The sequence below is a fragment of the Parasphingorhabdus sp. genome (genome assembly GCF_039939955.1).
Classification (GTDB): Bacteria; Pseudomonadota; Alphaproteobacteria; order Sphingomonadales; family Sphingomonadaceae; genus Parasphingorhabdus.
The window spans coordinates 403066-518408 of sequence record NZ_JBDVHS010000006.1; the positions used below are offsets into that span (position 1 = coordinate 403066).

Sequence of the window (115343 nt, forward strand, 5' to 3'; positions counted from 1 at the left end):
CGTAGCGTTCGTCCTTTTGCACCTCACCTTTAACCTTCTGAAGAAAACGACCCCCTCCCAAAAGGAGCAAAAGGGAGGGGGCAGTGGGCAAACTGCCTAGATTATTAGTCCAACCCAATCACTGACACGCCAAGCATTCATCATAATCCGTCGTGCCGGCGGTGGTCATCAGCTCGACCGTTTTCGGATCGAGCGTATTGTCCGCCTCGACGCCGCCACCCGATGCTTCTTCTCCGGCCTCGTCACCACCGGCGAAACCGGCGCGCTGGATCGATTTGGAACGCAGATAATAGAGCGACTTGATGCCCAGCTCCCATGCGCGGAAGTGCAGCATCAACAAGTCCCATTTGTCGACATCGGCCGGGATGAACAGGTTCAGCGACTGTGCCTGATCAATGAATGGCGTCCGGTCGGCAGCCAGTTCGAGCAGCCAGCGCTGATCAATCTCGAAGCTGGTCTTATACGCGTCTTTTTCATCGGCGCTGAGGAAATCCAGATGCTGGACGCTGCCGCCCTTCTCCAGGATGGAATTCCAGACATTGGTCGAATCCTTGCTCTTTTCCTGCAGCAGTTTTTCGAGATGCGGGTTTTTGACCACGAAGCTGCCCGAGAGCGTTTTGTGGGTGTAGATGTTCGCCGGGATCGGTTCGATACAGGCCGATGCGCCGCCGCAGATGATGCTGATCGACGCAGTCGGTGCGATCGCCATCTTGCAGGAGAAACGCTCCATCACGCCCTGATCGGCGGCATCCGGGCAAGGTCCGCGTTCCTTAGCGAGCATCATGCTGGCTTCGGAAGCCTTGGCCGAAACATGTTTGAAGATCTTGAAGTTCCACGATTTTGCGAGCGCGCTTTCGAAGCCGAGGCCGCGGGCTTGCAAGAAACTGTGGAAGCCCATCACGCCGAGACCAACGCTGCGTTCGCGCTCGGCGCTATATTTGGCGCGCGCCATTTCATCCGGTGCGCGGTCGATATAATCCTGCAGAACATTGTCGAGGAAGCGCATGACATCCTCGATAAAGTCTTTCTCCACCGACCATTCATCCCATTTTTCGAGATTGAGCGAGGAGAGGCAGCATACCGCCGTCCGGTCTGCACCCAGATGATCGCGACCCGTCGGCAATGTGATTTCCGAGCAGAGGTTGGAGGTCGATACTTTCAGACCCAGATCGCGGTGATGCTTGGGCATCATCCGGTTCACCGTGTCGCTGAAGATAATATAAGGCTCGCCCGTGGCCAGCCGTGTCTCGACCAATTTCTGGAACAGGCTGCGCGCATCGACGGTGCTGCGAACCGAGCCGTCTTTCGGTGACTTCAGTTCAAATTCCGTGCCGTCGCGCACCGCTTCCATAAATTCATCGGTCAGCAATACGCCGTGATGCAGGTTCAGAGCTTTCCGGTTAAAGTCGCCAGAAGGCTTTCTGATTTCAAGGAATTCTTCGATTTCCGGATGATTGACATCAAGATAGCAAGCCGCCGAACCACGACGCAGTGACCCTTGTGAAATCGCCAGGGTCAGGCTGTCCATCACGCGAACAAATGGAATGATACCCGATGTTTTGCCGTTCAGGCCAACCGGCTCGCCAATGCCGCGAACGCTACCCCAATAGGTACCGATGCCGCCACCACGCGAAGCCAGCCAGACATTCTCGTTCCATGTGTTGACGATACCGCCAAGACTATCATCGACGCTGTTCAGATAGCAGCTGATCGGCAGGCCCCGTCCGGTGCCGCCATTGGACAGCACGGGCGTCGCTGGCATGAACCAGAGTTTGGAAATCGCGTCATAGAGCCGCTGGGCATGATCCTGATCATCCGCATAAGCGTCCGCAACGCGGGCGAAGAGATCCTGAAAGCTTTCACCCGGCAACAGATACCGGTCGTTGAGCGTCTCTTTACCGAAGTCGGTCAGCAGATCGTCGCGGCTTTCGTCCAATGTGATTTTGAAGCGGCGCTTTTCAACGCTGTGGCTGTCGCGCTCCGCCTTGAGCTCTTTCTCGTCATTGGCTTTAGCCGACGCAGCTTCAGCAGCAGCCTTTTTGCTCACTTCCGGTTCGCTGGTTGGCTTTGTTTTTTTGGCTTTGCTTTTCGGGGTATCCAATACTTCCGCGGCCATTTCACTCTCACTCACATCTGCTCCGGACACGGTTTCATTGTCACGGTTATCTCTAAAATCCATCAAAGCCCCCTAAATCACACTACTAGCCAACATTCACAACGGCCGACTGGCCGCGCCAAACCTCAGGACTATCTTCGGGCTTTTGTTCCTGTCTTGTTCGATTCGGACCGAAGCCCTGATACTAACAGTTTTATCACCCGGTTGGGCATTTATTTTACTGCCCGAAATCCCGTATTTTACCTTGCCATTTGGCGCAAAGGGAGCCGTCCGCCGAGTCGACGTTACAAACGACTAACACTATAAGTTGGTGCGCCCCCTCGGCCTAACCACAACCTATAGTGGCTGAATCGAAATTTTATGCAAGGGGGTAAATGACATTTTAAAGACTCCATTCGTCGTATAAATGAATCGCTTCATCGACAGGCGATTCATGCTGCATCGCAGCGACGCATGGAGTTTCTAAGCCTCAAGCAAAGCGCAAGAGTCGATGCCAAAATTTACAAAAAAAACTATCCACAAGCGATGCACATCCGAAGATGACTCATTTACGACCCCAGATATGGTAGTTCATTTATCAGCAATGCAAATTACAAACACTATCTAGGACACACCCCAAAAGGAACGGATCGACAATTTATGGACCTCAAGCTCGAAAATAAATCGGTACTGATAACCGCTGGCAGCAAAGGCATCGGTCTGGCTACCGCGCGTGGCTTTTATGAAGCGGGTGCTAGGGTCGCCATTTGTGGCCGCTCGCAAGACAATCTGGATGCCGCCGCAGCGCTTATGCCGGATTGCGTCGCCATCGCAGGCGATGTGTCAAAAGCCGACGATATCGACCGGATCGTTGCTGCGACAACAGAGAGCCTGGGTGGCATCGATATATTGATCAACAATGCCGGCGGACCGCCGCCCGGCCTATTTGTAGATCTCGATGATGCGGACTGGGCGAAGGCTGTCGAACTTACCTTGATGTCCGTTGTCCGGACGACCCGATTGGTTTTGCCACATATGCAAGCGCAGAAATGGGGTCGGATTGTCAACATATCCTCGTCCGGCGTGAAGCAACCGGTGCCCGGCCTCACCCTGTCGAACAGCATCCGCATGGCCGTATTGGGCTGGGCCAAGACTCTGGCCAATCAGGTGGCCCCCGACAATATATTGGTCAATACCGTTTGCCCGGGCTTCACCAATACCGATCGCATCACGCAAATTCTGGAAACGCAAGCGGCCGCTTCCGGGAAAACGATTGATGAGATCGCCCAAGGCATGGCCGCACAAATTCCGCTTCGACGGATTGGTCAGCCCCAAGAAATTGCCAATCTTGCTGTGTTCCTGGGTTCCGAGGCCGCGAGCTATATCACCGGCACGGCGATCCAGGTGGACGGTGGATCGGTGCAAAGCCTTAGCTAGACATTCAATCGTATCGCCAAACGCCGGATCGCAATCAGTGCCGCAAATAGCACGCATGCAATTCCCACGGCAGCGGGAAATAAAACCGTCGTCCAAGAATAGTTTTCCAGCGCGGCGACCACGACTCCATTCCGCAAAGCCCCCAATAGGAAGAACAGAACATTTTCTTCCATTGGCAAATGATAAGCTTTGCGGACCGACGGTCCAAAACCGAGAATATCGACAATGGTCAGAATGATCACCGCCGCCAATGGGGTTGAGGTCAATATCCAGAGAGGCAAAGCGCTCAGCGCCAGCACCAAAAAAAACCAGTCAAGGGGCACGATCGAAAGATCAGCTGATTTACGAAGCGCAAGAAACGCGACAAAAATCGTTATCAATCCGGAAACCCCGATCGGCCAGGCCCCGACGCCAGCGCCATCCGACATCTGTGCAACAAAGACTACGGTGGTTCCGGCTCCCCAGATGAACCAGGAGAACACATGCGGCTTGGTTTCGCCGCGCATAATCGCCCTAACATAGGGCGCGAAGGCCACAAATGTCAGGATCACAGCCAAACCGCTCAGCAATTCTTTGGAAAGAACCAAATTGTCCATACGCAATAGGTGCATCAATTAGGTCCAACAATCGACGATAAAATGATGCCAGATAAATTCATCAATCTCTACTGACTTGCTCGACCTCTTTATATCCGCCAAAGACACGCGGATAGAAATTTGCCGACATTCTGGAGCACCCATGACCACAAATATTAAAGCCGCTGACCTGATAGAGAGTGTCGCCGACGCGTTGCAATTTATCTCTTATTACCATCCGATGGATTATATCCGGGCGCTTGGTGAGGCCTATGAAGCGGAAAAATCTCCGGCGGCCAAGGATGCAATTGCGCAGATTCTGACCAATTCGAAAATGTGCGCCGAAGGCCACCGGCCTATTTGCCAGGATACCGGCATCGTCAACGTCTTCGTCAAATGGGGCATGGATTGCCGGCTTGATGACACGTCCAAATCCATGCAGGAACTTGTCGATGAGGGCGTACGCCGCGCCTATCTCCACCCGGAGAATAAACTGCGCGCCTCGATCCTGACCGACCCCGCTTTCACCCGGCGCAATACCAAGGACAACACACCTTCTGTGCTGCATGTCGAGATGGTGCCCGGCGACCAGGTCTCCGTCGATGTTGCGGCCAAAGGTGGCGGATCGGAGAATAAATCCAAATTCAAGATGATGAACCCGAGCGACAATATCATCGACTGGGTGCTCGAAATGATCCCACAAATGGGCGCGGGCTGGTGTCCGCCCGGTATGCTCGGCATCGGTATCGGCGGCACTGCCGAACGCGCCGTGCTGCTCGCCAAGCAGAGCCTGATGGACCCGATCGATATGGGCCAGTTGAAGGAACGCGGGCCACGCAACGATATTGAAGAAATGCGCATCGAGATTTTTGACAAGGTCAACGCGCTCGGCATTGGCGCGCAGGGACTGGGTGGCCTTTCCACCATCCTCGACGTCAAGATCAGCGACTGGCCGTGCCACGCCGCTGGCAAACCGGTCGCGATGATCCCCAATTGCGCAGCAACCCGCCACGCGCATTTCACGCTCGATGGCAGCGGCCCCGCTTATCTCGAAGCACCGAAGCTCGACGAATGGCCGGATGTTAACTGGACTCCGTCATCGGAAGCGAAGCGCGTGCATCTCGATCAACTTGATGCAGCAGAAGTCGCAACATGGAAACATGGCGACCGGCTGCTGCTCAACGGCAAGATGCTAACCGGCCGCGATGCGGCGCATAAGAAGATTAAGGATATGCTGGCCGCCGACGAAGAACTGCCGGTCGAATTTAAGGGCCGCGTTATCTATTATGTCGGCCCCGTCGATCCGGTTGGCGAAGAAGTCGTTGGTCCAGCCGGCCCGACCACCGCCACACGGATGGACAAGTTCACCGATATGATGCTGGAACAGGGCCTGCTCGCCATGGTCGGCAAAGCCGAACGCGGGCTGGATACCGTCGGCTCGATCAAGAAACACAAGAGCGCCTATCTGATGGCGGTCGGCGGCAGCGCCTATCTGGTCTCCCGCGCGATCAAGGGGTCGAAGGTCGTCGGCTTTGAAGAGCTCGGCATGGAAGCAATTTACGAATTCGAAGTGCAAGACATGCCGGTCACCGTTGCGGTCGATGCCGAAGGACAGAGCGTGCACCATTTGGCGCCATTGGTGTGGCAGGAGAAGATCAAGAAGGAAGGCTTGCTAGAAGGGGTGTAAATAGCGGGGAGAGACTGCTTTATCCCGAAAGCGGACATTAGTTTACCTGACAAGTCCGGCTTACAATCCTGATTGTGGCACAACCTTCAATCTCACAGTATGTTACCTTGCCAATTGGGTCTGGATATCTGAAACTGCCAAGTTGCTTCAGTAACTCAGTGCCATCTTCTATCTCTTCGATATTTGGATCAAGGATCGAAAAGGCAGTTTCCTCGTCTTCATCTTTGTTGAAGGAAAAGTGCATGACATCCCGGAAAAGCAGTTCCTTTCTAATGTCTTCGCGCTTAGGGTTTTCTGGCAAATCTTCCGGAAGCCAGAGATGAAGCACTAGATCTTTAGCCAAGTTCGGAAAAGTCATGTTCTCAATATGAAAACAATCCAAACTATGCCCTAGCTTTGCCTCGATGCTCATTGCACTAACCAATCACTTTCTTGTTTGTATGTCCGCAATACCCCTAAAGCGGACTTAAGCCCGATTATTGGGGAACGACGGGATTCGAACCCGCGTGAAGCCTAATTCTAAAAGCCCCAGAGTGCTCCCATTTAGAGGGCACCCGCAATCAGCCACTCTGCCACGTCTCGACTTATTGCTTAAATGAACTCGAGCGGGGGAGTAAACCTCAATCCGCTAACGGATAAGCTAATATCCGCTTTTTCGCCCATAGCGGACGCTCGCGTTTAGCCCTTCCGCGCCGCCCGCATCCGCTCCACCCACAGCTGGACATCCCCTCATCGTCACCTTCATGACGCGGGGCATATTTTTCGAAAGCACAGTATAGGGATGGCTGACCGAAATGCTCGGCAAGCTAGGCGCAACCGCACCAACCAAAGACTCACAAAATAAACTTCAGCGCACGCCTGAAGCAACGGTTTGAAAGCGCACCCGATATTTTTGCGGTGTTATCCCCGTTATCCGTTTAAACAATCGGCGAAACGAACTTGGTTCCTCATAGCCAACATTGATCGCTATCTCTTCAATAGCGTCAGAAGTTGTTTCAAGCATCTGCTTCGCTTCTTCGATCCGAAGCGACTGGACATAGTCTAGGGGCGCATATCCAGTGGCTTTTTCAAAGCGGCGCTTGAACGTACGATCTGCAAGTCCGGACTGCCGCGCCATTCGCGAAACAGGATTGGCGAACGCGTAATTGTCGGCGATCCATATCTGGCTTTGGGCAATCACAGCATCACTATGCTGTTTTGGGCGTACCATCGCAGCAAAGGGTAGTTGCCCTTCTGACCGGTCTCCGATCAAGAATATCTTGGCTATCCGGCGTGCTTCTTCCTCTCCACAGAATCTCGCGATCAGGTAGAGAGCCAAATCGGTCCAAGACGATGGACCACCGCTTGTTACAATGCGATGTTCCAAGCCCGTGGGCACAAGAATGCGGTCTGGCTTCAATAGTACGTCGGGATAAAATTCTCTAAAAATACCTGCGGCGCTCCAGTGGGTCGTTGCTTCATGCTTATCAAGCAACCCTGCCTCGGCCAGCAGCACGCTCCCGGTGCACACAGAGCAGACAATCGCTCCACGCTCATATTGATCCCGTATCCACTTGGTCTCTTCTTTCCACCGACCCACGGGGGCAACCAGATCCTTCATATCAAGATTGCTGACGATCACCACATCGGAACCATGTTCTTCATCGAAGCTATGGCTAGGCAAGATGTTAATATCGAAACTGGCGGTGACTGGATCCGTCGTGCGGGCCACAATTCGCGGCGTCATGGAACAGACATCGGAACGCTGTCCCGTCATCGATTCCCATACGATACCCACACAATTAAACATTTCATTCAGGCTGTAGAGAATTGCCGCCGACACAGCCGGCACGGCAACAAGGCTAACAGAAACAGAGCGGGTGGGATCGGGAATGGGCATAGCACCTAAATGACATATCTGACCTGTTCTTGTCGAATCTGGGTCTCACGGTCCCGCTTCAAAAAGCAGAATAGCCCGCGTCTAAAGCAACCCAGCATTCGTGTTGCTCATGAATGGAGATAGAATATGCTCAATGCATCCAGACGAAAAATACTCGGCGCTTCGATGCTCGGGGCAGGGACCATACTTGCCGGATTTGGCGCCAGTGCTTCGGCAGAGAAGCTGAAGTCGAACGGGAATATATTGCTCAACCGCATTCCCGGGCTTCCCAAAGGCCTGATTGAGGCGACGCAATTTCCTCTGATTGAAGCGATCCACGGCAGAAGATCCCGCCGCTTTGCGCATGGTGCTTCTATTCCCGACGGCCCCCTCGCCTATACCTCAAAACATAAACCCGCTCCATTGTCGGAATTGGAACAAATTCTTCTTCTGACCACGGTAGCCGGGAACACCGGTTGGTCGAACCTGATTCCCTATAACCAAAGCTACCTGCCTCATATTCCGAACTATGCCGGAGCGGCGGGCGGCCGTAGTTTTCCTTCATGCGCAGGGTTTCAGATCACAGAGTTTTTCTACACCGATGACAATGGTGTCTATTTTCTTCCGACGCGTGACATGCCCGCGACGACGACAAAAAATGCCAAAGGTGAGACGGATTTAAAGGCCTATCTCGATGCCCATAAATCCAGAATCGTCAAAATTGCTGACGGTCGCTTAAAGATACCCGGACAGCCACAGCATATGGAAATGCACAATGAATGGTGTTCCAATGTACCAGGCAGCACCTTGATCTTTCCGGTTGCCGATCTCGCAGAGCATGTCATCCAGGTTCTTTGCTACTTCACGAAAAATGGCGTTTGCATATATGATGATGTGAACAATCGCCCCATTCCTGGTTTGGAAAAGTTCAAAAATCTGGTCGACATAGAAAACCCCTATCCCTTGTCATATGTTGAACAAGTGTGCGCGACCGAGGTAACCGTGGAACTATCCTGTTCCTGCTACAGCGGCGCGCTTATGCTCCAAGCGATGGGTCTTGGTGGATGGATGTATGACGGTCTCAATCCGTTTTCGGTCCTCGGCGCAAGCGGCGATCCGGACGTACCGGGATTGGGCTTTCGATATGATATGCTACCGGATCAACCTTTGCCACATATCACCGGCTTGGAAGGGATATTGGAAGGCCACTGCCAACCGCATTTCAAGGATATGCGTGCTGCAGTTGAGTCCGTTGTGAAACGTAAATTTGGTTCTGGAGGGCCGTTCAACGAAACCACCAAAGGGCCATATAAAGAAAGCGACGCCGTCCGCCGCAAAGGTGCACCTATGGATGATGAATTTATCGATTGTGTCGCGACAATGGCGCAATATGTGCAAGATACATTTGGTAGATTTCCGGCAAAAGTGCCGGCAATACTGACCCTTATGTATTTGCAAGCTCATAAGCTCGACACAGGTTTTTATGACAAACATTTCGATCCAGGTGCCTATCTCAAGACACATGCTGATCATGAGAAAAATTGGGCGTGATGCTCAACACAAGCCGCCGCTGACCGGCGGCTTGTGTTCAATTGCTATCTAAGGAAATTTGATATGATAACCAGAATCCCAATGCTCCTCTATGCGATGATCGCCTATTGCGTGGCGATGCTATCCATCATCTATATTATGGGCTTTCTAGCAAATTTTGGCGTGCCCAAGGGAATAAGCGATGGAGCTACGATCGAATTATGGCTTGCCATTGCGATTGATGCAGTTCTGGTCGGGCTATTTGGCTTACATCATTCGATCACCGCCCGCGCGTCATTCAAACGATGGTGGGTCAAAATCCTTCCCCCACCGATCGAGCGGGCGACATATCTATATATGACGGCATTCATGACAGCCGGGCTTGTCTACTTCTGGCAACCGATCCCCATCACAATCTGGCGGGCCTCGTCTACCGGTGCCTCCACAGCCATTGTTGCGGCCTATCTGAGTGTCTGGGCTATGATGGTTGCCGCCACATTCCACTTTGGCCATTTTGGATTTTTTGGATTGGCACAGGCTTGGAATAACTTCAGACAATCACCGCCAAAATCATCGGCTATGACAGCACGCTATCTCTACGCGATCGTTAGACACCCGATCAGCCTCGGCTGGATGGTGACACCCCTCTTAACGCCTCACCTGACCGTTGGGCATATCGTATTCGCACTCTCAACCATCGTATATATATTGCTGGCAACACCATTTGAGGAGGCGGATCTGATCGAAGACATCGGAGAACCCTATCGAGACTATCGGAACCGGGTCCCCGCCTTCATTCCATTTCTAAAGAGAGCGCCCAGATCAGGAACCGATGATTAGCCCTTCCGCCCGGCTCGCGTCCGTTCCACCCAAAGCTGGATGTCCCCCTCATCATCACCTTCATGGCGCGGGGCATATTTTTCAAAGGCGCGATAGACCTCGGCCCAGCGTTCTTCCATGCGCACGACATTATAGGGATGGCTGACCAGATAATATTCGCCGGCCTGCATCTGTTTGAAGATGATCGCGGCAAATTTGTCGGTGTCCATCGCCTCGTCCGCTTGCAACTCTGACAGTTCCGACTTCACCCAGCCGGGTATGATCAGTCCCAGTTCGATATTCTCCGGTGCCTCGCGGCGCAGCACGTCCATGAGGCCAAGCACAGCATGTTTGCTCGACACATAGGCGCCGCCAGTTTTCGGTAGCGCGTTGAACAGGCTGTTTTCTGAGCCAACCGTGTAGATTGCAGAAGGCTGGCCATCGGCTTTGTAGCGGTTGCCGAAGGTCGAAATACCGTTCCACACGCCCCAGAAGTTAACATCATAGAGCGCCCTCGCCTCGGCCATATCCATGCCGAGCACGCGTTCGCGTCCGCCACTGACGCCCGCATTGTTGACAATGATATCGCCGCGCCCGTTCTCCGCCCAGGCAAAATCAGCGAGCGCCTCGATCTCTTCCGCTTTGCTGACATCACCGACCAGATATTTCGCATCAATATTTTCTGCGGTCAGCGCGGTGACCGCTTCCTGCAGGCGATTTTCGCGCGGCTCAAACAATATGATCCGCGCACCCGCCCTGCCCATCTGCTTTGCCAGCGCGAAACCAATGCCGGTTGCGCCGCCTGTGATGATCGCTGTCTTGCCTGCAAAATCCATTCACCGCTCCTGTCCCGTTGAAGGGAGATTATTTTTCTGATGGAATGACAATGGCAGCAAACCGACCTATGTTGAAGCCATGTATATTTTTATTGTCTTTATATGCGGCATCGCCAATTTCGCGATGCACAAGGCCATGCTGGAGAGCGACCATCCGATCATGGCCGAAGCACGCGGCGGCTTTCGCAAAGTGCTGGGCCCCTATGGCAGTTATATACTAGAATTCTTCATGCTCGTCGCGACGATGATCTTTGCGAATATGAATATGCTGACTGCGGTTATTTTCTATTTCGTTTACACACTCGCCAATTGCGCGGCCGCTTGGGTGCTTCTTTTTAACAAACGTTAAGATAGAATGACTTATCATAGGCCAGAGACAATGCAGTTCATCCGACTACGCATGTAGTTTATCGAAATGTAGTATCGAGTAAAACTTGTTAGACATAGCAGCTGCTTTCCGAAGCAAATGGCCCTTGGGGGGATATCTTGATCAACAAAATACGGACTTTGACTGGCATAGCTATGAGCGCGATGGTGGCATCAAGCCTTTTCCCCGTCGCGGCACATGCGCAAACGGCAGCCAGCAACTCTTTGCAGCCGCGCACCGAAGGCGGACGGCAAATTTACGAGGCCGCGCAATTTGCGCGCTTCAATCCCCGCAACGCGCTGGACATGGTCCGACAGGTTCCCGGCTTTACCATTGATACCGGCAATGATGACCAGCGCGGGCTGGGTCAGGCAGATGAAAATGTCCTGATCAACGGCGCCCGTATCTCCGGCAAGAATGACGATGCCTTCACCGTATTGCGCCGCATTGCCGCGGACAATGTTCTGCGTGTAGAAATTGTCGATGGCGCGACGCTGAGCATCTCCGGACTATCTGGGCAGGTCCTGAACCTCGTCACCGCATCCGATCAGGGCGGTGGTATCAGCGGCATTTTCGAATGGCGGCCGCGCTGGCGCCGGTCGGGCAATAACTGGCTGGAAGGTGAAGCATCGATCACCGGCAAGCTCGCAAATGGCGATTTCACGCTGGCCGTGCAGAATGATTCACACCGCAACGGCGCCCAGGGACCTGAGCAAGTATTTGACGGATCTGGCGAGCTTCTGTTCGAGCGCGTCGAAATTGCCCGCAACCGCGCCGACCGCCCGGCGGTCAGCGTCGCCTATTCGCGGAGCAGCGAAGCCGGGTCGCTGTTCAACATCAACGCGCAATATGCGCTGAACCGCTTTCGCGAGCGGGTCACGACCCTGCGCACCACGGAGGGACAGCCCGATATTTTCGAATTGTTCACCGGGCAGGAGAATGAATGGAATGCCGAGCTAAGCGCCGATTATGAATTTGATCTGGGCGGCGGACGGCTCAAGCTGATCGGGTTGCAGCGGCTTGAGCATAGTCCGTTCGAGGATTTCTTTGGCCGGACATTGTCCGACGGCATCACCCCGATCAGCGGCAGATTGTTCCAGCGCAAGGTCGACGAAGGCGAGAGTGTCCTGCGCAGCGAATATAGCTGGAAAACCGATGGAGGCACGGACTGGGGCATCAATCTGGAAGGCGCCTATAATTTCCTCGAAAATGAAGCCACGCTGTCGGAACTGGACGCGCAGGGCATTTTCCAGCCCCTCCCCTTGACCAATGCCGACAGCAAGGTAACCGAATATCGCGGTGAGGTCATCGGGACCTTCGGCCGTCCGCTTTCCGAGAAGTTGACCTTGCAGGCCTCTGCCGGCGGTGAATATAGCCAGATCAGCCAAAGCGGGCCACTCGGGCAGAGCCGCTCTTTTGTCCGTCCGAAAGGATCAGTCACACTCGCTTGGAAACCGGAGCCCGGCCTCGATGTCAGCCTGCAGCTCGAACGCAGGGTCGGCCAGCTGGACTTTTCCGATTTTGTCCAATCGATCAATGTTGGCAACGATACCAATGATGCCGGCAATCCCGCACTGGTGCCACCACAACATTGGCGGGCGCAACTGAAAGCATCACAGAATCTCGGGCCTTGGGGATCGCTTTCCGTCAATATCTATGGTGAGAAAATCAGCGACATCGTTGATTCCATCCCGATCACCGACACGACCGAAGCGCGCGGCAACCTGGACAGCGCCAACCGCTATGGTGTCAAACTGACATCCAGTATCTTGCTTGATCCGATCGGCTGGAAAGGGGCAAAGCTGGATATTGAAGCCGAGGTCCGGCGCAGCGAGCTGACCGATCCGCTGCTTGGCAATTCACGCCGTACCAACGAGGATCGGATCTACAGCTATGAAGTCGATTTCCGGCACGATATTCCCGGCAGCCCGTGGGCATGGGGCCTTGGCGCCGAACAATATATAGGCTCGAATTTTCTGCGCCTGGACCAGATAACCCGTTTCCGGCAAAAAGCGCCCTTCGCTTGGGCCTTTGTTGAGCATAAAGATATACTCGGCCTGACAGTACAGGCGCAGGTGAACAATATTCTCGACCGGAAACAACGGTTCACCCGCACCGCTTTTGTCGACCGGCGCAATGGCCTGGTCGCCTTTGTCGAGGATCGCAGCCGCACTTTCGGGCTGGTTTACCGGCTGACCGTCAGCGGCAGCTTTTAATCAAGCACCAAGCCGTTGCATAATTTAGCCGGATAGACTTTCTGCACTGGCGGTCCTACATCCGGGGGCATGCCACCCGACCAAAGCACTGAGGGTCAGATCGACCCACCGATGATCCCTACGCTCAAGCGGTTCTTGCCCTATTTATGGCCAAAGAACGAACCGACTCTGCGATTGCGGATTGTGATCGCCGGTCTGCTCGTACTCTGTGCGAAGGCGGCAATTCTCACCATGCCGTTCCTCTACAAGGCGGTTGTCGATGGCATGTCCAACGATGAACTGAACATGGAATTGACGGTTCTGCTTGCCCTTGTTGCCGCTTATGGTCTGGCGCGCTTCGGTCAGGTGATGTTCGATAATCTGCGGAATATTGTGTTTGAAAAAGTTGGGCAGCAGGCAGCCCGGCGCCTGGCGACCAATGTCTTTACCCATCTCCATAATTTATCGCTGCGTTTTCACTTGGGGCGGCGCACCGGAGAAGTCACCAAGATCATCGAACGCGGCACCAAGAGCATCGATATCATGCTCTATTTCCTGCTGTTCAACATCGCGCCGACGGTCGTCGAGTTGACCGCAGTTTTGGTTATTTTCCAGATTAAATTCGGCTTTGGATTGGTCGCGGCAACGATGGCGATGGTCGCGATCTACATTACCTTCACCCGCAAGGTAACAGACTGGCGCAATGCGCTGCGGGCTAAGATGAATGATATGGACACGCGCGTGATTGGCCGGTCCGTAGATGCTCTACTAAATTACGAAACCGTCAAATATTTCACCGCAGAACGCCGTGAAAGCGAGCGCTATGACAAAGCGATGCAAGACTGGGCCAATGCAGCAGTCAAATCGGAAAACTCTCTCGGTCTGCTGAATATCGGCCAGTCTATCATCACCAATCTGGCCATGATCGGCGCCATGGGATTCAGTGTTTATGGCTGGAAGCAAGGTGATCTGACCGTAGGTGATCTGGTACTGGTCAACGCGCTGCTGATGCAATTATTCCGTCCGCTAGATCTACTCGGCATGGTCTATCGAACCATCCGTCAAGGTCTGGTCGACATGGACGCGATGTTCAAATTGATCGATACCGAACAGGAAATCATCGACAAACCGGGCGCACAGCCGCTGCACGTATCGGATGGCACCGTCCGCTTTGAGAATGTGCTTTTCAACTATGAAGAAGATCGGCAAATTTTGCATGGCCTGGATTTCAAGGTGCCACCTGATGGGACCCTGGCCATTGTCGGGCCTTCGGGCGCCGGCAAGTCGACCATCGCACGATTATTGTTCCGTTTCTATGATCCGCAAGGCGGACGGATATGGATAGACGGTCAGGACATATCCGAAGTCACCCAACATAGTCTGCGCGGTGCCATCGGCATTGTCCCGCAGGACAGTGTGCTGTTCAACGACAGTATCGGTTATAATATCGGCTATGGCCGTGAAGGCGCGAGCCAGACAGACATTGAGGAAGCCGCACGCGGGGCCGCCTTGGATGGTTTCATCGCGAAGCTGCCCGACGGTTATGATACGCAGGTCGGCGAACGCGGGCTGAAACTATCCGGCGGTGAAAAGCAACGGGTTGCGATCGCACGAACCTTGCTGAAAAACCCGCCGGTCCTGATCCTGGACGAAGCCACTTCGGCGCTCGACAGCCGCACTGAAGACGAAATTCAGGCAACGCTCGCGAAAATATCAGAACGGCGCACGACATTAATCATCGCCCATCGGCTTTCGACCATCACCCACGCCGACGAGATTATCGTGCTCAACGAAGGTAGTGTTGCCGAACGTGGTAGCCACCAGCAACTGCTCGCCAAACGCGGGCTCTATGCGGAAATGTGGACGCGGCAGGCAGAAGACCAGCGCGAGATGGTTTAACAACCACCAGACAGAAACTACAATTTCGGTCATTGTTGCTTTTGCGGTTTCGCAGAGTGTCGTCTCTGGCTAGGGAAAGAAGAATGACCGAAGCGCTCCTTCCTCTGCTCAAATCAACGTTCGGATTCAGCAGCTTTCGTGGCATGCAGAATCAGGTAGTGGCGCGAGTTATGGAGAAGCGGAATACGCTTGCTGTCATGCCGACCGGTTCGGGAAAATCACTCTGCTATCAACTGCCCGCCATCGCAAATTCCGGCACCACTATAGTCATATCTCCACTAATCGCTTTGATGCACGATCAATTGCGTAGCGCCGAAGCCGTTGGCGTCCGGGCGGCTACCCTCACCTCTGCTGACGATAACCGCGCCGAGACCATTGCGCGCTTGAAAGCTGGCGAACTCGATTTGCTTTACGCCGCCCCTGAACGGGCGTCGCAGCCGCATTTCCGGGAACTGCTCGAACAAGTCGATATTTCACTCTTTGCCATAGATGAGGCCCATTGCGTATCCGAATGGGGTCATGATTTCCGACCCGATTACCGGCTGCTGCGTCCGTTGCTCGATCATTTCGGCACGGTACCGCGCCTCGCGCTCACCGCCACTGCCGACGCGCATACGCGCGACGACATATTGGTGCAGTTGGGTATCGAACAGGATGGCCTCATCCTCGCCGGCTTTGACCGCCCCAATATCCGCTATAGCATCAGCCCACGCGTCGGTTTAGCGCGACAAATCGGAGACATTGTTGAGCGCACGCCCGGGCCGGGCATCGTCTATGCACAAACCCGTGCCGCAACCGAAAAAATGGCAGACCGGATTGCCAGCACAGGGCGAAGCGCCCGCGCCTATCACGCCGGCCTGCCGCCCGAAGTGCGTCAGAAGAACCAAGCTGATTTTGTCGCATCTGAAGATATGGTGATGGTCGCGACCATCGCGTTCGGTATGGGAATCGACAAACCTGATGTCCGCTTTGTCGCCCATGCAGGCCTGCCCAAGTCGATCGAAGCTTATTATCAGGAAACTGGTCGAGCCGGCCGCGATGGCGATCCGGCCGAGGCGCATATGTTCTGGGGAGCCGAAGATTTCGCGAAAGCGCGGCAACGGTTAGGCGAAATCGATCAGAACCGGCTAGATAGCGAACGCACCAGGCTTGCTGCATTGGGCGGTCTGGTCGAAGCAGCCGGATGCCGCCGGTCGGTACTATTACGGCATTTTGGTGAAAATCCGCCAGAGCAATGCGGAAATTGCGATAATTGTTTAAATGCACCGGTCACCCGCAATGTCACCGAACTGGCGCGCAAATTTCTGTCCGCCGTCTATCGCACCGGACAGAGTTTCGGGGTCACACATCTCGAAGCCGTGCTCACCGGTAGACAGGAAGAGAAAATCCTCTCTCGCGGACATGACCAGCTTTCGGTATTCGATATTGTCGGTGAAGAAGAAGCCCCGCTAATAAAGTCGGTATCCCGCTCGCTATTGCTACGCGATGCCCTGCGCAATACGGAACATGGCGGCCTGATGTTCGGACCCGAGGCGCGCAAAATCCTGAAAGGCGAGCAGGAAATTGCGATAATCGAACCACCTAAGCGCGCGTCACGCAAACGGCGTGGTAGCAGCAGCTCTCCCAATCCTTTCGGTAACCCCCTGTTTGAAGCATTGCGTGCGAAACGAATGGAACTGGCCAAAGAGCTTGGCGTTCCCCCTTATGTGATATTTCATGACAGCGTGCTGCGTGATATGACCGGTTTGAAACCGGGTAGCCTGACGGCACTTAGCGAGCTTCCGGGCGTCGGTGCAGCAAAGCTGGAGAAACATGGAGAAGCCTTTTTGGCAGTCATCCGCGATGTCACCGAAGCGGAACATGTAAATCTATAAACAACCTACCCCTATTATTGCCGATTGCTTTCATCCCATGCAGCGCGGTAAACACAGCCAAAATGTCCTTTCCGCTATAGGAGACCCAGAGCATGTTCCGGAAAATCACAGACAAAATTAGTGTCGCTCCGCAAATAACATTAGAAGATGTCGCATCGGCTAAAGCCGACGGTGTTACCCTGATCATCAACAACCGCCCAGACGGAGAAGATCCATCCGCGCCACAAAGTGCGGACATCGAAGCCGCTGCCGGTGCTGCAGGAATCGACTTTGTCGCGATTCCGATCACCCATAGCGGTTTTTCTGCGCCGCAGGTTGATGCCATGATTGCCGCACTGGACGGCACAGAAGGCAAGACATTGGCCTATTGCCGTTCCGGCACCCGCTCCACATTGCTCTGGTCGCTAGCGCAAGCGAAACAGGGCGTTGCACCAGATGAAATTGCCCGGCTCGCTGGCAATGCAGGCTATGACATCACACCGGTTCGCGCGATTGTCGATGCACTCGCTTCCGACAATTAATCACGACGACTAGACATCAACTAACATTCTTGTAAGTAGATAGCGTCATGGAAAACCTACCATCTCCAACCCAATGGGCGATCCCATTTTTCATCATCACTGTTGCTCTGGAATGGTGGTGGAGCCGAAAAAATACCAAGATTCGCTATGAGACCAAGGATGCATTCACATCTATGGCTCTGGGAACCGGCAACGTCGTATCAGGCTTTCTAACCGGCGGCTTTGTCCTTGCGCTCAGCCTATGGGCATATGAGCATCGGTTCTTTGACATAGAATTAAGCTGGCAAAATCTCTTATGGGTCGTGCCGGTGGCTTTTGTGCTGGATGACTTTGCCTATTACTGGTTCCATCGCACCGCCCATCGGGTCCGCTGGTTCTGGGCATCGCATGTTATCCATCACAGCAGCGAACATTATAACCTCACTACGGCTCTGCGTCAGACATGGACCGGCTTTTTTGCCCTCAGCTTCATCTTCTCCCTGCCGTTGTTTTTCTTGGGCTTTCCGCCGGCGCTCGTGTTCTTCCTCTCGGGACTGAATCTGGTCTATCAATATTGGATCCACACCGAAGCGATTGACCGGATGCCGCGCTGGTTCGAAGCGGTGATGAATACACCGTCACACCACCGCGTGCATCATGCCACCAACCCGCGCTATCTCGACAGCAATTATGCCGGTGTCTTCATCATCTGGGATAAGATGTTCGGAACCTATGAACCGGAAACAGATGCTGAAAATATTCAATATGGAATCATCAAAAACCTCAATAGTTTTAACCTATTATGGGCTGCATTTCATGAATGGATTGGCATTGCCAAAGATCTCTGGAGCGCCCCGTGGCGGCACAAGATCAACTATTTGATAAAACCGCCCGGATGGAGCCATGACGGCTCCAGAGAAAGCAGCGAAACCATAAAGGCGCGCTGGGCAGAGCAGGAGAAAGAAGCATGGCAGAATATGACATCATCGTCATCGGCGGCGGCTCCGCCGGCAGCGCAGCCGCGGGACGGCTAAGCGAGGATGGAAAACATTCTGTCTGTCTGATTGAGGCGGGTGGACGAAATGACAATTTCCTCGTCAAAACACCCGGAATGATGCCATTTCTGTTGAAGAACGCCAATTGGAAATTTGATACCGTTCCCCAAAAAGGCCTGAACGGGCGCACCGGTTATCAACCACGCGGGCGCGGCTTGGGCGGTTCCAGCGCAATCAACGCAATGGTCTATATTCGCGGCAACAAATGGGATTATGACAATTGGGCGGCGATGGGCTGCGACGGATGGTCTTACGACGATGTCCTGCCCTATTTTAAAAAGTCGGAAGGCAATGAGCGCGGCGGCGATGATTATCATGGCGGCGACGGCCCGCTGTCCGTGTCCGACCAGAAATGGCCCAATCCAGGGAGCGTCGCTTTTATCGAAGCAGCACGCAACTTGCAGCTGCCCATTCTCGATGATTTCAATGGCGAGAAGCAGGAAGGCATCGGTCTATATCAAGTCACCCAGAAAGGCGGTGAACGCTGGTCGGCCGCGCGCGCCTATGTCGAACCGGCCCGCTCTCGCGCCAATCTGACGATCAAGACCAAGTCTTTGGTCGAGAAGCTGATCGTCAAAGATGGCCGCGTGACCGGCGTACAGATCAAGCGCGGTTCGGGCGGCGAAACTATTGTCGCCAAAGAAGCTGTTGTTCTGTCTGCCGGCGCTTTCGGATCACCTCATATCTTGCAACTTTCGGGCATTGGTCCGGCTGCGCATCTTAAGGACAAGGGTGTAGATGTCGTTCTCGACAAGCCCGAGGTCGGCGCCAATCTAAAAGACCATATCGATTTTGTTTCAGGTTATCAGACCGAATCCAAAGAGCTGATCGGCGACTCTCTGCAAGGCACAATGCGCATGGGCAAGGCGATACTGGAGCACCGGATCAAGCGCACCGGGATTATGACAACCCCATATGCCGAAGCCGGTGGTTTCTGGAGCAGCGGACCCGACGTCCCTGCCCCCGATATCCAATATCATTTCGTGCCGGCAGTGCTCGAAGATCATGGGCGTGAGAAAGTAAAAGGGCACGGCTTTAGCTGTCATGCTTGCGTGCTGCGACCGCATAGCAAGGGATCGGTCAGACTCGACGACAGCGATCCGACAGCGCCGCCTGCAATTGATCCGAACTTCCTCGATGATGACCGCGATATCGCGACCCTGCGCAAGGGTGTCCGGCATATGAAACGCATATTGGAAACGCCGCCGTTGACCGAATTCACACCAACGGACCGGCATCCGATCAACATGGAAGATGATGCGCAGCTAGACGCACTGATCCGCGACCGTGCCGATACCGTCTATCATCCTGTCGGCACCTGCCGCATGGGTCCAGATGATGCAGCCGTGGTCAATGCCCGCTTGAAATTCCAGGGGTTGGATGGCCTCTATATTGCGGATGCCTCAATCATGCCGGAGATTATCAGCGGCAATACCAATGCGACAAGCATCATGATTGGTGAACGCGCCGCAGAATTTATCAAAGCAGATCTGGGTTGATCTTATAGACGCTGGCCTGAGTTTCCAAACTTGGGCCGGCGCCTGTCCGCACAACACACAAAAAAGGGCCGGGATGTTTTCACATCACCGGCCAGATAGTAAGTTGTTCACAGGAGGAACAAGGTGAGGCGCCGACCGGAACATGGGAGGAGTAGGCCGGCGCCAAACTGTTTAACCTTTGGCAAACTCCGGATAGGCTTCGACACCCACCTCGGCTATGTCCATACCAAGCATTTCCTGCTCTTCGCTTGGACGGATACCAACGGTATATTTGATTGCAAACCAGACGATCGAACTCGTGACCATCACGAACACGCCGGTTGCGGCAACACCGGTCAGCTGCGCCATGAACGGCACTTCGGTGTTGGAGAAAGGAACGACCAACGTGCCCCAGATACCGGCGAGAAGGTGAACAGGGATGGCGCCAACGACGTCATCAATCTTCAACTTATCAAGCATGGGAACTGCGAAGACCACGATTGCACCACCGATACCACCGATCAGGATAGCCTGCGGCACAGACGGAGCCAGAGGCTCTGCTGTGATCGAAACCAGACCAGCCAGTGCACCGTTAAGCGCCATGGTAACGTCAATTTTCTTGTACAAGACCTGAGTCAGGATGATCGCAACGACAACACCGCCGGCCGCAGCCATATTGGTGTTCACAAAGATCTTCGAGACATCGCTGACATCGCTGATCGTGCCCATCGCAAGCTGCGAAGCGCCGTTGAAACCGAACCAACCGAGCCACAGGATGAACGTACCCAATGTTGCCAACGGAATGCTCGAACCCGGCATGACCGTAATCTTGCCATCAACATAGCGCCCGAGACGGGGACCGATGATCAAAGCACCAGCAAGAGCCGCCCAGCCACCTGTGGAGTGGACCAGCGTTGAACCGGCGAAATCACTGAAGCCCATTGCATCGAGCCAGCCAGCGCCCCATTCCCAGCTCACAATGACGGGATAAATAAAGCCGGTCAGGACGAACACGAAAATGAAGAACGGAATGACTTTTACCCGTTCTGCGACAGTGCCGGAAACGATCGACGCCGTGGTTGCACAGAAGACCATTTGGAAGAACCAGTCAGAAGCCACCGAATATCCGGTGCCCACATCGGCTTCGCCCACGCCTTGCATGGCATATGGGAAATCTGCGATTCCAATAAATCCACCTTCAAACCCGGGATATGCAATCGAATAGCCAATGGCCCAGAACATGATACCGGCGATCGAATATAGGCCGATATTTTTCAGACACTGCATGGATACGTTTTTCGACCGGACCAGACCGGCTTCCAACATCGCAAATCCTGCCGCCATCCACATGACCAGAAAACCACCGATCAAGAACAACAGAGTGTTGAGTATATAGGCTGTATTGGCGCTTGGATCGGCCACTTCAGCCACCTCCTGCGCAAGTGCAGGAGCAGCGGCAGCCATGACCGCTAATCCTGCAGAAATCGTCAAAAATTTTCTCATTATCTGTTTCCCCGATTAAATTGCTGTATCGCCGGTTTCGCCGGTGCGGATGCGAACGGCGTCTTCCAGAGCGAGCGTGAATATCTTGCCGTCGCCGATGGATTCCGTGCCGGCCGCAACCTGAATGGCTTCGACCGCTTGCGCGGCTACCCCGCTGCTACACGCAACTTCGACCTTCAGCTTCGGAACCATATTGGTGGTATATTCCGCGCCCCGGTAGACTTCCGTCTGGCCCTTTTGCCGCCCGAAGCCTTTGACTTCGGTTACAGTCATGCCGGTTACGCCGACACCAGTCAGCGCTTCACGAACATCGTCAAGCTTGAACGGTTTGATTATGGCTATGATAAATTTCATTACGCCCCCTATTGTTGTTACCGGGGACTTCTTCGCAAAGCGCATGCCAGAATCGTAACGCTATGGATTCAAAGCTTTTTTGGAAATTTCATATTTTCATTGAAGAGCAATTTTTGTGCACTGCAGCAGCTGTGCACAAAAATTAGGCAGTACCGTCAGCCAGTTTCGCCAATATTTCCGGAATGACCTTTTCGGTCTCGCGGCGGCCAATTTCGATTAGCTCATCGGCGCGGGTGAAGTTCTGGATATCGATATGGCCGACCGGCGGTGACATGGCAAAATCAGGTGGATCCAGCGCCAAAGAATAGCGGCTCAGGTTGCGCAGCGACAGGCCCACGGATGCCTTGACGATCGCAATGCTGTTCGGCTCCTTGCTATTCTCTTCGGCAATACCCGCGGCAATCGCACGGTTGAGAAAATCATCCTGCAGATTGACCGACAGGCATAGCGCCTTCGGTGCAAGGTCCCGCACCGGTGAAACCGGTACGGGCAAAGCAGCCCCTCCATCGACCAGCAGCCGGCCTTCATGCTGCACGGGTTTGAATATACCAGGCAGAGACATGGACGCCCGGATCGCTGGCACCAGCTTGCCCGATTTCATTACAATTGTATCACCTGTGCGCAAATCCGCAGCAACCGCCGCAACAGGAAATGGGAGCTCTTCAAAGCTGAGGTGGCCGAGTTCCGCTTCCAGCTCTTTCTCGATATTGCGCGCGCCCATAACGGCCCCCCGCTTGAAATGCGGGTCCATGAACCGCAAAATATTACGGAAATTCGCATTGCGGGCCATGTCTTCGAGATAGTCCAATTTGCCAACTGCATAGCTGGCTCCGACAATCGCCCCCATGGAAGTACCTGCAATTGCTGCCACTTCCAGTGGCGATGCATCAAGCGCCCGAAGCACCCCGATGTGAGTCCAGCCGAGACCAGCTCCGCCACCAAGCGCGAGAGAAATTTTGCCAGCGCCGCTCATAAAGAAACATCCTCTGCCAATATGGCCTTTGCTTCGGCCAAATCTTCAGCCAGCACCATCACTCGCGCGGGCAATGCGATCCCTGCACCCTCAGCGATATTGACGTTGCTATCGAAGCAGACAGCACCGATTCCGGCCGATTCAAGGCGACCGCGGACAATCTCGGCTTCGACGCCATGCATATGTCGAGACAATTCGACTAGGCTCATCGCGCTATAGTTCTTTCGGATCAAAGAAATGTTCGGTTGCACGCGAGGGCAGTCCATCAATGCTTGTGGTTGTCGCTTTAACCTTCTCGAACCATTCCTCCTCGCCAGACTGCTCGTGATATTTAAGCAGTGTTTCCCGCTCCTTTTCTAGCTTCATGTGAGGTATTCCATAACCGCAGCTTCCCTGCACAACATCCACGGATATATCGAATATTTGCCGAGTTCCTGGCAGAATATCGAAATGTTGGACTAATTCATCCCAGCCGTCGTCCTGAGGCAGCACTGGCGTACCCGTTCCGTATAGCCGCATGATAAGCGCTGGATTGCCGAAGTTGTTGAACATGATCGTGACCCGGCCTTTATCGACCTGGTCCGCAATCATATGGGCATGCGTTTCATTGCCTGAACCGCGTAAATCCAGATAGGCAACACGGTTGGGACCGAGCACCCGAAACACATCATAGCCTTTCGGTGAGAGATTGATCCGGCCGTCCGCTGCTGCCGTTGCGACAAAGAACATCGGCTGCTTCGCAATGAAGGCAATATGATCATCATTTAGAGCCTCGAAAAATTCAGCCATGCCTCAACCCTTCTCAATAAAATGGTCCGCCAAAAAATAATGTCCAGACCAGCACCAACAGCCAGTGGATTGCAATCACCGGCCACAGCGATTGTGAAACGATCCGGATATGAGTCAATATAATGGCCAAGAGGAACGTAGCAAATAGAAACGAAGGCTGCAGGAATATGGCCGACCATGGCGGCCCGAAGGTCAAGGCCTGAAACGGATGCCAGAGCATGAACAATATGGCCGAAAGCCAATTGCCCCAACGTTGAGAGAAGGTCGCGAACCAGGACAGCAGCACGCCGCGAAAGATCAACTCTTCTACCAAGGCGGGAACGAAGAACAGGATCAGTGCTGCGATCAGCGCCAACTGAAGATCAACGACCGGATCAAAGCGAAGCCAGCCGTCCAAATATCCCGCAAACGCGATAATAGCTGCTGCCGGGAGCGCGACAACCAATGCAGCCTTCCAGCGCCCCGCATCGGGCCAGATTTGTAGCGCTCGCCAAGTCTGTTTTATCGCAGCAATCAACATTGGCCTAACGCTTCACTATATCTTCCTTCAGGCCGTACCGCCAACCGTCAGTCCTTCGACCAGCAGTGTTGGCTGGCCGACGCCAGCGGGCACCGACTGCCCGCCCTTGCCGCAAACGCCTACGCCTTCATCAAGCGCCATGTCATTGCCAATACCGCTCACCTTGGTCAGCGCGGTCGGGCCATCGCCAATCAATGTTGCACCCTTGATCGGCGCGCCAAGCTTACCATTTTCGATTTTGTAAGCTTCGGTGCAAGAGAAGACGAACTTACCCGAAACGATATCAACCTGCCCGCCACCAAAGCTTTTGGCGTAAATGCCATTTTTCACCCGGCTCATCAGCTCGTCCGGATCATCCTTGCCACCCCGCATGAACGTATTGGTCATCCGAGGCATGGGGGCATGGGCATAGCTTTCACGGCGTCCGTTGCCAGTCGCAGGGACGCCCATCAACCGCGCGTTCAGGCGGTCCTGCATATAGCATTTCAATATGCCGTCCTCGATCAGGACATTTTCCTGAGTCGGCGTGCCTTCGTCATCTATGCTCAAAGACCCACGTCGCTCCTTGATCGAGCCATCGTCAACCACGGTGACACCCGGTGCCGCCACGCGTTGACCGATCTTGCCGGAAAAGGCGCTCGTGCCCTTGCGGTTGAAATCGCCTTCGAGACCATGGCCGATAGCTTCATGGAGAATGATGCCGGGCCAGCCGGGGCCGAGCAACACAGTCTGTTCGCCCGCTGGCGCATCCACGCTTTCAAGATTGACCAGAGCCTGCGCCAAGGCTTCATCGATAGCGCGGTCCCAACGCGCCTCTTCGAACAGCTGATCGTACAGATACCGACCGCCCATGCCGAAACTACCGCTTTCACGGCGGCCATTTTGCTCAGCCACAATCGAAACATTGAGTCGTACCAAGGGCCGAACATCGGTCGCTACAAAACCATCGGGACGGACAATCTCAACGACACTCCAGCTACCCGACAAACCAACGGAAACCTGAGCCACACGAGGATCCCTTGCACGGGCCGCAGCGTCAATTTGCTGACAGAGCGCTACTTTTTTCGCGAATGGAATCGCTTCCAGTGGATTAACCTCGCCATAAAGGTGGCGGTTGCTGCCGCGCGGTGGCGCTGCTTTCTCACCCTTGGCGGGATCAAGCAATTGCAGGGTCTGGGCCGCGCGCTTGATTGCTGCCTCGCTGATTTCGTTGCTGTGCGAGAAACCGGTCATCTCACCCGACACACCACGCAGACCAAAGCCGCTATCAGTGCTATAATCAGCCGTTTTCAGGCGACCATCGTCAAAGCCGAAACTCTCCACCGCGCTATATTGCAAATAGAGTTCGCCATCATCACAAGCAGAAAGGCTATTGGAAACAAGCGCCTTGGCGCGCTCCGGGTCTAGGCCATCAGGACGATATAGGAACGAGCGGGGATCAAGATTTTCTATCATCCCTTACATATAGAAATATATCGGAGGCCTTGCACCCCCTATGTCGGATTATTCTTCGGACTGCGCCGCCGCACCGTCTGCAGGACCACCGACCAAAACGAATCGCCGGTCACAATAGCCGCATTCGACATAGCCTTTTTCGTCGATTTCCAGCCAAACACGGGGATGGCCCAATGCCGCGCCGCCCGGAATATCGGTCGATCCATCACAGGACACGCGCTTTTTAGACGTTTTAACTATTTCGGGTGTTTCGATCATTCCGCCGAATTAGCAACAGATTTGCCGGGGCGCAATATTTCCCTCACTAACAATATGCGATAAATGCGGACCACCCAGAAAGCACAAATATCTCGCCAGAGCACCCGCGCTGGCAAGCTCTCCATCAAAAATAGCAAAGCTTTTGATTATCCATGACAAGATGGTTATGCGAAGCGCATGACAAATGCAGCAATCTCGATCAAGAATCTCTCCAAAACCTATGCGGGGGGTCAACAGGCTCTCGATGACGTCAGTTTCGATGTACCCCGCGGTTCAATTTTCGGGCTTTTGGGGCCCAATGGTGCGGGCAAATCGACGCTAATCAGCATATTGTCCGGCATGGTACGCAAGACGAGCGGCAGCGCCAATATCTGGGGTTTCGATATTGATGATAGCCCGCGTAATGCCAAAGCATCCATCGGGATCGTGCCGCAGGAAATTATCTTTGATCCCTTTTTTACGCCATCTGAATCTCTAGAGGTTCAGGCTGGACTCTATGGCGTTTCAAAAGCCAAACGCCGGACGATGGAATTGCTTGAGGCGGTGCATCTCGGAGACAAGGCCAATGCCTACGCCCGCACTTTGTCGGGCGGCATGAAACGCCGCCTGTTGGTGGCCAAGGCGATGGTCCATTCGCCGCCAATTCTTGTGCTGGACGAACCAACAGCGGGCGTCGATATCGATCTCCGGCAACAGCTTTGGGAATATGTTCAAAAACTAAACGACGCGGGTGTCACGATTGTGCTGACCACCCATTATCTCGAAGAAGCAGAAAATCTGTGCGATCGCATCGCTATCATCAATCATGGCAAGCTCATCGCCAACAAACCAACCCCGGAGTTGGTCGATATGGCGCGTGAAAAGCTAGTCGAACTGACGCTGGACCGGGATCTCAGCGAGGATCAGGATGCCGCTGCCTTCAAGAATGAACTATTTGAAAAAACCGAATTCATCGGACCGCGCACGGTAGCGGTCACCTATAATAAGGACCGGACCAATGCCGGTGGTGTGATGGCGGCAGTACAGGAACGCGGCTTTGCAATTGTCGATGTCACGACGAGGGAAGCGGATCTTGAGGATGTGTTTCTCAATCTCACCCGTGCAAAAGCTGCATGAACCACGACGTTATCATAGTCGGTTCCGGCGCAGCCGGACTGAGCGCTGCAATCACCCTGGCCCGTACCCACAAAGTGCTGGTGCTAGCCAAGGGCGAATTGACAGGCGGCTCGACCGCTTGGGCACAGGGTGGCATTGCCGCCGTACTCGACGCGGGCGACACATTTGAAAATCATATTAATGACACGATGGTTGCAGGCGCGGGTCTAAACCGCCGTGAAACCGTTGAATTTGTGGTCGAAAATGCACCGGCTTCAATCGAACGTCTGGTTGATATGGGCGTACCGTTCAACGAGGAAGAGGAATCCCTTCACCTTACCCGGGAAGGTGGTCACAGCCATCGACGGATTGTCCATGTCGATGACGCAACCGGCTGGGCGGTGCAGGAAGCGCTGCAGAACACCGCTGCGGCGCATCCCAATATCACGCTACGGCCCCATATGGTGGCAATTGACCTGATCGTTGATCGTCATGCCGAGAAACCGACGGGCGCAAAAAATGTTTGGGGTGTTTACGCGCTCAATAATGAAACCGGTCATGTCGAAACTTTAACATCGCGCGCAACCATCATGGCGAGCGGCGGAGCGGGCCGTACCTATCTATTCTCCACCGCGCCACGTGGCGCTACCGGTGATGGTATTGCGATGGCCTGGCGTGCAGGGGCGCGGGTTTCCAATATGGAAATGATGCAGTTTCATCCAACCTGCCTCTACAATCTGGAGGTAAAAAACTTTCTGATCACCGAAGCTGTGCGTGGCGAAGGCGGGCATCTGAAATTACCGAGCGACGCGGGCGAAGAAGCCGGCGAACGCTATATGGACCGCTTTGACCCCGAACGCATGGAACTGGCACCACGCGACATTGTTGCCCGCGCCAATGACCATGAAATCAAGCGGCTGGGCCTAGACTATGTCCATCTCGATATCTCTCACCATGATCCGGAATTTGTGAAGGGCCATTTCCCGAATATCTATGACAAGTTGATCGGGCTGGGCATCGACATGACCACGGGGCCAATCCCTGTGGTGCCTGCGCAACATTACACCTGCGGCGGGATATTGATTGATCTGGCGGGCCGCACCGACCTGCCCGGCCTTTACGCCGCGGGCGAGGCCAGCGAGAGTGGGCTACACGGTGCCAACCGCCTGGCATCCAACAGCTTACTCGAATGTTTTGTCTTCGGAGATGCGGCCGCGCGCGACATTGCCGAGCATTGGGACGAGATGCCTGCCCCACCACCGATCCGGCCATGGGATGAAAGCCGGGTCACCAACAGCGATGAAGAAGTGGTGATCAAACAAACCTGGACCGAAATCCGTCGCTTCATGTGGAATTATGTCGGCATTGTCCGCACCACCAAACGCCTGGAACGGGCCCAGAACCGCATCAACCTGCTCCGTGAGGAGGTCGAGGAATATTACAGCAATTTCCGCGTGACCCAAGATTTGATCGAACTGCGAAACCTGATCGAAGTGGCCGACTTGATCGTCAAATCAGCGCTGGCGCGCAAGGAAAGCCGCGGCCTGCATTATATTACCGACTATCCGGATCTTTTGCCGGGGGCTGCGGATACGGTGTTGGTGCCTTAATCATGGGCCCTGTCTCTGAAACGTCCGTAAGCCTCCGCTTTTTTGGGGACGACCTCAATCCCGACGAACTAACGACAAAACTGGGGCGTGAGCCTACAATCGGAGTACAGATGGGTGGCACATGGTATACAGAACGCGGGGTGGCGAAGGTTGCGAGGACTGGATCTTGGCGGTTGCACGCTTCTCGTCTTTCGCCCGGTGATTTGGACAAGCAGATTCATTCTTTGTTGCAAGAATTGTCGGATGACCTCGAAACTTGGATTAATCTGACAAGCCGATTTCGCGCAGACGTGTTTACGGGGCTTTTCCTGAGGAATCAGAACGAAGGCATCAGCGTCAGTCCCGACACGTTATTGGCTATTGGGTCTCGTGGTTTAAAGTTGGATCTCGACATATATAGTCCTGAAACAGAATAGTTGATCAGTGGGTATAGAGCTCCGCATCAAGTGCGGAGCACAGTTCCCTCCTTGTACTCCGTACTTGATGCGGAGCTCTCTGCTACTTACGCCCGACCACCTTATCACTGGTCTTGTGCTGTTCCAGCTCGGCCGGATCAAACCACACCGGCTTCAGCTTCTTGTCGACAAACAGCTGCATCTGGTCGGTGTAATGGGGCGAGTCGGGGCGTGTGGTTGCGGCACCGAAGGGCTGGATCGAACGCGAGTGGACCTTGCCGTCCTTGGACCATTCGACAAACTGGATAAAGCTGTCGCCGTGACGTACCGATAGCCGGCCATCCTCTTCCACATCCCACAGGGTAGACGCACGGATCGTGTCATTGCCACCGTCCATCGGCAGATCGACCGTTCCCTGACGCATCCGCAGCACATCCGTCATCGGCGGATCAATCTTACCGAAATATTTCGTCAGATGATCGACGGTTTCTTCCAATATTTGTCGCGGGTCCGGAACGGCATCGCGATTATAGTGAGCCTTGTTGGCTGGACGCAGGGCCATTAATGCAAGCGCATCGGCCGAACCTTCGCCATCCAAGTCCCAGTCCCACCGCGCGAGTAATTCCTGCGCTTTAAGAAGTTTATCGCTGTCTTTCAGATCAAGCGCGGCAATCTTGTCCAACCAGTCTTTCGCATAGCCGGACTTTTCATAGCCCGTGTCATATTTGATGGTCCATAATTCTTCATCGGTAAGCGTGCCATCCTCATTGGCCTTTTCCAGCAACGCGATTGATCGGCGTGAGCGGTTGGTTTGATCATCCTCAACGCCGAGCAACGACGAAAAGTTGTCCGGGTTCAGTTCATCCCCCGGTCCCGCCGCGATATAGGGCGTGTTGTTGGCGTTCATGACATAACCCGAAGCCGGATTGACCAACGCAGGCACGCGGGTAAACGGAAGGGTATTCTGCCACAAGGCCGCGGAACTGTCGCCCGGCAATACCCCACGCCAGTTATAGCCTTCAGGCCGATCGGGGAACATCGCATTATAGTAGAGCCCAATATTGCCCTCGGCATCGGCATAGATGAAATTGGTCGCCGGAACGCCCTGCCCCGCCATTGCCGCCTGCCATTCATTGAAATTGCTGGCCTTGTTGATCCGGTAATATTGGGTCAGCATTTCCAATTGATCGATACCGGCGTAGCGGATTGCATAGGCTCCGCTCTCGTTCATAATCACCGGCCCGTGGATCGAACGATAGGCAACCTCCGGGTAAGGAATAACGAACGGACCATATTTGATCTTCAGCCAGACCCGCTTCTTTTCCAGCGGTTTCCATGCGCCATCAAAGCGATAGGCATCTTTCTCGTCGTTCAAGGTGAGCTTATAAATATCGATCAGATCCGGGCGGTTGACGGTGTTCGTCCAACCAAGATATTTATTGTGCCCGAGAAAAGGGAACGGCGATCCTGGGAAATTGGCTCCGGCGAAATCCCAACCCTCTTCGCTGTGTACAACCAGCTCATACCAGGCGACATTGCCGCGCAAAGGTTGATGTGAATTGGATATCAGCCGGGTTTTACCCTCGGGAGAACGATCCGGCGCAACCGCATAGGCATTGGAACCGTTTTCGTCGGGGTCAGGACCGACGGGCGTAGCCGCCTTATCATCAATAAGTTTGTCAGGGCTGAGCCGGTGAACCGACTTCTGTTCGGGCTGACCAGATAAACGCGGGCCGCCTTCACGCGTTAGCGGCTTGTTCTGCACCAATGCCTCAATCGGATTGTTAAGTCCGAAAAAGAACGGCGATCGCAACACGAAACCTGCGGCAATATCCCGACCATTGACCGGAAATAGCTTGGCTAGATCAATCTCTTCAGGGTGATCCTCGGCATAAGCATTGAGGCCAGAAGCATAGCCGGCAAGCACTGCACGGACGTCAGCTGGAAGGTCATCATATTGGCGATCCACCGTTCCATCCACATCAAGCAACGCTGCGATATAATCAATGGGCGCGCTGTCTGCGCCGTTGAGCGTCGCCATCCGGCCCCGCGCCATCGCGGTCACTTCCTGCAGCGTCATGAAATCATCTTCGGCATGGGCATAGGCCACGCCATAAGCGACATCGGCATCGGTCTTACCAAAAATATGCGGAACACCAAATTCATCGCGCACAATCCGGGCTTCGTAACTGCCTTCTGGCGGCGCCGCAGACTCTGAAACGCTCAATGGCTCCCATACCGCTAGACCGACGGCCACCAATGCAATGATAATGAGCAGACCAATGCCCCCACGCTTAAGCGTTTTCATATATTTCTTCCTCTCAGACGGCACCATTTCGTTGAGTGCACTGTTGTTGTAAAATGAGCCTATCATATAATTTCGTTGGAAAAAGACATGAATGTGGTTGTGTTGCACGACTACAACACCATATTCATGGTAGGAGACCAAGATTGAACAGGATGAACCGATGAACCTTGAGAAATTCACTGACCGCGCCAAAGGGTTTTTGCAGTCCGCTCAAACGGTTGCAATCAGAATGAGTCATCAGCAGATCACAGCCGCGCATATAGCCAAGGCATTGTTGGAAGACGATCAGGGCATGGCAGCCGGGCTTATCACCAAGGCAGGCGGCGATGCCAAAAAGGCACACCAGGAAATTGACGCCGCACTAGCCAAGATTCCTGCGGTTTCAGGCGGCGGAGCACAGCAAACACCCGGTCTGAACAATGATGCCGTTCGTGTCCTTGATCAGGCAGAACAAATCGCCGAAAAGGCCGGAGACAGCTATGTCACGGTCGAACGCTTGCTACTCTCATTGCTGCTATCGAAAGATACGGCAGCTGGCAAAGCGTTGCTCTCCTCGGGTGCCACCGCAGAAACTCTCAACAGCGCAATCAACGAATTGCGCGGCGGGCGGTCAGCCGACACGGCTTCGGCTGAAGATGCCTATGAAGCAATGGAAAAATATACCACTGACCTGACTCAGGCCGCACGTGATGGCAAACTCGATCCGGTAATCGGGCGCGACGAAGAAATCCGTCGGACGATCCAGATTTTGGCCCGCCGGACCAAGAATAATCCGGTCCTGATTGGCGAACCCGGCGTCGGCAAGACCGCTATCGCGGAAGGCATGGCGCTGCGCATTGCCAATGGCGACGTGCCAGACAGCTTGAAAGATCGCCGGTTGATGTCACTCGACATGGGCGCGCTCATCGCTGGCGCGAAATATCGCGGCGAGTTTGAAGAGCGCCTCAAAAGCGTACTCGATGAAGTGCGCGGTGCCCATGGCGAAATCATATTGTTTATCGACGAGATGCACACCTTGGTCGGTGCTGGCGCGTCGGAAGGCTCTATGGATGCGTCCAATCTACTCAAGCCAGCGCTCGCACGCGGTGAATTGCATTGCATCGGCGCAACCACCCTCAATGAATACCAAAAATATGTTGAAAAAGACGCCGCTCTGCAGCGTCGCTTCCAACCCGTATTCATCGGTGAACCAACCGTGGAAGACACGATTTCCATCCTCCGCGGACTGAAAGAGAAATATGAACTGCACCATGGGGTGCGGATAACCGACGGCGCTCTGGTTAGTTCTGCAACACTATCAAACCGTTATATTTCCGACCGTTTTCTACCGGACAAAGCCATTGACCTAATGGACGAAGCCGCTTCGCGTATCCGTATGGAGGTCGAATCCAAACCGGAAGAGATTGAATCGCTCGACCGCCGGATCATCCAGCTCAAGATTGAGCGGGAGGCACTGTCAAAGGAGAGCGACCAGGCATCCAAAGGCCGTCTAGAGACGCTTGAAAAAGAACTGGCTGAACTCGAACAGGATTCGACCGAACTCACGACGCGTTGGCAGGGTGAGAAGGACAAAATCAACGCCGAATCCCAGCTCAAAGAACAATTGGATCACGCCCGCCTGGAGCTTGAACAAGCCGAGCGCGCTGGTGATCTCGCCAAGGCTGGTGAGCTGAGTTACGGTACTATTCCTGATCTTGAAAAAGCGCTGGAAGAAGCTGCCGGAGCAACCGATGGCGCAATGCTGCGCGAGGAAGTTACCGATGAAGATATTGCGGCGGTCGTTTCCAAATGGACCGGTATCCCCGTCGACAAGATGCTCGAAGGCGAACGCGAGAAATTGCTAGCGATGGAAGAGCTGATCGGCAAACGTGTTATCGGACAGACCGATGCAATCGGAGCGGTATCTGCCGCCGTCCGCCGGAGCCGCGCCGGATTGCAGGACCCGAACCGGCCATTGGGCAGCTTCCTGTTCCTCGGCCCCACGGGTGTCGGCAAAACTGAGCTGACGAAAGCTCTTGCTGGTTTCCTCTTCGACGATGACCAAGCGATGATCCGCATCGACATGTCCGAATATATGGAAAAACACAGTGTGGCACGCCTGATCGGCGCCCCTCCAGGCTATGTCGGCTATGATGAAGGCGGTGTGTTGACCGAAGCCGTTCGCAGGCGTCCATATCAGGTGATCCTGTTTGACGAAGTTGAAAAGGCGCATGGCGATGTTTTCAACGTCCTGCTGCAGGTACTCGACGACGGACATTTGACCGACGGGCAAGGCCGGAAAGTTGACTTCTCCAATACGTTGATCATCCTGACTTCCAACCTCGGCAGCCAATATATGGCGAATCTTGAGGATGGTCAGAAAGTCAAAGATGTCGAGCCGCAAGTGATGGAAGTCGTCCGCGCGCATTTCCGTCCCGAGTTCCTAAATCGGCTGGATGAGATCATCCTGTTCCATCGGCTTGCCGAAGAACATATGGCACCAATTGTCGATATTCAGGTTCTACGGGTGCAGAAATTGCTCAAGGACAGGAAGATCGAACTAGACCTCTCCGATGCTGCCCGACGCTGGCTGGGGCGGGTTGGCTATGACCCGGTCTATGGCGCACGGCCGCTCAAACGAGCGATCCAGAAATATCTTCAAGATCCGTTGGCGGACCTTATCCTGCGCGGTGATGTGCCGGATAACAGCACGGTCAAGATTGACGAAGGTGATGGTGCGTTGAAAATGGAAACTCAATGAAAAACCCGTAATCCATGTCCACGCGGTCCGTTGTCGGCATATTAGCGGCAAGCCGCAGAGGAACGGCAATAACTTGAAGCCTTGCCAATGCCGTTAAACCTGCCCCAGAGATCGACAGATTGAGTTATCTGCCTGAAAATTAGATGAAGTCCGGAATACGAAGTTGATCCGCAACATATCGCGATCCGTGAACTCAACAGCCTGTTCCGCAAGATGACGATCTGTGATGCCTTACTGGACGACCGCATCAGCCAGACAAATGTGAGAAGAATAATGGGCAGGAACTTCTCATCGAAGTTCTGGGATAGATTAAACTATCATCTGCGCGATTCCGGCTATTGTAGAGCCTGAATCTCATCCTGGCGAAAAACACGGAGTACCGTGTAGCCTGCCGTCAAGAGATCACGGGTCAAACGATCATTCGCTGACCCGAAGCATCGATCCAAAATTTAGTGAGGCAATAAAAAAGGCGGGCTCGAAAGCCCGCCTTCTTTTTATCCGATGGGATCGGCTGCGATTAGAAGCGCAGACGAACACCAGTGTAGTAACGCCGGCCGAACACGTCGTAGACGTCAGCAGCGGTATCTGAACCAGTCACGTTGAACGGCGTACCGGTCAAGATGTTCGGAGCAGATTTATCGAGCATGTTATCAATACCAATGTAGAACTCGAACTGTTCGCTGATATAGAACGACGTGTTCATGTCCAGCAAGAAGTAAGCCGGTACCGAATGAGCCTTAGGTCCATTGAACTGGTCATCTTCATAAGATTTTCCGATGAACGTACCGGTAAACCCTACTTTGAAATCATCAGTCGAATAGGTTGCGTTCGCAGTGAAGCGATCTTTAGCCGTACCGATTTCACCAGCAGCAGGATCTGCATCCGCGTCAGGCAGTGAGAAGAAATCGTTCTCAATCACGTGCGTGTAGGCACCGCGAAGAGAGAGACGATCACCGTCGGTTAGGCCAAGTGGTGTGCTCCAAGTCGCAGTAACGTCAACACCCGAAGTCTTCAGAACAGCAGCGTTAACCTGCAAAGCGTTGATCAAATCGATCGAACCTGCGCTGTTAACGGCCGTTGCAGTCGGACGACGAACGATCAGATCACAAAATGTTGGATTTCCTTCTTCATAGCACTGTTGAAGCGAGAACTGCCGCGGGAAGCCCGAGATCACATCCGTGATTTTGATGTTATAATAATCGGCAGTGATCGTCAGGTTACCCAATGCAGGGATCGAACGTGGAGCAATAACGGCACCAACGGTCCAAGAGTCTGCGGTTTCTTCAAACAGGTCAGCGTTTCCGCCGTTGAAGCCGGAGATACCCTGGATATCAGGTTGGTTAAGCGTAAACGTACCGTTTGCTGCGATATTGGCTGCAACACCGGCATCAGCCCGGCAATTATCACCCAATGCGCCACCACCAGCTGCTCCAATACCTTCACAAGGATCGGTCAAGCCCGATGGGAATGTCTGCGAGAGACCCGCAAACAATTCACCGATGTTCGGAGCACGTACAGCACGAGCAAACGTACCGCGGATCCGAATGTCATCAATGGGCTGCCATGTACCGGTTACGTTGTAGCTTACAACCGAACCTACCGTAGAATAATCGGAAACACGAACGGCACCACCAATTTCCAGCAATTGGAAGAATGGAGTGTCAGCCAAAATCGGCGCCTTCACTTCAACGAATGCTTCCTTCACATCGAACGAACCGCTTGTATCCGGCAGAACGTTACCCGCGTTTAGACCTTGGTTTGTCAAAGCATCATTATCAGAGAAAGATGTTTCTTTCCGATACTCAACGCCGAGCGCAATACCCAGTGGACCAGCAGGCAGATCAAACAGGCTACCAGAGAGGTTACCCTGAAGAACCTGTTGTTTCAGGCCAGTTTGATAGGTGCCTTGCGCTTGGATGTAGTCAACCGCACCCTGCGAAATAGCACCGGCGCCGAATATATTAGCGGCGACACAGCCATTTGCGCGTGCTTCAACATCAATACAAATTGCATCAGTCGTTAGACCGTTGCCATTCACATCGTTAACATCCGTCATAACGGCAAGCGCGTTACGGAAGTTTACAACGTTTACCTGACCGGATGAAACCTGGTTTTCGTTAACTTGACCGTAGTTATAGCTCACGTCCCAGCGGAAGCGATCGTCAAACAGACCACCATCAAAGCCGACTACGAAGCGATAGAAATCACGCTCCGTCCGACCTGAACGTGGACCAAATTCTGCGAGACGACGAACAAAGCCGATGTCACGCAAGCCGTCGCCATTGCTGTCTGCTGCTGCATTTAGGATCTCAACAGGAACGAACGGATTAGCCACAATGGTAGCTGTACCTGGCAAGTAGTTTTCAACATTAAATCCGCCACCCGATGGAAAAATACCATTGGAACCACCTGATTCAAGTGGGAACGGTTCAATTTGACGCGCCGAAGACGTTTTGTTGAATGTGCCTTCAAAGAAAAAGTTCAAATCGTCGCTAAGCGCATATTCACCAGCTGCAGCAAACAAATAGCGTTGGACCGGCACAGCGAGTGTACGGAACTGCTGGCGGTTAAAGCCGTTGGGGCCAGTGCCAGAACCGATAGTGGCGGCACAGGTGTCACCATTCGTGGTGAAGCAATCCTGCAACTGACCGTTTGGATCGTACGTAAAGGTCCCAGCCGGAGTGATGAAGCGCCCCTGAGGTGGGAAGCTGGAAAAGAACGGTTCAGTGTCTGTACCCCAATCTCCACCAAAGTAAATTGAGTCCAGAGCATCAATCCGTGTATTCTCACGCTGACTGGAAAGCAGACCTTCTTCGTTCGAATAACCGAAGTGGACCATGATGTTGCCGTCACCATCAGCAAAATTTGTACCAGCGGTGAGGTTCATCTGATAGCGGGCGTCGTCCCCCCGTTCAGTGATACCATATTGGCCGTTGGCTTCAATGCCTTCAAAATTAGATTTGTAAACAAAGTTTACAACACCAGCAACAGCGTCCGAGCCGTATAGTGAAGAAGCGCCACCTGTTAGAATGTCGATGCGATCAATAAACTGGGTCGGAATGACGTTAAGATCAACAGTCGACGAACCTGCCAGCGATGCAACCACGCGGCGGCCGTTGACGAGAACCAATGTACGGTCTGAGCCGAGATCACGAAGATCGACCGTCGCAACACCCGTACCGGAAGTCAGGAACGCAGAGTTTGTACGACTAAGAGCAGGTGTACCGAAAACAGGATTTTCAAGGAGAAGTTCCTGAACGTTGGTGACACCAGAATCGTCAATTGTTTCGCCGGTGACTACCTGCAGCGGAGCAGCAGACTCGACCGTTGCCGATGCGATGCGCGAACCTGTAACAACAATCAATTCGCCAGGTTGTTCATCAGCGGCTCCAGCTTCCTGCGCGAACGCAGGCACGGATACCATAGCGATTCCAAGCACCATCGGTGCTACTGTCGCTTTTAGCTTCGTAAATTTTGTCATTATATTCCAGTCCCTTATTCTGGAGAAGTAAGCCACCATGACCTACCCCGGTTGTTGACCGACGGTAATCTATGCGCCCCAAACGCAATGATTGATCCGTCGAATTGCTGCTCCGATGCAGCAAGGAAGACCACCCTGTAAAGCTTCTGTTCAGGGAAACGGGCTGATTTTGTAAACAATGTAACTATTTTGCCACAGTTTTGTAACATGGGTCCAAACCATGTGTTTGGCGATTATTGGTTGTAGATTCTCTTGCTGACATTAAGTTCAAATTCACTATGCATTACAGATTGCATTCATATTTAGGCCATCGAGGCAGGACGGAGATCATCATGAACAATATCATTGGAAAGACAGCGTTAGTAAGCGGTGCAGCCTTGCTCACAGCCCTATCTTCATCTGCACTTGCCAAGGACGATGATAACAACGCCGCGCCGCCCGCAATTTTCCAAGCCGTTATTGATTGTAAGGAAACATCCGATCCGGCACAGCGCTTAGCCTGTTACGATGAAAAGGTAGCATCGCTAGCGGATGCGCAAGAAAGTCGGCAACTGGTTATCGCTGATCGCGAACAAATCAAGGAAGCGCGCCGTGGCCTATTCGGATTTTCGCTTCCCAAAATTCGGCTATTTGGCGGAGGGTCGGATAAGCAAGACAAAGAAGAACGCATCAAAGAACTACAAACAACCATCACATCCGCTCGTCAATTCGGTTACGGCAAATGGATTCTGACGCTGAAAGAAGGTGGCCGCTGGCAGCAGACAGATAGCATCCGACTAAACACCGCCCCACGAAGCGGCGACCCAATCACAATAAAAACCGGTGCGATCGGCAGCTATCTTGCCAAGATTAGTGGTCAACGCGCTATTCGGGTAAAGCGTATTGAATGAGCCAAGCTCGGTCCTTCTAAGCCGGGCCTCAAAAACTAGTCCATTGGCCCAGTCAGCAAAATCGGATCTATGCGCGCCTGCTTCCATTTCATCGACCAATGCAGATGTGGACCGGTTGCGCTGCCGGTTGAGCCAATTCGACCGATCGGTTCACCGCGTTTCACCACTTGGCCGGGCTTTACCAATATTTTCGAACTGTGCAGAAAGGCACTGTTCAGCCCCATACCGTGATCAATCATCAGCAGATTACCCTCCAGTGAGAACGGACGGGTGGCCGCTAGTGTAACAACACCATCCGCTGGTGCTACATAATAGGTGCCGGTTGGTGCGGCAATATCGATGCCGGTATGATAGCTGCCCGGCGTTCCATTAAATATCCGCTGATTACCGAACATACCGGAAACTCTGCCTTTGATCGGCCAAATGAATGCCTGCCTCCATCCGTCACTGTCGGTTTCCATCTGACGCGCGGCATTGATTTGGGCTAGTTCTGGCGCGCGGCGTTTTTTGAAAGCCGCACTAGCGGTGCGCGCCCGACGGTTGAGAGCGACATGTTCAATCTTCCATTTGCGCGGAGAGACATTGAAAAACTTTCTTACGGTTTCACCATTTTCCAGCGTTGCAATAAGCTGCGCCGCCTGCCCGGCATCGCGGTTGAACGCAATGATGAACTTGCCATCTTCATCCATCGGGACCAGCCTACCGTCAAAAGACAAGCTGCGTGTTCCAGCAGGGGCGTCACCGATCATCACGCCGCCCTGGATGGCTTCACCAGTGAAACCGAATTGAACCGCTTCCCGAAACGCCGACTGCTCAGCGCTGTCGGTTCCGGCATATACAATGGCAGCCGGGATAGAAGCCGCCGAGATCGTCAATAGGCAGAGTGTAGCCTTAAATCGCCCTATCACTGTTCACCTTCCGGCAGATGGGCGTGTGCCGAAATCTGTGCCGTGGCATAGGGTTCCTGTTTTTCAACGCTCCAATAGCGCAGCTCGTCCAAAGGGATGGCTTCTCCGCTAACCGCACAAAGAACATGATCGCCCGCAGAGAGCGGCCGGAAGCCATTGGGCATATAGTGCAGCTTTGCCACTTTATTGCGATTAGACATTAACATAGGACGTTCTTACTCCCCGAACCCTTTACCTGCGATTTACGGTCATGGATGACATGATCGGTCAAATATATCGCAATTCCCTTTAAAATAAATCCTGCTGCCTGTCATCCGACGGTTTTTTGACTCGGCTGGGCATTGCTTTGGGCGGTTTGACTGGCTTTTTCTCTACTGAACCATCGCCGGATATACTCACTCCGACCGAACCGTCCTGAAAATGCAACTCTAGATCGCCTGCTTTTTTCGCGGCGGTCCGGCTGGCAATAAGCCCGCCATCCAGACCGGATACACGGACATAACCTCTTTTCAGCGGACCATCCGGGGACAGTTGCTCCGCTAACCGCCACAAAGCGTTCAATCTTTGCCGCGCATCATCCACGGGCCGTTGCACCAGACTTAGGGGCAAATCGAGTCGTTTAAATCGTTCCTGCGAACGCTCCAATCGTTGCTTCAATATAGAAGGCCGCAATGCGCCGGCGCTCGCAGAGAAACGACTACGGGCCTGCGCAACATTCTGGCTCATACCAAATTTCATGCGCTCCGACACTTCATCCACCCGCTGTTGATGGGGACGGAGCAGATCGGTCAGCGCCGGCATCAAACGCCGTTGCCCTTCCAGCCGTTCCTGCGCAGTGGTCAGGCTGCGCTGCACGCTACGCGCCATCCGCGCCTTGCTTTCCGACAGAGTAGCCAACCACTCCGCTCGAACCGGCACCGCCATTTCCGCAGCTGCCGTCGGAGTGGGTGCCCGCAGGTCGGCAGCAAAATCACATAATGTTGTATCGGTTTCATGGCCCACGGCGGAGATGATCGGGATCGAACAGTCCGCAACCGCCCGGACCACCGGTTCTTCATTAAAGCTCCACAAATCCTCGATCGAACCACCGCCGCGCGCGACGATCACCAGATCAGGCCGCGCGACCGGGCCACCCGGCTCCATATTGGAAAAACCATTGACCGCTGCAGCAATCTGCTTGGCCGCACCTTCGCCCTGCACCAACACAGGCCAAACAATCACATGACTGGGACAACGGTCGGCAAGCCGGTGCAATATATCCCTGATCACTGCGCCGGTTGGCGAGGTCAAGATACCGATGGTTTTCGGCAAAAATGGCAGCGCCTTCTTGCGGTTCTGATCGAACAGCCCTTCGCCGAGCAGCTTGGCCTTGAGCTTCTCGAACAGGGCCATCAGCGCGCCCTCGCCCGCCAGCTCCATCTTGTCGATAACAACCTGATATTTGGAACGGCCGGGGTAGGTGGTGAGCTTGCCAGACACGACGACTTCAATGCCATCTTCCGGTTGGAACGGCAGCCGTCCGGCGTTGCCCTTCCACATCACACCATCAAGAACCGCCTTATCATCTTTCAGCGCCAGATAGACATGCCCAGATGCAGCGCGCTTAAAGCCCGAAATTTCACCCCTTATCCGGACATAGCCAAAGCGATCCTCGACCACACGCTTAAGCGCTCCAGAAATATCTGAAACTGACAGCGGCGGGGCGTTGTCACCCTGCCCGCTCTCGGCTAACAGCTTCGCATCTAAAGAAAGGGAATCGTCCATGAATATCCTGTTGATCGGGTCCGGCGGCCGCGAACATGCCTTGGCCTGGAAGCTGGCGCAATCCCCTTCCTTGGAGAAATTTTATGCAACTCCAGGAAATCCGGGCATCGCCCAACATGCCGAACTGGCCCAACTGGACGTTACCGACCATGGGGCGGTAATCCTTTTCTGTGGCCAGAAAAATATCGATCTGGTCGTCGTTGGCCCGGAAGCACCTTTGGTTGATGGACTGGGCGAAAGCCTGCGCACCGCTGACATATTGGTTTTCGGTCCCGACAAAGCGCCGGCGCAATTGGAAGGCTCCAAAGGTTTCACCAAAGACCTATGCGCTCGGGCGGATATCCCGACGGCAGGCTATGTTCGTACCACCAACGCCGCCGATGCGCTCAAGGCGCTCGACGATTTCTCCATTCCGGTAGTGATTAAGGCCGATGGCCTTGCAGCTGGCAAAGGCGTGATCATCGCCGAGACCCGCGAGCAGGCAGAAGCCGCCATCACCGACATGTTCGACGGCAGCTTTGGCGAAGCCGGCGCAGAGGTCGTGATCGAGGAATTTCTTACCGGCGAGGAAGCCAGCTTCTTCGCGATCACCGACGGCGAGAATGTCGTCCCCTTCGGCAGCGCGCAGGACCACAAGCGCGTCGGCGAAGGCGATGTCGGTCCCAATACCGGCGGCATGGGCGCCTATAGCCCCGCCCCCGTCCTGACTGCTGCTCTGCAAAAGCAGGTGATGGACGAGATCATCCAGCCGACCGTCGATACTTTGGCCGCAGAAGGCACGCCCTATAGCGGCGTCCTATTCGCTGGGTTGATGCTGACCGAGACCGGTCCGCAGCTGATCGAATATAACGCCCGCTTCGGCGACCCGGAATGCCAGGTGCTGATGATGCGACTGGAGAGCGATCTCGCCAAGCTGATGATGGCAACCGCCAAGGGCGACCTCGCCCAGACGAGCGCACCCGTCTTCGCACCCGAAACCGCGCTCACCGTTGTGATGGCTGCAAACGGCTATCCCGCGAGCCCGGACAAAGGCGGCAAGATCCAGAATCTTGCCCGCGCTGAGCGCGAGGGTGCCAAGATATTCCACGCCGGCACAGCGGAAGTGGACGGCTCACTCGTTGCCAGCGGCGGCCGTGTATTGAATGTCACCGCACTGGGATCAAGCGCCACAGAAGCCCAAGCCAAAGCCTATGCCGCGGTGGACCAGATCGATTTCGAGACCGGCTTCTGCCGCCGCGATATCGGCTGGCGCGAGGTCGCGCGGGAGGTCGGGAACTAGGTTGCTTCGTCGCGTTTGGTTCCAAAGTTAGGGCCAAGGAACGGTTCTCACCTGCCCTTTTATAGAGAGTAGGTTTATTGGACTCGCACGAAGACACGAAGGCGCCAAGAGATTGCGCTTTGTGTCTTCGTGCGAGCCTGACCATTTTTGCGTCGCGTCGTGAACTTTACACAAACGAACTGTTTTATTTTCCGCGACCTTTGCCCCCAGGCCGCAGAATGCCAGCATTTGTAGGAAACCAGCCGGCAGTCGAGTGTAACCTTCCAGATTGCCGCCCAAACCGGTCCAATGAAAACACGCACCCGGCCGCCACCGCTGCGTTCATATCTAGATTGTCAAAGAGCCCGCCCCGCGCATGGCGCGGAGCAATTGCGATAATAGCGGATTGAGCCAGATGTAGGACAGCGCTTTTTGGGGAATGAAACTCGACATTGTTGCTCCTATCACCGCAACGCCGAAATGTATTGCGCCTCAAAGTTTCTATTTAATTTTCCTGAATACGTATCCATCCAAGGAGCTGAGCAAAGGGTTATTTAAAATCAGTTTTTGTGAAACAGTACTCTTTATGTCCATAATTGAAAAACCTTGAAAACATTCAAGCACGAGGTTTTTCTCTCGGAGCAAATTTACGAAGTGCGGTGTTGGGTAAGTCAGAGATGTAAGGTCAACTTCACGACCATCAACCAAAACAAATCTAGATAATTTGTCAGCTCCCTTTGATCTAAATGTACTTGCCCATTCATGACTTGGGCACGTTAGCACCCACAGGCCCCCAAGGTCTAAGACGCGACTGACTTCCGACCAAAAAATTTCATCGTTATATGGGTCAGCTAGGAACGAGAACACAGTTTGAATTTCATTCGAAGGAATTGGCATTTCCCTAGCATCAGAAACAAACATCTTTTCAATTTTGTTTTGCCAACGGAATGAGTGTGCCAGCATTTCTTCTGATTGATCTTGAAGGGACAAATTTTGTATAGATAGCTCTTTGCTCAAAAAGAATTCGGCAACAAGACTTTTTCCTGCGCCGGTTTCCAAAGCTCGAGCATCCAAAAACAGGTCACGATACTTCACTACTTTGATTATATTTTCCAAAAATTGCCAGCTAAGCTCCCGGAAGTTTGCGCACGTCGGGTGGAGCAACGGATTATAATATTCCTCAGCTACACTACCATATGCTCCAACGGTTCGAATCATATATTCTGGCCAATTTTCGTTAAGTTAAATTGCAGTTCAATTTGAGATGTTAGTATCCGCAATTTACCGAGTGCTTTAACTAGCTGTTTAACGCCGGTCATTGCCTGGCATTTACCTGCAAAATCCAAACATTCTTCGTTATTTCCAAAGAAATTTTCTTCTTCGGCATCGGCATAGAGAATACCCACCATCTCGTTTGATTCTGGTGACCGCAATACCAATGCGAGGCACGATGGTTTTTTTCCAGCAGCAGCCGCTTGTTCAGGTAACATACTCCAATTCTCTATCAGTGCTTCACGAGCTTCGATGTCACGAAATGCATTGCCTACGGCTTGAGACTTTTCTGTTCGTGCAGCCAGCCCAATTATGCCGTATCTAATTGAAAAACGACGCCCCGCCCCTTTATCACTCTGCCAAAAAATATTTGAATTTTCAGAATAGTAGTAGTTTGATAACTGGTACAAGTGATCGGCAAAAACCGCGTCAAAAATATGGACGGTGACCCTTAACTTTGCCGACTTCAGCTTGGCTTGAGATTCCGTTGGAAGGTTAGCTTTGATATTCTCACCAGCCAACCTCAGAGTGCTCTTTATACTAACCGTATTCGCAAACCGTTGAACTTCACTGTCCGTTTTGCGTATTAACTCCAAGAAAGTTTTGTCGGTTTTCTCCTTTAAATCGTCAAGACTGTTTCGATCCAGTTCAACCTCAAGTCCCCCAAATTTCAATTTTCTAATCAATGGCGCGCGACGCATAGCATCGCCAATACGTCTGAGATTAAGTACGAAGATTGCAAACATCGTGAGCACGGCGATTGGCCAAGCTGTCTCATGAGCAATTTTCACAATTTCGTCCATAATTCTTCCCTACCACCACCATTAAACTGAGATAATTCGCATGTTGAAATATGGGGAGATATCCCCCGATACCGGATTCATAAGAACAATAGCATTTATTTTTAGCAAAAAGTGAATGTTCGTAATCAAAACCCCTGAAACAGAAAATCCAGCGCATCGATAATCACCGCGCGAGGTCCCGCGGGAGGCCGGGAACTAGAAGCCAAAAACCTAGAGACTTCTAGCTCACCCATTCATCAACCAACATCTGTCCACCTGACGGATAGCATATTATTTGCCCTGCCGGATGCAGGCGAAGCCGATAGCCTTCCAACATTTGACCATCCACAGAGAAGGCAAATAGCTGGTCGACCCAGCGCCAATCCAGGCTCGCGGGCGACTCAACGAAGCGAAAGTTGGAAGGAAGGGTGGAAAATGACAGAATCCCCAATCAGCAGACGAAGCGTTTTAGGAGCAACACCGATAGCTGCCGGAGCCGGGCTGGCCGGCATGACTGGTCTTGGGGTTGGTCTCGGGGCCGGACTGGGCGCAGGCTCTGCATTCGCTCGCTCGACTTCCCAAACTGCAGAAATGTTGGAAGACCCGGCGGTGCGTGCGAGAGTAAGGGCCCGTGTCATCGGGTCATGCCAAGAAGAAGTGTCGATGAAATTCTATCGGCTCAATATTTATGGCTATATGGGCGATGGCAACCTGGTCCCGTTTTTCACCATGAATCATCTTTCGATAGCGGACTGGGCGCCGGCCGCAGATAATATGTACAATTCCACGACCTATGAATGCGGCTATTATTGCAAATTTGATACCGATGAACCGATTGAGGTTTGGGACAATCCAGTCACCGGTGACAAACGCGATGTTTTTCAATTTCTCGGCGGGCCATTTTCTGTGAATGTGGGAGCTGATGGAGTTGTCACCAAAGACGCCGATCTAGCCCCGCAAGTGTTGCGTATGGAACAGATTGGTAATTTGTTGATGGTGCCGACAATCGCCAGCATGATCTTGCCCAATTTTGTCGATCCTGCGAAATTTCCCAAATCCTACTCCGGTCCCTCGACATATTGGGAATCTCAGGCAACATTTGCGGCAGACGCTAACGATGCCATGAATGAAGAGCTCAGCTCGGCGCCAGCATTTTGCCATTTCCAGAATTTGGCAAGCTGGCATCCCTGGTTGGGCATGGGAACCCAGCCCGGACGAACCTATGGCAATGCTCGCGGCGTAAAAATCAAAAGCGAAGCCGAAATCCCGGCCAATATCCGAAAGGATTTTGAGAAATATACGCCTGAGATTTTCGACCGAAAAAGCTGGACCAAGCCAAGGCTGGATACGCTGGAATATCTAGCCACCCAGACACCGGCGACAGCAGAATAGCTTACAAGTAAGCAGGTAATTGCCGCAAACTTAGCGCCGAGGCAGCGTTATGCTGGATCCTATTGGTTAGATCATTGCCGATGTTAAAATATCATTCTTCCGACTAGGACCGCGGCGTGTACCAATGAAACGCTTCATCCTCGCCGTCTCGACCGCCATCGCATCACACCAGTTACAAACAACACAGCCGGTATTAATCCGCAAAGCGCGACCAATATACGCCCCGTCAGTCCGCCCGCCGACCCTTCGTGCAGCGGGTGCAGCCAGTTATTGATCACGCTACCGGCCCGCGCCTGCCGTGCGTCGTATACTCCCATCACCATCGCGGTGGCGCTATCCACCCAGACATAGCTATGCGGAAAGCGGAAGCTGGGATCGCTAGGCACCTGCATTCGCAACCGGAAATTTCCACCCCCCGCTGGCGGTGTTTCGATCCACGCGAGACGCGCTTGCGGCAAAGCCGCGCGGCCAGCGCTCACGATCTGGGCAACACGGACCTTCCCGGCCGATCGCTCCGGTGCCGGGTGGACATGGGGCATCGAGTCCATGGGCAAGCCGATAGCGCCAAGCACCGCATCGCTCTCCTGCGGCAATTCCATCATCATGCCGGTCACGGTCAGGATCAGTAGAAATATCAGCCCCGTCAGGCCGGTCAGCTTATGCCAGTCCCGCAAAGTTCGTTGAGGGTGCGCGCTGGTTTTGAGCCGCAGGGCTTTCGTCCAGGAGCCCTTGGGCCACCAGGCCCACAGACCGCTGAGCAAAAGGGCGAGCAGAACAAAGCCCAGCCAGCCGAGCACGGTTCCGCCGGTCTCTCCCAGCAACAGCCGGAAATGCAGATCGTAGATAAAGGTCACGGCATATTCGCCCCAATAGTCGCGACGCAGCACCTGCGAACCATCGGGCGAGAGCCAGACCATCATCGGGCGAAAGGCGTGCCCGGTCCGCTCCGGCGGATTATAATAGCGCGCGGGGATCGCGCCCGCTTCGCCGGTCACCTCGAAACGCCACGGCCCCTGTTTGTCCGGATAGACCCGGCGCACGGTGGCCAGCGCGCGGTCCCAGTCAGGCTCTTGCACGGCCGGGCCGCTCGCCTCCGCCCGGATTTCAGGATGCAGCAGTGCATCCAGTTCCGGGTAGAAGACGAGGACCGAACCGGTCAGGCCAAGCAAGACCAGCAGACCGCCAACGCCCAGCCCCAACCAGAGATGGAGCGAGCGCACGGCGCGGCGTAGCCGGTCTCCCTTGACCTGCATCAGAAGCGTAGTCGGGCGCTGGCGGTGACATTACGGCCGTTGGCCGGGCTGTGCAGGGTCTGCGAACCGTCCCACCAGAGATATTCATAATAGCTGTCAGCGAGATTCTTGACCGCCAGACCAAGTTCCAATGTCCCGTTCACGCGATAGAAGACGCTTGCATCGAACATATTCAAATCTCCCCATTTGCCTTCCGCATTGGCGGTGGTGAGATAATAAGAGGATTGTCCGCGCCCGGTCAGCGACAGGGTCAGGGCTTCCAGCGGCGAATATTCAATGCCGCCCGACCACAGCCAGCGCGGCGTGTGATCAATCTCGTTGCCGAGCAATTGCGGCGTCGCCGGTGTCGGTACCGCAATAACCGCTTTCTGCCAGGACAATGCGCCCCACAGGGACAGGCCCGACATCGGCTTGATGCTCAACTGTACGTCAATACCGTTGCGGTCGGTGCCGCCGACATTTTCGAAGTCACCCAGAGGATCGTTGAGCTTGCGGGCGATTTCTCCGGTTGCGCTCTGCTCCCAATAGGCGATCCGTGCCTCGACCATCTGGCCGAGCTGATATTTTGCGCCCAGTTCCCATCCGGTGTTGATCGACGGGGCCAGATCAACCTGGCGCGGCGGAATCAGATAGGCACCCGATCCCGAACCGATCTGGAATGTCTTGCCCCAGTTGCCATAGAGCGTGACACCCTCGGTCGGGAAGACAGCGACCGACAATTTGGGCTGGTCGATACTGCCATAATCGTTGATCGGAGCCGCTGTGCCGTCCAGCAGATTGTCGAAGTCGCCACCGACCCAGTCGATCCGGTAGGCGGGCGTGATACGCAGCCAGTCTGCCGGTTCAATGATCGCCTGCACATAGGCGCCGCCGACCGACAGATCATATTGCTGGTCGCGGGTCTGGCTGGTTGGCACGCGCTCGACCGCAAGCCAGCGGGCGGACCGGTTGTCCTGCCATTCGACATTGCCGCCGACCTCCAGCATCAACGCCACACCGGAAAGATCGCCGTGCCAGTGCAGCGCGGTCGAAAAACCATATTGGTCTTCCTGCGTCAAACGGCGCTGCTGCGACGCCCCGGCAGAAAATTTGACATAACGGTCGTCGCGCAGCCGGTTGTAATAAGCCAGGCTCGACCAATCGAGATTGTCCGACAAGGCCGCGTCGAGGGTCAGCGCATATTGCTGCATGCTGCGGGTATCGCCATCGGATTCGTTATAGTCGTTGGTCATCCGGGGATTGGACCGGCTGTCCGCGAAGGTCAGATAGCCGGGTTCTTCCGCATCCGCGTCATAATAGCGCGCGATCGCGCCGAGCTTGACGTCTTCACCCAGCGCCAGTCCCCATTTGCCCGAAAGGCTGAACCGCTGGCTGTCGCTGTGATCGCGATAGCCGTCGCTCTCCCGGTAGGCGATCTGGTAATTTTGGGTGAAATTGCCGCTTTCCAGACCGGCAACCAGCTGTCCTTCGACACTGTTATAGCTGCCGACCGACGCGCGCGCGTCGACATAGGTGCCGCCGGAGCGGGTGAGGATATTGGCGCTGCCGGCAATGGCGTGGAGCCCGTAGCGCGGATCGGACGTGCCGCGCACGACCTCCATGCCCGCGATGTTGAGCGGGAAGACCATGTCGATATAGGGCATATTGCCGCTGTTGCTGTTGGACGGTATGCCGTCGATCAGCAGCTTGACCGCATTGATATTGCCCTCACCATTAAAGCCGCGCATCGAAAATTTGCCGTTGGTGGTGCCCTGATTGAAATCCGTCACCAATATGCCGGGCATCCGTCCGATCAGTTCGTAGACATTATCGACATCGGCCTTTTGCGCGACATCCCCACCCAGCCGGTCAACTGAAGTCAGCACATTGTCGGTGCTGCCCGCCATACCGCGCGCGGTGACAACAATTTCGCCGACCGAGAAACTGGTGTCGGCCTTGTTGGTTGCCGCTTCGCCCCTGCTTGCGGCGGCGCTTGTGTCTTCTGCAACAGCGGTCGCGGGATTGGCAGCAAATATGAGACCTGCGGCAAGCGCAGGCAGTGAAATTTCCATTATGATAATCCGATTCTAACGTGATTTATGCGTGATAGTGCGGGTTAGAACGCAGCCGGATTGGGGGTGGACTGTGCGCGTGCGGCGATACGGATCATTCCGATCCGGCACCGGTTGCACATATTAGCTTTGACCAAATGGCTGCGTCAGGCAGCCAGCGGTGGCCCCCGTGAGGGCGGCCGCAAGCGCGGAGTATCGCGCAAAACGGGCGACGTTCTGGGCGCAAACCCGAGAGCCAGTTCAAAAGCGACGGCCGATGCCAAAAGCGTGGCGTCCGCACCGCCTGCGGCATCCATCGACAAAGCGGTATAGGGACATTCGGCCCTGGCTTGACCATGTTTGTCGTCCGCAGAATCTTCCATCGGAACCGATATCTGCTGCGTGCGCTGTTCGCCCGTGGAATCAGAACAGATCACCACGGTCAGCACCATATTATCGCTGGAAACCATATAGCCCGCCGGAACCAGCAGCTTCAGCAGCAGCGCGCAGCTGAGCAGCAAAGCTGCGAACACGCCATTGCGGCGAATCATGGTCCGGATCAATTCCACGGGCGCCTGTTAGTTGCCCCGATCAAGCTTGTCATCAGCGAAAAAACAGAATTTCAATAGTGTAACAATATATCATACGTTCACTTTCCAGTCAGCTTGGCTTGGGCACCTTCTATCGCAGATAAATTTGGAGGAACAGTCATGCGGCGACCTAATATTATATCAAAAGCGATGTGCGGGTTGGCCGCAGTGGGCCTTGTCGGAGCGCCGAGCGTTACTGCCGCCGACGCACGATCGATCGTGCGACCGCCGGTGGCCAAACCAGCACATCCAGTCAATTGCAGCATTTTCTCGCGCGTCAACGAAGATCGTTATAGCAATCGCCGCGCAAACTCTGGGATCACCACTTCTGCACAGCCATCCGTCCTTTCCGGAGCACAACTTCCACCACCGCTGTCTCCTATGCCGGCCGCTCCGGTAGCAAAATCCGTGATCGGCGGGACAGCTGTCCAAGAAAGCCGAGTTGGGCCATATCCTTATCCCTATCCCCTGCCCCGACCAGAGGCGGAAAGCCGGGAACGCTATGATGGCAAAGAAGTGGCCAGCATCAAGCGGGTTGCCGACGAACCCGTGTCTACCTTCGCCGTGGACGTCGATACCGGCAGCTACACTAACGCCCGTCGTTTCCTCAACGAAGGCCGCCTGCCGCCCAAGGCAGCCGTGCGAACCGAGGAAATGATCAACTATTTCCGCTATGATTATCCCAAACCGACGAACCGCAAAACACCGTTCAGCGTCTCGACGGATATGAGCGCAACGCCTTGGAATGACGCCAGCCGTCTGCTGCGTATCGGCCTGCGCGGATATGATATCAACAGCGCAGAACGCCCCCAGGCCAATCTGGTATTTCTGGTCGATGTCTCCGGATCAATGGGTAGCGCTAAAAAACTACCGCTGGTCAAATCGACACTGACGGCGCTCGCCAACGAATTACGCAGCGATGATAGAGTCTCGATCGTTGTTTATTCCGGCAGAGTGGGCTTGTTGCTCGCGCCCACATCCAACAAGGATCATGTAAAAAAGGCTGTCGACTGCCTCTATGCCAGTGGCTCCACCGCTGGCGGCGATGCCCTGAAACTCGCCTATTCGACGGCACGACACAACTTCCTGAAAGGTGGTATCAACCGGATCATTATGGCCACCGATGGAGACTTTAACGTCGGCACTTCGAATACCGATGAACTGAAAGAATATGTTGCGAAACAGCGCGAAAGCGGCGTCACGCTAACCATGCTCGGCTATGGCACCGGCAATATCCGCGATGAGTTAATGGAAGGTATCGCCAATGTCGGCAATGGCAATTACGCCTATATCGACAGCGCGATGGAAGCACAGAAAGTGCTAGGCGAAGAGCTGAGTTCCACCCTGTTCACGATCGCAAAAGACGTGAAAATCCAGATCGAATTCAATCCTGTCCATGTAAAGGAATATCGCCTGATCGGCTATGAGAATCGCTTGCTCGCGGAAGAAGATTTCGACAATGACAGTATCGATGCCGGCGATATTGGCGCCGGACATCAGGTCACCGCCCTTTATGAAATCATGCCAGCCGATGCCGCCGGTTGGCTTCCCGCCCGGCGCTATCCGGCCAATCGGGTTGTCGAGTGGCAACCAAATTTTGGTAACGAAATGGCCAATGTGAAGTTGCGCTACAAACTGCCGCAAGGTTCCAGTTCACGCCTGATTTCGAAGCCCATTTCCGCAAATGGATTGACCAATGCCCAACAACCAAGTGGCGACATGGCTTTTGCCGTCGCTGTGGCTGCATTCGGTCAAAAGTTACGGGGAGACAAATATCTCGGTGACTATGATTTTCAGAATATCGGATTGCTCAGCGGCGAGGGTGGAAACTATTGGCGACAAGAATTTCGTAAGCTGAACAATCTGGCGGAAAACAGCAGCAGAAACTGAGAATAGCCGAACCAAAAAGGCCAGCAAATTAGCCGCATCTAGTAATCCAATGTTTCAAATAGGGACAATTTATGTCCCTATGGCACTGGTATATCCTCGAGCCAACTGGACTCAGCCGTTGTTATCCGCCATTTTGGCAAGTCATTTCGAACAACGGCCATGGGCCAGAGAAGCAACTGAGGTTACCTGATGGAAGTCGGAAGCAAGATATTAACCGGCGCGGCAGCCACCGTCATATTGGCGCTGGCTGGCCACGCTGCGACAGGTGAGAATTTCATCGCGGGTCTGGAACAAGAAGCCCAGACCGAACTAGCCGCACAAGGACTTGATGCCGCAAGCGTTAGCTTCGATCGCGCCCCCCTGTCCCGCAGCGCCGTTCTGGACGGTGAACTGGCAGAGGATGCCAAGCAAAAAGCCCTGAGCGTGGTCATGGCTGTTCCCGGCGTTTCCAGCGCTCGCTGGAAAGGGGAGAAAGAGGCTGAAGGGACGGATGGAGATGGCACAACCGGACCGACCGCAAATTCGGCTGCTCAGCAAGAAATTGCCAGGTGCCAAGAAGGCGTAGATAAACTGTTCGAAACCAAGAAAATTAGTTTCCGTTCCGGTAGCGCATATATTTCGCCGGAAACCAACCGCTTGTTGGACGCTCTGGCAGAAACATTGCAGTCTTGCGATGGACTTTCAATCGCGGTCGACGGACATACGGACAGCAATGGCGATCCCGGGGTCAACCAGATCATGTCGCAAGAGCGTGCGGATCGCATCAAAGCCGGATTGGTGGAACGCGGAGCTTCAGAAAATCTAATCATCGCAACAGGCTATGGATCGACCCAACCACGCGCGACAGGTTCGGGGGCAGCAGCCGATGCGGAGAATCGCCGGATTGAATTCCGGATTGGATCGACAAACGGTGCGTCGCAAAATGATGCCAAAGCGCAACAGGGGAAATAATCCATGCCACTCATACTTGAAAATCTGTTGCTCCTACTGGTTACTTTTGCAATTGGCCTCTCCGTAGGTTGGCTTATATGGGGCCGCGATACCGAAGATTTTTAGCCGATAACGGCAATTTTTTAGAGTTCAGAACGGGGTTTTGATACAATGATTACGTTGATTACGGCCAATTGGTTGTTTTATTTGATTTCGTTGATGATCGGTGTTGTCACCGCTTTTTGGGCGTGGGCTGCATCCGGCCGTGAAGCTTCCACAGATGGAAGTTTTGATGCAGAAGACGGATTGTTGGAAAAAGCAGGTGAACCCGTCCAACCAGCGGAACCATCACCGGTACCAACACCAGCACCAACTCCCAAACCAGCACCAACCCCTGCGCCCGTTGCCGCAGCGGCAGCACCAAAAGCGCCCGCAAAAAATGCGGAAGCTACGAAAGCAGCGCCCGCTGCAGACAAGCCGAAAATTCCAACCGCCGTCGGCGAACCGGATAATTTGCGGCTTATCAAGGGCGTTGGACCAAAACTGAATACGCTGCTGAACAGCCTTGGCGTGACCCGGTTCGACCAGGTTGCGGAATGGAAGGAAGCGGAAATTTCAGAGGTCGATCAACATCTGGGAACCTTCAGCGGACGAATCACAAGAGATTCGTGGATTGATCAAGCCAAGTTTCTTGCCAAGGACGATATTGCTGGCTTTGAGAAGAAATACGGCAAGCTCTAATCAATCTTGTTCGGGACTGCTGCTCCGGACAATTAACTTGTCGATCTTTCGACCGTCCATATCGACAATCTCGAATATCCAATTCTGGTCTTCAAAGCGCTCACCTTCCTCAGGAAGGTGGCGCAATTGCGCCAACGCATGTCCAGCAACGGTTGCATAATCACGGTCTTCTGACAGCCTGATCCCAAGTCGTTCGGCCAGCGCATCAATCGCCATGGCGCCCGATATTAGATAGCTACCATCCGCCCGCTCGATCAGACTGCGCTGAGTTTTTTCATCCTGGTCAGACACAAATTCGCCAGCGATCGAACTTAACAGGTTGTTCGGTGTCACGATGCCTTCGAAATGGCCATATTCGTCGTGTACCAACACCATCGGCACTTCCGCTTCCCGCAGGATATCCAGTGCATCCAGCGCATCGAGTTGATCCGGTACTTTTTCAAGCGGCCGCATCAATTTGCGTAGATCCAACATTTCACCGCCCAATTGCGCGGCGACGATATCACGGGCTTGAACGACGCCCAGAATATCATCAACCGAGCCTTCCGCCACCGGAAAGCGGCTGTGCGGTGATTCAATCAACAGCCTGTGAATTTCTTCGGTTGTCGCATCAACATTCAGCCAATCAACTTCAGTCCGCGGTGTCATCACCTCACGGATCGGGCGATCTGCCATGCGCACGACCCCCGCAATCACAGCACGCTCATGCTCTTCGATCACGCCAGAGCGTGTGGCTTCAGCGAACACCATCTGCAATTCATCAGCGGTAACATGGCTTTTCTTGTCGCGTTTCATCCCCATCAAACGGAAGATTAGCGCGCTGCTACTATCCAAGATCCAGACCAAGGGCGCGGAGATGCGCGCAAGTATAGCCATTGGCCGGGCCATCGTTATCGCAATCCGTTCTGCCGAACGGAGAGCAATCTGTTTGGGCACCAGCTCTCCGATCACCAAAGACGCATAGGTGGTCAGCCCGATCACCAGCACGAACCCGACGGTGATCGAAAGATCATGGCCCATCCCCAATAGCTGGAGCCGTTCGGCCACTGGTCCGCCGAGACTGGCACCGGAAAAAGCGCCAGCAACGATGCCAATCAAGGTTATGCCGATTTGAACGGTGGATAGGAACTTGCCGGGGTCGCTCGCGAGAAGAAGCGCGGTTTTCGCACCGCGGCTCCCTTGATCGGCGCGACTATGCAAATTCGCTTTGCGAGCAGAAACTATCGCCAGTTCCGACATGGCAAAAACGCCATTGATCAGCACCAGCAGAATAATGATCGTTACATCAAACCAAGGAAAGGGTGTCATAATGTCCATTGAAAGGGCGAAATGCCATAAGCCCTTTAGCAGCAAGTTTTACAAAATCTCAAGTTTGCTGTCAGTTGCCATTCATTTATCTTGGCTTAAGTGAACCATCTTGGTCGACGGAAGGACATTCTGATCGAACCGAAAGACCTAATAAGGGAAACAGAACATGCGGATAAACAGATCAATAATTACAGCGGCTTCGCTCACTGCCCTCGCGCTGACCAGCGGCTGCGTGACCAATCCGGAAACCGGAAATCGGACCATCTCCAAAACAGCCATTGGTGGTTTGGGCGGCGTTGTCGGCGGCTATTTGCTCGGTGATATTTTGGGTGGACGCAATGACCGCACCGCCAAAATCGTAGGCGCAGGTCTTGGTGGCCTAGCGGGTGCGGGCATCGGCTATTATATGGACGAACAGGAAAAGAAGCTGCGTCAACAAACCGCCGGTACGGGTGTCGACGTTACCCGGGAAGGCGATAGCCTGATCCTGAACATGCCGTCCAACGTGACTTTTGCAGTCGACAGCAGCGCAATTGACGCTTCGTTCCAAGCCACTTTGGCTGGCGTCGCCGACACACTTTCTCAATATGAAAAAAGCTATGTCGACGTGCTCGGCCACACCGACAGCACCGGTAGCGACGCCTATAATCAGTCCTTGTCCGAACGCCGGGCGGAGTCGGTCGCAAACTTCCTAGCGAACAGCGGCGTTCAACGCGCGCGCTTGGCCACAAGAGGCTATGGCGAGAGCCAGCCGGTTGCCAGCAACAGCACGGAAGAAGGCCGCGCAGCCAACCGTCGCGTTGAAATCAAGATCGTTCCAATCGCGCAGGACGATTTGACCAACTAATTTAGCACTTGCGCTAATCCCATGATCACGGGCATCCATTGTAAAATTTTACAGAGGATGCCCGTTTCATGACTACACCCAATTTTTCAATCGACCTGAGCGGACGTACCGCGATTGTTACCGGTGCCTCAGCGGGCCTTGGATCGCGGTTCGCCAAAATACTGGCCGCCTGCGGCGCCAAAGTTGCCTGTACCGCTCGTCGCAAGGACAAGCTGGACGCATTGGTCGGAGAAATTCGTGCAGATGGCGGCGAAGCAGAAGCCTTCGCTTTAGATGTCCGAGACGCAGAACAACTTCAAGCCATCGTCCCAACCGTCACGGAGGCGCTGGGTCAGCCTGATATATTGGTCAACAACGCCGGGATCGTGGATGCCGAACGCGCCACCAAAATGTCTCTCGAACTAGTCGATGATGTTTTCGACACCAATTTGCGCAGCGCGTTCATCCTGTCGAACGAGTTTGCCCGCCCGCTGATCGAACAAAAAATGCCCGGTCGAATCGTCAATATCTCATCCATCGCAGCGAGCCGCTATGACGGCAATGGCGCGGCGCTATATTCCACCACTAAAGCGGGTCTGGTCCGAGTGACCGAAACCCTAGCGGTGGAATGGGCCAAATTTCATATCAATGTAAATGGTATAGCGCCGGGGGCCTTTGCCACCGATATGATGGATGGCATGCTAGAGCGGTCGGGCGATTTTTCCGTTCATTTCCCACGCAAACGGCTGGGTCAGCCAGAACAGATGGACAGCACATTGCTGTTCTTGGTATCCCCATCTTCCGATGCGGTGACGGGAACAGTCATCAAAATCGATGACGGCCAAGGGTCACGCTAAACCATCTCACCCTTTAGCAGTTTGGGTAAATCGCCCGTTTCGCCTTTGGCTTCCGCCATGAACTGCGCCTTGAGCGGCGGGATGCGTTGCACCAGTCCGATACCCATCCGGCGAATTTTTGAAGAAGTTTCGCCCGGCAAACCGAACAGGCGCGTTAACAGGTCGGTCGCGGCCGACACCATCATATTGTCGAGGCTCCGCCAGCGGTCATAGCGCGCAAGAATCTGGGAATCACCAAGATCAAGGCCGGTGCGCGCACCCTCAACGAGACATTCGGTCAGCGCGGCAACGTCACGCAGTCCGAGATTGAGCCCCTGTCCAGCGATCGGATGGATGCCATGGCCCGCGTCGCCGATCAGCACCAGACGGTCTGCAGTCAGATGCGAACTATGGTGAAATCCCAAAGGATAGGTTGGCCGCTCTGTAAGCAATTCAATCTCGCCCAGAAAACCGCCGGTCTTCTTCATCATTTCAGCAACAAAAGCGCGTTTGTTGATTTTCGCATAGGCGGGGCCGTCTTTACGCGAGACCGTCCACACGACCGCTGAACGATGCTTGCCATCCTTGTCGTCGAGCATCGGCAGGATCGCGAAAGGTCCGGACGGGAAGAACAACTCGTAGGCGGTATTCCCATGCGGCTTCTCATGCGCAATTTTGCAGACAATCGCATTATGATCATATTGCCAGTGTGCCATAATAATCCCGGCTTCTTCGCGCATCCGACTGCCGCGACCGTCGGCAGCGATCAGCAGCGGGGCAGAAAGCTGCTCGCCATCATCAAGCGATATATCGACGTGATGCTCTTTGCGTTCACAAGACGTGACGTGCGTCGACATATGCAGCGCAATACCATCATGTGCCTGCACAGCCTCAAACAACAACCGGCGCAGCACGGCATTTTCGACCATGATGCCCATCGGCCCCTCATCATCGCCCGGAACAAAATCCAACGTGCCCGGCTTAAGGCCGTCATTGACCAATATTTTCGCGATGTCACAACCATGCGGCCGCAGCTTTTCAACCAGTCCGATGGCATCAAACATGTTCCAGCTAGCGCTGTTGATGGCGGAAACACGGGCATCATTCTGGGGGTTTAACAGGTCTTCGGGATCCGCCCGGTCAATGATCGCAACACGCAATCCGTGGGCCGCCAGCGTCAGTGCTTGGGTCAGGCCAATCATGCCTGCGCCCAAGATGATGATATCGCTTTGCCGAGAATCAATTCCCATGGAGACTGCCTTTCCGCGCCATAATATAGGTTCTAGGTAAGCATCGACTGCAGGGAAGGAAAGGCAAATCCAGTAAAATAACACCAAGAAACTTGACGGAGACTCCTCGATTCGCGCAAAGGAGCCCATAGTGAATGCGCGCCTTCGGCTGGGGTGATGCACGGGAGTATGAAATGGCGGATAAAGCCAAAGAAGCAAATTGGCGCGAGATCATGCGTCTCAGCCTGTTGCGCAGTGGCGCACTGATCGGGGCCATAACAATCGTTCTGGCGACCATATTTCTATTTTTGGCTTTGATCACCTATTCGGCCAGCGATCCGTCGTTCAACACATCTGCTGGCAGTGTCGAGCATAATTGGATGGGCGTTTTTGGATCCTATCTTTCCGACCTTCTATTGGCCCTGATAGGATTGCCCGTCGCCCTGTTTCTGCCGCTGCTTCTGATATTGGCCAATCGGCTATGGCGCGACATTGCGCAGCCTGAGTGGAAACGGCAGTTGCTTTGGTGCCTGCTCGCAACGCTGCTAATTGGCGTCAGTCTGGCGCTATGGTTCCCGGATTCAGACATAGAATTGCCGTCGGGCCTTGGCGGACTGTTCGGTATGATATTGGCCAATGGCACCACTGCGGGCCTCAACGCGATATCCGCTAGCTGGAGCGGTTTGATTTCCGGCGTCTTGATCGCAGTGACGATGGTTGGCGGCCTCGTTCTAGGCTATGGCAGCCTGCGGCTCGACAAACCGTTATTTTCCGGCGCATCGCTAAAACTGCCCACCATCAAAAATCCATTTTCCCAGAAAGAAGACGATTTGGTGATAGAGCCGGATCGTTCCGGCATTGCCAAGGTCAAGAAAGACCCCGCTCCGCGCAAGTCGGTGAAGCCAGACAACCGCCCCCCCCCGGAAATCAGCGACCGGGCGCTACCTCCGAAGAAAGCCAGCGCAGACAAAGCCAAGCAAGGCGACTTTTTTGGCCCCTATGTCCTGCCTCCACTGGACTTGCTGGCCCCTGCCCCAGAACAAAATAACAATGTGATCGACAAGGCCGGCCTTGAACGCAATGCGCGCCTGCTGGAATCCGTTCTCGACGATTTCCACGTTAAGGGCACGATCAATGCCGTTCGTCCGGGCCCTGTGGTCACCATGTATGAACTGGAGCCCGCGCCCGGCATCAAGGCAAGCCGCGTCATCCAACTCGCGGAAGATATTGCCCGCAATATGTCAGCGCTCTCGGCGCGCGTCGCCGCCATTCCGGGACGCACGGTCATGGGCATCGAATTGCCCAACAGCAATCGCGAGATGGTGGTGCTCCACGAAATGGTCGGTAGCGACAGTTTCGCCGAACAGACCGGCAAGCTGCCGATCATCCTCGGCAAGAATATTTCAGGCGATCCGGTCATTGCCGACCTGGCACCGATGCCGCACCTGCTCGTCGCCGGCACCACGGGTTCGGGTAAGTCGGTTGGCCTGAACTGCATGATATTGTCGCTGCTCTACCGGCTGACGCCCGAAGAGTGCAAAATGATCATGATCGATCCAAAGATGCTGGAACTCAGCACTTATGACGATATTCCGCATCTCCTGTCGCCCGTGGTGACAGAGCCGACCAAGGCTATCCGGGCGCTCAAATGGGCGGTGGAACAGATGGAAGAGCGCTACCGGATGATGTCGTCCATTTCGGTCCGCAATCTGGCCAATTACAACGAGAAGGTGAAGGCCGCCAAAGCCAAGGGCCAACCGCTCGGCCGCCGGGTCCAGACCGGCTATGACCCGGAAACATCGCGCCCGATCTACGAGGAAGAGCAGCTCGATTACGAAGTACTGCCGCAGATCGTGATCATCGTCGACGAGCTTGCCGACCTGATGATGACCGCCGGCAAGGAAGTCGAATTCCTGATCCAGCGTCTCGCGCAAAAGGCGCGGGCTGCCGGCATCCATCTGATCATGGCGACCCAGCGTCCCTCGGTCGATGTCATTACCGGCGTGATCAAGGCCAATCTGCCCACACGAATCAGTTTCCACGTTACCTCCAAGATCGACTCGCGCACCATTCTGGGTGAACAGGGCGCAGAACAGCTGCTCGGCAAGGGTGATATGCTCTACATGCCCGGCGGCAAGCAATTGACCCGCGTCCACGGCCCCTTTGTCTCCGATGACGAAGTGCGCCGTGTCGCCGACCACTGGCGCTCGCAGGGGGCACCAGACTATATTCAGGCCGTCACCGAAGAACCGGAAGATGGCAGTTTTGCTCTCGATGGTGCGGATCTGAGCGACAGCAAGGAAGACCGGCAATATGCGCAGGCCTGCCAGATCGTGTTCGAGAGCCAGAAAGTCTCCACGAGCTGGCTGCAGCGGCAGTTACGGATCGGATATAATACCGCTGCCCGTATCATCGACCGAATGGAAGAGGATGAATTTATCAGCCCGCCGAACCATATCGGACGCCGGGAAGTACTGCGCGACCAACAGGGCGAACCGCTCTAAGCCGATATACTGATGGACCAATTCAGCCGTTGTTCAATCGTGAGTGGCTAGGCAGATATTTGGATAATCTGGAGTTTTCGTAATGTTGAAATATGGTCTCGCTTTGATCGCTGCACCGCTGGTCCTGACGGCAAGCCTACCCGCCACCGCCCAGCAAAGCCCAACCGACAATCTAGCGAAAATTTCAACCCATCTCAGGTCCATGTCCACTATGACCGCGAACTTCAGTCAGACCGACCGCAGTGGACGGTTGTTGACCGGAACACTCACCTTGAAGCAACCGGGTAAGATTCGCTTCGAATATCAAAAAGATGCCAATCTGCTGATCGTCGGCGACGGCAAAGCCCTGACGTTGATCGATTATGAGGTGAATCAGGTGCAACGCTGGCCGATCGGCAACAGTCCGCTGGCGGCGCTGCTTAATCCGAAACGCGACCTGTCAAAATATGGGAAAATCATTCCGACTCGCAATCCAGACGTGCTGAGCGTGGAAGTCAAAGACCCAAAACGCCTTGAATATGGCGTAATCACAATGGTTTTCTCAAAAACGCCCGGTGCACCCGGCGGACTGAGTCTGGACGGCTGGGTCTCTCTGGATTCGAAAAATAATCGCACCTCGATCCGCCTTTCCAACCAGAAATTCGGTGCTCCTATCGCTAATAGCCGATTCCGATGGACCGATCCCCGGCGGAAACGTCGCGGCAAGCGGTGAACCGAGGCGCGTTGCCGACCAGCAGAAAAACCTGCAGACCCTGTTCATATTTGCGACAGAAACACCGCGGTATAACCAGTTACAGGATGAGAAGAGACAGTCAGGTTTCCCCCCTGTTGCCTGACGATAAATGTTTCAACCCATCCTATGCGTGACGAACGCGAGTTAGCCCCCACCTCCTTAATGCCCCCGGAGGTGGGGGTTTTTCATTCCCCGCCCATTAAAATTAGCGAGCGATTCTATTGCCTTTGGGCTTGGGTTTCTGCGCGAGCGTGGCTAGTAGACTCAGCATGAGTGATACCCTAAAAGTCGTTAGCTGGAATATTAACAGCGTCCGTGCCCGTCTCGACATCGTCGAACGCTTCCTGACCGAGGAGGCACCTGATGTCTTGTGCCTGCAGGAAACAAAGGTACGGGACGAACAATTCCCCGAGGGCATGTTCCGACGCCTCGGCTATAATCACATGATATTGCACGGTCAGCCGATGCACCACGGCGTTGCTACCATCAGCCGTGTTCCACTGCACAAAGATGAGCGTTTCGACTGGCAGAATAATGGCGAAGCCCGTCATGTCGGCGCTGTCCTGCAAAATGGTGTCCGCATCGAGAATGTCTATATTCCCGCAGGCGGAGAAATTGCCGATCGCGAGGTAAATCCAAAGTTCGGTCAAAAACTCGATTTCTTCGGGCGGATGACCGAATGGTCCAAGAATCTGAAGGAGCCGACAATCTTGATGGGTGACTTCAACGTCGCTCCGCTGGAAGCTGATGTCTGGAACCATAAGGCGCTGATCAAAGTCGTGAGCCATACCCAGATTGAAATCGATCATCTCTATAAGCTGCGCGATGCACATGGCTGGGTTGATATCGGCCGCAAACTGATCCCTGATCCTGAGCGACTCTACACCTGGTGGAGCTACCGGGCCAAAGACTGGCGTGCATCCGACAAAGGCCGCCGGCTCGACCATGTCTGGGTGAGCCCGGAACTGGCCGACAAAGCCGTCAGCCATGTGGTACTGGAAGATGCGCGCAGTTGGGGCAAGCCCTCGGATCACGCGCCGCTGATCACGGAATTTAAATTTTGAACGCAACGCCTCTAGACGAGGCCCAGCGGGCGGCAAGCCGGCGCGCCGCCCGCGCGATTGACGCGCTTAGACGGGGCTGGCCAATCGGGATGGAATCGAATGGCACGCGGCTGAACCTGCTGCCCGTAGAAACCAGCAGTCTGGATGCCGCCCTGCCCGCGTCCGGGACCGTCTCGCTACTCATCTCCGCCAGCCGTGCAGCGACGCTGAAATTACTCAATCAATTTGCGGCGGCTGATCCGAACCTACCGATCCAGATCAGCCTTCCCGCGCCTGTTACAGCAGCGGAAATTATCGCCATTGTCGATCCCGTGCTCGACATGCGTCATCCGATGAAGGGTCCTTTCCGCTGCGAGCCACTGACCAATCCACAAGCCGCTACAGCGGCAATGGAGCTAGCCCGTCAAGGAGGCCTGCTCCCTGCATTTGTGGTCGTTGATCACGCAGAAGATATTATCCGAGCCGAGGATGCAGCGGACTATGCAGATGCCAATGCGCTAATCATAAGCGCCCATGCAAAACTACCGGTCGCTGCCAATGCCGATGCCCATATCTATGGTTTCCGCAGCGATGCCGACGCCACCGACCATATCGCGCTGGTGGTTGGCAAGCGCGACGACAGCACTCCCATCGTCCGCCTGCACAGCGAGTGCCTGACCGGCGATGTCCTCGGCAGCTTGAAATGCGACTGTGGACCGCAGCTGCATGCGGCGCTCGGAGAGATGAGCGAAGCGACTTGGGGCGTGCTCCTCTATTTGCGACAAGAAGGCCGCGGCATCGGTTTGATCAACAAACTGCGCGCCTATGCCTTGCAGGATCAGGGTTTTGACACGGTCGACGCGAACCAGCGCCTGGGCTTTGCTACTGATGCCCGAGACTTTTCAATTGCGGCCCGAATGCTGGAGCTGCTCAACGTGCCCAAAGTCAAATTGCTGACCAATAATCCGGAAAAAGTGGAAGGATTGGAAGCATCCGGCGTGCAGGTCGAAGAGCGCCTGCCGGTCAAGATTACTGCCAATCCATATAATGAATTTTATCTCGATACAAAGCGCGACCGGACCGGGCATAAATTATAGCGCTGGGCGCACGCCTGCTGCAGCAACGGAAGACATATCTCCATGGCAACACTCAAGCACGAACATCTAATAGACCTATCCCTGACCGTCGACTTCGCAGGCATGCTGGTCATGGGTCAAACACCTGCTGGGTTGCGGCGCATTGCGCCAGTCTCCGGCGGCACATTTTCCGGCGACCGGCTGAATGGCGAAGTCCTGCCGGGCGCCGATTGGGTGATCAACCGTCCCGATGGCGTGATGGAAATCGATGTCCGCTTGCCGCTCAAGACCGACGACGGGGCGATGATCTATCTCAACTATCAAGGCCGGTTTCTGGCGGAGCCGGAAACCATGGCCAAGCTGGCAAAAGGCGAGTTATTGCAGCCAGATGAATATTCCTTGGCGATGACGGCGAAGTTCGAGTCTGGCGCGGAAAACTATCTCTGGCTCAACGACGTTGTTGCAGCCGGAACCGGAGAGCAAACCGCGGGCGGCCCGGTTTATTCAATCTTCGCAATCGGCTGAGCGATAACTGCATTCTAGCCAATGTACCAAAGTTCGTACGGCTGATTCCAAAAAGAAAAACCGGCAACATCCGCTTTCGGGACATCGCCGGTTTTTCATTAACTAGACTAGAATGAGAAACCTAGAACGGCACGTCGTCATCCAGGTCGCTGTCGAAAGCGCCGCCGCCCTGACCGCTACCGGAGCCGCCGCCGGTTTGGCCCCAGCTATCGTTGCCACCACCGGATGGTGCGCCACCGCCTTGACCGCCGCCCCAGCCGTCATTGGAGCCGCCGCCCTGACCACCGCCACCCTGGCGGCTATCGAGCATTTCCATCTTCGCATCAAAGCCCTGCAGCACGACATCAGTCGAATAGCGATCATTGCCGGACTGGTCCTGCCATTTGCGGGTTTGCAACTTTCCTTCAAGATAGACTTTGCTGCCCTTGCGCAGATATTTTTCCGCGACCCCGGCCAAGCCTTCATTGTAGATTGAAATATTGTGCCATTCGGTCTTTTCTTTGCGCTCACCGGTCTGGCGATCTTTCCAGCTTTCGGATGTCGCGACGCTGAAATTGCAGACTTTTCCGCCATTGTTGAAGGTCCGTACTTCCGGATCTTTGCCCAGATTGCCTACAATGATAACTTTGTTGATGCCGCCGGCCATTTCAAATTCCCCAAAAAACTAGACTGAATATCGATTCTTGAAGACTCTATAGACCGAGGGCGACGGCACTCCAATATGTAATACCGGCTGCAACATAAGCGAGCGCAAAAAGATAGCCGAGCATGAACATCGGCCATTTCCAGCCATTGGTTTCGCGTTTGGTCACAGCGATGGTCGAGATACATTGCGGCGCAAAAACAAACCAGGCGAGAAACGCCAGTGCCGTTGGCAGAGACCAGCGGCTTTGCAAGCGCTCGGTCAGGGATTTTGCTTCGGCCTCTTCATCCGGCGCATCAATCGCATAGGTCGTGGCAAGCGCCGCCACAGCGACTTCTCGTGCCGCCATCGCCGGGATCAGGGCAAGCGCGATATCGCGATCAAAGCCAATGGGCTTGACGATTGGTGCGATAACATTGGTGATCCGACCTGCGGCGCTATAGTCAACCTGGCTCATTGCGCTGTCTTCAGGCACTTTGGGGAAGGTCAACAGCAGCCATAATACGACGGTGGAGGCAAAGATGATCGTACCGGCGCGACGCAGGAAAATCCAAGCACGCTGCCAAAGACCAATCAATATATCGCGCAGGCGCGGTAGCTGATATTTCGGCATTTCCATCAGGAAGCCGCTATTCGGTCCTTTGGTGACCGTCGAACGCAACACCAATGCCACGATCATCGCACCGACAATGCCGAACACATACAGCCCGAAAAGCACCAGCCCTTGCAGGCCGATCCCGGGACCAACCGTGCTTGGCGGAATGAACGCGCCGATAATGATCGCATAGACCGGAAGGCGGGCCGCACAGGTCATCAACGGAGCCACCAAAATGGTCGTCAGTCGATCCCTGGGATCAGAAATACTGCGGGTCGCCATGATACCTGGGATGGCACAGGCAAAGGATGACAACAATGGGATGAAGCTCCGCCCGGATAGGCCAACGCTGGCCATCAACCGATCCATGATGAAGGCCGCGCGGGTCATATAGCCACTGGCTTCGAGCAACAAAATAAACAGGAACAGGATCAGAATCTGCGGCAGGAACACCACCACCGACCCGACACCGGCGATAGCCCCTTCAATGATGAAATCCCGCAAGAAACCGGCCGGCATATTGGCCTCAACGGCCGCAGCGGCCCACTCACTGGCGCCTTCAATCCAGCCAATGGGCGCTTCCGACCAAGCGAATACGGCCTGAAACATGACGAACAGAACCGCGAACAATATGAACGGCCCAACATAGGGGTGCAGGAGAATGGAATCCATTCTCGCTGACCACCGCCGTCCAACGGTTTCGGAAAGAATCGCCTGATCGGCTATCAGCTTTGCCCGTTTGTGCAATCCTTGGTTAGCCGCTTTGCTAACCACCGGTTTCGGCTTGGCTTTGGCGGTCTTGAGACGGTCTTCCAATGCTGTCGACAAATCTTCCAAACCGCGCCGGCGCACCGCCACCGTTGGAACGACCGGAACGCCCAAGGCTTTTTGTAATTTCACTAAATCGAGCGTCAATCCGTCTCGTTCCGCTAGGTCCATCATGTTGAGCGCTACAACAACCGGCAAGCCGAGCGCGATGATTTCCAATGCAAAGCGCAGGTGATTGTCAAGATTGGCGGCGTCGAGGACGATGACGATCGCATCGGGTTGGCGTTCCCCGTCCTGCAATCCCATGATGACGTTGCAAGTCACTTGCTCGTCAGGGCTGGTCGGATCGAGACTATAGCTGCCCGGCAAGTCGACCAGCTCAGCAGCCCGTCCATCAGCAAAAGCGAACTGACCGGATTTCCGTTCCACTGTCACGCCAGGATAGTTGGCGATCTTTTGGCGCGCTCCGGTCAGCGCGTTGAACAGCGAGCTTTTGCCCGAATTGGGGTTGCCCGCGAGGACAATGAGGGGAGCAGTATCTGTCATGGATCAGGCGGCTATCGTCACCGGTGTTGGCCGGACGAATATCGCCTGCGCATGCGATTTACGGAGCGCTATCATCATTCGTCCAACTTTCAGAGCAATCGGGTCATTCAGCCCGAATATTCCCTTGTGAAGTTTCTCCACCGACACGCCTTCGTCAATACCAAGCGCCCGCAAGCGGCGGCCTTCTGTATCGGAAATAGCTTCCCAGTCGATCGCTACGACTTCAGCAGCTTGTTTGAGTGACAGCTGGTCCAGAGTTGTGGAGTTTGACATGAATCGCGAAACGGCCTTTCTAATTGCGATTGATTATCAATATTGGATTGTTTTGGCGAGTCTTTTTGTGTGCATCTGCGCTCGATTGACACACCTTCTTGCCCGATAATAAGCCTTTTTGACCGAAGTTAAGCACCAGACCGGGCCTATTGCGCCTGTTGCTCAAGTTCCACGATAGCGCAGCCGGCCGACAAAGCGCGCCATGCTGAACCGGTCGCCACCACGGCCCGTAACCTTGGCTTTCACTTTTTCAAACTGCATGACATTTTCGATCCGGCGGTCCAAAAACGCCCGCGTGTCGGCATAGCCTTCGCTGTCATCATCCAGAAAAACGCTGATCGTGCTGGCATAGATGCCCGACAATAAGGTCCGTTTGGTGTAATGATTATAGTCCGTCGCGGTATCTCCTGCGAGCCGCCACATTTTGTCAGCCGTCCGCCAACCCATTTTCGCCGCTCTTCGCAAATGGGGCGGCGCAGCCAGAATAGCCACGGCGCGCCGCAAACCTTCGCGATCCGCAGCCACGGCCTCCAGCCTTGCTTCTACCAGCGCCTTAATCCGTTGCCGTATTTTCATCGCAGCCAGCTCATCGGCACTATATTTCGCCGTCATCTGCTCATCGACTGCCAGAAACCAAGCGTCGATCATGTCGACCGGCCCGTCATTAAACGCCAGTCTTGCTAGATCAGCATCTACATCTGCCAAGTCTGCGGCAGCCAATACGGCTTTCTCATTCCAGCCATCAAAAGCCGCTTGCGCCGCCAGTGCAGGCGCTAAAAAGACGCGCACTTCATCCAGCGTGGGATCTTCAGGAAGCGTTGCAGGCATGGGAGTTCCTTTGAAATCAGAGCTATCAATATAAACAGAAATTGCTTGGATTCAAATCATTGCATTTGGGCGACCTGTCTCTTAACTGTTTGATTAACAATTCAGGCCTCTTGCTTCAGGGAATTCTATTTTGACCACATTGTTTGATCCCATCACCGTTGGCGCCATCGAGGCCCCTAACCGCGCCTTCATGGCACCTCTCACCCGCTGCCGCGCGACGATGGACTATGTCCCTACTCCGGTCATGGGCGAGTATTACGGCCAACGCGCTGGTGCCGGCGTCATCATTTCTGAAGCGACCGGGATCAGCCAACAAGGCCTCGGCACCCCCTTTGCGCCGGGCATTTGGACCGATGCACAGACCGAAGCTTGGAAACCTGTGGTCGAACGCGTGCATCAAGCCGGTGGCCGGATCATCTGCCAGCTATGGCATATGGGCCGCATCGTGCATCCCGATTTTCTCGATGGCGAGAAGCCCGTGTCTGCGTCCGCAACAACCGCACCAGGCAGCGTTCGTACCTATCAGGGCAAAAGGGATTATGAAGAAGCACGCCCCTTGGAAGTTTCCGAAATTCCGGGCCTGCTTGATGATTATCAAAATGCCGCCGAAAATGCTGCAAAAGCTGGCTTTGATGGCGTGCAACTGCACGCTGCCAATGGCTATCTTATCGACCAGTTCATCCGTTCCGGTACAAATTTGCGGACCGATGAATATGGTGGACCGATTGAAAACCGCATCCGTCTGCTCGGCGAAGTGACCCAGCGGCTTGTCGATACTCTCGGCAGCGATCGGGTTGCCGTTCGCCTTTCACCCAATGGCGATTCCCAGGGTGCCGATGATGCAACGCCGATCGAGACTTTCACCGCGGCAGCAAAGCTGCTCGACAAGATCGGCATCTCTTTTCTTGAACTGCGTGAGCCCCCTGCCCACGGCACCTATGGCAATACCGATATACCACCGGTCAGCCCGAACATCCGGCCGGTCTTTAACGGCCCACTGGTTCTGAACAGTGACTATTTCCAAGAAAATGCAACTGCAGCCCTAGCGGAAAACAAAGCCGATGCGATCAGCTTCGGGCGGACGTTCATGACCAATCCAGATTTGGTCGAGCGGTTCCGGGCAGGCGCAGAGCTTAACCCGATCGACTTCACGCCTACCTGGTATAGTCAGGGACCGGAGGGATATGTCGATTATCCGACGATGGAAGAGGTGAAGGCGGCGTCCGCCTGATCACAATAGCGTTCGGTTAGAACACGCTCTGTAATTGGCGAACCATGCCCTGCACGGCGGACTCGTCTACGACTTCTTGGTCCAGACGGGCCGAAAGGCGCTGCAGGCGTTCAAACAATTCTTCACTCGACCTGAAAATCTCCCGCGCTTCCTCTGGAAAGCGATCAACGACTTTCTGATCCGTCGGAGCTGCATGGCCAAGTGCGCGGCTATGGTTCCATGCTTCGCCGTCGTTCAATTCCCCGCTGTGCAGGGCCTTCTGACTCAACAGCCAAGCGATGCAATGCATCAGCCTCGTCGTCACTTTAAGTGATTCACAGGAGAAGGAGACCGCGAGGAGATGATCCTCGTCAGAATCCTCGTTGAAGCGCCCTGATTCGAAATAGGATCGCGCTTCATCCGCAAGCACCATCGCTTCGATATAAAGAGCATCCATTAACTTCAGGGTCAAAAGTGATTCACGGTCCGACATATTTGTTCCCTAGCAAAATATTGTCTTTCGTCGACAGCCCAATTCAATGTTTAGACTAGCCGATGACCGCTTGTTTCATAGTGACACGAGACATATTTCAGGGGTTAACTGGTGGATAGTTGTAGTTAACAAATGGCAAACGCGCAGTATCGCCTGCATTTTACGCGATGATATCCGGAATGAGCTGGTTCTCGAGCGAAATGATACGATCGCGCAAATGTAATTTTCTTTTCTTGAGTCGCGCGGCACGGAGCTGATCCCGGTTGTTCGCTTCAACCAAAGCGGCAATCGCCTCATCAAGATCGCGATGTTCAATTTTCAGCAGTTCGAGCCGCCTTTGCAACTCTTCATCGCTCATCCCCATTCCGGACCAATCTCCCCCCTTGCGTCGATGTAACAATTTTGCAATCTTACCTTATTCATCGTTCAAGTCGATACCAAGACAATTGATCATGAAAACGGTCGCCAAGATATTTTGGCCACCACAGCAGGAAAGGAAGCCTTCATCCTCTTTCAATTTCAAAAACTACAATTTTGAGGAGACTATAATGATTCAGAATCACATGTCAGCATTGCGCAACAAGCACGAAGCACTGGAACGCAAGATCAATGAAGAAGAAACCCGCCCATTTCCCGACACGGTTCGAATCCATAGTCTCAAAAAAGAGAAGCTCCGACTAAAAGAAGAATTGCTCAATTAGCCGTAAGCCAACAACGGCGCGAGAATAGAACAGGGCACGACAAACCTGCTTTCGCCCGAAGGCCCAAATTTCGATATCGCACTCACTATGCCTTTCTGCTAGGCGAAAACCATGCCCGTAACTGTCCCCTCCAGTACCAAGACAGCCCGCAACATCCTGACCGGTCTGCGATCCATCATGGCATCGCCTGGCAATGCGCAAATTAAATTGAACAAGGTTGTCGATACGATCGCCGATGCGGTGAGCAGCGAAGTCTGCTCGATCTACTTGCGCCGCGATGGCCTGCTGGAACTATTCGCCACCCGCGGGCTCAATGCAGAGGCAGTCCACGTCACAAAGCTTGCCGTCGGACAAGGGCTGACGGGCTATATCGCGAAAAATGTCGAAACGCTGAACCTGGACGAGGCTGCCAGCCACCCTGATTTCCAATACCAACCAGAAACCGGTGAAGAAAAATTTCACAGCTTTGCCGGCGTACCAATCATCAGAAATCAGAAGTCCATCGGTGTGCTATGCGCCCAGCATGTAGAACCGCGCCGCTATTCCGAAGAAGAAATCGAAGCGTTCCAAACCGCCGCAATGGTTTTGTCCGAACTGATCACCAGCGCCGAATTTGTCGACGACAATATTGCGGAAGAAACGGCGACATTGGACAATGGTGCGAACAGCCTCAGCGGCTTGAAGCTGGTCAAAGGCAAAGCCAGCGGCCATGCCGTATTCCATCAGCCCCGGGTAAAAATTGAACATACGGTGGCAGAAGACACCGAGGCAGAGCGGCATCGGGTCTATTCGGCATTTGACAAGATGCGTGACCAGATCGATCAGATGACCAGTCAGGCAGAATTCGGCATTGGCGGCGAGCATGAGGAAGTGCTCGAGACCTATAAGATGTTTGCCTATGACGAAGGCTGGAGCCGGCGCATCAACGAGGCAATCGACAGCGGCCTGACTGCCGAAGCAGCAATCGAAAGGGTTCAACAACATACCCGCATGCGCATGCGGCAGATTGATGATCCGCTTTTGGCCGAACGCATGCACGATCTCGAAGATCTCGCCAACCGGCTGCTGCGCATCGTTTCCGGACAAATGGGCACCGCGGCAAAAATGGGGCTGCGACAGGACACAATTTTGATCGCCCGCAATCTCGGGCCGGCGGAACTGCTTGAATATGACCGGCGGAAGCTGAAAGGCGTGGTGCTCGAGGAAGGATCCTTAACTGCCCATGTCACGATCATTGCCCGCGCGATGGGTATACCGATTCTCGGTCAGGTAAAAAATATCCGTCAAGTCGTGCGGGACGATGACCATCTTCTTCTCAATGTCGACGAGAATACATTATTTGTGCGGCCAAGTCCCACTATGGAGGAGGCCTTTGACGCACAGTTGGAACTGAGTCAGAGAAAGCGGGCCGCTTATTCCGAATTGCGTGAAAAAGAAGCCGTAACGAAAGATGGCGTGCGGATCACCGTCAATATCAACGCCGGTTTGCGTGATGATATGGCTCTGCTCAATCTTACAGGCGCAGACGGTATCGGCCTTTTCCGGACCGAATTTCAGTTCTTGGTCGCTGCCACCATGCCGGGACGCGTTGGCCAGACGCGCTTCTACCGCGATGTGCTGGATGCTGCAGGCGACAAGCCCGTCATATTCCGAACCGTCGACATTGGTGGCGACAAGCCCCTGCCCTATTTTCAAGCCAGTGAGTTTAAGGAAGATAATCCGGCCATGGGTTGGCGCGCCATCCGCATTGGCCTGGAAAGAAATGCCCTCATGAAAGTCCAGGCGCGTGCTTTGATTGAGGCTGCGGCCGGACGAAAATTGAACATCATGTTCCCAATGATCGCCGAACCCTGGGAGTTTGACGAAGCCAAGTCGGTCTTTGAACGCCAACGCGCTTATCTGCGCGGCCAGAAAAAAATGCTGCCTTCGCAGATCCGATATGGCGCCATGCTTGAGGTTCCGGCCTTGGCAGAATGTCTGGATTTGATGGCTGATCGACTTGATTTCCTGTCGGTCGGGACCAATGATCTCACCCAGTTTCTGTTCGCTGCTGACCGCAGCAACCCAAAATTGGCCGAACGGTTTGACTGGATGAGCCCGGCTATTCTTAGATTCATGCGTCGGACCTCGGACAATGCACAACGCTATAATATTGATCTCAGCATTTGTGGAGAAATGGGCGGCCGCCCGTTGGATGCTTTAGCGCTTTTGGGATTGGGTATCCGGAGTTTATCGATCACCCCGGCTTCGGTTGGGCCGGTCAAAGCAATGGTGCGGTCGCTTGATCTCGGACAAGCGAAGCGGGAGATTGAGGCAATTTTGCAAGAGGCTCCCGCCGACCCGAGAACCCGGCTGGAACAGTGGGCAGGTGAGCATGGAGTCGATCTAGATTGATTGCCTCTTTGCCAAACAGGCGACGAATTTTCCGCTGATCGGCTAAAAAATGGTAAAATGAGCCCGATCGATAATGATAGTCATTGACTTTTGCCCCACAAAATGGCTTTTTTTACAAAGGAATATCCGGGAACGTGCGAAAAGGGTCGCAAGATGATCCGGCCGAGGGGGTATGGAGTGGCCGAAGAAACCATAGACGATGAAAATGTAGAACTAAATCTGCACAACACTGGAGAAGTGTTGCGACAGGCGCGTGAGCAGCAAAATCTGTCGTTGGAAGATATCGCCAAAAAAACCCGCATTCCACACAGGCACCTCAGTTCAATAGAAAATGGTGACTTTGAAGCGCTTCCTGGACGAACCTATACTATCGGTTTTGCAAAATCCTACGCCAGAACCGTTGGGCTAAGCGATGCTGCTATCGGCAGTCAATTACGCGAGGAGATGGAACAAAAAGGTCATGGAGCTTTCCAACCGGAAATGAGCGGATATGCTCCGGCTAGTCCGTCCAGCATCCCACCCCGCTATCTGGCGTGGACGGCTGCGGCTATCGGTGTCCTGGTGCTTGCCGGCTATATGGCTTGGCGCACGTTGGTGCTCAATCCGAGCGAGACAACCGCAATTACAGGACACGACGCGAACCCTGCGACCGAAGTCGTTTCTGAAAATATCAATTCGCAGACAATCGCAAACAGCGCGCCCACGCCATCAACAACCGGAACCGTGGTACTGACTGCGACCGAAACCGTCTGGATGAAAGTCTATGATGGCGAAGGAACCCGCCTGTTCGAAAATCAGATGTCACCCGGAGACACATTCACGGTTCCAGCTGATGCTAACGAACCCCAGATACTGACCGGGCGCCCTGATGCCCTGACCGTTACGATAGATGGACAGGTGGTGCCACCATTGGGCACCGCTGAACGGACGATCAAGGATGTGGGCGTCAGTGCAGCAGCCTTGCTTGCCCGGGAGCCAGTGAGCCCGCCTGCAGCAGACCTCTCGACCGACTAAATAACGCATGAAACACTGGCGGTCTGACGCACGATAAGGTCCAGCCTGAACTGGGCGCTATTTTCTTTACTTTTCAGAGCAGTATATGGTTAATATACGCCAAAATCAGCGGAGGCTTTGATGAAGACATTCGGTATCACAATCCTGCTCACAAGCTTGCTAATCAGCGCACCAGCTTCGGCACAAAATGCAAATGTAGACAAGCGCGTAGATCGGCTTGAACAAGAAATGCGCGCGGTTCAGCGCAAAGTTTTTCCCGGTGGTTCTGGCAAGTTTTTCGAGCCCGAAATCACAGCGGAAAGCGGCCCTGCAGCGCCGACGACTGCAATCACCACATCGGCCGTTACCGATCTGATTGCCCGTGTCGATGCACTGGAATCCAGTCTGGCAAGCCTGACAGGTCAGGTCGAAGAAAACGGATTCCGACTGAAAAAAATCGAAGACCGGTTGGCGGCAGCCGAAGCGAAAGCGACCGAAGCGGAAGCAGCAACCAGCACATCAGCCTCGCCTGCAGTAGCGGCGCCAGAGGCTACAGCTGATCCGGAAAGGGTTGAAGGCGTTGCCGCTATCGTCATGCCAGACACCGGAGATGCCGGGGAAGATGCATATATTTATGGGTATAGATTGTGGGAAGCCAAATTCTATCCTGAAGCACAGACTCAGCTGAAAAAAACGGCGGAAGAACACGCCGATCATCGTCGTGCGAGTTTCGCCCAGAATTTGCTCGGCCGCGCCTATCTCGATGACAAAAAACCCGCCTTGGCCTCGGTCGCCCTCTATGAAAATTATCAGAAAAGGCCCCGCGGCGAACGCGCTCCGGACAGCCTCTATTTCCTGAGCACGGCGCTAGTGCAACTTGGCAAAAAAGACGATGCTTGTCGGGTATTGGCAGAGATGCAGGACGTTTATCCGGAAGTCGCCAATGGCCGGCTTGCCAATCGTGTGACATCGGGCAAGACCGCCGCCAACTGCAAATAGATCATGGGCAAGGAAACGGCCTCGCTCAACAATCGGTTTGCAGCGGCCCTGGAACGGCTGGTTCCTGCGTTACAGTCAACCGATCAGAAGCTGGGGCTAGCAGTATCGGGAGGCCCCGATAGCCTTGCTTTACTGCTGCTGGCATCGCAGGTCTGCCCTGGCAGGATCGCAGCCGCGACCGTTGATCATGGATTGCGCCCTGCTTCTCGAACAGAAGCGGAATTTGTCGCGTCTATCTGCCATGAACGCAACATCCCGCACACGATACTCAAGCCGGTCATACCTATCCGCGGCAGCATCCAGAGCGCTGCAAGACGCGCGCGCTATGGATTGCTGCATGACTGGATGAAGGAGGAAGACATCCACTGGCTCGCAACGGCCCATCATGCTGATGATCAATTGGAAACCATGATCATGCGGATATTGCGTGGGAGCGGTATCGATGGGATGTCAGGCATCAGGGAAAAACGAGGCGATATTATCCGTCCCTTGCTACATTTTCAAAAATCAGAACTAGAAACCTATGTTGCCCATCAAGGCATTGATGCGGTCAATGATCCCTCCAACCATGATCAGAGTTTTGACCGCGTGCGGGTGCGCAACACGCTCAAAGATTTAACGGGATTTGACACCAGTCTTTCCAGCCAGAGTGCAAGCGCATTGAACGCCGCCCGTGAAGCCATTGAATGGGTGGTTGAGCAGCTTGCCGTGGAACATATTGAAAGGACAGATGTCGGCTGCACGCTATCTAAAACCGAGTTTCCATCCGAGATTCAACGACGCCTATTGTTAAAATCCCTGCACATTTGCGATCCCGCACTGTCCCCACGCGGCAGCCAGATTAGCCAGACAATCTTGGCGCTCAAAAAGGGTGAAACCGTCACATTGGGTAATATTCTATGTCGCGGGGGTGAAACGTGGACATTTCAGACAGCTCCAAAGCGGCAGAATAGCTGAACTTTCTGGCTCTTCGTCATTGATATCCGCCACGATCGTGCAGAATGGTAAAAACATTGCCGTTCATATTGTCATCCGCCGCAAAAGTCCTATCTTTAAAGGAGCAAGAAAATCACGGCGTGATGCCGTCCATCGGCCGCAACAATGATTACAGGACATGATACGCAATGAATGACGAACAGGATCCTAAAGAAAACCCCTGGATGAAGAGCATGCTTATCTGGGCTGGCGTGATCGTTGTGCTTCTGCTCACTGTATCGATGTTTGGCGCTGGTGCCTCATCGGATGCGGGAACAGGAATCAGCTATTCATCCTTCCGCAACAAGGTCGAAGAAGGCAGCGTGAAAAGCATTGCTATCGCGCCCGACAAGATCACCGGCGAATTCACCAATGGCGACAAATTCTCGACCACCCCGGTGGGTAGCGATCCCTCACTGGTAGATCTGCTGGATGACAAAGGTGTCGAATATAGCGGCAAACCACAAGAGCAGGCCAGCATCTGGCAGCTCATTCTCGTTCAATCACTGCCTTTCCTCTTGATCCTGGGCATCGCCTTTTTCGTGCTGCGCCAGATGCAAAAGGGCAGCGGTTCCGGAGCTATGGGCTTTGGCAAGTCCAAGGCAAAGCTGCTGACCGAAAAACAGGGCAAAGTCACTTTTGAAGATGTTGCCGGTATTGATGAAGCCCGCGAGGAGCTCGAAGAAATTGTCGAGTTCCTGAAAAACCCCGGCCGCTTTGCCAAGCTTGGTGGCCAAATTCCAAAAGGCGCATTGCTTGTTGGTTCGCCTGGTACTGGTAAAACGCTGCTGGCGCGGGCTATTGCCGGCGAAGCGGGCGTACCGTTCTTCTCCATTTCCGGTTCGGACTTCGTCGAGATGTTTGTCGGCGTCGGCGCCAGCCGTGTCCGCGACATGTTCGAACAGGCCAAGAAAAACGCGCCGTGCATCGTCTTCATCGACGAGATCGATGCCGTCGGGCGCCATCGTGGCGCTGGCTTGGGCAACGGCAATGACGAGCGCGAACAGACGCTGAACCAGCTGCTCGTCGAGATGGACGGTTTTGAAGCCAATGAAGGCATCATCATCATTGCTGCAACCAACCGTCCTGACGTGCTTGATCCTGCGCTGCTCCGTCCCGGTCGTTTCGACCGGCAAGTGGTTGTTCCGCGCCCCGATATCGAAGGCCGCGAGAAGATTCTGGCTGTGCATATGAAGAAAGTGCCCTTGGCACCGGACGTCAATGCCCGCACAATCGCGCGTGGCACGCCGGGATTCTCTGGTGCCGATCTCGCCAACCTCGTCAACGAAGCCGCACTGATGGCGGCCCGCCGTGGCAAACGGATGGTCGCGATGAGCGAATTCGAAGATGCCAAGGACAAGGTCATGATGGGCACCGAACGGAAGTCCATGGTGATGACCGAGGACGAAAAGAAAATGACCGCCTATCACGAAGCCGGCCATGCTCTTGTATCGGTCTATGAACCGGCATCTGATCCCATTCACAAGGCGACGATCATTCCCCGTGGCCGGGCCCTTGGTATGGTTATGCGCCTGCCAGAGCGTGATAATTACAGCTATCACCGCGACAAGATGCACGCCAATCTGGCGGTATCCATGGGTGGACGCGTCGCCGAGGAAATCATCTTCGGCTATGAGAAAGTATCTTCCGGTGCGTCTGGCGATATCCAATATGCGACAAAACTCGCACGCGACATGGTCACCCAGTGGGGCATGTCCGACGAGATGGGACCTCTGCAATATGAGGAAGAGCAAGGCGAAACCTTCCTCGGCTATTCGCAATCCCAGCGCGTGCACATGTCGAATGAGACAGCCAAAAAGATTGATTTGGAAATCCGCAAGTTGATTGATGACAGCTATGATCGCGCCAAGCATTTGCTGACGAAGCATGAGGATCAGCTCCACGCCCTCGCCAATGCCCTGCTAGAATATGAGACGCTGTCGGGCGACGAGATCGACGAACTCGTCGAAAACGGTAAGCTCGCGCGGCCAGACGGTGATGTCGTCAAACCCACCGCAGTACCATCGGCCGGCACATCGATCCCGAAAGCAGGGCGGAAGAAAAAGGGCCCGTTTGGCGACCCCAAACCGCAAGGCGCTTAACCTTCCAACAATGGAAGCCAAAAGAAAAGGCCGCTCGGGATTATCCCGGCGGCCTTTTCTTTTATCTCAATACGAACAGCGCGATAGCGCGACTGGCTTAGCGGCGACCATAGTCTCCGGCGACACCAGCACTACGTGGTGGCGCAGCAGCCGTAAGGCGAAGGGCTTCTGCCGACTGGCTGATCGAACCGATTTCATCCGGTGTATCATCATCATCGATGAGAACCTTCTGAAGCGATTGAGTCAGGCTTTCCTGCAGATCCTTCGGCTTGACCGTTTCTTCTGCAATCTCACGCAGAGCCACAACCGGGTTTTTGTCACGGTCGCGGTCAATAGTCAGCTCAGCACCGCCAGAAACCTCGCGTGCACGTTGGGCGGCAAACAATACCAGATCAAACCGGTTTGTTACTTTATCGACACAATCTTCAACCGTAACGCGAGCCATAAGGCGCTCCTGATTCTGCAAACTTTTGGAAAATGAGGCCTGCATCTAGGCATCGGGGCGGGATTTGTCAACAAAACTGGAGTCTCACATTGCTCTGACAGCAATCTAATGAATTGTCGGTAGGCTGACGATAATCTATGTCTCCAAATCATGGCAAACAACAGCGTCAACAGCTCAATATTACAACCCGATGCACCACAATGGTGTGCCGTCGGAGAGAATCGGCTGCGCCTTGTCCACAGGTCGGCGGAGCGCCTCTCCGCTGTACAAGACATTATCAAGGCAGCTGAGAAAAGCCTGAAGCTGTTTTTCTATATGTTCGAAGATGATCGCACGGGGAAGATGACCCTCGACCTTTTGATCGATGCTTGCAAACGCGGTGTAGCGGTCGAAATGATAGTCGACAGTTTCGGTTCCAACAGCAGCTCTCGAAAATTCTTCGAGCCGTTGATCGAAGCGGGTGGAAAATTCCGAATTTTCATTCCCCGATTTTCCACTAGCTATTTTATCCGCAATCATCAGAAAATGATCATCGCAGATGAATGTTGTGCCCTGATCGGCGGATTCAACATTGCCGATCAATATTTTGAGATGCCCATGCGGGAGAAGGATGGCGCGTCGATTAGCGATAGCTGGGAGGATCTTGGTCTGGTGATCAAGGGACCCGAGGTTGCGAACCTGAATCAATATTATCAATTGCTGTCCAACTGGGTCTACCAGAATAATGGCAACGTCCGTGCTCTTCGGAAAATGCTGCGAAACTGGGATGCCGGGGACGGTCCGTTTCGCTGGCTCTTGGGCGGACCGAGCAATCGCTTGAGCCGTTGGGCATGGGCGATCAAGAAGGACCTTGAAAAGGGCAGCAGCCTAGATCTGGTAACCGCCTATTTTTCGCCGGGCCAAGGGCTTTTGCGTCGGATCGGCGGCTTGTCGAAACGGGGCGGGAAAAGCCGGATTATCTTACCCGGGAAAACCGACAATGCGGCCACGATCGGCGCGAGCAGATTACTATATGGATATCTACTCAAACGACGCGCGCATCTTTTCGAATACCAGCCCAAACGGCTGCACATGAAATTGGTGATTGTCGACGATGCCGTTTATATTGGTTCGGCCAATTTTGACCTGCGCAGCCTGTTTATCAATGTTGAAATGATGTTACGGATCGAAGATGCGACCTTCGCCGGTCGAGCGAGAGAGGTCATCGACATTTTGCACGAGAACACAAAAGCAATCACCCCGGAACTGCACAAGTCCCGCCAGTCTTTTCTCAACCGTCTGCGCTGGACCCTATCCTATTTCGTTGTAAATACGCTGGACTATAGCGTTACACGCAGACTGAATTTTGGCGTCAAGAAATAGTGGATTTCTGTTGAGCGTCACCAGGTTTTCGGGCCAAGGCCAGCAATCTGTCGCAGCAGAAGAATCGTTCATCGCAATCCTCGATTATGGCCCTGTTCAGACAGAGGCACTTAGCTAGAAGGCTATATGAGTAATCCGATAGTAGATGATCGACAGTATATGACCTCTTTCCGATATATATGGATGTTGCTGCTAACCGCGACATTGACCGCATGCGTATCCCCTTCCAATCGATCGGTAGCACGGCCAACGCAGTCCACACCGCCGCCCACCTATCAAAACCCGGCACCTGCGGCTCAGCCCCGAGCTGATCAATCTCGTCAGAAGCCGAATCCTGCGCTAGTTCGCGAAATTGCTGAACTATGGCGGGCCTTCCCGGGCAAAACCGGAATTGCCGTCAAACGGATCGATGGCGAATGGGAATTTGGTCATCGGGTCGACGAATATTTCCCGCAGCAAAGTGTATCCAAAATTTGGGTCGCCATGACCATGCTCGACAAGATCGATCAAGGCCGGGCATCGCTCTCGGATGCCATCCGCATTGGTAAAGAGGACCTGACGGTATTTTACCAACCGATGGCGGCTGAAGTGGAGCGGGAAGGTGCTGTCGTTAAATCTGTCTACACCTTGCTTGAGAAAGCTCTGGCGAGCAGCGATAACACCGCAAATGATGCTTTGCTTCGTCATGCAGGCGGCCCGGAGGCGGTGCGCAGCTTTGTCGCGAAAAACTCTCTCGGGAAAATTCGCTTCGGTCCCGGAGAGCGATTGCTGCAAAGCGGAATAGCAGGCGTCGAATGGAAACAGGACCTGTCTTATCGGCGTTCATTCTATGCCGCCCGGGCCAAAATACCCGTTGAAGAACGCCGGCAATCGCTGAACGCTTATCTCGCCGATCCAGTGGATGGGGCGAGCCCCCGCGCAATTGTCCGTGCTCTGGATAAATTGGCCCGTGGTGAGCTGCTATCCAGAAATTCAACGCGATTGTTGCAATCCATATTGAAACGCACACGGAGCGGCCCGAAACGATTGAAAGCGGGCGTACCAGCAGGCTGGGAATTTCTGCACAAAACCGGTACCGGACAGGTTCTCGGTTCAGTTGCAACCGGATATAATGATATTGGTATCATGACCGCCCCAGACGGCACACGCTATGCCGTGGTCGTAATGCTGGGCAATACGACGGCTTCTGTTCCAGAGCGGATGCGTTTAATGCAAGCCGTGACGCGAGCCGTGGGCCGATACCACCCGAACTAACCTCTATTCAGTCGCAGCGGGAACCGTTGTCTTATTGTCGATCAGTTCCGGCAGTGCGTTACGCTCGTCGAGCATTTTAGCCGCTTCATCCAAAGCTTGCGCTTCACCGACCGTCACGCCGCCAGGGCCGGGATCATTGGGTGCAGAACCGCAAGCGGCCAAACCGGACAGCATCATGAAAAGGAAGATGTTTCTCATGCGATCTCTATAAAGCCAATTCCGACAGGACCATAGACAAAAAAAGGGCCACCCGGAGGCAGCCCTTTTTCTTCAAATCTTGAAAAGCTTATTCAACTACTTTTTTCGCAGCAGCGGCAGCTTTGTCTACTGCACTGTTGGCAGCATCTTTAACGGCATCGCCAGCAGCATCAGCAGCATCACCAACGGCATCAGCAGCGTCGCCTGCGGCATCACCAGCAGCGTCAGCAGCGTCGCTAACTTCTGCGGTTGCGTCAGCAGCAGCATCACCCATGGCGTCTGCAGCGCCTTCAGCGGCATCCATGGCATCATCAGCAGCTTCTTCTGCAGTTTCTGCCATGCCTTCCACGGCTTCTTCTACGCCGGTGTCAGCATTTTCTGCACCAGAACATGCGGCCAAGCCGAGTGCTGCGACCATTGCGATTGATGTTGTAACTTTTTTCATTGGGATAACCCTTTGCTATATTCCTAAAAAACCAAGCAGGACGAGAGTATTTTTACCCCCATGAACCTACGGTGCGTGTGTTTAGCGATATGGCGGAACGAACGCAATGAAGAACCGGTTCAGGCATTTTCTCAGATTGTAAATTCTCGTAGGTTAGCGCTCGAGAATAAAAGCCAACCCTATATAAACAAGCCGATTGACCAGATATAAAGATTTCTTTATATACCATTCCATTATGAACCACATCCTAGACATTTTTAGAGCCTTGGCGGACCCTACACGGTTACGAATCGTACTGTTGTTGCAAAAAATGGAATTGGCGGTTGGCGAGCTGGCGCAGATTTTGGATCAAAGTCAGCCCCGCATTTCTCGACACATAAGAATATTAGATGAAGCCGGGCTAGCGGAGCGCCGCAAAGAGGGGAGTTGGGTCTTTTTGAAACCGGGCCCAGCGGCCGAACTTGAAACCTTGGGACGTATTTTCGGTTCAGACTCCGTCGCAAAGTCCGAACAGGCCCTGCAAGATCAAGCACAGCTCTCATTAGTCCGCAAGGCACGCGCAGACATGGCCGAGCAATATTTCGCCGCACATGCCGAAGAATGGGATGCGATCCGGTCGTTACATATCGCAGAAACAGAGGTTGAGCGGGCGATGCTGGCGTTGCTGCGAGACACGCAGATAGGAAAAATGCTGGATGTCGGGACCGGTACCGGGCGGATGGTCGAACTATTCGGGCCATCGGCACAGTCCATAGTGGCCATCGATAAAAGTCCTGAAATGCTGCGGCTTGCTCGGTCCAAATTGCTAGAAAGCGAAGTCCATAGCGGATCAAACTTGGTACAGAAAACGGAATTGAAACAAGGCGATTTCAACCAGCTGCCGGCCTCTAACGAAACCGCGGATAGCGTGATCCTGCACCAAGTCCTGCATTATGCCCAACATCCAGAGGCTGTGTTGGTCGAAGTGTCCCGTGTGTTGAAGCCGGATGGAATCGTCCTGATTGCAGACTTTGCCGCACATGACCGGGAAGAGCTTCGCACCGAACATGCACACGCCCGACTGGGCTTTAGTGATGATAGTATGAAGCGATGGCTTACCGCATCAAAGCTAGAGCTAACCCAAAGCAGAACGCTCGATGGCGGTGAACTGACGGTAAAAATATGGGTCGCCAAGAAACCCACGGTCACCAGATTGAAACCCAATTCCGAAAAATCATCCCCCCAAACCAAAAACTTGAAAAGAGCGACAGCATGAGTAATTCAACACGGCCGATGGCTCTAAGCGAACTGGAAGAAGCAAAACGGGCTCTCGATGTTCCGCTATTTGCCGGGCTAAGCGGCGACGCGGACGTCTCTTTTGAGTTTTTTCCTCCCAAATCGGAGAAGATGGAAAAAACGCTATGGGATAGCGTGGTGACCCTTGAACCACTCAACCCGCGGTTTGTGTCCGTAACCTATGGTGCTGGTGGAACCACCCGCGAACGCACGCATGCCACAGTCGCAAGAATAGCCAAGGAAACCAATATTCCGGCGGCGGCCCATTTGACATGCGTCGGCGCCAGCAAGGATGAAATAGCAGATGTCGCGCGCTCATATTGGGAAGCAGGCGTCCGGCACATTGTTGCCCTGCGCGGCGATCCACCTTCAGAAGGCCAGGCTTTCGAACCGCATCCGCAGGGCTATGCCAGCGCAGCGGATCTGGTCAAAGGTCTGAGCGATATTGCACCGTTTGAAATATCGGTTGCGGCTTATCCGGAAACCCATCCCGAAGCCAACTGCCCGCAAAGCGACCTCGACAATCTGAAACGTAAGCTAGACGCCGGTGCAAGCCGAGCAATCACGCAATTTTTCTTCACCGCAGAAGCTTTCTTTCGTTTCCGCGACGCCGCCGCTGCTGCCGGCATTGATGCAGAGCTTGTGCCGGGCATTTTGCCGGTGTCGAATGTCGCCCAGACCCGCAAATTTGCGGGCATGTGCGGCGCGGAGATTCCGTCATGGATGAATGATCTTTTCGAAGGGTTGGATGACCATCCTTCGGCCCGCCAACTGATCGCTGCCACGGTCGCAGCGGAACTATGCCGCAAACTTTATGCCGGCGGCGTCCGCCAATTCCATTTCTACACGCTCAACCGGGCCGAACTCAGCTACGCGATCTGCCATTTGCTGGGCAAGCGGCCCGGCAGCACGCAACAGGAGCAAGCGGCATGACCAGCGCACGCGAACAACTGCAAAAATTGGCCGCAGAGCGCATATTAGTATTCGATGGCGGCTATGGCACCGCAATCCAGAACTATGGATTGGGCGAACGGGACTATCGTGGCACTCTTGAACTAACCGATGATCAAAAAGGCAATAATGATCTTCTCAGCCTGACCCGGCCGGATATTATCGAAGCCATTCACACATCCTATCTCGAATCCGGCGCCGACATCATAGAAACCAATACGTTCAGCTCGACCGAGATCAGCCAGGCCGACTATGGCTGTGAGCATCTGGTGCGCGATCTGAATGTCAAATCCGCCGAAATTGCACGCTCGGCCTGTGAAAAAGCCGAAGCAAAAGATGGCCGCCCTCGCTTTGTTGCTGGATCTGTTGGTCCGACAAACAAGACGCTTTCGCTATCACCTGACGTAAATGATCCGGGCTTCCGCGAAATTGACTATGATTATCTGAAGGGCGTCTACCGGGCCCAATGCGACGCGCTGATCGATGGTGGAGTCGATTTTCTCTTGATCGAAACCATTTTCGACACGCTCAATGCCAAATGCGCCGGAATGGCGGCCATGGAAGCAGCCGAAGCCAGCGGCCGGGATGTGCCGTTGATGGTTTCCATGACCCTGACCGATCTATCGGGACGGAACCTCTCCGGCCACACGGTCGAAGCCTTCTGGCACGCCGTGCGTCATCTGAAACCGCTTACCATCGGTCTCAATTGTTCCTTCGGTGCCGACCAGCTCCGCCCGCATCTCGCCATGCTAGCGAAGGAAGCGGATACGCTGGTCATGGCCTATCCCAATGCCGGTCTACCGAATGATCTGGGCGAATATGACGAAATGCCGGAAGAGACGGCCGAACTCATCGAAGACTGGTTGAAGGACGGCCTGGTCAATATTGTCGGCGGCTGCTGTGGCACAACGCCGGAGCACATCGAGGCCATTGCCAAAACCGTCACGGGGTGGGACCCGCGCAAGATACCCGCCATTGCGGTCCACACGCGCCTTTCCGGGTTGGAGCCATTCAATATGGCTGCTTAAACGATCAGAATTTCGGTTCGGTTCGAAGACAAGCGCGGAACGAACCAAAGAAGAATAACTGCCTTTCGTCTGCACGCGAGGCCAACGGATAATATCACAATATTATGACACAGCCCTCTTCCACCAATTTCGTCAATGTCGGCGAACGCACCAATGTTACCGGCTCTGCGCGGTTCAAGAAGCTCATCCTCAATGATGATTATGAAGCCGCGGTAGAAGTCGCACGCCAGCAGGTCGAAAATGGCGCACAGGTGATCGACATCAATATGGATGAAGGCCTGCTCGACGCCCATCATGCGATGACCACCTTCCTCAAGCTGATCTCCGCCGAACCCGATATCGCGCGGGTGCCGGTAATGATCGACAGCAGCAAATGGTCGGTGATCGAGGCCGGTCTGAAATGCGTGTCCGGCAAACCGATCGTCAACTCTATCTCGATGAAGGAAGGCGAAGAGGAATTCCTCAAACATGCCCGCAAATGCATGGCCTATGGCGCCGCCGTCGTGGTCATGGCCTTTGATGAAACCGGTCAGGCCGACACCAAAGACCGCAAGGTCGAAATCTGCGAACGGGCTTACAAGCTGCTCACCGGGATCGGCTTTCCACCCGAGGACATCATCTTCGATCCGAATGTCTTTGCAGTGGCCACCGGCATTGACGAGCACCGCCGCTACGGGCTGGATTTCATCGAGGCCACCCGCGAGATCAAGGCGCGCTGTCCGCACGTCCATATTTCGGGCGGCCTTTCTAACCTGTCATTCAGCTTCCGTGGCAATGAACCGGTACGCCGGGCCATGCACAGCGTATTTCTCTATCACGCCATTCCGGCCGGTATGGATATGGCAATCGTCAACGCTGGACAGCTTGATATTTATGACGACATTGATCCGGAACTCCGCGACCATTGCGAAGATGTGGTACTCGACCGCCGCGATGACGCAACCGACCGGCTGATCACTCTTGCCGAAAAATTCCGCGGCACCGATGCCGTGGCTGAAAAAGCGGCGGCAGAATGGCGCGGCTATGAAGTGCACAAACGGCTGGAACACGCGCTGGTCAAAGGCATCGACGCCCATATCATCGAAGATACCGAGGAAATGCGGCTTGCGGTAAAAGAACGCGAAGGCCGCCCGATCGAAGTGATTGAAGGCCCGTTGATGGACGGCATGAATGTCGTCGGCGACCTGTTCGGTTCGGGCAAAATGTTCCTGCCGCAGGTGGTAAAATCCGCACGCGTGATGAAAAAGGCAGTCGCCCATCTCTTCCCCTATATCGAAGCCGAGAAAGACGAAAATGCCAAAGGCAAGGGCAAGATCATCATGGCCACGGTCAAGGGTGATGTGCACGATATCGGCAAGAATATCGTCGGCGTGGTACTGCAATGCAACGGCTTTGAGGTGATTGATCTGGGCGTGATGGTCGCCTGGACCGATATCCTGAAGGCCGCCAATGAAAATGACGCGGACATCATCGGCCTGTCGGGGCTGATCACGCCATCGCTGGATGAAATGGTGACCGTCGCTGAAGAAATGGAGCGGGCGAAAATGCAAATGCCATTGCTCATCGGCGGGGCAACCACATCAAAAACCCATACGGCGCTACGCATTGAACCGGCGTATAGCGGCCCAACCGTCTATGTTCTCGATGCCAGCCGTGCGGTGGGCGTCGCTTCCCAATTGGTCAGCGACACACAAGCGACCGATTTTGTCGCTAAAACCCGGGAAGATTATGAACAGCTCCGCATCGCACGAGCGGGCAAGACCAGCAAGAAATTGGCGACATTGAACGAAGCGCGCGCCAATGCAGCCAAGGTCGATATGACCCGCAAAGCCCCCGCACCGGCAAAACCGGGGCTGCACATATATGAAGACTGGGATCTTGCGGAATTACGCGATTATATCGACTGGACGCCCTTTTTCCGCGCGTGGGAACTGGCTGGCAATTATCCCGCCATCCTGACCGACGAAATCGTCGGCGAAAGCGCCAGCGACCTGTTCCGCGATGCCCAGAAAATGCTCGATCAGATTATCGACGAAAAATGGCTGACCGCAAAGGGAGTCGCCGGTATCTGGCGCGCCAGACGGGACGCCGATGATATTCTTGTTTCTCCGGAAAATGAAGAATTCACCTTGCCAATGCTGCGGCAACAGGTTGTCAAACGTGGCGGCAAGGCAAACAATTGTCTCGCCGATTTTATCGACACTGAAAATGATTGGATCGGCGGCTTTGCCGTCACTGCCGGTCATGGCATCGAAGAACATGTCCAGCGCTTCGAAATGGACAAGGATGATTATAACAGCATCTTGTTGAAAGCCCTCGCCGACCGATTGGCCGAAGCGTTTGCCGAACGCATGCATGAACATGTCCGGAAAGACCTGTGGGGCTATGCCGCAGAAGAGGACTTGAACAACAAGGATTTGATCCGCGAAAAATATCAGGGCATCCGCCCTGCCCCCGGCTACCCGGCCTGTCCGGACCATAGTTTGAAACCGATCCTGTTCGATATGCTCAATGCAACAGAGAATACCGGTATCGAACTGACCAGCAGTTTCGCAATGACACCCACCGCTGCTGTGTCGGGTTTCTATTTTGCGCACCCGGAGGCAGACTATTTTGGTGTGGCGCGGATCAGCGAGGATCAAGTGGAAGAATATGCAATCCGGCGCGATGTCCCCATCGACCGGGCCCGGCAATGGTTGCGCCCCAATCTCAACGAATGATCCGGTCAGCCAGAATTCATCTGGGACAGCCTAAGTTTTTACATTGTTTGATATCGCCGCAAGCGGTATTGAAACGGGGCTCTTCTCGTAATTCAGGATGATCGATATGAACTTCAACACGCCATTGGCCGCCGCGATCATATCGATATCTATTGCCGGTACCGCTGTAAAAGCACAGGAAGATGCCCCCTTCACGGTGATGGAAACCGGAGAGACCTATCAACAGCTATCGGATGCAGTTGACGCCATTGGCGGTAACAATGCGACGATTGTCATCGCGCCCGGCGCCTATCGCGATTGTGCGGTCCAGTCGGCGGGCCGCATAACCTACAAGGCGTCGGTCCCCGGACAAACAATTCTGGACGGCGGTATCTGTGAAGGGAAAGCGAGCCTCGTCTTGCGCGGCAAAGCAGCCACCATCGACGGAATCATATTCCAGAATCAACGGGTGGTCGATGGCAATGGAGCGGGCATCCGGATCGAACGGGGCGATCTCTATGTCTATAACGCGATGTTCCGGAACGCCGAGCAAGGTATATTGAGCGCCAATGATCCCAGCGCCGAGATCGTAATCGATCGATCAACCTTCCAACGCTTGGGCCGCTGCGACCGTGGCCTGTCCTGCGCGCATAGCATCTATATTGGTTATTTCGGTTCGCTCAAGGTTACCAATAGCCGTTTCGAAAAGGGCAGTGGCGGGCATTATGTCAAAAGCCGGGCACCCCGCGCGACCATCAACAACAATAGTTTTGACGATACGCAAGGGCGCACGACCAACTACATGATCGACCTGCCAGCCGGTGCTACCGGGGTGATTAGCGGCAATGTCTTTGTGCAAGGCGAGAATAAGGAAAATTGGAGCGCCTTCATCGCTGTAGCCGCCGAAGACAGAGACCATAGTTCGACAGGCCTCAACATTCATTCCAACAGCGCGTCGCTCGCCGAAGGTATAAAACGCTACACTTGGTTTGTTGCCGACTGGAGCGGCGATCAACTGCGCATTGCCAACAACAGCCTAGGCCCCGGTTTGACCCGCTATCAGCGGCGCTAAAACCTCTAGCTTATTCGCAGCTATTCGCCCAACCACCGTCGATATCCAGACATTTACCGTCTATTTCGTCCGCCGGAATTTCCACGCCGATAAGCGACGCCAAAGTTGGCGCAATATCGACGGTCATCACGGACAACGGCTGCTCAAAATGCTGCATGCCTTCTCGCCAAAACAGGATCGGAACGCGGCGGTCATAGTCCCATGGACTGCCGTGGGTTGCCACATAGCCGCGCGCGGTTGAAGCAATCGGAGTGACCGCCTTTTTAAGTAGAACGATAAAGTCGCCGGACCGGTCCGCATGGAAAGATGCGCGGGCGCGCTCGGCCAGCGTCCATTCTTCCGGAGCACCGCGCGGCATCGCCATCTCTGCAAGATCATCATGGTCGAGCACCGCTTCTACCTGAGCATGAGCGGCAATGAACGACATGGCACGGTCTTTCACTTGCGCCCGCTGTTCTTCGGACAGGTCCAGGCTGATATAATAGTCGCCAAATGGTGCATCCGCATAGAGAACCGGTTTCCCGTCAGAGATTTGCAAAGCCTCGGCCACTTTCTTGCCAATGGTTTTTGCGTTGAGATCGGCATCAACCCGCTGTGCGGCCGGAACACCCTGAATGCTCATCCGTTCCGGCAGATCGAGACCACCATGATCGGCCGTTAGCATCACGACATAGTCAATGCCTTCGCCATCCAATAGATCAAAAAAATCGCCAAGTGATCGATCCAGCGCGCCCATCTGAATGCACATTTCGAGGCCTTCGGTGCCGAAGGCATGACCAATGTAATCGGTCGCAGACAGCCCGATCGACAACACGTCGGTTGCTTCACGCTGCCCTAGTTTCAGGTCATTCAACAGCGCCGTTGCCGCTGATATCACCGAACTGTCAAAATCAGGAGACAGACGGAAAATCCGCGCTGCACCGTCTGGACGCTGGAAGGCATAATCACCAACGGACTGTCCATCGCCGTGGACGATTTTGCTGCTACGCGCCGTACAATGGGCAGGTGCGGCATAAGCGGGACGGGCACGATTGATTTTCTCCGCGATATTCTCGTTCAGCGCAGCCATTGATGGCAATGTCTTCCGGTCCGGGAAAGTGGTAAAGCCGATACCTTTCCACCAATAGATATCATCAACGCCCTTGCCGCCCATCATCAAAGCAGAGCGGTCTTTACCAGCCACTGCGACATTGCGGGACTCCGGCGATATCATCTTCAACCGCTCGCCCAGCGTGGGCACCAGTAAATGCCATGCCGAGGCGACATAATCGTCCTGCATGGGGGCCGTGATATCGCCAAAGCTGGTGCCTTCAATACGTTCATCTTCGGCGCAATAGACCGTTTTATCTTCGCGCTTGATCGACAGATCAATCCAGTTATTTGCGATAATCCCGGCGCGTCCAGAGTGCACACCGGTCATGATCGTCGCATGGCCCGGACACGTCTCCGTGGCGGCATGGGATTGATAGCCAGAGGGGAATACCACGCCGCTCGCCAAGCGTTTCAGGCCGCCGGTGAAGTTGCTACGATATTCGCTGAACAAATCGGCCGACAGCTGGTCAACGGAAATGGCGACAACCAATTTTGGTTTGGCTATTTCTGCATCTTTGTGATCTTCGGCATTTGCGGTACCAGAAAATGTGATAAACGCCGTCAGGGCTGTAACTATGGTCGATTTTTGCACGAATGGTCCTCACTGATGAAAGCAGCTATAGAAAGCGATCGGCCAATAGCCTAAATGCATCAAAACAGGAAATAGTGAGTTTCTATGACATTTGATTTTCGTATATTCACGATAATATTGGCCTTTGTGGCGCTGGCTCTCGCCCCGACGGCGGAGGCCCAGAACCAGCTCGGCAATACGGAATTAAATGTACCGGCCACATTGATGGCCGAATCGCAACAGGTAAAAGCCGGGCAAAGCGTTACGCTCGCCTTTGTCATGGAGCCGAAACCGACCTGGCACGGCTATTGGGAAAACCCCGGTGATGCCGGCATTGGCATGAGCTTCGATTGGACTTTGCCGACAGGCGTGACCGCTGGAGAACCGCAATTTCCTGTACCCGATAGGCTACTGATCTCGAGTATCATGAACTATGTCTACAAGGGTGATTATGCGATTTTGGTCAACCTGGCCTTATCGGACGCGGTCCAGCCTGGCCCCTTGCCGATTTCCGTAAAGTCGGAATGGCTTTCCTGCACCGACGAGATTTGCGTGCCAGAGCAAGATGAGTTGTCGATCACATTGCAAATTGTCGACAAAGACACAGCGATCGTCCTGAACGAACGCTTCAATGGCTTTCGCGATGCCCTGCCCCGACCATTGGGTAGCGACGCAAGCTTCGCGGTCAACGATGACCAGTTCCGCTTGTCGATTCCTCTTCCAGCCGATGTCGATGTTGGCACCCCCTATTTCTTCATCAAGGAAGACGGAATTGTCGACTATGCGGCCGCTCAGAAATTCAATCGCGATGGCGACCGCCTGATCCTCGAAACCGCTGCGCGCGGGGATGGACTAGAAGAAATCAACGGCATTTTGAAAATCGGTAAAGACATGGGCTTCCTGTTTAAGGCCAGCAAAGGTGAAGTCGCAATGACGGGCTTACCCCTAGCCAATCCTCTGGCCGATGACGGCCCGACACAGCAGGCAGGCGCGTCGTTGCTCTTCCTGGCGTTAGGCGGCGCCTTATTGGGTGGTCTGTTGCTCAACCTAATGCCCTGCGTCTTTCCTATACTCAGCCTGAAAGCCATGAGCCTTGCTAAAGCGGGCGGAGATGAAACGGTCGTTCGGCGCGATGCATTGGCCTATACTGCCGGCGTCGTTTTGGTCGCCACGGCGCTGGGCGCAGTTCTCCTCGGCTTGCGGTCCAGCGGAGCAGCGGTCGGCTGGGCGTTCCAGCTACAAGATCCCCGGATTATCTTTGTCCTACTCGCACTGGTGACCGCTATCGGTCTGAACCTCGCAGGCCTATTCGAATTGCCCAATGTTAATTTCGGCAACAAGCTGACTCAGAAAGACGGCGCTGCCGGATCCTTTTGGACCGGTGCGCTCGCCGCCTTTGTCGCCACGCCCTGCACCGGTCCGTTCATGGCCGCCGCCTTGGGGGCAACCATCATCTTGCCACCGATTGCGGCGCTGGTGATTTTTGCAGGTCTGGGCGTCGGCCTTGCTTTGCCGTTTCTCCTTATCGCCTTTGTACCAGCCATTCGCAGTCGCCTGCCGAAACCCGGCCCTTGGCTGGACGGGTTCCGCAAAGCGATGGCGATCCCGATGTTCCTCACCAGCATCGGCCTCATCTGGCTGCTGGGCCGTCAGATCGGAACCGACGCTCTAGGCCTCTCGCTAATCTTCCTCCTCGCTGTGGCTTTGATCCTGTGGTGGTTCGGTGGCGGACAGATCAAGGGACTGTCACGCGGGATGTTGACCAGCGGCGCAATGACCGCCGCGATCATTGGCGGTGTTCTTGCCCTCCCCAGCGACGCAGCCATGAATAGCCAAAAACTTGCGAACACATCGACTGCTACGTTACCCAGCGAACCGTTTAGCGAGACGCGCCTCTCTGAACTACGCGCATCGGGCGAACCGGTTTTTGCCTATTTCACAGCCGACTGGTGCATCACCTGCAAGGCCAATGAGGCCGCCGCCATTCAACGCACCGAAACCGCCGACGCTTTCGAAGCGGCTAAAGTCACCGTCCTGATGGGTGATTGGACTCGGCCAGATCCTGAAATCAGCAAATTTCTGGAGAAACATGGCCGCGCTGGCGTGCCACTTTATCTCTATTATGCACCCGGTGAAAATCCGGTAATTCTGCCGCAACTTCTAACCGTGGCGACACTGACCGATCTCGTAAACGGACCAGCGTGAGGTCGAAAACTCTACTCAATCCTTCAGTGATCGGAGACAATGAATGCGAAACCTTCCCACTATAGCTCTAGCGTCTATCGCTGCGATCTCGCTTGCAAGCCCACTTGCCGCGGCCCAAAGAAACGGAGCGATCGCGCAAGATTTCAAGCTCACAGATGTGAATGGAAAAACGGTCCAGCTCTCACAATTTCGCGGTAAAACCGTTGTACTGGAATGGCATAACCCTGGCTGCCCCTTTGTCGCTAAACATTATCGCAGCGGCAATATGCAAGCGGCACAGAAAACCGCGCGGCAGCAAGGCGTGGTCTGGCTAACCATCAACAGCGGCGCAAAGGGCAAACAGGGCCATATGACGGGCACCGAAGCGAAAACGTTGATCGCCACTCAGAATATCCAATCGACCAACTATCTGTTCGATACAAAAGGCCTAGTGGGCAAAGCCTATGGCGCCAAAACCACGCCGCATATGTATATCATTAATGGCACTGGAGAATTGGTGTACCAGGGCGCAATCGACGACAAGCCCACGGCGAACCCCGCAGACATCAAATCTGCTCGCAATCACGTACTTGCCGCCCTCAAAGAGATCAAATCCGGAGACAAGGTCAGCGTTGCCCAATCCCGGCCCTATGGCTGTCCGGTCAAATACGCTTCCTAGATTTTCTGAAGATTGCAGGACTGGCACACTAACTCTAAACGCCTACCAGTCCTGCGTTCATGAATCTACGAACAGGACGATGGCTTACGAGCCCCCCCGTTAAGCCTTCAATCTAAAGTTCTCTTAGATCCAATTGCGAAGCAAATATCGCGCATTGCTATTCCGAGTGGTCGGGAGACATATCCAATACACAACACGGATATGCCCCCCGCCTCTGTTCCGACAGCGTGCGACCCTGTCCGAAAGGCGCCGCCGGTCAAACCCTCCCCTACAACCGAACAGGATTCACCTGCGGAGAAGGGAAATTTATGTTTTTTGATGCTGGCTACATTCATACCAGCGCGCTGGCACTTTGCTGTTGGGCCAGTCGTTTTCAATGCAATCTGTATAGAGGCCCTATAGCGAACCCAAGATGAACGGCCTTGTAAACTAGTGTATTTTATTACAACCTATTGAATTAATATTAGGTTTTTTTGAAATAAATATACAAAGTTTAATAACAATATTTGCGCAGAAAAAGGCTGTTCTCGACCGTTATCGAAAACACCTAACTTTCCAAATAGTTACAATAGACATCGATTCGTTCCCCGTAGCCTATCGGTACAGGGCCCGAAAATCGCTACTCGGGCTTGCGGAACGGGATGGCCAAGCTATTGGCCCAAATCGACCTGTCCTCAATCGAAATGATCACATTTTCCGCTGTGTGCGGCCATATTTGCCCTTGCGCGTTCCGGGTCGCCCTTCGGTTGCCCTGCCCTTGGGTTGTGCAACCTGCAAGTCAGCAGGCAAGCCAAGTTCTTCCGCCTCTAGCTTGCGGATTTCGTCACGCAGACGGCCAGCTTCCTCAAACTCCAGATCAGCCGCAGCATCGCGCATCCGTTTTTCCAAGCTTTCGATATGCGCTCGCAGATTATGACCGACCAGATGTTCTGTATCATCATCAATAGGCACGGTGACCATATCTTTGGACGCCACATGGGCGACGATATCGCCGATATTCTTCTTGATCGAAAGTGGAGTGATCCCGTGTTCCAGATTATATTCAACCTGCTTCTCCCGACGGCGATCAGTCTCGCTGATAGCGCGCTCCATCGAACCAGTCATGCGATCGGCATAAAGAATGACCCGCCCATCGACATTCCGCGCGGCGCGGCCGATGGTTTGGATCAGTGACGTCTCACTACGCAGGAAACCTTCCTTATCGGCATCCAATATCGCCACGAGACCACATTCCGGTATATCCAGCCCCTCGCGCAGCAGGTTGATGCCGACCAACACATCATAGACACCCAGCCGCAAATCGCGGATCAACTCTATCCGTTCCAACGTCTCGACATCGCTATGCATGTAGCGAACCTTGATCCCAGCTTCGTGCATGAATTCGGTCAGATCTTCGGCCATCCGCTTGGTAAGCGTGGTGATCAGGGTCCGGTAGCCCTGTTCCGCTACTTTGCGGCATTCGTTGATCACATCATCGACCTGATCCTCTACAGGTTTGATCTCAACAGGTGGATCAATCAATCCGGTCGGGCGAATGACCTGTTCGCTAAACACGCCGCCTGTCTGCTCCAATTCCCAGGAGCCCGGCGTCGCCGACACGCTGACCGTCTGCGGCCGCATGGCGTCCCACTCGTTGAAGCGCAACGGCCTGTTGTCGATACAGCTTGGCAAACGAAAACCATATTCTGCGAGGTTGATCTTACGGCGGTGATCGCCCTTGGACATAGCGCCGATCTGCGGCACCGTCTGATGGCTTTCATCGACGAACAGCAGCGCATTGTCCGGTAGATATTCGAACAAGGTCGGCGGCGGTTCCCCCGGCAGACGTCCGGTCAGGAAGCGCGAGTAATTCTCGATCCCTGCACAGCTGCCGGTGGCCCCGATCATCTCGAGATCGAAATTGGTGCGCTGCTCCAGCCGCTGATGCTCGATAAGCTTGCCTTCGGCTTCCAGTTCCTTGAGCCGCACGCCCAGCTCCAGCTTGATGGCTTCCATCGCCTGCTTCATCGTCGGGCCCGGCGTAACATGGTGCGAATTGGCATAGATTCGGACCCGGTTCAGGCTCGCGCCCTTCTTGCCGGTTAAAGGATCAAATTCGACAATCTCTTCAATCTCATCCCCAAAAAAACTGATCCGCCAGGCCATATCCTCGTAATGCGACGGGAAAATCTCCAGATTGTCGCCTCGCACCCGGAAATTGCCCCGCGCGAATGCCTGATCATTCCGTTTATATTGCAGCGACACCAGCTTGCGGATGATATCTCGTTGATCAACCGTTTGATCTTTTTTCAAATCAAAGATCATTGCGGAATAGGTTTCCACCGATCCGATGCCATAGAGGCAAGATACCGACGCCACGATGATGACATCATCGCGTTCGAGCAACGATCGGGTCGCGCTGTGCCGCATGCGGTCGATCGCTTCGTTTACCGAGCTTTCTTTCTCGATATAGGTGTCGGACCGGGCGACATAAGCTTCCGGCTGATAATAGTCATAGTAAGACACAAAATATTCAACCGCATTGTCCGGAAAGAAGTTTTTAAACTCTCCGTAGAGCTGCGCTGCCAAAATTTTATTGGGTGCCAATATCAGAGCCGGTCGCTGCAACTCATCTATCATCTTGGCCATGGTGAATGTCTTACCGGATCCGGTAACACCAAGCAGCACTTGGTCACGCTCGTCCTCGCGCATGCCAACCACCAGTTCCTTGATCGCAGCCGGCTGATCGCCAGCAGGTTCAAAATCGCTGACCAGCTTGAACCGCTTACCACCTTCCGACTTATCCGGACGGTTGGGCTTGTGCGGTACAAAATCGTCGCCGGTTTCCGGTTCCGCCAAACCTCTTCTGATCACCAATTCTGTCATGGAGATAATATGGAACAAAAAGGGTCCAATGTCATCCCCAGAATAGAGTTTCCTCAAGGATCGATGTTGCAGAAAATTTACATTTTCCGATTGTCAATCTATGTATAGCTATGGGGCTTCAACATAGAGGGAATATTTTGTGAACAAATTACTATTTTCAGTGGCTGCGCTAAGCCTGATGGGCGGTTGCTCAGACAAAGGGGCGGACCATGACGGCGACGGAAAGATCACGACGGCAGAAGTCATCGAGGAAATGAATGAAGTTACCCTTGAACCCGGTGAATGGGAAAATACCGTCGAAATAGTAGATGTTGCAATCGATGGGCTGCCAGAAGGTACGCCAGCCAGCATAATGGACAGCATGAAGGGGCAGGTCACGACCACCAAGTCCTGCATCACCGAGGAAGAAGCCGAAAATCCTGGCGCACAGTTTTTTGCAGCACAGGCGCAGAATAATTGCGAAGTCAAAAAATTTGATATGAGCGGCGGTGCCGTATCATCCGAAATGGCTTGTCGCAATATGGGCGGTTCACCCGGTGATATGACCATAGCCATGGATGGCCAATATGGCCCAAGCAGCTATGACATGACCATGAATATGGAGGGCGGCGCATCAGGCATAAAAATGAACATTTCCGCAAAGAGCAGCGGCAACCGGATCGGTTCCTGTCCGGTTGAATAAATTCAGCTATAGCGGCAAAAAACAGGACGGCAGGAGCTTATAGTTCCTGCCTTTTTTATTGGATCGCCGGCCCCACGCTACGCTGGCAGAAAAATGACCTCGCAGGTTATTGCATCTAATATCACGGCTGATAAGTTTCACTACGAAACCGAATCGCGAACAACGAGATTTTCAGGAGAGAGTAGATGATCGCCTACACCATGCTGGGTACCAACGACAAAGACCGGGCCTTCGCTTTTTACGACGCCTTGTTCAAAGGAACCGAGATAAAGCGACAGTTCAAAACACCCTCCGGCGGGCAGTTTTATGGCAAAGGACCAGGTGAGACCTTGCTTTGCATCACATCCCCATATGATGAAGCCGAAGCCTGTCATGGCAATGGAACGATGGTCGCATTGCAGTGTGACACGACCGAAGAGGTTGATGCCTATCATGCACGTGCGCTTGCACAGGGAGCCACCAATGAGGGCGATCCGGGCTGGCGCGCTCCGGACATGTTCTACGGTGCCTATTTCCGTGATCAGGACCAGAACAAGATTTGTGTCTGCAAAACAAACTTTGCAGCAATACCGGTCAAAAATTGAGGAGAGAAACCATGATTGGATATGTAACACTCGGCACGAATGATCTCGACAAAGCGCGTGCATATTATGACGCTCTGCTCGGCGAGCTCGGTGCAAAACGGCTGATGGAAATGGATGAAAATGGTTTCACCCTTTATGGCGTCGATATGACGACACCATCTATTGCAATCACCAAACCCGACAATGGAAAAACCGCGCAGCCAGGCAATGGCAATATGATCGCCCTGCAGATGGAAGAACGGGCGCAAGTCGATGGTTTCTACAACAAAGGCCTTGAACTGGGCGGCAGCGACGAAGGCGCTCCCGGTGTCCGCGGCGACGAAGGTCCCATGGCATTTTACGCAGCCTATTTTCGCGATCCCGAAGGCAACAAGCTTTGCGCTTTTCGCCTTGGCCCTGCATAGAAATATAAATATAGGGGGAAATCATGAAACATCTTTTGGCTTTGGCGACGACAACCGCTCTGATCTGGGCCACGCCTGGCACGGCACAAAACAGTCTGGCCTCACCTGATCTGGCGGCGGCCATCGCAGCGGACTATGACAATAGTTTGGAAGCCCTGTTTCTTGATTTTCATCGCAACCCGGAGCTTTCCTATAAAGAAACCCGCACCGCCGGGATCATGGCCAAACAATGGCGTGCCTCGGGCTTCACTGTAACGGAGAATGTCGGCGGCACAGGTGTCGTTGCCGTGATGGAAAATGGTGAAGGCCCCACCCTGATGCTGCGTGCGGATATGGATGGGCTGCCCTTGGTCGAAGACAGCGGGCTCGACTATATGTCGACCGCGACGCAGGTCAGCATCGACGGCGAGGAAAAGCCGGTCATGCACGCCTGCGGCCATGATGTGCATATCACCTCGCTCATCGGTACCGCACGCCAGATGTCGGCGATGAAAGACCAATGGTCCGGTACTTTGGTGCTGATCGCACAACCGGCCGAAGAACGCATCGGTGGCGCCAAGTTAATGATGGATGACGGCCTGTATTCCCGCTTTCCAAAACCTGACTTTGCTATGGCCTTCCATGTGTCTGCCGACACGCCAACGGGAAAATTGGCGCTGAGCGAAGGGATTAGCTACTCCTCATCAGACAGCGTTGATATCATCATCCACGGCGTCGGCGCTCATGGTGCGTCCCCTCATCGGGGCAAGGATCCGATCGTTATGGGCGCGCAGATCATCATGAACCTGCAGACGATCGTCAGCCGGGAAATCGCTCCGCTCAAACCGGGCGTGATAACCGTTGGTTCCTTCCACAGCGGGTTCAAGCATAATATCATTTCCGACAAAGCCACAATGCAACTGACGGTTCGCTCTGACGATGCCGACACGCGCGCGAAATTGCTCGCGGGCATCAAGCGCATCGCCACCAATGTTGGCCGTATGAATGACCTGCCGGAAGACAAACTACCAGAAGTTCTGGTCTCCCATGAATCAACGCCAGCCAATTATAATGATCCAGCCCTGACCAAGCGGATTCAAGGGGTCTTCACCGCACGTTTCGGAAACGATGTCTTCGACAACCAGCCACGCGAAGGCATGGGCGCAGAGGATTTTGCCTATTTTGTTGAACCCAATACCGACGTTCCTGGCGTATATTTCTCGGTAGGTGGAACTCCGCAAGCCGATTTTGATCGCGAAGAGGCCGGGGGTGCACCCGTGCCATCGCACCATTCGCCCTTCTTCAAAGTAGCGCCCAGAGAGTCCGTGACTCTGGGGACCGAGGCCATGACCGCAGCTGCATTGGAACTGCTTGCGCGGAAAGCGGAATAGTCTTGGCCGAGGCGCTTTCCTCTTCGCAGATCAACAGCCTCAAGCAGCGATTGCTGGAACAGCAAGCGGCGCTGAAGGCTCACGATCAGGAAGGTGCCAGTTGGAGCGATACGGTCGAACTCGACCAGCAAAGCGTTGGACGACTTTCTCGTATGGATGCGATGCAGCAGCAGGAAATGGCGCAAGCCGAAGCGCGCCGCCGTACCAGCGATTTGGCGAGGATAGAAATGGCGCTGATCCGCATGACCGAAGATGAATATGGCTGGTGCGCGGAATGCGGCGATCCCGTTGCTTTTCGTCGACTGGAGATTGATCCGGCAGCAGCCCTATGCATCGGTTGTGCAACATGAGCCGCGCATTACCATTGCTGGCGGGCTTGGCGCTAAGCATAGGCGCGGTCGCATCGGGGTTCCTGATCGGCGCGAACCATCTTGAAGGTGCACAATTGGCGGCCCGATGGACTTCGCGCGTAGGGTTACCCGTATTTCTCATCGCCTATCTCGCTTCCAGCCTCCATAAAATTTGGCCGGGTGATCTTACACGCACATTCATTCGCCGACGGCGTCAATGGGGCCTGGCCTTTGCATGGACGCACAGCGTACATCTGGTTGCCTTGATCTATTTTCTTACAATCGCAGGAATGCCGCCAGAAGCGGTCACCATTTTAGGAGGCGGCCTAGCCTACGTCATGATCTATCTCATGGCGCTGACCTCGAACAATTGGTCCATGAAAAAGCTAGGAGCCAATTGGAGCCGTCTCCACAAGTTCGGGATCCACTATATCTGGCTGATCTATCTCCTAACCTATGCTGGACGGCTTGAGGATCCATCATTGCAGCATATCGGAATCATCGGAGTTGGTTTGCTGATACTGGCACTAATCCTGCGAATAGTCGCCCGATGGCGGAAGAAACTTCCATGAGAAGTTCAAAGCCGCAGGGTAAAACCTAAGAATTCAGGGATATCCGGAGCAAGTTGTCTCGGTCCAAGCGAGTCATATTTGCGTCCAGTGCATCGCTGTGGCCCATTTCACCCTTTCGCGTTCGAAGACATCACCCTAATATGCAGGCTATGGAAGCCCCCGCCGACATCCGCCCGCATGATGGACGCTTTATAAGCGGGAAACATTATTTCGCCTGCCGGGTCTATTTCGAGGACACGGATTTTTCCGGCATCGTCTATCATGCCAATTATCTTCGCTATATGGAACGCGCCCGCTCGGATATGCTCCGCCTGCTCGATATGGATCAAGGTGCCGCCTATGACAGCGGAGAAGGCGTCTATGCCGTGGTCGATCTCACCATGAAATATATATTGCCCGCCAAATTGAATGATGACCTGGTCATCATCAGCACGGTTGAGAAGCTGCGCGCCGCCAGCGTGGTCATCGACCAAACGATCATGCGCGGTTCCGACCTTATTACGTCAGCATCCGTTCAGGCGGCTTTTCTTACGCCCGCCGGGCGCCCTAGACGACAACCGAAAGCGTGGACAAAGGCCTTTTCCAGCGTCATGGATCAGACGGACAGAAAATGAAGGATATCGAACCTTGCTAGACCAACTTTCTTTGGGAGCGACCGCCGGAAACTTCTCTCCCTTCATGCTCTTTTTAGAAGCCGATATTGTCGTCAAAACGGTAATGATTGGCCTGCTGCTCGCCAGCATATGGACATGGGCGATCATTATCAGCTTTGGCATGACCATCGCCAAAACTGCCCGAAAATCGGAAAAATTTGAACTGGCTTTCTCCAAGGCCGATAATATCGACCGCTTTTATGACGAATATGGCCAGTCCAGTCTGCCCAGCGCAAAAGTCTTAGCCTCCGGTATCAAAGAATGGCGTCGTTCAACCGCAAAGGGCCCGATTGACCGGGACGGCACCCGGCAACGGCTAGCCACCGCGATGAACGCCACCATTGCCCATGAAATCGATCGCATCGCAGACAGACTCAATTTTCTTGCAACCGTGGGCAGTGTTGCCCCCTTTGTTGGTCTATTTGGCACCGTCTGGGGCATCATGCGCAGCTTCTCGGCCATTGCCGCAGAGCAGAATAGTTCGCTGGCGGTGGTCGCGCCCGGCATTGCCGAGGCCCTATTCGCCACAGCCATTGGTCTATTTGCCGCCATTCCGGCGGTCATTGCCTATAACCGCTTCTCCCATCGCCTGAACAAGCTGGAGGCCCGCATGGGTCGGTTTGCCGATGGGTTTCACGCCACGCTCAGCCGCGAGCTGGAGCTTGGGGACTGAGCATGGGCATGAATATGGGATCTGGTATCGGGAGGCGCGGCACTAGTCGCGGACGCGCGCCGATGGCGGAGATCAATGTCACGCCCTTCGTCGATGTCATGCTGGTATTGCTGATCATTTTCATGGTCACGGCCCCGCTGCTGGTCACCGGCGTACCCGTCAACCTGCCAGAAAGCCGCGCCAATGCGCTCGAACAGGATCAGGAACCCATACAGATTGCTATCGATAGCGAGGGCCGTGTCTATATCGATGACGAAGAAATCAACCGGGACGCCTTGGCGCTCTGGCTGGGCGATATAGCCGCCAATCAAAATCCGGACGATCCCCGGCAGATCATGCTGCGCGGAGACACCACGCTTGATTACGGTTTGATTATGGATGTGATGGGCGAGCTCAACCGGGCCGGATTAAACCGGGTTTCGTTGGTCACAACAGGTTCATCCGAGGCGCGATAGTGATGGACCGCTGATATGGAAAAAGCTGAAAAAATTGGCTTGGGAGTAGCAGCTGCGGGCCATGTGGCTCTGTTCGGCGCGTTGTCGCTCAGCATTCTTTCCAGCACCAATGATGCTTTTCGGAACAAGCCAATCGAAGTGATGATTGCCGATGAAGTCGGCTTGGAAAGCGCGACCCCCGATCCTGCGCTCGTTACCCCCGCAACCAGCATAGCGCCTGAGCTTGGTATCCCCACAGAAAACAATTTTGTCGAACCGGAACCGCTGCCCGAACCAGCAAAAGTAGAGGCAACGCCAAGGCCAGCGGTCAAGCCAACGCGACCCATCGCTAAGCCCACACCAAAACCGAAACCCAAGCCACGCGGTTCCCGATTGGGCGATGATTTCCTAAAAGGCGTCACCGACGCATCATCGGTTAGCCGGAACCAGAATATTACCGCGTCAAAGGCATCGCCAGCGGCTGTCGCATCGCTGCAGCGCGAACTATATCGACTGGTCAAACAGAAATGGCGGCCGCCCACAGGGGCGGACGCGGAGCTCTTGCGCACCAAGGTTACGGCGCGTCTCGATAGCAGCGGTGGTATCATCGGCACACCGACTGCCACAACCACCGGCATAACACCGAGCAACCGATCTCAAGTCGCAATCCATCAGGAAAGAGCCATTGCCGCAGTCAGGCTTGCCGCACCTTTCACAAGCTTTCCCGAGAAATTTTACGATGAATGGAAGGTTATAGAACCTATCCTGTATCTTGGTGTCTAGGAGACCGACCATGCAACCCATCCCCCTTTATTTTCGTACGTTGATTCTGAGCATAATCACCTCTTTCGGACTAACAACGGCCGCCCATGCCCAGTTGACGGTCGACGTCGACAATAGCGCATCCGCAGAGCTGGTCATTGCAGTTCCCGGCCTGCCAACACCGCAAAATATAGAGACGCCCGCCGGCAACACCGCGGAACTAGGCGGCAGGATCAGCGATGTTATCGCCAGTGACCTGCGATCGAGCGGGTTGTTCAAACCACTTGGGCGCAACCAAGTCCGCGGGATCAGCTATTCCGAAGTCACCGCTCCACAGTTTCCTTATTGGAGCGGCGCCAATGCCTCCGCATTGGTCCAAGGTTTTGTTCAGGCCAATAGCGACGGGAAGCTGACCGTCGGCTGCTATCTCTATGATGTCGCGCTGGAAACCGAACTCACACGTCAGGGTTTTGTCGTGAATCCAGGCGAATGGCGTCGGGCAGCGCATAAATGCGCGGATGCCATCTATTCGCGTTTGAGCGGAGAATCTCCGTTTTTCGATAGCCGCATCGCTTATATTGCGGAGACCGGCCCTAAAGAAAACCGGGTCAAAAGGCTCGCGATCATGGACAGCGACGGCGCCAACCATCGCTTCATTACCAACGGTCGGGCGACGGCTCTCACGCCCCGTTTCTCTCCCGACTATAAAAGCATCGTCTATCTGAGTTTTCTCGATGGAAACCCGCGTATCTACATTTATGACATTGGCATGGGTCGCCAGCGTCTGATTACGCAGAGCACCAATCCGACTTTCGCGCCGCGCTGGTCCCCCGATGGCAAATGGATACTCTATTCCATGGCCATTGCCGGCAATACCGACATCTACAAGGTGTCCGCGTCCGGTGGTTCCAATCCGCAGCGCCTCACCTTCTCTCCCGGCATTGATATCGGCGGCAGCTTCTCTCCGGATGGCAGTCGGATCGTGTTTGAAAGCGACCGCTCGGGTAGCCAGCAGCTTTATGTCATGGATGCCAATGGCGGCAATGAACGGCGAATCAGCTTTGGTGGCGGGCGCTTTGCCACACCGGAATGGAGCCCACGCGGAGATTTGATCGCTTTCACCAAGATAGCCGGCAATTTCCGCATCGGCGTGATGACGCCCAGCGGCGGTGGTCAACGACTGCTCACCAACAGCTGGCAGGACGAAGCCCCGACATGGGCGCCCAATGGTCGGGTTATCCAGTTTTTCCGGACAACTCGGGGAAGCGGGAAGACGGGAATTTGGCAAGTCGACCTTACGGGCCGCAATGAAAGACAGCTACCGACGCCGGTCAATGGCTCTGATCCCGCATGGGGACCATTGCTGCCGTAAATTCAAATCGAGACAAGTCACTGAAAAAAGGTTATATCTCGCCCAAGGGCATTTTCAACTAGGAGCAATATGATGATCAAATATGCGACCCCCCTCCTGATTACAGCTAGCTTGGGTTTGGCTGGCTGCGCCAAAAAACCTCCTGAAGTTCTACCACCAGCCCCGGTTGGTACGGCGCCAACTCCAGCACCGACTGCGCCCGCTGGCCCAGGCTATGCGATGGGCTCACAAGAAGATTTTCTGGCCAATACGATGTCCGACAGAGTGCTGTTCGATACCGACCGTTTTAATATCGATCCCCGGGATCAGGCTATCTTGCAAAGTCAGGCACAATGGCTGGCACAAAACCAAAATGCCCAGATTACCATCGAAGGCCATGCCGATGAACGCGGCACCCGTGACTATAATCTGGCGCTGGGCGAACGCCGTGCCAATGCGGCGAAAAACTATCTCGCGTCGCTGGGTGTCAGCCCTACGCGGATGACGACGGTGAGCTATGGCAAGGAACGCCCGGAAGCGCTCGCTTCCAACGAGAGCGCATGGGCACAAAACCGCCGTGCGGTGAGCGTTGTTATCCGCTAGACCCGCCCAAAATCAGAGACAAAAAAAGGGCCGCTACCCAATGGGATAGCGGCCCTTTTTTATTGAGCAATTGCTTAGCTTTGACGGGTTCCGGTCATCGCCATTTCGCCAAATGCGCCAGCTTTGACCGAACCGGTCAACGTGTCACCATCAACGGTCACGCTGGCTTCCAGTTTCATTGGCATTGGAACGGTCATGTTCATGACCCAAGTGGCGCTATCGCCATCCACTTTGCCTTCTTCGACATCCATCGCACCGGTTGCGCCGGCGTTGGTGCCGGTCACGGTGTCGCCATCGACAACCAGCGTCAGCACTGAATTCTGGTCACCCATTGGGGATTTGGTTACGCAATCATAGACACCTGCAATAGACATATTCTTCTCCTTTTAAATTCTTCGCTCGCAATTGCCGGTCAATCGTTACCGACCGACGAATCGCTTGAACCAGCATTATTAACACTAGTGTCACTAGCTTCATAGCCGCGATATTCTATTGGCATTTCGAGCGCGTCCAACTGGCTTTTGATCTTGTCGACATCACCGACAATGACCCAGGTGAATTTGTCCGGGTCGATGGCTTCCGCCATGGCAGCGTTCAAATCTTCCGTGGTCAGTGCTTTGTAGCGTCCTGCAACGTTTTCGGCATAATCGGACGCTCTTCCGTACATCGCATCACCCTGCATCTGTCCTAGAATATTCACAGTACGCTCAAACTGGCCAGGCAATTGGCGAACATTGCCGTTGACCGTCCGTTCCAGCTCCGCTGGCGTGACACCATTTTCGCCCAGAAATGATCGAACCTGCGCATCAATTGCAGCGACAGCGGGCCCGGTTTGGTTGGTCTGAACCGGCGCGCGCATCGTGTAGAGCACCCGATCTTCTCCACGCAACACGGTGTTGCGTGTGCCGTAGCTCCAACCTTTGGTTTCGCGAAGATCCATGTTGATCCGCGAGAGGAAATTGCCGCCCAAAACTTCATTGGCCGCGTTGAGCGTCAGCAGATCATCCGCCCCTTTATATGGCAGGACCTGCCCCGCCAATATCATCGATTGCGGAGAATTCGGACGGTGGATGACGATGATCCGGCCTTCCCCTTCCGGAACAGGCGCATCAAAATTCTTTGCTGGTGCGGCTTGTCCGCTTCCTTGCCAACGGCCGAAACGCATCTCAAGCTTGTCGAGCAATTCTTGCTTATCAATCTTACCCGCTGCGAAGATCGTTGCCTTCTCAGGGTGCATCCATTGCTGATGAAAGTCAGACAGGTCATCGCGCGTTATCGCCGATACGGTTTCCTTCGTCCCGTTACCCGAAAGGCCGCGGCCATAAGGATGTTCCGAACCGAAAACCAAAGGCGGAAGGATATTGGTGGCGATACTCCGCGGGTTGCTCTCTTCCCGATCAATGGCGGTTAGCTGCTGAACCCGGATGCGCTCGATATCATCGGGCTTGAACGCCGGGTTCTTAACAATATCCGCCATCAGATCGAGCGAAGCATCCAAATTCGGATTGACGGCCCGCAGGTCAACATCCGTACGATCGCGTCCGCCGCCAATGCCAATATTGGCACCGAGCCGCTCTTGCTGCTCGGCAATTTCGATCGATGTCAGGCTGGTTGTGCCTTCTTCCAATATGGCCGTGACGAAATTCTGTAACCCCAGCTTATCCGGTGAATCCGCGCTGGTGCCAGCATTGAAAGACAAGGTCACCCGGGTCATCGGCACCGCATCTCGCTGCGCGAAATAGACTTTGATACCATTGGACAGGGTCGCTGTTTCGACATCCGGGAAGTCGACATTGGGAATGTCACCCACTGGCGGCAATTGGGAACGATCCGGCGCGGTTACCGTCACTGGTTCGCCATCCTGCATGTAATAAGCTGGGGCGGTCAGAACGCCGGTCCGCTCGCCCTTGCCAGCGCCGACTTCCTGATAAGCATCGCGCTCGCCCGGAATCACCCGGATACCCAGCACGGGACGGGTCAGCCATTTCTGCATCGCCGCCTTGACCGCTTCGGGTGTCGTCGATGCCAGTCGGCTTAGTTCCTTTTTATAATGATCCGGATCATCGGAATAGAGCTTGCCCTTCGCCAAAGCGACCGCCTTGCCACTAAACCCGCCAACCTGTTCAAGTCCAGCGATCCGCGCAGCGGCATCGCGCGTTGCTACGCGCTGTACTTCATCTTCAGTCGGGCCATTGGCGATGAAATCCGCGATAATCTCGTCCAGCCGCTTGGCGACAACATCTGCATCCTCGCCCGGTTTCACATCCGCCAATATCTCGACAAAGCTGCCATGCACGAACGGAATGACATAGGCCGAAACGGCAACCGCATTTTTCTCTTCGCGCACCATGATATTGTCGAGCCGCGAACTGGCCAAACCACCAAGAACAGTCAAACCGACATCAAGCGGCGTATAGTCGGGATCGTTCAGGCCCGGCACCACCCAGTTGCGGTAAATACGGGTGGTTGCGACCTTGTCCTTCATCACCTCGTAGATCGGCGCATCGAGCGTCGGCAGTTCAGGATCGAGCTGCGGGATTGGTTTGCCGGAAGGAATAGCGCCAAACCATTTGTTGACCATCGTTTTCGCGGTCGCGGTATCGATATCGCCGGCGAGCACCAGAATAGAATTATTCGGTCCATAATGATCGATGAACCATTGTTTCATATCGTCCAGCGATGCGGCTTCAAGGTCTTCCAAAGAACCGATCGTGTCATGCCCATAGGGATGGTCTGAAGGAAAGAGCAACTCGGTCTGCCGATAGCCGACCAGACCATAAGGCCGGTTGTCGCCCTGACGTTTCTCGTTCGACACAACGCTGATTTGATTGTCGAGCTTCTCCTGCGTCACGGCCTCGAGCAAATGCCCCATCCGGTCACTTTCGAGGAACAAGGCCACATCAAGTGCAGAGGTCGGGACGGTCTGGAAATAGTTGGTCCGGTCGAGCCAGGTCGTACCGTTGAGATCGGTCGCGCCAATCTGCCGCAACGGTTCGAAATAATCTCCGGGTGCATTTTCCGAACCGTTGAACATGATATGTTCAAACAGATGCGCATAGCCGGTCTTGCCCTCGGGTTCGTGAGCCGATCCGACGCCATACCAGATAGAGACGGCCACAACCGGTGCTTTGCGATCAGTATGAACCAGGACTTTCAACCCGTTATCGAGGGTGAATTCTTCATAAGGAATATCAACTGCATCAACCAACTCGCTCACGGGCGCTGGTTCAGCTACCTCATGATGCTTCGCCAATACAGGCGCCGCGACCGTCAATGCTGTCGTGGTCAGCGCCAGAAAAAGGGTACGAGATAAACGGGACATCGGGATATTCCTCTCAATCAAAATACATAGATATGTCGCCAAACATGCCGGTAAACTCGGTCTCACCGACTATCGGCTTCGACCAACGACATTCAGCTATCGACGAACGACTATTTTGCTTTCCATCCCCAGAACAAATGGCATGGCAATATGTTCCAGAATGAATAGCCTTGGTCGATATGGTCAAAATGCGGTGTCATAAAGTCACGCGCCTTTTTGACGAATTGATAGACCAGAAAGGCGCCACCCGGTCGGATCGCTTCATACGTCTCTTCGGCGATTTTGGGGCCGAGTTGGTCGGGCAATGTCGAAAAGGGCAAGCCGGAAAGGATATAATCCGCTTTCTCGTGCCCAAGCTCGTTTATGATTTTTTGCACATCGGCTGCCGACCCGTGAATCGGGTAGAAACGGCTGTCGCGGATAGATTTGCTGAGATAGTCTATAAAATCGGGATTGAGGTCGATCACAATCAAGCTTGCATCCGGCTTCATCCGTTCCAGCACCGGACGGCAGAATGTTCCGACACCCGGCCCATATTCAACGAAAAGATCGCACTCATCCCATTTGACGGGTTCGAGCATTTTTTTGATCGTAATGTCCGACGAAGGGATGATCGATCCCACCATCACCGGGTGTTTCAAAAACCCCTTGAAGAAAACACCCCAAGGACCCAGACGCCTCTCCAATCCTCGCTTCATGCGATCCATCATCTTGGTTTTGGCGATACTGTCGGTCAATTGATTCCTCCGGTAGCAGAACAAACTGTCTTACTAGAGCGTTACAGCATCGGTTACAAATATATTAGCGGTTGCCCGTTACATGGGACCGACTAAAAGAGAGGCATGCAACTACATCCTAAAGACTCCATCGCCGTCATTTTTTGCGCGCTGCGTACGGGCGTAGAGGAAGAAGCTTATCAGGCCGCAGCAACGGCAATGAGCGAGCTAGTCGCACAGCAACCCGGATATCTCGGAGAAGATCATGCGCGGTCTCCGGATGGTTTTGGCATAACAATCAGCTATTGGCGCGATGATGCCAGTGCCAAAGCTTGGCGCGACAACCCCGACCATGCCGCCATTCGCGAACAAGGGCGAGACAAATGGTATAGCGCATATAGCCTGCATGTTTCTCGCATCGAACGAGCCTATGACTGGCAAAAATAGAGTGGCATAGGAGCGACATGGCTGATTCCCCCAATATTGATCCGGTACACCGGAACAATCCCCCTTCTGCCGAGGTCAAGCCAATTGATAGCACCCGTATGGCGGTTCTTTTCTCGGTCATGCTTGTCACCGCGTCGGGCAATACCGCGATGCAGTCGATTTTGCCGACGATCGGCACGCAGCTGAGCATTCCGGATTTCTGGGTCAGCGCCGCGTTCAGCTGGTCAGCGTTGCTATGGGTATATACCGCTCCAAAATGGGCACGCCAATCGGATCATCGCGGCCGAAAAGCACTGATGCACTTGGGCATGATCGGCTTTACGGCCTCCTTCGCATTAGCGGGCCTGGCGTTGTTTCTAGGACTGCTCGGCTGGTATAGCGCGCTTTGGACGTTCATCCTATTTGCTTTGTTCCGCAGCCTATACGGCGGCCTCGGCTCTGCTGCTCCACCGGCCGTGCAGGCCTATGTGGCGTCCCGGACCGCACGCGCCGACCGAACCAAGGCACTGTCGTTGATTTCCTCCTCCTTTGGCCTTGGTACGATTGTCGGCCCCGCCATTGCCCCGTTGATGATTCTACCGGTTCTGGGCCTTTCCAGCCCGATGTTCGCCTTTGCCGCCATCGGCATATTGGTGATGATCGCATTGGCGTTGAAATTGCCCAATGATAATCCCGACTATGAAGCGCGGGGTGTGGTGACATCCGAACCATATAGTTCTGCGCCGTCGGCGAACAGCCTGAAAGAGGAAGACGACAGCGGCGACAAGGAAGCTGGTCTGCCACCACGTTTGCGCTGGGGTGACGATCGGATCAAACCATGGCTGATCACAGGCGTTCTGGGCGGCAACGCACATGCCTTGATATTGGGCGTAGTCGGCTTTCTGGTGCTCGATCGACTGGGACTGCGCGGCGATCCAGAAATGGGAATAAGAATGACGGGCCTGGTATTGATGTCCGGCGCAGCGGCGACTTTATTGGCACAATGGGGCTTGATACCGCTGCTGCAAATGGGGCCACGGGCCTCGATATTATGGGGCATGGTTCTGGGCGCCCTGGGTTGCCTGATCATCGGATTGTCCCACGATCTCTACGGCATCGTCATCGGATTTGCGGTGGCATCATTGGGATTTGGCCTGTTCCGCCCGGGCTTCACCGCCGGAGCATCGCTTGCCGTCAAACGATCCGAGCAAAACGGCGTCGCCGGGATTGTTGCGTCGGTAAATGGCATGGCCTTTATCGCGTCACCGGCGCTGGGCGTTCTGCTCTATACCTATGCTGGCGCATTCCCGTTCTGGCTGGCGACAGCCGTCTGCGTCTTCCTGTTCGGTTGGGGCCTAAAATCCCTCAAACTCGATGAACAGAACATCGCCAGCCGCTAATGCTTGCTGTCCTTGACCGGCGTCAACATTCCCGGCGTGACAAAGCCAATGGGTTCGGCGCGCATCGCATTTTGCTTCAGATGTGCCTCTATTTTGGAATATTCTTCTTCCATTTCAGGCGTTACCGAAGCGCGGCTGTCTTCCAGCGCTTTCACAAAATGCTTCATCTGGACAGTTTCAACCAAGCCGCCAAATTCTCGCAGCGCATAGAGCCCTGCCCGGCGGACCAGATCTTCTAAATCGGCCCCCGAATAGCGCTCCGTTCTATCCGCCATTTCATCGAGATCAACATCCTTGCCCAACGGCATTTTCGACGTGTGAATGGCCAAGATACGCCGACGACCAGCTTTTTCCGGAACCGGAACATAAACCAGTTCATCAAATCGGCCGGGTCGCAGCAACGCCGGGTCCACCATGCCGGGGCGATTGGTCGCACCGATCAATATCACCGACTGCATCTCTTCCAGCCCGTCCATCTCGGCGAGGATCGTATTGACCACTCTTTCGGTGACATGGGGCTCGCCCATGCCGCCACCGCGTGCCGGGACGAGACTATCAATCTCGTCGATAAACAGGACCGTCGGCGCAACTTGCCGCGCCCGCGCAAATAGGCGTGCTATCTGTTGTTCGCTCTCGCCATACCATTTGGACAGAAGGTCGCTCGACTTGGTAGCAATAAAATTGGCTTCGGCTTCCCGCGCCACAGCCTTTGCAAGCAATGTCTTGCCGGTACCCGGAGGGCCATAGAGTAGAAAACCTTTGGCCGGACGAATGCCCAGTCGCGCAAAGGCTTCCGGATTTTTCATCGGCAGTTCGATGCCCTCTTTCAACCGCATTTGCGCGTCGTCGAGACCACCAATATCTTCCCAGCGGACATCAGGCGCCTGCACCATGACTTCGCGCATTGCCGATGGCTGAACCCGTTTCAAAGCTTCAACGAAATCATGCCGATAAACGACCAATTCTTCCAGCACTTCCGGCGGTACGACTTCTGATTCGAGATCAAGTTTTGGCATGATCCGGCGCACCGCTTCAATCGCTGCCTCACGCGTCAACGCCGCCAAATCTGCTCCAACAAAACCATAGGTTGTGCGTGCAAGTTCTTTTAAATCAACGGATTTGTCGATAGGCATACCACGGGTGTGAATACCCAATATTTCCCTTCGTCCGGCAACATCCGGCACGCCGACAATGATTTCCCGATCAAAACGACCGGGACGGCGCAGCGCCTCATCAATGGCTTCCGGACGATTGGTTGCCGCAATCACCACCAAATTGACCCGCGATTCCAGGCCATCCATCAGCGTCAGCAATTGCGCGACTAGACGTTTCTCTGCTTCGCCTTGCACCTGTCCACGCTTCGGCGCGATCGAATCAATCTCGTCGATGAACAGGATCGATGGTGAGGCTTTGGTCGCCGCTTCAAAAACCTCGCGCAGCTTCTTTTCCGACTCGCCAAATGCCGAACCCATGATTTCGGGGCCATTGATCAGAAAAAATTCTGCGTCACTTTCATTGGCAACCGCCCGCGCGAGTCTTGTCTTTCCCGTACCCGGAGGGCCGTGCAACAGCACACCACGTGGTGGATCAACGCCAAGCCGTGTGAACAGCTGCGGATAGCGCAACGGCAGCTCGACCATTTCGCGAAGTTGATCAATTGTTTCGTGCAAGCCACCAATATCATCATAGGTCACATCCGCACGGCGATGCTCCGTAGATTCTTCATATTCCGGTCGCAATTCGACTTCGGTATCTTGATCAATATGCACAATGCCTTTGGGCACTGTCGAAATGACGCTGAGTCGTATTTGCGTGAGAGAAAAAGCCGGTGCCGCGAGCATTTGCTGCAATTGCGGTGGCATGTCCGCCCGATCGACCTGCTGTTGCCCATGGGTTGCAACAAAATCTCCAGCCTTCAACGGACGCCCCATGAAACTGCGCTTCAGACCATCGCCATTGCCTTGCAAACGAAGATCCTTCTGCGCAGGCGCCAAAACGACTTTTTTGGCTGGTCGAGATTCAACTTTGCGAATTTCGACAAAATCCCCGGCCCCGACGCCTGCATTGGCGCGTTGCAGGCCATCAAGCCTCACAAAATCCAAGCCTTCATCTTCCTCGTACGGCAAGACGGCCCGTGCTGGGCTCGCCTGTTTGCCGAGGATTTCAACAACATCACCCTCGACCAATCCCAGCTTGCTTAGATTTTCTCGGGAAAGCCGTGCCAGACCGCGGCCACTATCCTCTGGCCGTGCGTTAGCGACTTGCAGCTTCAACAGCTTGTCATCTGCCTCGACTTTATCTTTGGCTGGTGCTGGATCGGACACTGGGGCGTATCTCCTCGATAATCGTTCTGGTCATTTCCAACAAGATAGGGATCGCTTCGCCGATATGCGACTCAGATTTTCTAATGAAGGGCAATATGGCGGGTTTTGAACAAAAAAAAGGCCAGTTCCGGAGAACTGGCCTATAAAAGTTTTTAGGAGAGGATGCCTGAAAGGCTCATCCTAAATGCATCAAAACCATTTATTGTGCAAGTGCGAAAAGAACATTGTGAGTTGCATATATTGCAACTTAATAATAATATTAACGTCTGTTTTCCAACATTTTGTAGGGTTGGCCTGTATTTTTGCATTGCACAAAGCGGATTAAACTACGATATTGATCTTCTTATGCGGCGTCTTCCTCCCCTTCGCGCTCTTGAGGCCTTTATTCGCGTTGCCCGCCTTGGTTCTTCCAAGGCTGCCGCAGCCGAGCTTGCTCTGTCTGCACCTGCACTGAGTCGGCGAATCAAGTCCCTAGAAAATCATATCGGTAAACCGCTGTTCGAACGGCGAAACCAATCTATGGTTCTGAACGAAGATGGGATATTCCTGCTAGCAACGGTTGCGCCTGCGATGGAAACCATTGCCGAAGCTGTCGACCAGATGATCGTCACCGGCGGTGATATGCGGCTGCGGCTCGGCGTCCTTCCTCTTTTCGGCGCGACGCGGTTGATGCCGCAGCTTCCGGCCCTGAAAAAGCTGTATCCCAAATTGCATATCGATGTGGATACGTCAGCTCATGCTGAAAATATCCTGGGTGATGCGGTCGATGCTGCCATCATCATCAGCGACCATGTCGATCCCAACCTCTATTCGGTGAAGCTGGACAGCAACAAAGTCTATGCCATCGCATCAAAAGGTCTGACAGAAGGCCCCAATGCAGTGAAAAATCCGGCCGATTTGAAAAATCACAATATCCTGATCCACAGCAACATGACCCGTGCCTTTGATCAGTGGAAGAAAGTGGTGGGCGTACCTGATCTGCAGCCAGCTGGTATCGATCATCTCGACAGCGGCCCGTTAATGCTCGAAGCCGCGGCTCAGGGGCTTGGCGTCGCGATCATGCACGGCGGCCATTTTTCGGACGCCAATGATCCGCGATTGGTTCGACTATTCGACCATGATGTCGACAGCCCATACAGCTATTGGTTCGTATGCCGCAAACGCGACAAGAAGAACCGTGCGGTCCGGATTTTCCATGATTGGGTGATAAAAGCGAGCCTTTAGGCTCTAAGATCAGGGTCCAGCGTCAGATCATCATCCAGCTGCACGCCAAAGCTATTCAGCAGCATCGACACCTGACTATATTGCCCGACGGTCATAACCAGATCCATGCGCTGTTTTTCCGTCAGATCCGCTAAGGCCTCCCATGTCGCATCGGCAACATGGCCGTCACCGGTCAGGTCGTCGGTCGCTTGCAACATGGCACTTTCCAGAGGCGTCCAGCCCGGTGCATCTGGTCCAGCCTTGATCCGTTCAATCTCTTCATCGGTCAGACCACAGTCTTTGCCAATACGGACGTGCTGCGCCCATTCATAGCCGGCCTTCCAATTGAAGCCGGTGCGCAGGATTATGATCTCGCGCTCGCGCGCTGACAGGTCATTGTGGTGCGACAGGATATAGCCACCCCACCACATGAACGCCTTATAAGCCCGCGGTGCTTTGATCAGCGTCCGGAAAATATTCAATATTTTGCCGGACTGAAAGCGCTCACCCAGCATCGCCCTACTCTCCGTATCAAGTTCTGACTCGGCGAGCGGGGCGATTCTGGGTTTATTGAGACGCATATCGGTGGCTCAACCGAGTGTTACGGACTTGATCGCGCCAGGCTGCGCTGGTGGCTCGCCCTTTGGAAGCGCGTGAACGGCTTCCATGCCCGAAGTCACTTCACCCCAGACGGTATATTGACCGTCGAGGAAGTTCGCATTGTCGAGGCAGATGAAGAACTGGCTGTTCGCGCTGTTCGGGTCCATCGTGCGGGCCATCGAGCAAACGCCTTCGGCATGCGGTGCATCAGAGAATTCCTGTGCAAGATCAGGCTTGTCGCTACCCGACATGCCGGTGCCCGTTGGATCGCCGCCTTGCGCCATGAAGCCATCGATAACACGGTGGAATACCACGCCATCATAGAAACCTTCGGATGCCAGCTCGGTGATCCGGGCAACATGGTTTGGCGCCAAATCAGCGCGCAGCTTGATTTCGACATCGCCGGTTTCGAGGTGGAGAGTCATTTTTTCATGCGCCATGGGATATATTCCTTTTTCATATATTGAATCAGTGTTGAGGCGCATATAGGCAAGGCGTTGGAAAAAATCACCCTGCCATAGGATAATTGTCACAAAAGATTGCAATTGCAACCTTGCCATGACTAGTAAGCAGCCGACCGCACGCAAAAGAGGAGCATCGCGATGACCGAGATCAACGACGCTCCCTATGCGAACACAGAACATGAAGATATTCTCGACGAGGACAACCGCCTCACGGATGAATTTGTTCGTTCGGTCTCAGAAGCGGTTGAGGAAAATGATCCGACGCTGGCTCAAGAACTAGTCGGTCCGCTGCACAATGCCGACATTGCCGATCTGTTCGAACTGGTAGACGAGGACGAACGCGCACCACTGGCCGGTGCCCTCGGTGATATGGTGAGCGCCGACGTACTCGCCGAAATGAACGAGCACGTTCGCGAAGATCTGATCGAAGTGCTCGATCCCGGCCAGATTGCCGACCTGACCGAACAGCTGGACTCCGATGACGCCGTTGCGATCATCGAAGATCTTGACGAAGGCGAGCAGCAGGCCGTTCTGGCCGAGCTGGATGCCGAAGATCGCGCCGCGATCGAAAGCGCCCTCACCTATGAGGAGGAAACCGCTGGCCGGATCATGCAGCGCGAATTTGTCGCGGTGCCCGAACATATGATGGTCGGCGATCTGATCGACTATCTCCGCAAGAATGACGAGCTCACGACGGAATTCTGGGAGATTTATGTCGTCGATCCGGCGTTACGGCCGGTAGGCACATGCCAGCTCAGCTGGATCCTTAGAACCCCGCGTGAAATCGCCATTGCCGATGTGATGAAGCGCGAGCAGACTCTGATCCCGGTCGACATGGACCAGGAAGAAGTGGCGCTGCGTTTCCAGAAATATAATCTGATCTCCGCCGCCGTGGTCAACGAAGACGGCCGCTTGATCGGTATGATTACCGTTGATGACATCCTCCATATTGTCGAAGATGAGGCCAGCGAAGATGTGCTGCTGCTGTCGGGTGCCGGCGAAGGCGATATTAACGAACCGATCCGCGATTCCTACAAAGCGCGCGTGCGTTGGCTGGTCGCTAATCTGGCAACCGCTCTCGTCGCCAGCTTTGTTATCTCGATATTCGGGGCGGCCATTGAACAGATGGTCGCGCTTGCGATTCTGATGCCGATTGTGGCGTCCATTGGCGGAAATGCAGGCACGCAGACCATGGCTGTTTCCGTCCGCGCCTTGGCCATGAACGAACTGACACGGTCCAACACGCGAAGAATCATCGGCCGGGAATTCCGTATAGCCTTGCTCAACGGCGGCACGATCGCGCTTCTGGTCGGACTGGGTACGGCGCTGGTTTTTGCCAATCCC

Annotated in this window: 101 protein-coding genes and 1 tRNA gene (1 of these 102 running past the window's edge); 59 read left to right on the top strand and 43 right to left on the bottom strand. The window is 54.3% G+C overall.

Annotated features, from left to right (window positions below):
• Positions 1–118: 118 nt before the first annotated feature.
• Positions 119–2179: a ribonucleoside-diphosphate reductase subunit alpha gene (locus ABJG22_RS13060; protein ID WP_348020706.1), complete on the bottom strand. Its 2061-nt coding sequence runs from the start codon at positions 2177–2179 to the stop codon at positions 119–121.
• 576 nt (positions 2180–2755) lie between these two features.
• Between ABJG22_RS13060 and ABJG22_RS13065 the strand changes: the two genes are divergently transcribed.
• A complete protein-coding gene (locus tag ABJG22_RS13065) occupies positions 2756–3532 on the top strand; it encodes an SDR family oxidoreductase (RefSeq protein ID WP_348020707.1) in 777 nt (258 codons plus the stop codon).
• Here ABJG22_RS13065 and ABJG22_RS13070 read toward each other — a convergent pair.
• Positions 3529–4128: a hypothetical protein gene (locus tag ABJG22_RS13070; protein ID WP_348020708.1), complete on the bottom strand. Its 600-nt coding sequence runs from the start codon at positions 4126–4128 to the stop codon at positions 3529–3531. The two genes, ABJG22_RS13065 and ABJG22_RS13070, sit on opposite strands and share 4 nt — an antisense overlap.
• A 142-nt stretch (positions 4129–4270) precedes the next feature.
• On the opposite strand from ABJG22_RS13070, the gene ABJG22_RS13075 reads away from it, so the two are divergent.
• Positions 4271–5794, top strand: coding sequence for a fumarate hydratase (locus ABJG22_RS13075; RefSeq protein ID WP_348020709.1), 1524 nt, complete (start codon positions 4271–4273; stop codon positions 5792–5794).
• 37 nt (positions 5795–5831) lie between these two features.
• Here ABJG22_RS13075 and ABJG22_RS13080 read toward each other — a convergent pair whose 3' ends face one another.
• The 3 genes from ABJG22_RS13080 to ABJG22_RS13090 form a co-directional block, all read right to left on the bottom strand.
• A complete protein-coding gene (locus tag ABJG22_RS13080; protein ID WP_348020710.1) occupies positions 5832–6206 on the bottom strand; it encodes a hypothetical protein in 375 nt (124 codons plus the stop codon).
• A 68-nt stretch (positions 6207–6274) separates the two neighbouring features.
• Positions 6275–6371 (bottom strand) — tRNA-OTHER (locus tag ABJG22_RS13085).
• Positions 6372–6641: 270 nt separating this feature from the next.
• Complete coding sequence (locus ABJG22_RS13090) at positions 6642–7673, bottom strand: helix-turn-helix domain-containing protein (RefSeq protein WP_348020711.1); 1032 nt, start codon at positions 7671–7673, stop codon at positions 6642–6644.
• A 126-nt stretch (positions 7674–7799) separates the two neighbouring features.
• On the opposite strand from ABJG22_RS13090, the gene ABJG22_RS13095 reads away from it, so the two are divergent.
• Together ABJG22_RS13095 and ABJG22_RS13100 are read left to right on the top strand one after the other, a co-directional pair.
• Positions 7800–9203 carry a hypothetical protein gene (locus tag ABJG22_RS13095; protein WP_348020712.1) on the top strand — a complete coding sequence of 468 codons (1404 nt, stop codon included), beginning with the start codon at positions 7800–7802 and terminating at the stop codon, positions 9201–9203.
• Between the two features lie 63 nt (positions 9204–9266).
• Positions 9267–10022, top strand: coding sequence for a hypothetical protein (locus ABJG22_RS13100; RefSeq protein ID WP_348020713.1), 756 nt, complete (start codon positions 9267–9269; stop codon positions 10020–10022).
• Here the strand turns inward: ABJG22_RS13100 and ABJG22_RS13105 are convergent.
• Positions 10019–10837: an SDR family NAD(P)-dependent oxidoreductase gene (locus tag ABJG22_RS13105; protein ID WP_348020714.1), complete on the bottom strand. Its 819-nt coding sequence runs from the start codon at positions 10835–10837 to the stop codon at positions 10019–10021. The genes ABJG22_RS13100 and ABJG22_RS13105 overlap by 4 nt on opposite strands.
• Positions 10838–10916: 79 nt before the next feature.
• On the opposite strand from ABJG22_RS13105, the gene ABJG22_RS13110 reads away from it, so the two are divergent.
• From ABJG22_RS13110 to ABJG22_RS13140, 7 genes are all read left to right on the top strand, one after another.
• Complete coding sequence (locus tag ABJG22_RS13110; protein WP_348020715.1) at positions 10917–11186, top strand: hypothetical protein; 270 nt, start codon at positions 10917–10919, stop codon at positions 11184–11186.
• Between the two features lie 173 nt (positions 11187–11359).
• Positions 11360–13420 (top strand): TonB-dependent receptor plug domain-containing protein, encoded by a 2061-nt coding sequence (locus ABJG22_RS13115; RefSeq protein WP_348020716.1) that lies wholly within the window; start codon positions 11360–11362, stop codon positions 13418–13420.
• A 69-nt stretch (positions 13421–13489) separates the two neighbouring features.
• Complete coding sequence (locus ABJG22_RS13120; protein WP_348020717.1) at positions 13490–15298, top strand: ABC transporter ATP-binding protein/permease; 1809 nt, start codon at positions 13490–13492, stop codon at positions 15296–15298.
• A gap of 83 nt (positions 15299–15381) precedes the next feature.
• Positions 15382–17172: a DNA helicase RecQ gene (recQ, locus tag ABJG22_RS13125; protein WP_348020718.1), complete on the top strand. Its 1791-nt coding sequence runs from the start codon at positions 15382–15384 to the stop codon at positions 17170–17172.
• A 92-nt stretch (positions 17173–17264) separates the two neighbouring features.
• A complete protein-coding gene (locus ABJG22_RS13130) occupies positions 17265–17693 on the top strand; it encodes a TIGR01244 family sulfur transferase (protein ID WP_348020719.1) in 429 nt (142 codons plus the stop codon).
• Positions 17694–17740: 47 nt separating this feature from the next.
• The gene (locus ABJG22_RS13135; protein WP_348020720.1) at positions 17741–18706 is read left to right on the top strand and encodes a sterol desaturase family protein; all 966 of its coding nucleotides are present in this window, start codon (positions 17741–17743) and stop codon (positions 18704–18706) included.
• Complete coding sequence (locus ABJG22_RS13140) at positions 18640–20226, top strand: GMC family oxidoreductase N-terminal domain-containing protein (RefSeq protein ID WP_348020721.1); 1587 nt, start codon at positions 18640–18642, stop codon at positions 20224–20226. The genes ABJG22_RS13135 and ABJG22_RS13140 overlap by 67 nt, the downstream gene beginning before the upstream one ends.
• A gap of 171 nt (positions 20227–20397) precedes the next feature.
• Here the strand turns inward: ABJG22_RS13140 and ABJG22_RS13145 are convergent, their stop codons facing one another.
• The 8 genes from ABJG22_RS13145 to ABJG22_RS13180 form a co-directional block, all read right to left on the bottom strand.
• Positions 20398–21708: an ammonium transporter gene (locus ABJG22_RS13145; RefSeq protein WP_348020722.1), complete on the bottom strand. Its 1311-nt coding sequence runs from the start codon at positions 21706–21708 to the stop codon at positions 20398–20400.
• Positions 21709–21723: 15 nt separating this feature from the next.
• A complete protein-coding gene (locus ABJG22_RS13150) occupies positions 21724–22062 on the bottom strand; it encodes a P-II family nitrogen regulator (protein WP_348020723.1) in 339 nt (112 codons plus the stop codon).
• 142 nt (positions 22063–22204) lie between these two features.
• Complete coding sequence (locus ABJG22_RS13155; RefSeq protein ID WP_348020724.1) at positions 22205–23035, bottom strand: patatin-like phospholipase family protein; 831 nt, start codon at positions 23033–23035, stop codon at positions 22205–22207.
• Positions 23032–23244 carry a DUF2007 domain-containing protein gene (locus ABJG22_RS13160; RefSeq protein ID WP_348020725.1) on the bottom strand — a complete coding sequence of 71 codons (213 nt, stop codon included), beginning with the start codon at positions 23242–23244 and terminating at the stop codon, positions 23032–23034. Before ABJG22_RS13160 ends, ABJG22_RS13155 begins: the two co-directional genes overlap by 4 nt.
• 4 nt (positions 23245–23248) lie before the next feature.
• Positions 23249–23824: a pyridoxamine 5'-phosphate oxidase family protein gene (locus ABJG22_RS13165; protein WP_348020726.1), complete on the bottom strand. Its 576-nt coding sequence runs from the start codon at positions 23822–23824 to the stop codon at positions 23249–23251.
• Between the two features lie 13 nt (positions 23825–23837).
• Complete coding sequence (locus ABJG22_RS13170; protein ID WP_348020727.1) at positions 23838–24344, bottom strand: CPBP family glutamic-type intramembrane protease; 507 nt, start codon at positions 24342–24344, stop codon at positions 23838–23840.
• A gap of 27 nt (positions 24345–24371) precedes the next feature.
• The gene (tldD, locus tag ABJG22_RS13175; protein WP_348020728.1) at positions 24372–25799 is read right to left on the bottom strand and encodes a metalloprotease TldD; all 1428 of its coding nucleotides are present in this window, start codon (positions 25797–25799) and stop codon (positions 24372–24374) included.
• Between the two features lie 48 nt (positions 25800–25847).
• Positions 25848–26057, bottom strand: a complete 210-nt coding sequence (locus tag ABJG22_RS13180; RefSeq protein WP_348020729.1) for a zinc-finger domain-containing protein — start codon at positions 26055–26057, stop codon at positions 25848–25850.
• 177 nt (positions 26058–26234) lie between these two features.
• Here ABJG22_RS13180 and ABJG22_RS13185 point away from each other — a divergent pair, with 177 nt between their 5' ends.
• Positions 26235–27173, top strand: coding sequence for an ABC transporter ATP-binding protein (locus tag ABJG22_RS13185; protein ID WP_348020730.1), 939 nt, complete (start codon positions 26235–26237; stop codon positions 27171–27173).
• Entirely contained in the window at positions 27170–28762 is a 1593-nt protein-coding gene (gene nadB / locus ABJG22_RS13190) for an L-aspartate oxidase (RefSeq protein WP_348020731.1), read from the top strand. The genes ABJG22_RS13185 and nadB overlap by 4 nt, the downstream gene beginning before the upstream one ends.
• Positions 28763–29260: 498 nt before the next feature.
• Here the strand turns inward: nadB and ABJG22_RS13195 are convergent, their stop codons facing one another.
• A complete protein-coding gene (locus ABJG22_RS13195; protein ID WP_348020732.1) occupies positions 29261–31465 on the bottom strand; it encodes an acylase in 2205 nt (734 codons plus the stop codon).
• Positions 31466–31625: 160 nt separating this feature from the next.
• Here ABJG22_RS13195 and clpB point away from each other — a divergent pair, with 160 nt between their 5' ends.
• Positions 31626–34205, top strand: a complete 2580-nt coding sequence (clpB, locus tag ABJG22_RS13200; RefSeq protein ID WP_348020733.1) for an ATP-dependent chaperone ClpB — start codon at positions 31626–31628, stop codon at positions 34203–34205.
• A gap of 517 nt (positions 34206–34722) precedes the next feature.
• Here clpB and ABJG22_RS13205 read toward each other — a convergent pair.
• Positions 34723–37686 carry a TonB-dependent receptor gene (locus tag ABJG22_RS13205; RefSeq protein ID WP_348020734.1) on the bottom strand — a complete coding sequence of 988 codons (2964 nt, stop codon included), beginning with the start codon at positions 37684–37686 and terminating at the stop codon, positions 34723–34725.
• Between the two features lie 332 nt (positions 37687–38018).
• Here ABJG22_RS13205 and ABJG22_RS13210 point away from each other — a divergent pair, with 332 nt between their 5' ends.
• Positions 38019–38576: a hypothetical protein gene (locus tag ABJG22_RS13210; RefSeq protein WP_348020735.1), complete on the top strand. Its 558-nt coding sequence runs from the start codon at positions 38019–38021 to the stop codon at positions 38574–38576.
• 35 nt (positions 38577–38611) lie between these two features.
• Here the strand turns inward: ABJG22_RS13210 and ABJG22_RS13215 are convergent, their stop codons facing one another.
• The 3 genes from ABJG22_RS13215 to xseA all read right to left on the bottom strand — a co-directional run bounded on the left by ABJG22_RS13215 (position 38612) and on the right by xseA (position 41248).
• The gene (locus ABJG22_RS13215) at positions 38612–39484 is read right to left on the bottom strand and encodes a M23 family metallopeptidase (RefSeq protein ID WP_348020736.1); all 873 of its coding nucleotides are present in this window, start codon (positions 39482–39484) and stop codon (positions 38612–38614) included.
• Positions 39481–39690 carry a DUF2093 domain-containing protein gene (locus ABJG22_RS13220; RefSeq protein ID WP_348020737.1) on the bottom strand — a complete coding sequence of 70 codons (210 nt, stop codon included), beginning with the start codon at positions 39688–39690 and terminating at the stop codon, positions 39481–39483. Before ABJG22_RS13220 ends, ABJG22_RS13215 begins: the two co-directional genes overlap by 4 nt.
• An 82-nt stretch (positions 39691–39772) precedes the next feature.
• Positions 39773–41248 carry an exodeoxyribonuclease VII large subunit gene (gene xseA, locus ABJG22_RS13225; protein WP_348020738.1) on the bottom strand — a complete coding sequence of 492 codons (1476 nt, stop codon included), beginning with the start codon at positions 41246–41248 and terminating at the stop codon, positions 39773–39775.
• On the opposite strand from xseA, the gene purD reads away from it, so the two are divergent.
• Positions 41247–42527, top strand: a complete 1281-nt coding sequence (purD, locus tag ABJG22_RS13230; protein ID WP_348020739.1) for a phosphoribosylamine--glycine ligase — start codon at positions 41247–41249, stop codon at positions 42525–42527. The two genes, xseA and purD, sit on opposite strands and share 2 nt — an antisense overlap.
• 480 nt (positions 42528–43007) lie before the next feature.
• Here purD and ABJG22_RS13235 read toward each other — a convergent pair whose 3' ends face one another.
• A complete protein-coding gene (locus tag ABJG22_RS13235) occupies positions 43008–43724 on the bottom strand; it encodes a hypothetical protein (RefSeq protein WP_348020740.1) in 717 nt (238 codons plus the stop codon).
• On the bottom strand, positions 43721–44581 hold the full coding sequence (locus tag ABJG22_RS13240) for a hypothetical protein (RefSeq protein ID WP_348020741.1): 861 nt from the start codon (positions 44579–44581) through the stop codon (positions 43721–43723). Before ABJG22_RS13240 ends, ABJG22_RS13235 begins: the two co-directional genes overlap by 4 nt.
• Positions 44582–44995: 414 nt before the next feature.
• Here ABJG22_RS13240 and ABJG22_RS13245 point away from each other — a divergent pair, with 414 nt between their 5' ends.
• Positions 44996–45952 (top strand): DUF1838 family protein, encoded by a 957-nt coding sequence (locus ABJG22_RS13245; protein WP_348020742.1) that lies wholly within the window; start codon positions 44996–44998, stop codon positions 45950–45952.
• Positions 45953–46086: 134 nt separating this feature from the next.
• Here ABJG22_RS13245 and ABJG22_RS13250 read toward each other — a convergent pair whose 3' ends face one another.
• From ABJG22_RS13250 to ABJG22_RS13260, 3 genes are all read right to left on the bottom strand, one after another.
• On the bottom strand, positions 46087–47205 hold the full coding sequence (locus tag ABJG22_RS13250; protein ID WP_348020743.1) for a PepSY-associated TM helix domain-containing protein: 1119 nt from the start codon (positions 47203–47205) through the stop codon (positions 46087–46089).
• Positions 47205–49256, bottom strand: coding sequence for a TonB-dependent receptor (locus tag ABJG22_RS13255; protein WP_348020744.1), 2052 nt, complete (start codon positions 49254–49256; stop codon positions 47205–47207). Before ABJG22_RS13255 ends, ABJG22_RS13250 begins: the two co-directional genes overlap by 1 nt.
• Before the next feature lie 146 nt (positions 49257–49402).
• Positions 49403–49786 (bottom strand): DUF2946 family protein, encoded by a 384-nt coding sequence (locus ABJG22_RS13260; RefSeq protein WP_348020745.1) that lies wholly within the window; start codon positions 49784–49786, stop codon positions 49403–49405.
• Between the two features lie 159 nt (positions 49787–49945).
• Here ABJG22_RS13260 and ABJG22_RS13265 point away from each other — a divergent pair, with 159 nt between their 5' ends.
• From ABJG22_RS13265 to ABJG22_RS13275, 3 genes are all read left to right on the top strand, one after another.
• A complete protein-coding gene (locus tag ABJG22_RS13265) occupies positions 49946–51715 on the top strand; it encodes a VWA domain-containing protein (RefSeq protein WP_348020746.1) in 1770 nt (589 codons plus the stop codon).
• Positions 51716–51904: 189 nt separating this feature from the next.
• Positions 51905–52666, top strand: a complete 762-nt coding sequence (locus ABJG22_RS13270; RefSeq protein WP_348020747.1) for an OmpA family protein — start codon at positions 51905–51907, stop codon at positions 52664–52666.
• 150 nt (positions 52667–52816) lie between these two features.
• Positions 52817–53386: a hypothetical protein gene (locus ABJG22_RS13275; protein ID WP_348020748.1), complete on the top strand. Its 570-nt coding sequence runs from the start codon at positions 52817–52819 to the stop codon at positions 53384–53386.
• On the opposite strand, the gene ABJG22_RS13280 is transcribed toward ABJG22_RS13275, so the two are convergent.
• Entirely contained in the window at positions 53387–54703 is a 1317-nt protein-coding gene (locus ABJG22_RS13280; RefSeq protein ID WP_348020749.1) for a hemolysin family protein, read from the bottom strand.
• 157 nt (positions 54704–54860) lie between these two features.
• Between ABJG22_RS13280 and ABJG22_RS13285 the strand changes: the two genes are divergently transcribed.
• Positions 54861–55541 carry an OmpA family protein gene (locus ABJG22_RS13285; protein WP_348020750.1) on the top strand — a complete coding sequence of 227 codons (681 nt, stop codon included), beginning with the start codon at positions 54861–54863 and terminating at the stop codon, positions 55539–55541.
• Positions 55542–55609: 68 nt separating this feature from the next.
• Positions 55610–56377: an SDR family NAD(P)-dependent oxidoreductase gene (locus ABJG22_RS13290; RefSeq protein WP_348020751.1), complete on the top strand. Its 768-nt coding sequence runs from the start codon at positions 55610–55612 to the stop codon at positions 56375–56377.
• Here the strand turns inward: ABJG22_RS13290 and ABJG22_RS13295 are convergent.
• On the bottom strand, positions 56374–57606 hold the full coding sequence (locus ABJG22_RS13295) for a UbiH/UbiF/VisC/COQ6 family ubiquinone biosynthesis hydroxylase (protein WP_348020752.1): 1233 nt from the start codon (positions 57604–57606) through the stop codon (positions 56374–56376). The genes ABJG22_RS13290 and ABJG22_RS13295 overlap by 4 nt on opposite strands.
• A gap of 173 nt (positions 57607–57779) precedes the next feature.
• On the opposite strand from ABJG22_RS13295, the gene ABJG22_RS13300 reads away from it, so the two are divergent.
• The 5 genes from ABJG22_RS13300 to ABJG22_RS13320 all read left to right on the top strand — a co-directional run bounded on the left by ABJG22_RS13300 (position 57780) and on the right by ABJG22_RS13320 (position 63466).
• Complete coding sequence (locus ABJG22_RS13300) at positions 57780–60089, top strand: DNA translocase FtsK 4TM domain-containing protein (protein WP_348020923.1); 2310 nt, start codon at positions 57780–57782, stop codon at positions 60087–60089.
• Positions 60090–60171: 82 nt separating this feature from the next.
• Positions 60172–60801, top strand: coding sequence for an outer membrane lipoprotein carrier protein LolA (locus ABJG22_RS13305; protein WP_348020753.1), 630 nt, complete (start codon positions 60172–60174; stop codon positions 60799–60801).
• A 290-nt stretch (positions 60802–61091) separates the two neighbouring features.
• A complete protein-coding gene (gene xth, locus ABJG22_RS13310; protein ID WP_348020754.1) occupies positions 61092–61886 on the top strand; it encodes an exodeoxyribonuclease III in 795 nt (264 codons plus the stop codon).
• A gap of 89 nt (positions 61887–61975) precedes the next feature.
• Complete coding sequence (gene ribA, locus ABJG22_RS13315) at positions 61976–62962, top strand: GTP cyclohydrolase II (protein WP_348020924.1); 987 nt, start codon at positions 61976–61978, stop codon at positions 62960–62962.
• A 42-nt stretch (positions 62963–63004) separates the two neighbouring features.
• Positions 63005–63466: a DUF3237 domain-containing protein gene (locus ABJG22_RS13320; protein WP_348020755.1), complete on the top strand. Its 462-nt coding sequence runs from the start codon at positions 63005–63007 to the stop codon at positions 63464–63466.
• A gap of 121 nt (positions 63467–63587) precedes the next feature.
• On the opposite strand, the gene ssb is transcribed toward ABJG22_RS13320, so the two are convergent.
• The 4 genes from ssb to ABJG22_RS13340 form a co-directional block, all read right to left on the bottom strand.
• On the bottom strand, positions 63588–64112 hold the full coding sequence (gene ssb, locus ABJG22_RS13325) for a single-stranded DNA-binding protein (RefSeq protein ID WP_348020756.1): 525 nt from the start codon (positions 64110–64112) through the stop codon (positions 63588–63590).
• Between the two features lie 46 nt (positions 64113–64158).
• A complete protein-coding gene (locus tag ABJG22_RS13330) occupies positions 64159–66018 on the bottom strand; it encodes a ferrous iron transporter B (RefSeq protein WP_348020757.1) in 1860 nt (619 codons plus the stop codon).
• Positions 66019–66021: 3 nt separating this feature from the next.
• Positions 66022–66291: a FeoA family protein gene (locus ABJG22_RS13335; RefSeq protein ID WP_348020758.1), complete on the bottom strand. Its 270-nt coding sequence runs from the start codon at positions 66289–66291 to the stop codon at positions 66022–66024.
• A 162-nt stretch (positions 66292–66453) separates the two neighbouring features.
• The gene (locus ABJG22_RS13340; RefSeq protein WP_348020759.1) at positions 66454–67119 is read right to left on the bottom strand and encodes a COQ9 family protein; all 666 of its coding nucleotides are present in this window, start codon (positions 67117–67119) and stop codon (positions 66454–66456) included.
• 130 nt (positions 67120–67249) lie between these two features.
• Between ABJG22_RS13340 and ABJG22_RS13345 the strand changes: the two genes are divergently transcribed.
• Complete coding sequence (locus ABJG22_RS13345) at positions 67250–68350, top strand: alkene reductase (RefSeq protein WP_348020760.1); 1101 nt, start codon at positions 67250–67252, stop codon at positions 68348–68350.
• Between the two features lie 16 nt (positions 68351–68366).
• Here ABJG22_RS13345 and ABJG22_RS13350 read toward each other — a convergent pair whose 3' ends face one another.
• Positions 68367–68822 carry a DUF1465 family protein gene (locus ABJG22_RS13350; protein WP_348020761.1) on the bottom strand — a complete coding sequence of 152 codons (456 nt, stop codon included), beginning with the start codon at positions 68820–68822 and terminating at the stop codon, positions 68367–68369.
• 160 nt (positions 68823–68982) lie between these two features.
• Complete coding sequence (locus ABJG22_RS13355) at positions 68983–69180, bottom strand: DUF465 domain-containing protein (protein ID WP_348020762.1); 198 nt, start codon at positions 69178–69180, stop codon at positions 68983–68985.
• Between the two features lie 190 nt (positions 69181–69370).
• Here ABJG22_RS13355 and ABJG22_RS13360 point away from each other — a divergent pair, with 190 nt between their 5' ends.
• From ABJG22_RS13360 to ftsH, 6 genes are all read left to right on the top strand, one after another.
• Positions 69371–69523: a YdcH family protein gene (locus ABJG22_RS13360; protein ID WP_348020763.1), complete on the top strand. Its 153-nt coding sequence runs from the start codon at positions 69371–69373 to the stop codon at positions 69521–69523.
• Positions 69524–69634: 111 nt separating this feature from the next.
• Positions 69635–71917 carry a phosphoenolpyruvate--protein phosphotransferase gene (gene ptsP, locus ABJG22_RS13365; protein ID WP_348020764.1) on the top strand — a complete coding sequence of 761 codons (2283 nt, stop codon included), beginning with the start codon at positions 69635–69637 and terminating at the stop codon, positions 71915–71917.
• 102 nt (positions 71918–72019) lie between these two features.
• Positions 72020–72931, top strand: coding sequence for a RodZ domain-containing protein (locus tag ABJG22_RS13370; RefSeq protein WP_348020765.1), 912 nt, complete (start codon positions 72020–72022; stop codon positions 72929–72931).
• Positions 72932–73051: 120 nt separating this feature from the next.
• Positions 73052–73909, top strand: coding sequence for a hypothetical protein (locus ABJG22_RS13375; RefSeq protein WP_348020766.1), 858 nt, complete (start codon positions 73052–73054; stop codon positions 73907–73909).
• A 3-nt stretch (positions 73910–73912) separates the two neighbouring features.
• Positions 73913–74866 (top strand): tRNA lysidine(34) synthetase TilS, encoded by a 954-nt coding sequence (gene tilS / locus ABJG22_RS13380; protein WP_348020767.1) that lies wholly within the window; start codon positions 73913–73915, stop codon positions 74864–74866.
• 167 nt (positions 74867–75033) lie between these two features.
• Positions 75034–76986, top strand: coding sequence for an ATP-dependent zinc metalloprotease FtsH (ftsH, locus tag ABJG22_RS13385; protein ID WP_348020768.1), 1953 nt, complete (start codon positions 75034–75036; stop codon positions 76984–76986).
• 97 nt (positions 76987–77083) lie between these two features.
• Here ftsH and rpoZ read toward each other — a convergent pair whose 3' ends face one another.
• Entirely contained in the window at positions 77084–77431 is a 348-nt protein-coding gene (rpoZ, locus tag ABJG22_RS13390) for a DNA-directed RNA polymerase subunit omega (protein WP_348020769.1), read from the bottom strand.
• 150 nt (positions 77432–77581) lie between these two features.
• Here rpoZ and ABJG22_RS13395 point away from each other — a divergent pair, with 150 nt between their 5' ends.
• The gene (locus tag ABJG22_RS13395) at positions 77582–78793 is read left to right on the top strand and encodes a phosphatidylserine/phosphatidylglycerophosphate/cardiolipin synthase family protein (protein WP_348020770.1); all 1212 of its coding nucleotides are present in this window, start codon (positions 77582–77584) and stop codon (positions 78791–78793) included.
• A gap of 159 nt (positions 78794–78952) precedes the next feature.
• Complete coding sequence (locus tag ABJG22_RS13400; protein ID WP_348020771.1) at positions 78953–80047, top strand: serine hydrolase; 1095 nt, start codon at positions 78953–78955, stop codon at positions 80045–80047.
• Positions 80048–80050: 3 nt separating this feature from the next.
• Here ABJG22_RS13400 and ABJG22_RS13405 read toward each other — a convergent pair whose 3' ends face one another.
• Both ABJG22_RS13405 and ABJG22_RS13410 read right to left on the bottom strand, forming a co-directional pair.
• Complete coding sequence (locus tag ABJG22_RS13405; RefSeq protein ID WP_348020772.1) at positions 80051–80245, bottom strand: hypothetical protein; 195 nt, start codon at positions 80243–80245, stop codon at positions 80051–80053.
• A gap of 88 nt (positions 80246–80333) precedes the next feature.
• Positions 80334–80690 (bottom strand): hypothetical protein, encoded by a 357-nt coding sequence (locus ABJG22_RS13410; protein ID WP_348020773.1) that lies wholly within the window; start codon positions 80688–80690, stop codon positions 80334–80336.
• Positions 80691–80925: 235 nt separating this feature from the next.
• On the opposite strand from ABJG22_RS13410, the gene ABJG22_RS13415 reads away from it, so the two are divergent.
• The 5 genes from ABJG22_RS13415 (at position 80926) to ABJG22_RS13435 (ending at position 87715) form a co-directional block, all read left to right on the top strand.
• The gene (locus tag ABJG22_RS13415) at positions 80926–81945 is read left to right on the top strand and encodes a metalloregulator ArsR/SmtB family transcription factor (protein ID WP_348020774.1); all 1020 of its coding nucleotides are present in this window, start codon (positions 80926–80928) and stop codon (positions 81943–81945) included.
• A complete protein-coding gene (metF, locus tag ABJG22_RS13420) occupies positions 81942–82898 on the top strand; it encodes a methylenetetrahydrofolate reductase (RefSeq protein WP_348020775.1) in 957 nt (318 codons plus the stop codon). The genes ABJG22_RS13415 and metF overlap by 4 nt, the downstream gene beginning before the upstream one ends.
• On the top strand, positions 82895–83944 hold the full coding sequence (locus ABJG22_RS13425; RefSeq protein WP_348020776.1) for a homocysteine S-methyltransferase family protein: 1050 nt from the start codon (positions 82895–82897) through the stop codon (positions 83942–83944). Before metF ends, ABJG22_RS13425 begins: the two co-directional genes overlap by 4 nt.
• Positions 83945–84048: 104 nt before the next feature.
• Positions 84049–86664, top strand: a complete 2616-nt coding sequence (metH, locus tag ABJG22_RS13430) for a methionine synthase (RefSeq protein ID WP_348020777.1) — start codon at positions 84049–84051, stop codon at positions 86662–86664.
• 97 nt (positions 86665–86761) lie between these two features.
• Entirely contained in the window at positions 86762–87715 is a 954-nt protein-coding gene (locus ABJG22_RS13435) for a right-handed parallel beta-helix repeat-containing protein (RefSeq protein ID WP_348020778.1), read from the top strand.
• Positions 87716–87725: 10 nt separating this feature from the next.
• Here the strand turns inward: ABJG22_RS13435 and ABJG22_RS13440 are convergent, their stop codons facing one another.
• On the bottom strand, positions 87726–89399 hold the full coding sequence (locus ABJG22_RS13440) for an alkaline phosphatase family protein (protein WP_348020779.1): 1674 nt from the start codon (positions 89397–89399) through the stop codon (positions 87726–87728).
• Between the two features lie 84 nt (positions 89400–89483).
• On the opposite strand from ABJG22_RS13440, the gene ABJG22_RS13445 reads away from it, so the two are divergent.
• Positions 89484–91583, top strand: a complete 2100-nt coding sequence (locus ABJG22_RS13445) for a protein-disulfide reductase DsbD domain-containing protein (protein ID WP_348020780.1) — start codon at positions 89484–89486, stop codon at positions 91581–91583.
• A gap of 43 nt (positions 91584–91626) precedes the next feature.
• Complete coding sequence (locus ABJG22_RS13450; protein ID WP_348020781.1) at positions 91627–92241, top strand: redoxin domain-containing protein; 615 nt, start codon at positions 91627–91629, stop codon at positions 92239–92241.
• A gap of 687 nt (positions 92242–92928) precedes the next feature.
• On the opposite strand, the gene uvrB is transcribed toward ABJG22_RS13450, so the two are convergent.
• Positions 92929–95106, bottom strand: a complete 2178-nt coding sequence (gene uvrB, locus ABJG22_RS13455) for an excinuclease ABC subunit UvrB (RefSeq protein ID WP_348020782.1) — start codon at positions 95104–95106, stop codon at positions 92929–92931.
• A gap of 139 nt (positions 95107–95245) precedes the next feature.
• On the opposite strand from uvrB, the gene ABJG22_RS13460 reads away from it, so the two are divergent.
• From ABJG22_RS13460 to pal, 12 genes are all read left to right on the top strand, one after another.
• Positions 95246–95788 (top strand): DUF3617 domain-containing protein, encoded by a 543-nt coding sequence (locus ABJG22_RS13460; RefSeq protein WP_348020783.1) that lies wholly within the window; start codon positions 95246–95248, stop codon positions 95786–95788.
• A gap of 185 nt (positions 95789–95973) precedes the next feature.
• The gene (locus ABJG22_RS13465; RefSeq protein WP_348020784.1) at positions 95974–96372 is read left to right on the top strand and encodes a VOC family protein; all 399 of its coding nucleotides are present in this window, start codon (positions 95974–95976) and stop codon (positions 96370–96372) included.
• Positions 96373–96383: 11 nt separating this feature from the next.
• Positions 96384–96776, top strand: coding sequence for a VOC family protein (locus tag ABJG22_RS13470; RefSeq protein ID WP_348020785.1), 393 nt, complete (start codon positions 96384–96386; stop codon positions 96774–96776).
• Between the two features lie 23 nt (positions 96777–96799).
• Positions 96800–98146: an amidohydrolase gene (locus tag ABJG22_RS13475; RefSeq protein ID WP_348020786.1), complete on the top strand. Its 1347-nt coding sequence runs from the start codon at positions 96800–96802 to the stop codon at positions 98144–98146.
• 2 nt (positions 98147–98148) lie between these two features.
• Positions 98149–98496 carry a TraR/DksA C4-type zinc finger protein gene (locus ABJG22_RS13480; RefSeq protein ID WP_348020787.1) on the top strand — a complete coding sequence of 116 codons (348 nt, stop codon included), beginning with the start codon at positions 98149–98151 and terminating at the stop codon, positions 98494–98496.
• Complete coding sequence (locus tag ABJG22_RS13485) at positions 98493–99068, top strand: hypothetical protein (protein ID WP_348020788.1); 576 nt, start codon at positions 98493–98495, stop codon at positions 99066–99068. The genes ABJG22_RS13480 and ABJG22_RS13485 overlap by 4 nt, the downstream gene beginning before the upstream one ends.
• Before the next feature lie 149 nt (positions 99069–99217).
• On the top strand, positions 99218–99682 hold the full coding sequence (locus ABJG22_RS13490) for a YbgC/FadM family acyl-CoA thioesterase (RefSeq protein ID WP_348020925.1): 465 nt from the start codon (positions 99218–99220) through the stop codon (positions 99680–99682).
• A gap of 64 nt (positions 99683–99746) precedes the next feature.
• On the top strand, positions 99747–100394 hold the full coding sequence (gene tolQ / locus ABJG22_RS13495; RefSeq protein WP_348020926.1) for a protein TolQ: 648 nt from the start codon (positions 99747–99749) through the stop codon (positions 100392–100394).
• 2 nt (positions 100395–100396) lie between these two features.
• Positions 100397–100849, top strand: coding sequence for a protein TolR (gene tolR / locus ABJG22_RS13500; RefSeq protein ID WP_348020789.1), 453 nt, complete (start codon positions 100397–100399; stop codon positions 100847–100849).
• Between the two features lie 15 nt (positions 100850–100864).
• Positions 100865–101611 carry a cell envelope biogenesis protein TolA gene (locus tag ABJG22_RS13505; RefSeq protein ID WP_348020790.1) on the top strand — a complete coding sequence of 249 codons (747 nt, stop codon included), beginning with the start codon at positions 100865–100867 and terminating at the stop codon, positions 101609–101611.
• Between the two features lie 10 nt (positions 101612–101621).
• A complete protein-coding gene (gene tolB, locus ABJG22_RS13510; protein ID WP_348020791.1) occupies positions 101622–102962 on the top strand; it encodes a Tol-Pal system beta propeller repeat protein TolB in 1341 nt (446 codons plus the stop codon).
• Positions 102963–103037: 75 nt separating this feature from the next.
• Positions 103038–103544 carry a peptidoglycan-associated lipoprotein Pal gene (gene pal / locus ABJG22_RS13515; RefSeq protein ID WP_348020927.1) on the top strand — a complete coding sequence of 169 codons (507 nt, stop codon included), beginning with the start codon at positions 103038–103040 and terminating at the stop codon, positions 103542–103544.
• 74 nt (positions 103545–103618) lie between these two features.
• Here the strand turns inward: pal and ABJG22_RS13520 are convergent, their stop codons facing one another.
• The 3 genes from ABJG22_RS13520 to ABJG22_RS13530 all read right to left on the bottom strand — a co-directional run bounded on the left by ABJG22_RS13520 (position 103619) and on the right by ABJG22_RS13530 (position 107576).
• Positions 103619–103918, bottom strand: a complete 300-nt coding sequence (locus ABJG22_RS13520; protein WP_348020792.1) for a hypothetical protein — start codon at positions 103916–103918, stop codon at positions 103619–103621.
• A 38-nt stretch (positions 103919–103956) separates the two neighbouring features.
• Positions 103957–106866, bottom strand: coding sequence for a pitrilysin family protein (locus ABJG22_RS13525; protein WP_348020793.1), 2910 nt, complete (start codon positions 106864–106866; stop codon positions 103957–103959).
• A gap of 110 nt (positions 106867–106976) precedes the next feature.
• Positions 106977–107576: a methyltransferase domain-containing protein gene (locus tag ABJG22_RS13530; RefSeq protein ID WP_348020928.1), complete on the bottom strand. Its 600-nt coding sequence runs from the start codon at positions 107574–107576 to the stop codon at positions 106977–106979.
• A 132-nt stretch (positions 107577–107708) separates the two neighbouring features.
• Here ABJG22_RS13530 and ABJG22_RS13535 point away from each other — a divergent pair, with 132 nt between their 5' ends.
• Together ABJG22_RS13535 and ABJG22_RS13540 are read left to right on the top strand one after the other, a co-directional pair.
• Complete coding sequence (locus ABJG22_RS13535; protein WP_348020794.1) at positions 107709–108029, top strand: antibiotic biosynthesis monooxygenase; 321 nt, start codon at positions 107709–107711, stop codon at positions 108027–108029.
• Positions 108030–108046: 17 nt separating this feature from the next.
• Positions 108047–109408 (top strand): MFS transporter, encoded by a 1362-nt coding sequence (locus ABJG22_RS13540; RefSeq protein WP_348020795.1) that lies wholly within the window; start codon positions 108047–108049, stop codon positions 109406–109408.
• Here ABJG22_RS13540 and ABJG22_RS13545 read toward each other — a convergent pair.
• A complete protein-coding gene (locus ABJG22_RS13545; protein WP_348020929.1) occupies positions 109405–111681 on the bottom strand; it encodes a CDC48 family AAA ATPase in 2277 nt (758 codons plus the stop codon). The two genes, ABJG22_RS13540 and ABJG22_RS13545, sit on opposite strands and share 4 nt — an antisense overlap.
• Before the next feature lie 396 nt (positions 111682–112077).
• On the opposite strand from ABJG22_RS13545, the gene ABJG22_RS13550 reads away from it, so the two are divergent.
• Positions 112078–112956: a LysR substrate-binding domain-containing protein gene (locus tag ABJG22_RS13550; RefSeq protein ID WP_348020796.1), complete on the top strand. Its 879-nt coding sequence runs from the start codon at positions 112078–112080 to the stop codon at positions 112954–112956.
• Here the strand turns inward: ABJG22_RS13550 and ABJG22_RS13555 are convergent.
• Both ABJG22_RS13555 and ABJG22_RS13560 read right to left on the bottom strand, forming a co-directional pair.
• On the bottom strand, positions 112953–113516 hold the full coding sequence (locus tag ABJG22_RS13555; RefSeq protein WP_348020797.1) for a carboxymuconolactone decarboxylase family protein: 564 nt from the start codon (positions 113514–113516) through the stop codon (positions 112953–112955). The two genes, ABJG22_RS13550 and ABJG22_RS13555, sit on opposite strands and share 4 nt — an antisense overlap.
• A gap of 9 nt (positions 113517–113525) precedes the next feature.
• Positions 113526–113975: a peptidylprolyl isomerase gene (locus tag ABJG22_RS13560; RefSeq protein ID WP_348020798.1), complete on the bottom strand. Its 450-nt coding sequence runs from the start codon at positions 113973–113975 to the stop codon at positions 113526–113528.
• A 162-nt stretch (positions 113976–114137) separates the two neighbouring features.
• Here ABJG22_RS13560 and mgtE point away from each other — a divergent pair, with 162 nt between their 5' ends.
• A protein-coding gene (mgtE, locus tag ABJG22_RS13565; RefSeq protein WP_348020799.1) for a magnesium transporter crosses the window boundary here: on the top strand, positions 114138–115343 show its 5' portion. It continues 204 nt past the right edge of the window; the window shows 1206 of its 1410 coding nt (coding positions 1–1206); it begins with the start codon at positions 114138–114140; its stop codon lies beyond the right edge, outside the window.

Coding starts and splice junctions, on each gene's coding strand:
- ABJG22_RS13060 (WP_348020706.1), bottom strand. CDS start 2,179: ATGGATTTTAGAGATAACCGTGACAATGAAACCGTGTCCGGAGCAGAT.
- ABJG22_RS13065 (WP_348020707.1), top strand. CDS start 2,756: ATGGACCTCAAGCTCGAAAATAAATCGGTACTGATAACCGCTGGCAGC.
- ABJG22_RS13070 (WP_348020708.1), bottom strand. CDS start 4,128: ATGGACAATTTGGTTCTTTCCAAAGAATTGCTGAGCGGTTTGGCTGTG.
- ABJG22_RS13075 (WP_348020709.1), top strand. CDS start 4,271: ATGACCACAAATATTAAAGCCGCTGACCTGATAGAGAGTGTCGCCGAC.
- ABJG22_RS13080 (WP_348020710.1), bottom strand. CDS start 6,206: ATGAGCATCGAGGCAAAGCTAGGGCATAGTTTGGATTGTTTTCATATT.
- ABJG22_RS13090 (WP_348020711.1), bottom strand. CDS start 7,673: ATGCCCATTCCCGATCCCACCCGCTCTGTTTCTGTTAGCCTTGTTGCC.
- ABJG22_RS13095 (WP_348020712.1), top strand. CDS start 7,800: ATGCTCAATGCATCCAGACGAAAAATACTCGGCGCTTCGATGCTCGGG.
- ABJG22_RS13100 (WP_348020713.1), top strand. CDS start 9,267: ATGATAACCAGAATCCCAATGCTCCTCTATGCGATGATCGCCTATTGC.
- ABJG22_RS13105 (WP_348020714.1), bottom strand. CDS start 10,837: ATGGATTTTGCAGGCAAGACAGCGATCATCACAGGCGGCGCAACCGGC.
- ABJG22_RS13110 (WP_348020715.1), top strand. CDS start 10,917: ATGTATATTTTTATTGTCTTTATATGCGGCATCGCCAATTTCGCGATG.
- ABJG22_RS13115 (WP_348020716.1), top strand. CDS start 11,360: ATGAGCGCGATGGTGGCATCAAGCCTTTTCCCCGTCGCGGCACATGCG.
- ABJG22_RS13120 (WP_348020717.1), top strand. CDS start 13,490: ATGCCACCCGACCAAAGCACTGAGGGTCAGATCGACCCACCGATGATC.
- recQ (WP_348020718.1), top strand. CDS start 15,382: ATGACCGAAGCGCTCCTTCCTCTGCTCAAATCAACGTTCGGATTCAGC.
- ABJG22_RS13130 (WP_348020719.1), top strand. CDS start 17,265: ATGTTCCGGAAAATCACAGACAAAATTAGTGTCGCTCCGCAAATAACA.
- ABJG22_RS13135 (WP_348020720.1), top strand. CDS start 17,741: ATGGAAAACCTACCATCTCCAACCCAATGGGCGATCCCATTTTTCATC.
- ABJG22_RS13140 (WP_348020721.1), top strand. CDS start 18,640: ATGGCAGAATATGACATCATCGTCATCGGCGGCGGCTCCGCCGGCAGC.
- ABJG22_RS13145 (WP_348020722.1), bottom strand. CDS start 21,708: ATGAGAAAATTTTTGACGATTTCTGCAGGATTAGCGGTCATGGCTGCC.
- ABJG22_RS13150 (WP_348020723.1), bottom strand. CDS start 22,062: ATGAAATTTATCATAGCCATAATCAAACCGTTCAAGCTTGACGATGTT.
- ABJG22_RS13155 (WP_348020724.1), bottom strand. CDS start 23,035: ATGAGCGGCGCTGGCAAAATTTCTCTCGCGCTTGGTGGCGGAGCTGGT.
- ABJG22_RS13160 (WP_348020725.1), bottom strand. CDS start 23,244: ATGAGCCTAGTCGAATTGTCTCGACATATGCATGGCGTCGAAGCCGAG.
- ABJG22_RS13165 (WP_348020726.1), bottom strand. CDS start 23,824: ATGGCTGAATTTTTCGAGGCTCTAAATGATGATCATATTGCCTTCATT.
- ABJG22_RS13170 (WP_348020727.1), bottom strand. CDS start 24,344: ATGTTGATTGCTGCGATAAAACAGACTTGGCGAGCGCTACAAATCTGG.
- tldD (WP_348020728.1), bottom strand. CDS start 25,799: ATGATAGAAAATCTTGATCCCCGCTCGTTCCTATATCGTCCTGATGGC.
- ABJG22_RS13180 (WP_348020729.1), bottom strand. CDS start 26,057: ATGATCGAAACACCCGAAATAGTTAAAACGTCTAAAAAGCGCGTGTCC.
- ABJG22_RS13185 (WP_348020730.1), top strand. CDS start 26,235: ATGACAAATGCAGCAATCTCGATCAAGAATCTCTCCAAAACCTATGCG.
- nadB (WP_348020731.1), top strand. CDS start 27,170: ATGAACCACGACGTTATCATAGTCGGTTCCGGCGCAGCCGGACTGAGC.
- ABJG22_RS13195 (WP_348020732.1), bottom strand. CDS start 31,465: ATGAAAACGCTTAAGCGTGGGGGCATTGGTCTGCTCATTATCATTGCA.
- clpB (WP_348020733.1), top strand. CDS start 31,626: ATGAACCTTGAGAAATTCACTGACCGCGCCAAAGGGTTTTTGCAGTCC.
- ABJG22_RS13205 (WP_348020734.1), bottom strand. CDS start 37,686: ATGACAAAATTTACGAAGCTAAAAGCGACAGTAGCACCGATGGTGCTT.
- ABJG22_RS13210 (WP_348020735.1), top strand. CDS start 38,019: ATGAACAATATCATTGGAAAGACAGCGTTAGTAAGCGGTGCAGCCTTG.
- ABJG22_RS13220 (WP_348020737.1), bottom strand. CDS start 39,690: ATGTTAATGTCTAATCGCAATAAAGTGGCAAAGCTGCACTATATGCCC.
- purD (WP_348020739.1), top strand. CDS start 41,247: ATGAATATCCTGTTGATCGGGTCCGGCGGCCGCGAACATGCCTTGGCC.
- xseA (WP_348020738.1), bottom strand. CDS start 41,248: ATGGACGATTCCCTTTCTTTAGATGCGAAGCTGTTAGCCGAGAGCGGG.
- ABJG22_RS13235 (WP_348020740.1), bottom strand. CDS start 43,724: ATGATTCGAACCGTTGGAGCATATGGTAGTGTAGCTGAGGAATATTAT.
- ABJG22_RS13240 (WP_348020741.1), bottom strand. CDS start 44,581: ATGGACGAAATTGTGAAAATTGCTCATGAGACAGCTTGGCCAATCGCC.
- ABJG22_RS13245 (WP_348020742.1), top strand. CDS start 44,996: ATGACAGAATCCCCAATCAGCAGACGAAGCGTTTTAGGAGCAACACCG.
- ABJG22_RS13250 (WP_348020743.1), bottom strand. CDS start 47,205: ATGCAGGTCAAGGGAGACCGGCTACGCCGCGCCGTGCGCTCGCTCCAT.
- ABJG22_RS13255 (WP_348020744.1), bottom strand. CDS start 49,256: ATGGAAATTTCACTGCCTGCGCTTGCCGCAGGTCTCATATTTGCTGCC.
- ABJG22_RS13260 (WP_348020745.1), bottom strand. CDS start 49,786: ATGATTCGCCGCAATGGCGTGTTCGCAGCTTTGCTGCTCAGCTGCGCG.
- ABJG22_RS13265 (WP_348020746.1), top strand. CDS start 49,946: ATGCGGCGACCTAATATTATATCAAAAGCGATGTGCGGGTTGGCCGCA.
- ABJG22_RS13270 (WP_348020747.1), top strand. CDS start 51,905: ATGGAAGTCGGAAGCAAGATATTAACCGGCGCGGCAGCCACCGTCATA.
- ABJG22_RS13275 (WP_348020748.1), top strand. CDS start 52,817: ATGATTACGTTGATTACGGCCAATTGGTTGTTTTATTTGATTTCGTTG.
- ABJG22_RS13280 (WP_348020749.1), bottom strand. CDS start 54,703: ATGGACATTATGACACCCTTTCCTTGGTTTGATGTAACGATCATTATT.
- ABJG22_RS13285 (WP_348020750.1), top strand. CDS start 54,861: ATGCGGATAAACAGATCAATAATTACAGCGGCTTCGCTCACTGCCCTC.
- ABJG22_RS13290 (WP_348020751.1), top strand. CDS start 55,610: ATGACTACACCCAATTTTTCAATCGACCTGAGCGGACGTACCGCGATT.
- ABJG22_RS13295 (WP_348020752.1), bottom strand. CDS start 57,606: ATGGGAATTGATTCTCGGCAAAGCGATATCATCATCTTGGGCGCAGGC.
- ABJG22_RS13300 (WP_348020923.1), top strand. CDS start 57,780: ATGGCGGATAAAGCCAAAGAAGCAAATTGGCGCGAGATCATGCGTCTC.
- ABJG22_RS13305 (WP_348020753.1), top strand. CDS start 60,172: ATGTTGAAATATGGTCTCGCTTTGATCGCTGCACCGCTGGTCCTGACG.
- xth (WP_348020754.1), top strand. CDS start 61,092: ATGAGTGATACCCTAAAAGTCGTTAGCTGGAATATTAACAGCGTCCGT.
- ribA (WP_348020924.1), top strand. CDS start 61,976: ATGGAATCGAATGGCACGCGGCTGAACCTGCTGCCCGTAGAAACCAGC.
- ABJG22_RS13320 (WP_348020755.1), top strand. CDS start 63,005: ATGGCAACACTCAAGCACGAACATCTAATAGACCTATCCCTGACCGTC.
- ssb (WP_348020756.1), bottom strand. CDS start 64,112: ATGGCCGGCGGCATCAACAAAGTTATCATTGTAGGCAATCTGGGCAAA.
- ABJG22_RS13330 (WP_348020757.1), bottom strand. CDS start 66,018: ATGACAGATACTGCTCCCCTCATTGTCCTCGCGGGCAACCCCAATTCG.
- ABJG22_RS13335 (WP_348020758.1), bottom strand. CDS start 66,291: ATGTCAAACTCCACAACTCTGGACCAGCTGTCACTCAAACAAGCTGCT.
- ABJG22_RS13340 (WP_348020759.1), bottom strand. CDS start 67,119: ATGCCTGCAACGCTTCCTGAAGATCCCACGCTGGATGAAGTGCGCGTC.
- ABJG22_RS13350 (WP_348020761.1), bottom strand. CDS start 68,822: ATGTCGGACCGTGAATCACTTTTGACCCTGAAGTTAATGGATGCTCTT.
- ABJG22_RS13355 (WP_348020762.1), bottom strand. CDS start 69,180: ATGAGCGATGAAGAGTTGCAAAGGCGGCTCGAACTGCTGAAAATTGAA.
- ABJG22_RS13360 (WP_348020763.1), top strand. CDS start 69,371: ATGATTCAGAATCACATGTCAGCATTGCGCAACAAGCACGAAGCACTG.
- ptsP (WP_348020764.1), top strand. CDS start 69,635: ATGCCCGTAACTGTCCCCTCCAGTACCAAGACAGCCCGCAACATCCTG.
- ABJG22_RS13370 (WP_348020765.1), top strand. CDS start 72,020: ATGGCTTTTTTTACAAAGGAATATCCGGGAACGTGCGAAAAGGGTCGC.
- ABJG22_RS13375 (WP_348020766.1), top strand. CDS start 73,052: ATGAAGACATTCGGTATCACAATCCTGCTCACAAGCTTGCTAATCAGC.
- tilS (WP_348020767.1), top strand. CDS start 73,913: ATGGGCAAGGAAACGGCCTCGCTCAACAATCGGTTTGCAGCGGCCCTG.
- ftsH (WP_348020768.1), top strand. CDS start 75,034: ATGAATGACGAACAGGATCCTAAAGAAAACCCCTGGATGAAGAGCATG.
- rpoZ (WP_348020769.1), bottom strand. CDS start 77,431: ATGGCTCGCGTTACGGTTGAAGATTGTGTCGATAAAGTAACAAACCGG.
- ABJG22_RS13395 (WP_348020770.1), top strand. CDS start 77,582: ATGGCAAACAACAGCGTCAACAGCTCAATATTACAACCCGATGCACCA.
- ABJG22_RS13400 (WP_348020771.1), top strand. CDS start 78,953: ATGACCTCTTTCCGATATATATGGATGTTGCTGCTAACCGCGACATTG.
- ABJG22_RS13405 (WP_348020772.1), bottom strand. CDS start 80,245: ATGAGAAACATCTTCCTTTTCATGATGCTGTCCGGTTTGGCCGCTTGC.
- ABJG22_RS13410 (WP_348020773.1), bottom strand. CDS start 80,690: ATGAAAAAAGTTACAACATCAATCGCAATGGTCGCAGCACTCGGCTTG.
- ABJG22_RS13415 (WP_348020774.1), top strand. CDS start 80,926: ATGAACCACATCCTAGACATTTTTAGAGCCTTGGCGGACCCTACACGG.
- metF (WP_348020775.1), top strand. CDS start 81,942: ATGAGTAATTCAACACGGCCGATGGCTCTAAGCGAACTGGAAGAAGCA.
- ABJG22_RS13425 (WP_348020776.1), top strand. CDS start 82,895: ATGACCAGCGCACGCGAACAACTGCAAAAATTGGCCGCAGAGCGCATA.
- metH (WP_348020777.1), top strand. CDS start 84,049: ATGACACAGCCCTCTTCCACCAATTTCGTCAATGTCGGCGAACGCACC.
- ABJG22_RS13435 (WP_348020778.1), top strand. CDS start 86,762: ATGATCGATATGAACTTCAACACGCCATTGGCCGCCGCGATCATATCG.
- ABJG22_RS13445 (WP_348020780.1), top strand. CDS start 89,484: ATGACATTTGATTTTCGTATATTCACGATAATATTGGCCTTTGTGGCG.
- ABJG22_RS13450 (WP_348020781.1), top strand. CDS start 91,627: ATGCGAAACCTTCCCACTATAGCTCTAGCGTCTATCGCTGCGATCTCG.
- uvrB (WP_348020782.1), bottom strand. CDS start 95,106: ATGACAGAATTGGTGATCAGAAGAGGTTTGGCGGAACCGGAAACCGGC.
- ABJG22_RS13465 (WP_348020784.1), top strand. CDS start 95,974: ATGATCGCCTACACCATGCTGGGTACCAACGACAAAGACCGGGCCTTC.
- ABJG22_RS13470 (WP_348020785.1), top strand. CDS start 96,384: ATGATTGGATATGTAACACTCGGCACGAATGATCTCGACAAAGCGCGT.
- ABJG22_RS13475 (WP_348020786.1), top strand. CDS start 96,800: ATGAAACATCTTTTGGCTTTGGCGACGACAACCGCTCTGATCTGGGCC.
- ABJG22_RS13485 (WP_348020788.1), top strand. CDS start 98,493: ATGAGCCGCGCATTACCATTGCTGGCGGGCTTGGCGCTAAGCATAGGC.
- ABJG22_RS13490 (WP_348020925.1), top strand. CDS start 99,218: ATGGAAGCCCCCGCCGACATCCGCCCGCATGATGGACGCTTTATAAGC.
- tolQ (WP_348020926.1), top strand. CDS start 99,747: ATGCTCTTTTTAGAAGCCGATATTGTCGTCAAAACGGTAATGATTGGC.
- tolR (WP_348020789.1), top strand. CDS start 100,397: ATGGGCATGAATATGGGATCTGGTATCGGGAGGCGCGGCACTAGTCGC.
- ABJG22_RS13505 (WP_348020790.1), top strand. CDS start 100,865: ATGGAAAAAGCTGAAAAAATTGGCTTGGGAGTAGCAGCTGCGGGCCAT.
- tolB (WP_348020791.1), top strand. CDS start 101,622: ATGCAACCCATCCCCCTTTATTTTCGTACGTTGATTCTGAGCATAATC.
- ABJG22_RS13520 (WP_348020792.1), bottom strand. CDS start 103,918: ATGTCTATTGCAGGTGTCTATGATTGCGTAACCAAATCCCCAATGGGT.
- ABJG22_RS13525 (WP_348020793.1), bottom strand. CDS start 106,866: ATGTCCCGTTTATCTCGTACCCTTTTTCTGGCGCTGACCACGACAGCA.
- ABJG22_RS13530 (WP_348020928.1), bottom strand. CDS start 107,576: ATGATGGATCGCATGAAGCGAGGATTGGAGAGGCGTCTGGGTCCTTGG.
- ABJG22_RS13535 (WP_348020794.1), top strand. CDS start 107,709: ATGCAACTACATCCTAAAGACTCCATCGCCGTCATTTTTTGCGCGCTG.
- ABJG22_RS13540 (WP_348020795.1), top strand. CDS start 108,047: ATGGCTGATTCCCCCAATATTGATCCGGTACACCGGAACAATCCCCCT.
- ABJG22_RS13550 (WP_348020796.1), top strand. CDS start 112,078: ATGCGGCGTCTTCCTCCCCTTCGCGCTCTTGAGGCCTTTATTCGCGTT.
- ABJG22_RS13555 (WP_348020797.1), bottom strand. CDS start 113,516: ATGCGTCTCAATAAACCCAGAATCGCCCCGCTCGCCGAGTCAGAACTT.
- ABJG22_RS13560 (WP_348020798.1), bottom strand. CDS start 113,975: ATGGCGCATGAAAAAATGACTCTCCACCTCGAAACCGGCGATGTCGAA.